Genomic DNA, 113,475 nt, shown 5'->3' with positions numbered 1-113,475 from the left:
ATGAGATCAGCCGCGAAGCCACCGTGAACGAGAACAGCGCCGCCGTGCTGTTCGGGCAGGGGCGTCGTAAAAAGGCTTGATGGCCCGCCCCAGCAACGGCGCCCTGTCCGGGGCGCCGCCTTTCTTCTCTCCTCTTCTTTTCTCTTCTCTACCGCTCTGACCTGACAGCCGAACCCATGCCATCCGGCATCACCGCGGTGGCCGGTCGTTGCCTTTATCCCCGTTCCTGGTGTTTTTTCGTCAGCCATGGCCGATGGCCGTCCGTCACTGAGGTCGGGAATCGGTTATTGATTGAACGTCCGTGTTTATATAAAGTGAACGGATACACAATAATTACAAATGGTGGTTCTCATGCTTGCTCGCGCACTCACCGGCTCCAACCTGTTCGACCAGGCCCATCCCGAAGACGTGTCCGCGTTCGTCAACGCGCACATCGGTCAGCACCGTTTGGATATCCGGGGCCGGGGCCACGCCCGATCCAGCCTTAGCTACCGGGATTTCGCGGGCCTGGGGCTGTCCCTGGTGTGCTATGGCAACGAGGTGCGGGTGTATTCCCCGGAGCTGGAGGCGATCTACCACTTCCAGGTGATTACCCGGGGCACCTGCTACTGGCGGCTGGGGGACGAACGTCTGGTGCTGGAGAGAGGCCAGGCGATGATGATCAACCCCTGTGAGCCCATCGACCTGACCTACTCCGAGGACTGCGAAAAGCTGATCGTGAAGCTGCCGGAGGTGGAGATCCGTCAGGCGGCGGCCAACATGGTCGGCCAGCAGCCGGCGCGCGGCGTCAGTTTCCTGAGCCGGCCCATGGACCTGCGCACCTGCCCGGGCTTCGTCAAGCTACTGGAAGCGGTGTTTGCCGACCTGGAGGAGGACGCCGGCGAACTGCTTCCCCTGTGCGGACCCTACCGCGACATCATCCTGCGCAAGCTGATCCACGTCTTTCCCAACTCGGCGGTGGAGGCGGGGCGTCAGCCGTGCGCGTCACCGGCGCTGGACCGCATGCTGGGGTATATCCAGCAGCACCTGAAAGAAGGGGTGAGCATCGATGAACTGTCGGCCGTATCCAATCTCAGCGCCCGGTCCATCTACAACCTGTTCGCCAGGCACTTTTCCACCACGCCCAAGTGCTACATCAAGCAACTGCGCCTGCAGCGGCTGCGCGACGACCTCCAGTACGGCCGGGTACGCAATGTGACCGAAGCGGCGCTGGATTACGGGTTTGCGCACCTGGGGCGTTTCTCCTCGGAATACCGCAAGGCGTTCGGTGAACTGCCCTCGGAGACCCGCCGCCTGGTGCAGTGATCAGGCGGGAACCGTGTCCGGGGCCTTCTGCTGCCCACACACCTGGCGGGTGACCCGGTCGGCACACTCACGTAATTGCCGGAACAGCGCCGAGCCTTCGCTGACGTCGGTGTCCTGCTCCAGGCCCAGCAGGGTCATGACCGTGACGATGCCGCCGTTGAGATCGAACACCGGCATGCTCAGCACGTTGATTTCTGGCAGGTAGTCGCCGAAGAAGGCGCAGTAGCCGTCTTGCCGGATGCGCTCCAGGTGCGGGCTCAGTTCCTCCCGACTCAATGGTTTGCCGTGGTGCCGGGGCAGGTTGCGGGTCTGTTTGTAGAAGGCATCGATGATCGCGCGGCGGCGTTCCAGCGGCAGGTGAGCCAGGTAGATGCGGCCGGCGGCGGAGTTGAGCGGTGACAGCTCGGCCCCCAGGCGCACGTTCACAGAAATCGGCTGGCTGGAGTCGAGCCACTTGATGACCAGCGGACCGGAGCCGTTCCAGACCGTAATCGAAACGGTCTTGTCGGTCTCCTCGTTGAGCCGGTCCAGCGCCGCGTAGGAGAGCTGGATCGGATTGATCCGGCGCAGCGCGGCGATACCCAGGGTCAGGCTGGCGTTGCCCAGGGTGTACTGGGCCTGGTTGATCTGGTTGATGTAGTCCTCGCGCAGCAGGCTGACGAGGTACTTGTGGGCGCGGCTGGGGGACAGGTCCAGCGCGCCGGACAGTTCCTTGAGCGTCGGCGGTCGTGGTGCCGCGGCGATGTAATTGAGAATATGGAGCCCGATCTCCAGGGAACCGATGCCCTGGCGCTTGGGGGTCTCGTCTGCCATGTGTTCCGCCCTTTTCCTGTCTGTGTCTGTCCGGGTCGTCCTGACGGCTGCTGTGCCGGGCGTGCGAATGCCGGGAAGACGGGCGGCATTCGCACGACACGGGGCCGGAACCCTGGGGCTGGTCAGAAGCGGTACTTGGCCATGACTTCGACCTGCTGGCCTTCGGGAATCAGCCCACCGAAGGGCAGATTATACTTGCGCCATTCGGCGCCGACTTCCAGTTCCGGCAGGATATTATGCACGACGTTGACCCGTTGGCCTTCGTACCGGGTGTCGGCGTCATCGTCCACATCCGTACGGGTGTAGGCAATGTTGGCGCGCCATTGATCGTTGAACACGTACTGGAAACCCGCGTTGAAACCCATCTGGGTGACCAGGTCGTCGTTTTCCACATCCACCGGGGCGCCACCCACGCCGACGCCAGTGAACACGCCCAGACCATCGCCGTAGTGGGCGTTGAGGTTGAGGCGGTGGCGGCCGATCATGATTTTCGAGCCAATGGCGGCGCCCACGCCGTAATCCTCGTTTTCCGCTTCCCGGCCGCTGACGGTGAAAATCACCTGGCTGCCGTTGCTGAACGGCTGGGTGTAGTTGACCGCCAGGTCGGGGGTATCGGCGTCGTCGAAGACCGGATCCTGGGCGGAGAAACGGAAGCCGTGTGTCTCGTAGCTGGCCAGCGGCGCGCGGAAGTTCAGCCCGCCCAGGGTACCGCGCGGGCCGGCGAAGAAGTCAAAGTAGTCGGTGTAGGACACCGCCCACCACTGCCCGGTCCAGGTCTGACCGACGGTGGTGTCGTCGATGCGGATGAAGGCATGGCGCAGACGCCAGTCGGGATCGTCCCCGGTGGGAGTGCCACCGTAGAAATCCCCTTCGATGAAGCCGACGATGGTGTGGCCGTTCTTGTTGGTCACGGTCTTGAAGTTGAAGCGGGTCTGGTTGGCGCGACCATAGAAGTGGGAGTCTTCGCCTTCCGGGTCTTCGAAGATGCCCTCGGCCTTGATGTAGCCGCCGAAGCTGAGGTCGGTGCCCTTGAAGGTGCCGAGGTCGATGGCGTGGGCGGGGGTGGTCCCGGCCGCCGTTGCGACGGCCAGAGCCAGCAGGGAATTGCGATAGTTCATGTACCTTCTCCTTGTTGTTAGGCACTTGAACTATCGGGGATTCAGCGGGCCTCCAATATCCGGTAAATGAACATCGTTATCCGTATTCTGTACACCTTCCGGAGCGGCGGATTGGGGTCAGACGCTCAGGGCGGTTTCGACTTTTTCCAGGTTGTCGTCCAGCTCCCGCGAGCCGCCGTCGAAGTGGACCCGTCCCTTGACGATCACCACGTGCCGGTCGCACAGCTTCTTCAGCGCCTTGATGTTCTTGTCCACCACCAGGGTCGAGATGCCGGACTCGCGCACCGTGGCGATCACGTTCCAGATGTCCTGGCGAATCAGCGGCGCCAGCCCTTCGGTGGCTTCGTCCAGGATCATCAGCCGGGGATTGGTGACCAGCGCCCGGCCGATGGCCAGCATCTGCTGCTCGCCGCCGGACAGTTCGGTGCCCAGATTGGACAGGCGTTCCTGCAGCCGCGGGAAGGTCTCCATCACGCGCTCGTAGTCCCAGCCGCTCTGGCCATCGCTGCCGGCGCGGGCGGCCATTTGCAGGTGTTCCTTCACCGTGAGGTTGTGGAACATGCCGCGCCCCTCGGGCACGTAGGCGATGTCCCGGCGCATGCGCTTCCAGGTGGGCAGTCGGCTGATGTCCTCGCCGTCGAAGAACACCTGGCCCGAGCGCGGCGGCACAATCCCCAGGATCGACTTCAGCGTGGTGGTCTTGCCCATGCCGTTGCGCCCCATCAGGCTCATGGACTGTCCCTGGCCGAGCCGGAACGACAGGTCGTGCAGGATATGGCTTCGTCCATACAGGGTGTTGAGGTTCGTCACCTCCAGCAGATTCCGGCTCATGCGGCGGCCTCCTCGTCTTCGTCGTCGGCACCCAGATACGCGGCGCGCACCCGCGGATCGTTGCGCACCTGGTCCACGCTGCCGGTGATCAGATGGGTGCCGTTGTCCAGCACCGTCAACTGGTCGGACAGCTCGAAGATGGCGTCCATGTCGTGTTCCACCAGCACGATGCAGTAGCGTTCCTTGAGTTCTTTGAGCAGGGCGATGATGCGCTGGGATTCCTCGTGGCCCATGCCCGCCATGGGTTCGTCCAGCAGCAGGATGCAGGGCGCGGTAGCCAGCACCATGGCGATCTCCAGCTGGCGCTGCTCGCCGTAGGAAATCTCCGCCGCCACGGTATCGCGCCGACTCTCCAGGCCCACCTGCGCCAGGGCCTGCTCCGCGGCCTGGGCCACCATGCGATTGCTGTGGCGCGAGGCGAACAGGTTGAAGTTGCCACCGAAACGCCGCTGGGCGGCGATGGCGCAGTTTTCCAGACAGGTGACATCGGGATAGATGTTGGTCTTCTGGAAGCTCCGGCCGATGCCGCGCCGCACGAAACGCCAGGGTTTCATGCGGTCGATGCGCTGACCCTGATGGAAGATGCAGCCGCTGGTGGGGGGCAACGTGCCGCACAGCATGTTCAGCAGGGTGCTCTTGCCCGCGCCGTTGGGGCCCACCACCCCGTGTAGCTGGCGGTCGTGGAAGGTCAGCGACAGGTTGTTGAGCGCCTTGATGCCGCCCCAGTGTTTGCACAGGGCTTCGGTTTCCAGGATGGCGTCTTGGTTCATTGTTTTTTCTCCAGCAGCTTTTCCAGGTAACCGGCGATGCCGTGCCGCAGTACCAGCACCATCAGGATGATGGCGCCGCCCATCAGCAGCAGCCAGTCCTGGGTGAGGTGTTCGAACAGGAACTGCAGGCCCTCGTAGGTGAACGTACCGAGAATCGCGCCGTAAAGGCTCCCCAGCCCGCCCAGGATCGACATCACCAGCGCCGTGCCGGACATCTCCCAGGTCAGGAAGGATGGATTGACGAAACCGTATTGCAGCGCGAACAGGAAGCCGGCGTAGGCCCCCAGCGTGCTGCCGATGACGTAGCAGATCAGCCGGTAGACGAACGTGTTGTAGCCCAGGGCTTCGGTGCGCTGGGCGTTGTGCTTGGTGGCCTCGACAATGCGGCCGAAGCGCGAACGCAGGATCAGCTTGAAAAACAGCAGGGTGTTGAGCAGCGAGAGCAGCGCCAGGTAGTAGAAGTGGACCCCGTTATCCAGGTTGAAAAAGTTCAGTCCGAAGAGGTGGGTGTCCGGTTTCATGAAGATGAACACGCCGTCGTCGCCGCCGTAATCCAGCGAGTCGAAGAAGTAGTAATAGGCCATCTGGGAAATGGCCAGGGTGATCATGATGAAGTAGATGCCGGAGGTGCGCAGCACCACGGTCCCCACCACCAGTGCGATCAGCGCCGACAGACCGCAGATGTAGACGGTGTAGAGCCAGAAGTTCACGGCCTCGTACTCCGGCGCCAGAATCACGAACAGGTAGCCGCCCAGCCCGTAGAACAGGGCGTGGCCCAGGGTGATCAGACCCACTCGGCCGACCAGGAAATCCAGCGACATCACGAAGATCGACAGGATCACGATGGTGGTGAGTTTGCCGACGAAGAAGGCGTTGCCCTCCAGGAACAGCGGTAACAACAGGGCCAGGATGAAGAAGACCGGGATGACGATGCGCTCGGTGCGCTTTTCGAAAATCATGCGTAGCTCCCGTTAATGGCTGAACAGGCCCTGGGGCTTCACCAGCAACACCAGGATCATAAAGATGTAGATGATCATGTTGGACAGACCGGGCATCAGCACCGCCGCGAAGGTGCTGATCAGGCCCACCAGCAGGGCGCCGACGAAGGCGCCGCGGATCGAGCCCATGCCGCCGACGACCACCACCACGAAGCAGGTGATCAGCACGCTCTCGCCCATGCCTGGCACGATCGAGCGGATGGGCGCGGCGATGATCCCCGAGACCGCCGCCAGCATGACGCCGATGGCGAACACGATGGTGTACAGGCTCTTGATGTTGACCCCCAGCGCCTCGACCATTTCGCGGTTGGACTCGCCGGCGCGGATCAGCATGCCCAGTCGGGTACGGCTGACCATGAAGTAGAGTGCCGCGGCGATGGCAATGCACAGCACCGCCGCGAAGATGCGGTAGACCGGGTAGCTGGAGTTCTCGGTGAACGGAATGGACGCGTCCAGTGCCGCCGGCACCGCCACGCCGTAGGGATCGTTGCCCCACAGGATGCTTTGCAGCGCGTTGAACACGAAGATCATGCCGATGGTCAGCAGCACCTGGTCCAGGTGGTTGCGGTGGTACAGGCGCTGGATCAGCACGCGCTCAATGAGGATGCCCAGGGCCAGGGCGATGGCCGCCGACAGCAACGCCGCCAGGCTGAAGCTGCCGGTGACGGTCACGAAGTACCACACCAGGTAGGCGCCGACCATGTACATCGAGCCATGGGCCAGGTTGAGGATGCCCATGACGCCGAAGACCAGGGTCAGCCCCGACGCGATCAGGAACAGCAACAGGCCGTACTGCAGCCCGTTGATCAGTTGCACGAAGAAGAGTTCGGTGGACATAGTCTTTCTCGGTGGTGACCGCCCGGCCGCGCCGTCTCAGCCGGCCGGGCGGGGACAGGGATTACAGTTGGCAGCCGCGGGCGGGATCTTCCAGGGCGGCGGCGGCCACCCGTTCCACCACGTTGACGCCGTTGTCGACCTTGCGCAGGTAGATGTCCTGCACCGGGTTATGGGCCCGCGAGAAGGTGAACTCGCCACGCGGGCTGTCGATGGTCAACTGCGCCATGGTGTCGATCAGCGCCTGCTTGTCGCTGGCGTCGCCGTCCAGTTGCGACAGGGTCTGGGCGATGGCCAGGCCGGCGTCGTACCCCTGCACCGCGTAGATGTCCGGGTAGTGGCCGTACTCGGTGTTGAAGGCGGCGCGGAAGCTCTGGTTGGCCGGGATGTCCAGCTGCTCGGCGTAGTGCAGGGTCGTTTCCACACCTTCGGCCGCCTCGCCCTGGGCCTCGAGCGTGCCCTCGGTGAGGAAGCCCGAACCCAGCAGCGGGATCTTGCCGCGTAGGCCCATGGCGTCGTAGTCCTTGACGAACTTGATGGCCCCGCCGCCGGCGAAGAACACGAACACCGCATCCGGCTGGGTGGCGGCGATGTCGCTGATGTGGGGCTGGAAGTTGGTGGATGGGAAGGGCATCAGCACCTTCTTGACGATCTCGCCGCCACCGGCGGTGAAGGATTCCTCGAAGGCGTCCAGGCTTTCCCGGCCCATGCCGTAGTTCCAGCTGATGGCATAGACCTTGTCGTAGCCCTTATCCAGCGCCACCTGCCCCATCGGGTAGGACGGCTGCCAGGAGGAAAACGACGTGCGGAAGATGTTGGGCGAGCACAGCGGACCGGTGGCCGCCGCCGCACCGGCGTTGGGGATGATCATCACCGTGTCCTTGCCGCGCAGCACCTTGATCATGCCCATGGCCACCCCGGAGTGAACCGGCCCGATGACGAAGTCGGCCTGGTGCTGGCTGAGCATGGCCGAGGACAGCTCCGGCGCGCGGGCGGGCTTGGCCTCGGTATCCATTTCGATGTATTCGATCTGCGCGCCGTTCAGGTTGGAGGCCTGCTGTTTCAGCGCCAGCTTGAGGCCGTCGCGCCCGGCCTCGCCGAGCTGGGCGTAGATGCCGCTGAACGGCAGCATGATGCCCACTTTGACGGTGTCGGCGGCACTGGCCGCCAACGGCGCCAAGCTCAGCGACAGGGTGGCCAGCGTGGCGCCGGCCAGCGTCTTGATTCGATTCATGTCATCACCTCGGATTGTTGTTGTGCGGTGATGTCATTAGAGGCGGCAGGCGGGGCCGGCGAATATCCGTTTTCTGCACGTCGGTGTCCCGGGATTGCAGGCTCCGATCCCGGACCGAAAAAAGCCCAGAGAACGAAAGTCATCTGGGCAAGGGCAGGAGCCGCGGCTATGGTTCGATGGCAGGAGACTCCGTCAGCCAGGCTCCAGTTCGGCACGGATCGAGTCTGCCAGGCGACGCTGATCGTCGATGCGGGCGGTGATGCGTTGCACCACCTCCATCCGGGCCTGGGCGCCGGACTGGATGTCTTCCATCGCGGAGAGGGCGGTGGCGGCCTGTCCCAGGCAGTGGTCACAGGCCGCGTTGATCCGCGCCATGCCGCTGCGTGCCTCGTGGGAGGACGCGTTGAGGCCCTCCGCGATGCCGCGTATCTGTTCGCTGGAGTCGTTGACCCGGTGGGACAGGGTGCGGACTTCGTCCGCCACCACCGCGAACCCGCGCCCGTGCTCCCCGGCGCGGGCCGCTTCGATGGAGGCGTTCAGGGCCAGCAGGTTGGTCTGTTTGGCGATGTCGAGAATGGCGCTCACGATGGCCTGGATCTGTTCCGCCTGCTGGCCCAGCTGGTCGAATACGGCGTCGATGCGGCGCATATCAGCGGCCAGTGTACGCACGCCGGTTTCCGCCCCCGTGATGCTGGTGGCACTGGCGGCAACGCGTTCGCCCGATTGCCGTGCCAGGCGCCCGGCCTCGTCCATTTCCTCGAGAATGAACGCCGCGTTGGCGGAAAGCTGCTCGACGTGTTCGCGCACCGGCGCCAGATCGGGCTGCGGCGTTGCGGGTGTATCCGCGATCGGTGCGTGGGAGGTTGCGGGTTCCGGAGCGGGCACCGTTACCTCGACCGGAACTTCCACCGTGCGTGTCGCGGGGAGTCGCCATGCCAGGGTGATCGCCAGGGCCATGGCGGCGAGGGCGGCCATCGGGCTCAAGGCCGCGGGGGCCCAATCCGGTAACGTTAGCAGGAGGCACTGCAGAGCCAGCAGTGCAACCATCAGCACCAGCGCAGCGGGTTTCAACCAGGTCGGCCGAACCTGAGGGGCAATCTCTTGAGGCATCGCGGTCTCGCTGTCGTCATCTGTCGGTGTTCAGACCCTAAACCGGGATGCGAGAACGGCCTATCCAATGACTGCACAGCGTTATCCACTTTGTGTTGGCCGGGAGGGTGCGGCTCCGATGCCGGGAAGGCGGCGTACAAGGGGAGGGTAAGAAAAAGAAGGCCCCGCGACGGGCGCGGGGCAAGGGCAAACGGGAGTTTAGAGCAACTCCTTCAGGAAGATCTCCGGCGCTTCCTCGGATGGAACATGGCCGACGCCTTCCAGCACCGACACGGCGACACCGCCCAGGTGCTTGCCCAGGTTTTCCAGGGCGGACGGCGGCGTGGCCAGATCGTCGGCGCCGGCAATCAGGCGTACCGGCGTGGGGCCGTCGGGCAGCCGGTCGCTAAAGTCGACACGTCCCAGCATCTCGCACAGCAGGGCGTAACTCTCGCTGTCGCCGCGCCCCATCTGCACGGTCCAGCCCTCGATCAGGGCCGGTTGCCGTTGTGTCGCGGCCGGGCCGAACCAGCGCGGCACGATGTCGGCGGCAATCCCATCGACCCCGAGTTCACGACACTTGCCGGCCCGGTCCTGCCAGGCTTGCGGTGTGCCGATCACGGCGCCGGTGTTGGTCAGCGTGGCGGAGAGCAGCCGCGAGCCGTGGCCGATCAGCAGCTGCTGGCCGATCACGCCACCGATGGACGTGCCGATGAAGTGGAACGACTCGGCATCGGCCTGCTGTACCAACGCCAGGGTTTCCGCCGCCAGCGCTTCCGGGGTGATGGGACCGGCAGAGGCGGGCCAGGCGGCGCTGGCGCCGTGGCCGGGAAGATCCCAGGTCAGGACCCGGAATTGACCCAGCAGCGACGGCAGCAGATCGTCCCAGACCGCCTGGCTCATTCCCAGCGGGTGGGCGAGTACCATCAGCGGTTTGTCGGGCGCACCGAGCAGGCGGTAGGCCACGGTGCGACCGTTGTGCTTGAGAAATGCCATGGTGCGACGCTCCTCAGACCCGTTCGATCAGCGTGGCGATACCCTGGCCGACACCCACGCACATGGTGCACAGGGCGAACCGGCCACCGCTGCGTTGCAGCTCATGGGCGGCGCTCTGGATGATGCGCGCGCCGGACATGCCCAGCGGGTGGCCCAGGGCGATGGCGCCGCCGTTGGGGTTCACACGGGGATCGTCATCGGCGATGCCCAGCTCGCGCAGGACCGCCAGGCCCTGGGCGGCGAAGGCCTCGTTCAGCTCGATCACGTCCAGTTGATCAACCGTCATGTCCAGGCGCTTGAGCAGTTTCTGGGTGGCCGGCACCGGGCCGATCCCCATCACGCGGGGCTCGACGCCGGCCGTGGCCATGCCGCGAATGCGGGCGATGGGCTTGAGGCCATGGGCTTTCACCGCGGCTTCGCTGGCCACCAGCATGGCGCCGGCGCCGTCGTTCACGCCCGAGGCGTTACCGGCGGTGACCGAGCCGTTCTCGCGGAACGGAGTGGGCAGCTTGGCCAGTTTCTCCAGGGTGGTGCCGGCACGGGGATGCTCGTCGGTGTCGAACACCAGCGGCTCCTGTTTGCGACGCGGGATGCTGATCGGCACGATCTCCTCGGCCAGACGACCGGCTTCGCGGGCGGCCTCGGCTTTCTCCTGGGAGCGCACGGCGAACCGGTCCTGGTCCTCGCGGGAGACGTTGTACTGCTCGGCCACGTTCTCGGCAGTTTCCGGCATGGAATCGATGCCGTACTGCTGCTTCATCAGCGGATTGACGAAGCGCCAGCCGATGGTGGTGTCTTCGATTTTCTGGCCGCGGGAGAAGGCGCTGTCGGCCTTGCCCAGCACGTAGGGCGCGCGGGACATGGACTCCACGCCGCCGGCCAGCACCAGGTCCATTTCCCCGGCGCGGATGGCGCGGAAGGCGGTGCCGATGGCGTCCATGCCCGAGCCGCACAGGCGGTTCATCGTGGTGCCCGGCACGGACGTGGGCAGGCCCGCCAGCAGCGCGGACATGCGGGCCACGTTGCGGTTGTCTTCGCCGGCCTGGTTGGCGCAGCCCATCATCACTTCCTCGATGGCGGCCGGATCCAGGTCCGGGGCTTCGGCCAGCACCGCCTTGAAGATGTCGGCGGCCAGGTCGTCCGGGCGCACCGCCGCCAGGGTGCCGCCGAAGCGGCCCACGGCGGAACGGCGCGGATGGCAGAGATAGACGTCAGTCATGATTCACCTCTTCAGTCTTGGTTCACCGCTATTGCTGGCCGGCATGATGGGCGTTGGTGCGCGCTTTCAGGTCGCGCAGTACTTCCAGCTCTTTCGCGCTCGGCTCCGGGGTGGTTGCCAGTTCGTCGGCGAAACGGATCTCCCAGCCGGTGGCCTCGATGACCTGCTCGCGGGTGACACCCGGGTGCAGGGAGGTGACCACCAGCTCCTTGGTCTGCGGATCCGGCTTGAGGATGCACAGGTCGGTGATCACCACGGTGGGGCCGCGGCCGATGTTGGGTACATTGTCCCGCGCCTTGCCATCGCGGCCGAAGCCGACGGTGGTGACGAAGTCCACGTCCTTTACGAAGGTGCGCTTGGAGTGCTTCACGGTGATGAAGACTTCGTGGGCGTTGGTGGCGATTTCCGGCGCCCCGCCACCGCCCGGCAGGCGGACTTTCGGCTCGCGGTAGTCGCCGATCAGGGTGGTGTTGAGGTTGGCGTAGCGGTCGATCTGGGCGGTGCCCAGGAAGCCGACGCTGATGTGCCCGCCCTGCAGCCAGTAGCGGAACATCTCCGGCACGGACACGGTGGTCAGGGCGGATTCGCACAGCTCGCCGTCGCCGATGGACAGGGGCAGTACGTCCGGCTTGGTCTGCAGGGTGCCGGATTCGTAGATCAGGGTGACGTCCGGGGCGTGGGTCAGGCGCGCCAGGTTGGCGGCCTCACTGGGCAGGCCAATGCCGACGAAGCAGGTCATGTCGTTGGTCAGGGCCCGCGCTGCGGTGACGCTCATCATTTCCGAAGAGGTAAATTCCAGGCTCATCTCAGGCACCTCCGTTCTCGAATACGTTGTCGTTCAGCCATTTCTGGAACACGTCGCGATCGCGGGCGATGCCGTCCCACTCTTTATAGAAGGCGTTGTCGCGGTCGTAGTAGCCCAGCGCGTAGGATGGCTTGGCGCCCTTGGGCGCTTCGGCGATGGCGGTCACGGCCCAGGACGGCAGGACGCAGGCGTTGGCGGAGGCGCCCAGGTCGTCCACCACTTCCTCGACGGTGACGATGCTGCGCTTGGCGGCCAGCACGGCTTCTTTCTGGATGCCGATGATGCCTTCCACCAGCACGTTGCCCTTGCGGTCGGCACGCTGGGCGTGAACCACGGAAACGTCCGGACGGACCGACGGCACCGCCGCCAGTTTCTCGCCGGTGAAGGGGCATTCGATGAACTTGATCTGGTCGTTGACCTTGGGCAGGTCGCTGCCCACGTAGCCGCGCAGGACCGCCAGCGGCAGACCCGCGGCGCCGGCTTCATAGGCGCACGCCATGGCGGCGTGGCTGTGCTCAAGGATGTCCAGCTTGTTGGGCCAGCCTCTCTCGACCGCGTCCCGCAGACGGTGCAGCGAGCCCACGCCCGGGTTGCCGCCCCAGGAGAAGATCAGCTTGCTGGCACAGCCGGCGCCGATCATCTGGTCGTAGACCAGGTCAGGCGTCATGCGGATCAGGGTCAGGTCACGCTTCTTCTGGCGGATGATTTCGTGTCCGGCAGCGAAGGGGATCAGATGGGTGAAGCCTTCCATCGCAACGGTGTCGCCGTCGCTGATATGGCGGCTGACCGCTTCCTTTAGCGAGAGAAATTCGGCCATGGGGATGTCCTCATTCCGGTTTTTGAGTCATTGTTGCTGAAAGTTCGACATGCGAACATAAGTTTATATAACGAACATCTTGATACCCTTCACAGGTGTCGTCAAGTGCAAATTTTCATCAACTGTTGAATAATGAACGTATGTTCGGAGGCCGAACGAGCTGGTAGGATGCGCGAAAGCCATAAACCGGCGAGACGTGTGTCTCGTCGCGTTGTCACGGAAACAGAGCAGGCCATTCGATGGATGAAGCGATTCTCAAGCCCGGCGACCGGGATTTCGTCGGCGCGCTGGCCGCGGGGCTGGACGTGCTGCAGGCGTTCGACGCCGACCACCGGCGCATGACCCTCAGCGAAGTGGCGACCCGCACCGGCATGGACCGGGCCAAGGCCCGGCGTTTCCTGCTGACACTGCACGCGCTGGGGTTCGTCAAGCGGCTGGGGCGACAGTTTGAACTGACGCCCAAGGTGTTGCAGCTGGGCTACGCCTACCAGGCGTCGAACCAGTATCGGCCGATGATCCAGCACTATCTGGAAGACATTACCCGCGAACTGGGGGAATCGTCGTCGCTGGCGGTCCTGGACGGGGACGATGTGGTGTATGTGGTGCGCTCGTCGGCCCATCATCGGCTGATGGCCATCACACTCTCGGTGGGCACGCGTCTGCCGGCCGCCTACACCTCCATGGGACGGGTCTTGCTGGCCCAGTTGAACGACGACGAACTGGACGCCTGGTTGGATAACGTGAAGCTGGAGCGTCATACGCCCACCTCCATCGTAGACCGGGACACCCTGCGCCAGCGCATCGTCGAAGCGCGCGAGCAGGGCTATTCAATAGTCGACCAGGAGCTGGACCTGGGACTGCGCTCGGCGGCGGTGCCGGTCTACGCCGCCAACGGCGAACCGCTGGGGGCGATCAACATCAGTACCAACGCGGCACGGGTGGATATGGATACGCTTATGGAGCGCTATCTTCCGCACCTTCGGGAGGTCGCCGAGGCGATCCGCCGTCACGCTCGGTAGCCGGTGGGTAGCGGCCGGTCCGCCGGTTCTCCACCAGTTCCTCCAGAATCACGTTGCTCAGCCGCATCACCGCGTTGGGCGGCTCCCGGCGACGGCAGCAGAGCACCGGCGAGGTGATGTTGTCGTCGTCCAGGTGCACGAACGCGATGTCCTCCCGGTGCACCCGTCGCACCTGTTCCGGCACCAGGCAGAAGCCCATCTCCGACGCCACCAGACCCAGTGCCGTCTGCACGTCGTTGACCTGCTGCGCGACGTTGATGCGCAGCCCGCGCCGGTGGAACAGCCCCAGGGAAATATCCACGAAGTTGGGGGCCCGGCCGGCGGGGTAGCAGATCATCGGAATCTCCGACAGCTCCTTCAGGGACGGGCGCTTCTGCGCTAGTGGGTGGCTGGCGGGGAGGGCGGCGATGATGGGTTCATTGAACAGCAGCTCCTGATCCACTTCCGGGTCGTCGATGCGCAGGCGCCCGAAACCGATGTCGATCAGCCCGGTTTTCAGGGCTTCCACCTGATCCCCGGTCTTGAGTTCGTGCAGCACGATTTCCAGGTTCTTGTTCTGACGCAGGCGCCGCACCAGGATCGGTAGCTGGCCATAGAACACGCTGGGCACGAAGCCAATCCCGAAAATCACCTTGCCGTGCGAGGCTATCCGCCGGGTATCCGATACCGTGGTGTTGACCTTGTCGAGAATCTGCCGGGCCTGTTCCAGGAAAAACTTGCCCGCCGGCGTCAAACTCAGGCCCCGCGCCTCGCGAATGAAAAGCGGGGCGCCGATTTCCTCTTCCAGTTGCTTGATCTGCCGTGTCAGCGGCGGCTGTGCAATGAACAGCTTCTCCGCCGCCCGGGTCATGTTCAGCTCTTCCGCCACCACACAGAAGTACCGCAGGTGCCTTAACTCCATCATACCTCCAGGGTATTGCTTCCCACTAAATCAATATTGGTGCGCCTAAGTGTAACTCCGTACTGTCTGCTTAACGATCACTTTGCAGCGCATACGGAGTCACCATGTCCGCCACCATTCACAGCATCGAAGCCATCCTGGTCGATATCCCGACCATCCGTCCGCACAAGCTGTCGATGACGACAATGGGCTGTCAGAGCATGGTAATCGTGCGCCTGCGGGACTCGGAGGGGCTCGAGGGTTTGGGCGAGGCGACCACCATCGGTGGCCTGAGCTATGGGCCGGAGAGTCCGGAGGGCATCAAGCTGACCATCGATACTTACATCACGCCATTGCTGATCGGGAAATCTTCGCGAAATATCAATGCCCTGAAGGTATCTCTGGGGCAGGCAGTGCGTGGTAATCCGCTGGCCAAGTCGGCCATTGAAACCGCACTGCTGGATCTGGCTGGCAAGCGTCTTAACCGGTCCGTCGCGGATCTGCTGGGCGGTGCCTGTCACGACCACCTGCCGGTGCTCTGGACACTGGCCAGCGGCGACACTGCGCGCGACATCGACGAGGCCCAGACCCTGATCGAATCCCGCCGCCACTGCGACTTCAAACTCAAGATCGGCTCGCGTCCGCTGATGGACGACGTGCGTCACGTCGCGGCGATCAAGGCCGCGGTGGGCGACCGCGCCAGCGTGCGGGTCGACGTCAACCAGGCCTGGGATGAGGTCACCGCCGCCAAGGGCATGGCCGAGCTGCAGGCCGCCGGGGTGGACCTGGTCGAGCAGCCCACGCCGGCCAAGGAGCTGGGGGCGCTGGTGCGCCTGTCGCACCGCTTCCACATCCCGTTGCTGGCGGACGAGGCGATCAGTGATGCCACCGACGGCTATCACCTGGCGGCGGCCGGGTTCTCCGGCGCCTATGCCCTGAAAATCGCCAAGGCCGGCGGCCCGGTCGCTGCGCTCAATGTGGCGCGGGTGGCGGAAGCGGCGGGAGTCGGACTCTACGGCGGCACCATGCTGGAAGGCACCATTGGCACCGCCGCCGCCCTGCACGCCTGGTCGACCCTGAAAGAACTGCACTGGGGCACCGAGATGTTCGGCCCGCTGCTGATGAAGGACGACATCGTGGTGCAGCCCCTGAATTACCACGACAACGGCGTCGACCTGCCGGCGGGACCGGGCCTGGGTGTGGCGCTGGACGAGGACAAGCTGGCCGAGTACCGCCGCAAGGGCTGAGTACCGTCGCCGATCGAATCAACCATTGCATCAAGCGGAGACACGCATGCTGTTCAAAGTAGAAATGACGGTGAACCTCCCGGCGGACATGCCGGAAGCCACGGCGGCCGACATCAAGGCCCGGGAAAAGGCCTACGCCCAGGAGCTGCAGACTCAGGGCAAGTGGCGTCACCTGTGGCGCATCAGCGGCAGCTACGCCAACGTCAGCGTTTTTGACGTGGCCGACAACGCCGAACTGCACCAGCTGGTCAGCAGCCTGCCGCTGTTCCCGTACATGGATATCAACGTGACGGCCCTGTGCCGCCACCCGTCTTCGATCCACGAGGACGACCGTTAACGAACGGCGGGGCCAATCAGTCCCCTCCTGATGAAACGAGCAATAAGAACAAAGACCGAGGAGCTAACGATGACTGTCAAAACAATGCACACACAGGACGTCAAGGAGCTGTTGGAAAAGGTCGCGGGATTCGACCAGCAGGGCGGCAACGACCGCTACAAGAAAATCATTCATCGACTGGTCGGCGATGTGTACCGACTGATCGAGGACTTCGATGTCACCCCGGATGAGTTCTGGCACGCGGTGAACTACGTCAACCGTCTGGGCCAGAACGGCGAAGCGCCGCTGCTGGCGCCGGGGCTGGGCTTCGACCACTACCTGGACATCCGCATGGATGCCGAGGACGCCGAACGCGGTCTGACCGGCGGCACGCCCCGCACCATCGAAGGCCCGCTGTACGTGGCCGGTGCACCGATCAGCGACGGTTTTGCCCGCATGGACGACGGCAGCGAAGACGCCGAAACCATGATCGTCACCGGCGTGGTACGCGACGAAAACGGCCAGCCGCTCAAAGAGGCGGTGGTCGACATCTGGCACGCCAACACCAAGGGCGGCTATTCCTACTTCGACACCAGCCAGAGCGAATACAACCTGCGTCGTCGCATCCGCACCGACGAGAACGGCCGCTACGTCGCCCGCAGCATTGTCCCGTCCGGCTATGGCTGTCCGCCGGAAGGCGCCACCCAGGCGGTACTGGACCAGTTGGGGCGTCACGGTAATCGTCCGGCCCATATCCATTACTTCGTGTCCAAGCCGGGCTATCGGCACCTGACCACCCAGATCAATCTGGCCGGCGACCAGTACGTCTACGACGATTTCGCCTTCGCCACCCGCGAGGAGCTGGTGATCGACGCCGAGCGCGTCGAGGACCCGTCGCGGGCGGAAGCCTATGGCCTCAACGGCCCCTTCACCGAAGTCGTGTTCAACGTCGACCTGGTCTCGACCGACGACGCGACCCTTCAGGACCGTCACACCCGGGCCCGTGCGCTCGAAGGTGAGGCCGGCTGATTTTCCCGTAAACCGGACCGTCCCTGTTTTGTGATTGCGACGGCCTGCCCCGGCAGGCCGACAGGGGGCCTCTACGCCGAAAAACAGCCAGGCCCGCCCGGCCATCACAAGAACAAGAGGAGAGATGAGATGACGAACAAGCTTGATCAACTGCAAGAGAAAGTCCGCAACGCGGTCGTCGCCGACCCGGAAACCGGCCGTTACCAGTGCGACCGCGGCATCTTCACCGACCGCGACCTGTTTGAACTGGAGATGAAATACATCTTCGAGGGTAACTGGGTCTACCTGGCGCACGAGAGCCAGATCCGCGAGCCCGGCGATTACTTCACCGTCACGGTGGGACGCCAGCCGGTGGTGATCACCCGCACCAAAGACGGCGAGCTGAAGGCGATCCTCAATACCTGCTCGCACCGGGGCGCGACCCTGTGCCGCAAGAAGCGCGGCAACAAGACCTCGTTCACCTGCCCGTTCCACGGCTGGACCTTCCGCAACGACGGCAAGCTCCTCAAGGCCAAGGACCAGAAGAAAGGCGGCTACCCGGAGCAGTTCAACACCGACGGCTCCCACGACCTGAAGCAGATGCCGAAGTTCGAGAACTATCGCGGCTTTCTGTTCGGCAGCCTGAATGCGGACGTGGTGCCGCTGGAGGAGTACCTGGGCGAGACCACCAAGATCATCGACAACATCGTCGACCAGTCCGAGGACGGCCTGGAGATCCTGCGCGGAAACTCGACCTACACCTACGAGGGCAACTGGAAGCTGACCGCCGAGAACGGCGCCGACGGCTACCACGTCTCCACGGTGCACTGGAATTACCTGTCCACCATGGGCCAGCGCAACTACGACAAGGGCGGCACCGAAGCGGTGGACGCCAAGAGCTGGTCCGCCGAGGGCGGTTTCTACTCCTTCGAGCACGGCCACATGATGCTCTGGACGCGCCTGCTGAACCCGGAGGTGCGGCCCATCTTCAGCCAGCTTGAGCGTCTGCAGGAGACCTACGGCGAGGCCCGTGCCGACTCCATCGTGCGCACTACCAAGAACCTGTGCCTGTACCCGAACGTGTACCTGATGGACCAGTTCTCCACCCAGATCCGGGTGGCCCGTCCGATCGACGTCAACAAGACCGAGATCACCATCTACGCCTTCGGCCCCAGGAACGAGCCGGCCGAGCTGCGCGCCAAGCGCATCCGGCAGTACGAGGATTTCTTCAACGTGTCCGGCATGGGCACGCCGGACGATCTGGAAGAGTTCCGCGGTTGCCAGAACGGCTATGAAGCCCGCGATATGCGCTGGAACGACATGAGTCGCGGCGCGGCGCACTGGATCGACGGCCCGGACGAGCACGCCAACCAGCTCGACATGAAACCGATCATGAGCGGTGCCAAGCCGGAGGACGAGGGCCTCTACGTCAACCACCACCAGCACTGGCAGGACGAAATGAGCCGGGCGATTGCGGCCGAGAAGGCGCGCTTCATCCCGATGGCGGCATCCGACGGTGAAACAGAAGGTGAAAAGGAGGGCACGGCATGAGCCTGAGTTACCACGACATCGAGCAGTTCATCATCCGCGAGGCCCGTTTCCTGGACGACCGCGAGTGGGACAAGTGGCTCGAGTGCTACCACCCGGACGTCACCTACTGGATGCCGGCCTGGGATGACGACGACGAGCTGACCGAGGACCCGCAGACCGAGATCTCGCTGATCTACTACCCCAACAAGGACGGCCTGGAAGACCGGGTGTTCCGCCTGAAGACCGAGCGCTCGGGGGCCAGCTCCCTGCCGGAGCCGCGCACCACGCACTTCACCAGCAACCTGGAGATCCTGTCCCAGGACGACAACGAGGTGAAGCTGCGCTTCAACTGGCTGACCAAGGCCTATCGCTACAAGCAGTCCGCCGAATACTACGGCACGTCCTTCTACACCCTGGACGTTACCGGCGAGCGGCCGCTGATCCGCGAGAAGCGGATCGTTCTGATCAATGACTGCATCAACCAGGTACTCGACGTCTATCACCTGTGAGGGCGTCAACCAGCCTGGATTGATGGGAGGGCAACATCATGAGTTACAACATCGCGCTTAACTTCGAAGACGGGGTCACCCGCTTCATCGACTGCAACGACGGGGAAACCGTGCTGGATGCGGCCTACCGCAACCAGATCAACCTGCCGATGGATTGCTCCGACGGCGTGTGCGGCACCTGCAAGGGCCGCTGCCACCAGGGCGCGTTCGACATGGGCGACGAGTACATCGACGAGGCCCTGTCCGACGAGGAAGCCGAGCAGGGCATGGTGCTGACCTGCCAGATGGTGCCCTCCAGCGACTGCGTGGTGGAGGTGCCGGCGGCCTCGACCCTGTGCAAGACCGGCATCGCCGAAGTGGCGGCGACCGTGGCGGAAGTCAACCTGGTGTCCAGCACCACCATCGAGCTGAAGCTCAGCGCCGACGACGACATCGGCTTCCTGCCGGGCCAGTACGTCAATATCCAGGTGCCAGGCACCGAGGAAACCCGGGCGTACTCGTTCAGTTCCGAGCCCGGCAGTCGCGATCTCAGCTTCCTGATCCGCAACGTGCCGGGCGGCCTGATGAGCAGCTACCTGGTGGGCACCGCCCGCACCGGCGATACGCTCACGCTCACCGGCCCCATGGGCAGCTTCTACCTGCGCGCGGTGGAGCGCCCGGTGCTGATGCTGGCCGGTGGGACCGGTCTGGCGCCGCTGCTGTCGATGCTCAAGCACCTTAAAGCGAACCCCAGCGACCAGCCGGTACACCTGATCTATGGCGTCACTAACGACGACGACCTGGTTGGCCTTGATGCCCTGGATGCGTTCGCCGCCGAGCTGGATAACTTCACCTACACCACCTGCGTGTCGGGCGAGGCCAGCGACCACCCGCGCAAGGGCTACGTCACCCAGCATATGGACGGCGCGCCGTTGGCCGATGGCGATGTGGACGTCTACCTGTGCGGGCCGCCGCCGATGGTGGACGCGGTGCTGGGGTACTTCCGCGACGAGGGCATTGACCCCAACTCGTTCCACTACGAGAAGTTCACCCCGAGCGCACCGGCCGCCAAGGAGAAAGTCGCATGAGTCTGCGATTCCAGGACAGGGTGATGCTGATCACCGGCGCCGCCCAGGGGATCGGGCGGCGGGTCGCCGAGCGGGCCGCCGCCGAGGGCGCGCGACTGGCCCTGGTGGACCGCTCCGATCTGGTCCTCGAGCTGGTTGCCGAGCTGACCGAAACCGGGGCCGAGGCCATTGCCCTGCAGGCCGATCTGGAAACCTGGGACGGCGCCAACGGGATTGCCGACAGGGCCCTGTCCCACTTCGGCCGGATCGACGTGCTGGTGAACAACGTGGGCGGGGCGATCAACTTCAAGCCGTTCACCGAGTTTTCCGACACCGAGATCAGCGCCGAGATCACCCGCTCGCTGATGCCCACGCTGTGGTGCTGCCGGGCGGTGCTGCCGGCCATGGTCGCCCAGCAGGGCGGCGTGATCGTCAACGTCTCCTCCGCCGCGACCCGGGGCATCCACCGGATTCCGTACTCGGCCGCCAAGGGGGGTGTCAACGCGATCACCGCGTCGCTGGCCTTCGAGTATGCCGAGCACGGCATCCGCGTCGTGGCCACCGCGCCGGGCGGTACCGAAGCGCCGCCGCGGCGGATCTCGCGCGGTACGCCGGAAGCCACGAACGCGCAGGAAAAAGCCTGGTTCCAGGCCCATATCGACCAGACCAAAGCGTCCTGCCTGATGCATCGCTACGGCACGCTCGACGAGCAGGCCGGAGCCATCCTGTTCCTGGCCTCGGACGACGCCAGCTACATCACCGGAACGGTCCTGCCGGTGGCCGGGGGAGACCTGGGCTGACCGGCGGGACGTGAGAGAGACCCGGAAAACACAACGCATCCGACAAACCAAGCTGTTCCCCGCCTGCGGGCGGGGCTCCCGACAACAACAAGTAGTGGAGCACAACAGAAATGAATACGATCGACGTCAACCGCGTGGTCGACCACGCGCGCTTTACCAAGTTCCACTGGAACGTACTGTTCTGGTGCACCCTCATCATCATTTTCGACGGTTACGACCTGGTGATCTACGGGGTCGTCCTGCCGCTGCTGATGGAACAGTGGCAACTCAGCCCCATGGCCGCTGGCGCCCTGGGCAGTGCCGCCCTGTTCGGCATGATGTTCGGCGCGATGGGCTTCGGCATGCTGTCCGACGCCTGGGGGCGCAAGAAGGTGATTATCCTGTGCGTGGTGCTGTTCAGTGTCACCACGGTGGTTAACGGCTTCGCCTCCACGCCCTGGCAGTTCGGCATCCTGCGCTTCATCGCCGGGCTCGGCATCGGCGGGGTGATGCCCAACGTGGTCGCCCTGATGACCGAGTACGCCCCGAAACGCAAGCGCAGCACCCTGGTGGCGCTGATGTTCAGCGGCTATGCCGTGGGCGGCATGATGTCCGCCGGCCTGGGCATCTGGATCGTCCCCACCTTCGGCTGGGAAGTGATGTTCTACCTGGCCGTGGTGCCGCTGCTGATGCTGCCGCTGGTGATGCGCTACCTGCCGGATTCGGTGGCGTTCCTGAAGAAACAGGGGCGTGAGGACGAGGTGCGCACCATCGTCCGGGCCATTTCGCCGGAATCCAACATCCGTGAACAGGACACCCTGGCCCTGCCGCCAGCCGAATCCGACCAGGCGCCGGTGGTGGAGCTGTTCCGCAACGGCCGTACCATGAGCACCCTGATGTTCTGGACCGCCTTCTTCACCTGCCTGTTGATGGTCTACGCACTGGGCTCCTGGCTGCCCAAGCTGATGTCCATGGCCGGCTACGGTCTCAGCTCCAGCCTGATGTTCCTGATGATCCTCAACGTCGGCGCCATCGTCGGTGCGGTGGGTGGCGGCTGGCTTGCGGATCGTCTGTCCCTGCGCAAGGTGCTGGTCAGCTTTTTCGTCCTCGGTTCCGCGTCGCTGATCATGCTGGGCCACGAAAGCCCGATGTGGCTGCTGTACACGCTGGTCGGCATTGCCGGGGCCACTACCATCGGCTCGCAGATCCTGCTTTACGCCTATGTGGCGCAATACTACCCGGCGGCGATCCGTTCCACCGGCCTGGGCTGGGCCTCCGGCATCGGCCGCAACGGCGCCATCGTCGGGCCGCTGCTGGGTGGCGCGCTGCTGGCGCTGGCCCTGCCGCATCACATGAACTTCCTGGCATTGGCGGTGCCGGGCGCGATCGCCACCCTGGCCATGCTGCTGGTGGATCGTGAACGCAAGCCGGCGACGCCCGACGTGCGGCCGGCGACCGCCCTGTCCGGCAATACCTGACGGTCACTGGGGCTCCTCTTTGTTCGCAAGCCCCACTTTGCCCCGGCGGTTTCACGGCCTCCGGGGCCGTTTTCGTTTCTGACCCGAGGAGAGTGAACCCGATGTTTCGAGACTGGTCGATCTCAGCGGTGACCGCCGGTTTCCTGGCGGTATTGATATCCTATTCCGGGCCGCTGGCCATCTTTTTCCAGGCCGGTGACAGCGCCGGCATTTCACCGGCCATGATGACGTCCTGGGTCTGGGCCATTTCCATCGCCGCGGCGTTGTCCGGCATCCTGCTCAGCGTCTGGCTCAAGGTGCCGGTGGTGACCGCCTGGTCGGCGCCTGGCACCGCGCTGCTGGTGACGCTGTTTCCGTCCCTGTCCCTGAACGAAGCGGTGGGGGCCTACATCACCGCCGCCGTGATCATCTTCCTGATCGGCGTGACCGGTCTGTTCGACGGGCTGGTGCGCCGTATTCCGAAAGGCATCGCCGCCGGCATGATGGCGGGCATCCTGTTCCAGTTCGGGCTGGGCGCCTTCCAGGCCATCGAAACCACGCCGGCCCTGGCGGTGGGCATGGTACTGGCTTACCTGGTGTTCCGGCGGCTGGCGCCGCGCTACGCGCTGGTCCTGCTACTGGTGACGGGGGTTGCGTTGGCCGTCACGTTGGAAGGTGCCTCCCTGTCGGCGGTTGAGTGGTCGATTGCGGTGCCCCAGGTGATCGCACCGGAGTGGACCCTGCACGCCACCCTGAGCCTGGCGCTGCCGCTGGTGCTGGTCAGCCTCACCGGTCAGTTCCTGCCCGGCATGGCGATCCTGCGCGGCGCCGGCTATCGCACACCAGCACGGCCGATCATTGGCGTCACCAGCCTGGTGTCCCTGCCGTTCGCCCTGTTTGGCGGCATCACCACGGTGGTTGCTGCGATCACCGCGGCGCTGTGTACCGGCAGGGACGCGCACCAGGACCCGGACAAACGCTACGTGGCGGGCATCGCCAACGGGCTGTTCTATCTGGTGGGCGGGCTGTTCGCCGGTTCCATCGTGAGTCTGTTCACATCCCTGCCGGACGCCTTCGTCACCGTGCTGGCGGGGCTGGCGCTGATCGGCGCGATCGCCGGCAACCTGGTGTCGGCGCTGGGAGAGGAAAGTCACCGCGAGGCGGCGGCCATCACCTTCATCGCCACCGCGTCGAACATGTCGCTGTTCGGTCTGTCCTCGGCGTTCTGGGGCGTGGTGATCGGCAGTGCGGCCTACCTGATCCTGCATCGAACCTATGGCACGCGGCGGAAAGCGGAAGCCGGGGGGCAGGCGGCGTCTGATGGGGAGCGGCGCACAGCCTGATGCCGTGCGCCGCGTTACGGATTACTCGATGGACTCGTAGGGCAGGCCCACGTAGTTCTCGGCAATGACCCGAAGGCCGGCTTCCGTGCTGGTGTGGTAGTCCAGCTCCGCCTGGCGCAGGCGGTATTCGAACTCGTCCTGGCCCTCGAAGCGGTGCAGCAGGGACGTCATCCACCAGGAGAAACGCTCGGACTTCCAGACCCGGCTCAGGCAGGCCCGGGAGTAGTTGGGGATCAGGTCCGTGCGGCCTTCGTGGCACACTTTCATCAGCAGATGGTACAGGCTGTGGACGTCGCTGGCGGCGAGGTTCAGCCCCTTGGCACCGGTCGGCGGCACGATGTGGGCGGCGTCGCCCACCAGGAACAGGCGGCCGTACTGCATCGGTTCGGTGACGAAGCTGCGCAGCGGCGCGATGCTCTTCTCCAGCGACGGGCCGGTCACCAGATTGGCGGCGGCGTCCTCGGGAATGCGGCGCTTGAGCTCGTCCCAGAAGCGCTCGTCGGACCAGTCTTCCACTTTCTCGTCCAGCGGCACCTGTACGTAGTAACGGCTGCGGGTGGCCGAGCGCTGGCTGCACAGGGCGAAGCCGCGCTCGTGGTGGGCGTAGATCAGCTCCTCCGAGACCGGTGGCGTGTCGGACAGCAGGCCCAGCCAGCCGAACGGATAGACCTTCTCGAAAGTGCGGATGCGGTCTTCCGGGATGCTCTGGCGCGAGACGCCGTGGAAACCGTCGCAACCGGCAATGTAGTCGCAGTCCAGGCGCAGGCTCTCGCCGTCTTTCTCGAACGTGACGTAGGGAGCGTCGGAGTCGACATCGTGCAGTTGCACGTTGTCCGCTTCGTAGAGGGTCTGGCCGCCGCTGGCTTCGCGGGCTTCCATCAGGTCGCGGGTGACTTCGGTCTGGCCGTAGACCATCACCGACTTGCCACCGGTCAGCCCTTTGAGGTCGACGCGCACGCGGCGGTTGTTGAAGGCCAACTCGACGCCGTCGTGGGGCAGGCCCTCGGCGTCCATGCGCTGGCTGGCGCCGGCTTCGCGCAGCAGATCGGCGGTGCCCTGTTCGAGCACGCCGGCGCGGATGCGGCTGAGCACGTACTCGCCGGTGCGGCGTTCCAGAATGACGTTGTCGATGCCCTGGCGCTGCAGAAGCTGGCCCAGGAGCAGGCCGGACGGTCCGGCGCCAATGATGGCGATTGTTGTTTTCATCGGTGTACCTCGGTCGTTCTTGATCTCGTTGTTACTTGTAGTTTTCCGGGAAATGCGCTGGGATATAAGGCAAAATCTGAACAAAGAATTGGACTTTTACGGGATTCGATGACGAGCGAACGTGGAGGCGGCATGGTGACGAAACCGGCCCGGCCGGCAGCGGACATGGAGCAGATCCCGGTGTTCAAGCTGTACGGGGAAACCCGACAGTGGCCGACGCCGGATTTACTGCACTGCGAATCCATCGCCGCCCGCAGCCGGCTGCACGACTGGCACATCCGCACCCACCGCCACGCCGATCTGGTGCACGTGCTGCATATCCGGGAGGGGCAGCTGACGCTGGAATTGGAAGGGCTGGAACATCAGGTGGCGGGGCCGGTGTTCATCGTCATTCCGGCCATGACCATCCACGGTTTCCGTTTCAGCCGGGACACCGACGGTCACATCATTACCCTGGCGCGACCGCTGGCGGAACATCTCGCTGCCTGGCCTGGGCCCGTGGCGCCGGTGCTGACCCGTGCCGGCTTTTACCCGCTGCACGAGGAAGGTCTGGCCGAACGGATCCAGAGGCTGGTGGAGGAAATCGCCGAAGAATACCGGCATCCGGCCGCCGGCCGGGAGATGGCGCTGCACGGGCTGATCCAGGCGCTGGTGACCCAGCTGATGCGGCGCAAGGAGCGCGGCGGCCAGGCCACGGAACCGGCACCGCAAACCGGCAGTCGCTCGGAGCGTTCGGAAGGGCATGTGCGCGACTTCCAGGCCCTGATCGAGAGCCACTTCCTGAGCCAGCCGCGGGTGGAGTGGTTCGCTGAATCCCTGGGCATCACCGCCGCCCACCTCAACGCCCTGTGCCGTCGCGAGACCGGCGCCAGCGCCCTGCAGCTGCTGCACGAGCGGGTGCTGCTGGAGGCCAAGCGCAACCTCACCTACACCAACCTCACCATCAGCCAGGTGTCCGACCTGCTGGGTTTCTCCGAACCGGCCTACTTCACCCGCTTCTTCAAGCGCCTCACCGGCATGACGCCCAAGGCGTTCCGGTTGCGCCATGGCGACGAAGGGTAGGGCGGTCGCCCGTCGGACACAAAAAAGCCCGGAACCAGAGGTCCCGGGCGCAACGGGGAAGGGTGTATCTTCCGGATCAGACCAGGAAGACGGTGACCAGGGCCGGGAATATCAGCAGCAGGGCCAGGCGCAGGAAATCCGAGACGATGAACGGCGATACGCCGCGGAAGATTTCCCCCAGTTTGACGTGGGGCGCCATGGCCTTGATCACGAACACGTTCATGCCCACCGGTGGCGTAATCAGCCCCAGCTCAATGGTCAGCACGGTGACGATGCCGAACCAGACCGGATCGATGCCCAGGGACTGAACGATCGGGTACACCACCGGCACGGTGATCACCAGCATGGCGATGGAGTCCATGAACATGCCCAGCACCAGGTACAGGGCCAGGATGCACAGGATGACCACCATCGGGGCCAGATCGGCGTTGAACAGCAGGTCACTGATCGAGAAGGAGATGCGTGAGACGGAAATGAAGTAGCCCAGCATTTCCGCGCCCACCAGCATGAAGAACACGACGGTGGACAGCGCCAGGGTTTCCTTGACCGCCTGGCACAGCTCGCGGGTGCGCAGCCCCTTGATGACCGCGTACACCAGGGTGGCGAAGGCGCCAACGCTAGCCCCCTCGGTGGGGGTGAACAGGCCGTAGTAGATGCCCAGGATGATCAGCAGGAACACCGCGAAGAACGGCGCCAGCCCGGACAGGGACAGCAGCTTCTCGGTCCAGCTGGTGCGCTCGCCGGCCACCGCCAGGGATGGCTTGAGGCGCATCACCACGCTGATGGTCACCGCATACAGCACCAGCCCCATCAGGCCCGGTACCAGGCCGGCCATGAACATGTCGCCCACGGACTGCTCGGTCAGGATGGCGTAGATCAGCAGCGCGATGCTGGGCGGGATCATGATACCCAGGGTGCCGCCCGCCGCCAGGGCGCCGGTGGCAAGGCCACGGTTATAGCCGTAGCGCTCCATTTCCGGCAAGGCAACGCGGGTCATGGTGCTGGCCGTGGCCAGGGAGGAACCGGAGATGGCGGAGAAGATCCCGCACGACCCCACGGCCGCGATCGCCAGACCGCCTTTCCAGCCGCCGCAGATGGTGCGCGTGGAATGGAACAGCTTGCCGGCCATGCCGGAATGCGCCGCCAGCACGCCCATCAGGATGAACATGGGAATGGCGCTGAAGCTGTAGTTGGACAGTACTTCCACCGGTACCGTCTTGAGCTGGGCGATCGCCGCGTCCCAGGTGATCACCTGGGCGAAGCCGACGAAGCCGACAATCAGCATGGTCAGTGCAACGGGGACCCGTAACACCATCAGTACGAGCAGGGCGCCGAGGCCGATGGCGCCAATCATTTCACTCGCCATGGGACACCTCCGCGTGGGTACCGAAAACGACACTGAGGATGGACTCGATCAACGCGCGCAGACCCAGCAGGAAGCTCATCGCGGCGGCGGCGTAGTAGATCGGGCTCATCGGCAGGCGCAGGTCCTGGGTCACTTCGCCGTGCTTGGCGGCGCCTTCGGCCGAGTTGAGCAGGCCGATGAAAATGACCAGGCCCAGGGCCGCAAAACCCAGCAGGTAAATCCCGTGCAGGCGCGACTTGATGGCCTCCGACAGGTTATGGGTCAGGGCTTCGACCACCACCTGGCTTTTTTCCACGTTGGCCGCCATGGACGCCAACAGGGAGCACAACAGCAGGTAGCTGACCAGCTCGACGCTGCCGGTCACCCGCAGCGCGATGGCGCCGTCGGTGAGCCGGAACAGGTAGCGCGTCGCCACATCGGCGATGGTGACCCCGAGCAGGGCCACCAGGGCGATGCCGGCGATGATCCAGCACAGGGTCGCGAGCTGACGGCTGAAGCTTTCAATCCGTCGTTGCATGACTATCTCCGGAATATCAGTCGGCGCAGCTCTGGCGTGCTGCCAGCGCGGCCTGGTAAACGTCGTGGGCCTGGGTCAGTCCGCGCTCCTCGAGTCCTGAGAGGTAGTCTTCGATTCCTTTCTTCAGCGGAGCCTGCCACTGCGGGTCGTCCAGCGGGTTCTCCACCACCTTGATGGTGTGGCCGGCGTCTTTCGCGGCCTGCTTGCCGGCCTTGTCCAGACCGTTGAACACGGCGCCGGCCTTGCCCGCCCACTTCATGCCGGAGTTGGCGTCGATGGCGGCCTTCTGTTCCGGGCTCAGGCGGTCGTAGCTGCGCTGGTTCATGGTGGCCACGAAGATCAGCGAGTAGAAGGGCACTTCGGTGTGGTATTCGGCCAGCTCGTTGAGGCGGAACACTTTCATGCCTTCCCAGGGAAAGCTCAGGCCGTCGATGACGCCACGCTGCATGGAGGTGTAGATGTCCGGCGCGGGCATGCCCACCGGGCTGGCGCCCATGTTCTCCAGGATGTCCCCGGCCACGGCGGTGGGGCGGCGGATGCGCAGGCCGTCCAGGTCGGAAGGCTTCTCGACCAGCGTGTCACGGGTATGGATGTAGCCCGGACCGGTGGTGAACATAAAGAGCACGTGGGTGTCTTCGTATTCGCTGGCGATCTGGCCGTCGTCGTACAGGGTCTGCAGCACACAGGCACCCTGGCTGGCGGTGCTGGCCACGCCCGGCAGTTCCACAATCTGGGACAGCGGGAAACGGCCCGCGGTGTAGCCCTGGGCGGTGATGGCGATGTCGGAGATGCCGTTGACTGCGCCCTCGTAGGCATCGTCGGCCTTGGTCAGGGTGCCGGACGGGAAGTTCTGGACCCGCAGCTCACCGTTGGAGTCGGCTTCCACGGCGTCGATCCATTGCTCGAAGATGTCCTGGTTGATGCCCGATGCGGCGGGCCAGAAATGGGACATCCTCAGCGTGGAGGCCGCCTGGGCGGTCGCCGATACGCCTGCTACGGACAGGGCGAGGGCAAACGGTAGGTACTTCTTGAGTTTGTTATGCATGAGTGGCTCCGGCCTTTTGGTCTTGTAGATTGCTCTTATAGTTTGGTCTGTCTTTGTTCGAATAACGAACTTATGTTCGCAAGCCGAGTTCGAGTATACAAATCGTTCAGTGTTTCGTGAAGAGCGCATTGACAAAACTGTCGACCCGGATCGCACGTCGCCTAATCGTATGCTTCCTTATTATCCATTCGAAATCCACGGCGGCCTTGTCGGGCGGTGCCATGGCCGGGCCGCTGGCACGTACATGTCATAGCCGTCCGGCGCCGGACGCTCGTCGGGTATCCTTCAATAAAGGAGAGGCGGCAGGTGAATACAAGGGCGCGCCGCGGCCTCCGGCACGGAGGCGCAACGCGGTGACGGAAGGGGGCGCGGGACGCCCCCTTTCCAAAGCGGTGCGTTATTGACCGCTGGTGCAGGCGTTGCTGGCGGCCTGGGCCGCCTGATAGACCTCGCGGGCCGGCAGGCCGCGCTCTTCCAGCTTGCCCAGGTAACTCTCGATGCCCGCCGTGAGCGGGCCCTGCCAGTCCGGGTTCTCCAGCGGTTCCTCGATTTCCAGGATGGTGTGGCCGGCTTCGACCGCTTCTTCCTTGCCCTGGCGGTCCAGTTCATTGAACACCTCGCCGGCATTCTCCGCCCACTTCATGCCGGAATTGGCGTCGATGGCGGCTTTTTCCTCCGGGCTCAGGCGGTCGTAGGTGCGCTGGTTCATGGTGGCGATCAGCCCCAGGGAATAGAACGGAACCTGGGTGTGCTGGGTGGCCAGCTCATTGAGGCGGAAGGTTTTGATACCTTCCCAGGGCAGGCTGACACCGTCGATCACGCCGCGCTGCATGGAGGTATAGATGTCCGGCGCCGGCATGCCTACCGGGGTGGCTCCCATATCGGTCAGCATGTCGCCCACCAGGGACGTGGGCCGGCGGATGCGCAGGCCGGCCAGGTCTTCCGGCGTTTCCACCAGGGTGTCCTTGGTGTGTACGAAGCCAGGGCCGGTGGTGAACATGAACAGCGGATGGGTATCGGCGTATTCGTCGTCCAGGTGGCCTTCGTCGTAGAGGGTCTGCAGCACGCAGGCGCCGGCGCTGGCGGTGGGGGCGATGCCCGGCAGCTCGACGATCTGGGTCAGCGGGAAGCGTCCGGCGGTGTAGCCCTGGACAGTGATGCCGACATCGGCGATGCCGTTGGCCGCCGCTTCATAGATGGCGTCGGCCTTGGCCAGGGTGCCTGATGGGAACATCTGCACGCGCAGCTGGCCGTTGGAATCTTCCTCGACGGCATTGGCCCAGGCCTTGAAGAGGTTCTGGTTGACGTCCGACGCGGCCGGGAAGAAATGGGCGACGCGCAGGGTGGTGGCCGCCTGGGCGCTTAGCGCGGTCCCGGCCAGCGACAGGGCGAGGGCGTAGGGTACGTATTGCTTGAGTTTCTTGTTCATGGGTGGCTCCGGCCTTGTTGTGTTGTTGAACGGCTTGCCGTGTTCGAATAACGAACTTGTGTTCGCAAAGCGACTTCAGTATACAAATCGATCAGTGCTCCGTGAAGGGCGCGTCGACAAATCCGTCGATGCCATGGGGTATTCCCCGGGCACCGACGACGGCAGGGCGAGCGGCTGGTCCGCTCCGGGCTGGTCTCTGGCAAAACCTGCGGCCGCCTCCCCCGACAATCTCGCTCTGACCGGTTTCTTCGACATCGTGCTGGGCGGCTGGATCGGTGGCTGGGTGATCCACTACACGCGCCGGTTCCGGCAACTGGAGGCGCGGATGGAGGCCTGGTGGGGCTAACGGGACACTACTAGAACGTCAGTTCAATCCCGGCGTACCAGGTGCGCCCAGACGCCGGCTCGAAATAACGGTCGTTGCTGGCGTTGATGCGTACGTTGGCGAAGTAGTCCTCGTCCAGCAGGTTGCGGATGCCGGCGTACGCCTTGAGTAAGGTGTCGCGCCCGACGTACCAGCCATCCCCGCCACGCAGACCCAGCAACCAGTAGTCATCGACCTCCACGGTGTTGGCGTCGTCGGCTTTCATATCGCCCACGTAGCGGGTCTCGAGGGCGGCAAAACGCTCGCCGGCGCCGTTCCAGTGCAGCTCGGTGTTCCAGGTCCGCTCCGGCAGACCGGGGATGCGGTTGTCGTCGTAGTCGTTGCCGTTGGCGGTGTAGTCGTCGAAGCGGTAGCGCGCCAGCGTCAGTGCCGACTCCACTCGCCATTGGGGCGCGAAGCGCCAGCCCAGAGCCAGCTCGACGCCCTTGCGGCTGGTATCGCCGGCGTTGCGGTAGAAGGTGCGGTCGTTGTCGCCGGGCAGCTCGTAGGGGATCAGTTCGTCGCGCACGTCCACCCAGAACAGGGTGACGTCGTAATCCACGCCGTAGCCGAGATCGCCGCGCAGGCCCAGTTCGCGGTTGAGCGACTGCTGCGGCTCGATGTCGGGATTGAAGCCGCCCACGCCGCTGGGGTTGGCGAATTCCGAGAAGGTGGGCGTCTCGAAAGCCGTGCTGACGTTGGCGTACACCTGGTGGAACGGCCGGTAGCGGTAGCTCAGCCCGGCCGAGCCGCTCCACTCGCGGAAGGTCTGTTCACCACTCTGGTTGCCGTCGCTGGGGAAGTGGTCGTCCACGGCCAGCTCGACGCGGTCGAAACGGCCGCCCAGGGACAGGGTCAGCTTGTCAGTCAGGTCCAGGTCGGTCTGGGCGAAGGCGCCGACGGCGGTGGCGGTCTGCACCTCGTCGGCGGTGAGCCCGCCGATGTCGCCGGCGAAGGAGACCTCGCGGCGGCCGCGATCGTCGCGCTGGCGGCGCGCTTCCACGCCGGCGACATAGCGCAGCGGCCGTCCGCCCAGCGCCAACGACTGGCGGTACTCGGTGCTGGCGCCGAAGTAGTCGCGGTCGTAATGGATCAGGCTGTCGCCGGGGTAGGGCAGCTGCTGATTGAAGTTACGGCGCAGGTAGAACGTCTTGACGTACCATTCGCCCGGGCCGGCGGAAAGGTCCTGGTATTGCAGCCCCAGCACCTGTTGGTCGACGCTCTGGCCGGTGTCGTACTCCTCGGTGAAACGGCCGGCCTGCTCGCGATCTTCCTCGACCTGTTCGGCGGTCAGGGCGCCTGGATCCTCCGAGCGCGGGTTGTCGAGCAGATTGAATACGGCAGTGAGCGCCCGGTCATCGCCCAGATCGCGTCGCAGCTTACCGTTGAGCAGGTACTTCTCCACGTGGCTGTGATCACGGTAGCCGTCGGTATTCAGGGCCGAGACGCTGAGGTTGTGCGACCAGGGGCCATTTTCGCCGCTGTTGCCGGCGGCAAACTGGCCATAGCCGTCGCTGCCGCCTTCCAGTCGCAGGGTGGTGTGATCCGGCTGGCGGCGACCGTCGGGCGTGGTGACGCTGAGCACACCGCCGGCGGCGTTACCGTAGAGCACCGACGCCGGACCGCGGATCACCTCGATGCTTTCGGCGGTGTTCAGGTCGATGGCATCGAGTTGCGCCTGGCCGTCGGGCAGGGTGTAGGGGATGCCGTCCACCAGCACCGTCACGCCGCGGACCCCGAACGCCGCCCGGGCGCCGAAACCGCGGATCGATACCCGCTCCCCTTGGGCGTAGTTCTCCCGGTTCTGCATGAATACGCCGGGCACCTGGCCCAGGGATTCGTCCAGCTTGAGCCGCTGTTGGCCCTGGGCGATGGCGTCCTCGTCGACCACCGAGGTGGCAGCGGGCGTGTCGTAGAGTTCCCGCTCCAGGCGGCCGGAGGTCACGGTGATGCTGTTCAGTTCGGTGGTTTGCGCGGCGCCCAGCAGCGGGCTGGCGGAGAGAGCCAGCAGCAGCGGGGCCCGGAATCGTTGGGTCGGCATCGCGAAGGGCCTGTGTCGGTCGACGTCGTCGGTAAAAGGCGGATGGCCGTTGAATTGTCCGGTTGGTGGCCGCCGGGGTCAACGTGGCTCCGCGTTCAGTTGCAGCTGTCGCGATAGCTGTCGTCCAGCTCCAGGTCGAGAATGAGGGTGCTGAACTGGCGGTTCACGCTGGCCGTGCACAGGGCGTTGCGCTGGGCTGTGTCGGTCCGGTAAGCGTCCAGGTACTCGGCGTTGAAAACGGCTTTGTTGGCGTCGATGAACGGCTGCAGTTTGTCGCACTCGTCGTACTCGAAGCATTGCTCGTTGACGGCGAAATCGAAATAGTCGACTAGGTCTCCGACCTGGGCCAGGTCGTTCTTGAGGGCGACGGCCAATTCCCGTGTATGCGCCGCGTTGGCCAGCCAGCGGTTGTAGTCGAGCTGGTCGGCGGCGGTGACATCGAACCCCGGATCGTTGGTGTAGCCGTCCATGTTGTCCGGTTCCACGCCATCGCAGCCCTTGTCGACGGCGACATCCAGCCGTGCGGCCATGATGTCGCGTACGTTCTGGTTGCGGATGTCCAGCCAGCGCTCGCCGTCCCAGCCGTCGAGGGCGTTACCGAGATCCGCGTCGTCGAACGCCCCGGCGTCGTCGCGCCAGTTTTCGTAGGAGCCGCCAGAGAAGTAGCAGATCACCTTCTTGCCGCTGGCCTGGAGTGACTGGATCACTGAGATGTCCGCATCGAACAGGTCGATGTCGTACATCTCAACGGCATAGCTTTCGTTGACGGTCCCTTGCAGTTGCCACTGCCAGGTGGTCAGCGGTACCGGCTGATACCAGTCGCCGCCGGTAACGGGGGCGGGTCCGGCTTGATCACCGGTCGACGCCGAGGCGCTGCTGTCAGACGAAGAGCCGCCGCAGCCCGCTGCCGACAGGGCAAGGCACAGAATCGTGAACGCTTTCATAATCACCTTCCTTGATGCACTCGCCGCCATTATAGAGCGGATGGCGGCCTCCGGAGCCGGTGGTTACCAAACATCACGAAGCGATGGTCGAAGGTGGGGCGTTGGCGAGCGGTACTGAGGCGGTTACCCGCGCTGCGGGGACTGGTCTGAGGGAAATCCCCCCAGGCCCGGGGAGGGCCTGGGGGATGCGTCATCAGTAGTGAATGACGGTGCGGATGCTCTTGCCTTCGTGCATCAGCTCGAACGCTTCGTTGATGTCTTCGAGCTTCATGTTGTGGGTGATGAAGGTATCCAGCGGAATCTCGCCTTTCTCGGCTTTTTCCACGTAGCCGGGCAGCTCGGTGCGGCCCTTTACGCCGCCGAAAGCGGAGCCTTTCCAGACCCGGCCGGTGACCAGCTGGAACGGACGGGTGCTGATTTCCTCGCCGGCGCCGGCGACGCCGATGATGATGGATTCGCCCCAGCCCTTGTGGCAGCACTCCAGAGCGGAACGCATCAGCTCGACATTACCCACGCACTCGAAGGAGTAGTCGACGCCGCCGTCGGTCATCTCGACGATGACTTCCTGGATCGGCTTGTCGTGGTCCTTCGGGTTGACGAAATCGGTCGCGCCCAGCTCTTCGGCGATCTTGAACTTGGACGGGTTGATGTCGATCGCGATGATGCGCCCGGCCTTGGCCATCTTGGCGCCGATGATCGCCGCCAGGCCGATGCCGCCCAGACCAAAGATGGCCACGGTGGCGCCCTCTTCGACTTTGGCGGTGTTCAGCACCGCACCGATGCCGGTGGTGACGCCGCAACCCAGCAGGCAGACCTTGTCCAGCGGGGCTTCCTTGGGAATCTTGGCCAGGGACACTTCCGGCAGTACCGTGTACTCGGAGAAGGTGGAGGTGCCCATGTAGTGGTATAGCGGCTCGCCGTTGTAGCTGAAGCGGCTGGTGCCGTCCGGCATGACGCCCTTGCCCTGGGTGGCGCGCACGGAGCCGCACAGGTTGGTCTTGCCGGAGGTGCAGAACTTACACTCGCCGCACTCGGCGGTGTAGAGCGGGATCACGTGATCACCGACTTCCAGGGAAGTCACGCCTTCGCCGACGGCTTCGACAATGCCGCCGCCCTCGTGACCGAGAATGGTCGGGAACAGGCCTTCCGGATCGGCGCCGGACAGGGTGTAGGCGTCGGTGTGGCACACGCCGGTCGCGACGATGCGCACCAGCACCTCGCCGGCCTTGGGCGGTTCCACGTCGACTTCAACGATTTCCAGAGGCTTATTGGGGCCAAAGGCCACGGCCGCGCGGGATTTCATCAGTTGGTTCTCCTCAATTTCGATGTGCCATGCAATTCGATTAGGATAATGCACGCCGCCGCGCTCTGCCCGTCGAATTGCCCCGGATCAGGGACACATCGCCTGTAAATTTGGACACGGCGCACCATCCGCCATTCAGTGAAGAGGTTTTGCATGTCCGAACGCCAGAGACACCGCGTCGATCTGGTCATCTATCCGGGGTTCAAATCACTGGAGGCGATCGGCCCGCTGACGGTGTTCACCTATGCTAACAAGCACCTGGAAAGCCAGGGAATGGCTCCGTTCTACGACATCCGCGTGGCCGCCGCCGTGGCCGGGCCGGTGACGTCCGATACGGTGATGACGCTCGACGCCGCCCAATCGCTGGACCCGGACGATCTGCCCGACACCGCCCTGGTGGCCGGCGCCCACGACATTGAAGGGTCCATGGCCAACGCCCAGGGCGTGATCGACTGGGTGACATCCGCCGCACCGCGGATCAAACGCTTTGCCGCCCTGTGCACCGGCACCTTCTTCCTGGCGCAGGCCGGTTTGCTGGACGGCCGGCGGGCGACCACCCACTGGCGCATGTCGAAACGACTGGAGGAACGGTTTCCTGCGGTTGAGGTGGACGTGGACGCCATTTTCATCCAGCAGGGCAACCTCTGGACGTCGGCCGGGGTGAGCGCTGCCATCGACCTGTCGCTGGCCTTCGTCGAGCGGGACTGCGGTCACAAGCTGGCGCTGGAGGTGGCGCGGGATCTGGTGATTTTCCTCAAGCGCCCGGGCGGACAGTCCCAGTTCAGTGCGGATCTCGCCAGTCAGATGTCCCAGTCCTCCGCCGTGCGACGCATTCAGGCCTGGATCATGGATCACCTGGAGACGCCGTTCACGTCCAACGAACTGGCGGAGGAAGCCGCCATGAGCCTGCGCCATCTCACGCGGCTGTTCCAGAAAGAGACCGGTATGAGTCCTCTGGAATTTGTCGAGCGCTCGCGTCTCGACAAGGCCCGTCGCCTGCTGCAGGACACGGAATTGCCCCTGAAAAGCATTGCCTTCCGCTGCGGCTTTTCGTCGGATGAGCAGCTGCGTCGCACCTTCCGCAAGTACCTCGCCATTTTGCCAACGGATTACCGGGCGCGGTTTTCCAGTCCTAACTGATCGTCCGGGGCATCACGAACGGCGCCCCGGTCCGACGATCTCCTCCCTTAGAAAGTCGAGCAGCCGCGGATGCCGGGCGTGGGCGATGTTGATTCGCAGGGCCGAGCCGGCGTCCTGATCCGACAGCGTGAACAGATGGCCTGGCGCCAGGAAGATGCCTTGGTTTGAAGCCTTGTGGGCCAGCTCGATGCCGTCCACATGCGCTGGTAGCGGGCACCAGACGTAGTAACCGCCGGTTGGCGGCTGGATGTTGTCGATACCGGCCTGCTGAAGGGCGGCCACCGCTTCGGCGCCGGCCTTGGCAACGCGGTCCCGCAGTCGGGTCATGTGGCGGCGGTAGCGGCCACGCACGATCATCTCGTGGATCATTCGCTCGATCACGCTGGAGCCGTTCACCACCGTCAGCATCTTGATGTCGGTCAGTGACCGGATCAGTTTGCGGCTGGCGGCAACGTAGCCGCAGCGCAGGCTCGCGGACAGGGTCTTGGAAAAGGTGCCGACGTAGATCACGCGGTTGAGGGCATCCAGCGACGCGAGGTGGGGCGCGGAACGGGGCAGAATGTCGCCGAACGGGTCGTCCTCGATGATGGTCAGGTCGTGCTGTTCCGCAATGCGCAGCACGGCGTGCATGTTCTGCAGGGGCATCGAGGTGCCGGTGGGGTTGTGCGCCATGGGCTGGACAAACAGCAAGCGGGGCCTGTGCTCGCGAATGGCCTGTTCCAGGCGTTCCAGGTCCAGGCCCGCGGGCCCGCGGGGTACGCCGATGGTCCTGGCCCGCTGTAGGCGGAGTTTGCCGAACATCGGGTAATAGCCGGGTGTTTCCACCAGCACCGGTTCCCCCGCGTCGACAAAGTGCCGCACGATCAGGTCGAGGGCGTGATTGGCACCGAAGGTGAGCAGCACCTGATCCGGGTGAGCGCTGATGGCGCGGTCCGTCAGGGTGCGGGAGATGTCTTCGCGCAGTCCCAGCAGTCCCTGTGGGTTGCCGTACTCGAACTCGTCACCGTTGTCGTTGGTGGGCGCGATGCGCTTGAACTGACGCCGGATATCGGCGTTTTCCATCCAGCTGGCGGGCAAACGTCCATCGCCGGCGCGCACTTCGTAATGCTGGTTCAACTGCTCGCGCAACAGTGAGATCAGGTCCACCGCTTCGGTGAAGTGCTCGGGCTTGATGTCCGGATGGGCCGGCCGGGCCGCTTCCACGTAGAAGCCCGAACCTCGCCGCGGCGTGACATAGCCAGTGGCGACCAGTCTGTCGTAAGCGTCGATGATGGTGTTCTTGGAGACGCCAAAGCCCTGTGCGGCGCTGCGAATCGATGGCAGTCGGGTGCCGGCGGTGAGTTCTCCCTTCTCGATCTGGCTGACGATTGTGTCCGCGATCTGCTGGGCTCGCGCGGGTTGCTGATTCATACCTTCACCTGGATTGTACCCTTATTTTTCTGGGTACAGTGCATGGGACAATTTGGCAAATTGTACCTTGTTCAGTTTTTGTCACTGTCCTAAGTTTTGTACAGGATCCGCACAGAAGTCCAGCCGGAAATAATCTCCGGAGACGATGGGCGAGTCGGGCCGCGGGTTCCGGAGGTCGTCGCTGCAGTGGCGGACACCCGGGACAACCCGGAGCGACCGGAAAACAGCTTCTATAAAAGATCAGGTTCGATAAGAAAATGTGGCGCGTCCGCCATTCCCTGAACGGAGGACGTCGCCACTCACAACGGAGAACGTCATGAAATTACAGGCCAATAACAACCGTCGCAGTTTTCTTAAATCGATGGCCGCGTCCCTGCTCGTTGCCGCGAGCGCGGCCCTGCCGGGACTGGCTGCAGCCGACGAGCTGCCCAGCGTGAACTGGCGCATGCAGGCACTGTGGGACGCCGGGACCACGCCCTACGAGTACGAGAAACAGTTCGTCCAGCGGGTTGCCGACCTGACCGATGGCAAATTCCAGATTCGCCTCTTCGCCGGTGGCCAGCTGGCGCCGTCGGCCCAGGCGTTCGAAGCTGTGCGAGCCGGCGCCTTCCAAATGATGAAAACCTTTGACGGCTACGAGGCCGGTTCCATCCCGGCCTTTGCTTTCACCAGTACCGTGCCTTTCGGTTTCCCCGAGCCGGACCAGTACGAGGCCTGGTTCTACGAGAAGGGCGGTCTGGAGATGGCGCGCGAAGCATACGCCAAGGCGGGTCTGTTCTACATTGCGCCGACCGTCTACGGTCAGGAGCCCATCCACGCCAAGTTCCCGCTCAACTCCCTGGACGATCTGAAGGGTAAGAAAGGGCGTTTCGTGGGGCTGGCCAGCGCGGTGATGGGTGAATTCGGCGTTGCCACCACCGGCCTGCCCACTGCCGAGGTGTATCAGGCCCTGGAAAAGGGCGTCATCGACTTTGCCGACCGCGGCGACCTGACCGCCAACCTCGAAGCGGGTCTGGGGGAAGTGGCGGACTACGTCGTGGTGCCCGGCTTCCACCAGCCCACCACGGCTACCAGTTACGTGGCCAACCAGGCCGCTTATAACAAGCTGCCGGAGTCCTACCAGACGGCGCTGGCGGTGGCTGCACGGGAAATCTCCTCGTCCCTGCGCCAGCATATCCTGGCCCAGGACGCGGTGGCGCTGAAGAAGTTCGAGGAGCAGGGTGTCGAAGTGATTCACCTGAGCCCGGAAATCGTCGCCGAGGGCCGTCCCACCGCGATGAAAGCCTGGCGTAAGGCTGCCGGTGACGACGAGCTGGCCAACCGGGTGCTGGACAGCCAGATCGCCTTCATGAAAGAGCTCGATCTGATCGACTGATCGCATCCGTTACTGACGTAGCTGCCCGGCCTGCCGGCCGGGCAGCCATCCCCTGCTGAGGTTTACTATGCCTGTTCTTCTTGGCTACTGCCGTTGCATTACGGCGGTCAACCGCTGGGTGGCCGGTGCCGTTTCCGCGCTGGTCTTTGTCATGGTGGCGGTGATCAGCTACGAAGTGGTGGCCCGATACTTCTTCGACGCGCCCACCGTCTGGGCCATGGAGCTGTCGACGTTGCTGTTCGGCCCTTATTTCATGCTGGCCGGGCCCTACCTGTTGCACACGGCGGGGCACGTTAACGTCGACATCCTCTACGGCAAGCTGTCCCCGCGCATGGCTGGAGCCATCGATTGCCTGACCTATCCGCTGATTGTTGTCATCGCGGTGATTTTCATCGATCAGAGCCTGCCTGTGGCGATGAACGCCTACAACAGCGGTGAAACTTCCTTCACCGCCTGGAACCCTGCGATCTGGCCGGTGAAGGCGCTGATTCCCGTCGCCTTCGGACTGCTGCTCCTGCAGGCCCTGGCGGAAACTGTACTGGCGGCACGTCGTGCACTGGGCCGGGAGGTGGCGGTATGAGTTCCACCCTGGTCCTGTCGATGATGTTCGTGGGTCTGCTGGTGCTACTGTTGAGCGGCATGCCCCTGGCATTCGTGCTGTCGTCGCTGGCGGTCCTCTTCACCATCGCGCTCTGGGGCACTGACGCCCTGGTCCTGACGGTGCTGCAGACCTTCGATGCCATGACCTCGGACATACTTCTGGCGATTCCACTCTATGTGCTGATGGCCAGCGTGTTGCAGCGTTCGGGCATCATCGAGGCCCTGTACCGGGCCATGGAACTCTGGTTCCGGCGCCTGCCCGGCGGCCTGGCCGTAGGTACCGTTGCCATCTGCACGGTGATGGCGGCGATGACCGGGATCGTCGGCGCGGCGGTGGCGGCGATGGGCATCCTGGCGCTGCCGTCGATGCTCCAGCGTGGCTACGACCAGCGTCTCGCCCTGGGCACGATATGCGCGGGTGGCACGCTGGGGATCCTGATTCCGCCGTCGATCATCACCATCGTCTACGCGGCCACGGCGCAGATTTCGGTGGGCAAGATGTTTGCCGCCGGCATCGTTCCGGGTCTGGTGCTGGCCGGGCTCTACGTGGCCTACATCGTGCTGCGGGCCACCCTGCAGCCAGATAAGGCCCCTCGTGAGTTGAACGGCACGGTCGACCTGCGCGAGATGTTCGCCTCCCTCAAGTCGCTGATTCTGCCGACGCTGATCGTGTTCGCGGTGCTGGGTAGTATCTACGCGGGTATTGCCACGCCCACAGAGGCCGCGGCGGTTGGTGTGGTGGGCGCGATGATCTCCGCGGCCTTCCAGCGCGAGCTGAACCTGGGCAACCTGCGGGCGGCGGCGATGGATACCTTGCGGGTGACCACCATGATCATGTGGATCACCATCGGCGCCAAGATCTTCGTGTCGATCTTTACCGGCACCGGCGGCGCCGATTCCCTGCTGCAGTTCATTCAGGACCTGGAGGTCAACCGCTGGCTGGTGTTGCTGGCGATGATGCTGGTGCTGGTGTTCCTGGGCCTGTTCCTGGATGAGATCGGCATCATCCTGCTGTGCGTGCCGGTGTTCCTGCCGATCATCCATGCCTTCGATTTCGATCCGCTTTGGTTCGGTGTCCTGTTCCTGATCACCGCCCAGATGGCCTACATCACGCCGCCCTTCGGCTACACGCTGTTCTACATCAAGGGCGTGCTACCCGACGGCATCGGCATGGAGACCGTCTACCGGGCGATTGTGCCGTTCCTGATCCTGCAGCTGCTGGCCCTGGCGCTGTTCATCCTATTCCCCGACATCGTGACCTGGCTGCCGGAGCAGATTGCGCAGCCCGCACGGCCCTGATTACAGGAGAAGACTGACCATGACTACGACCACATCCCGCATTCCCGGGCTGCACAAACTGTCCCCCCGGGAGCGCCTGCAGAAGGTGGCGGAAACCGCCGGTCTGGGTGACGACGCCATCGCCCATCTGGCGGATACCGGCAACCTGGATGCGGCCACCGCCGATTCCATGATCGAGAACGTCATCGGCACCCTCAACATTCCCCTGGGAGTGGCCACCAACATGGTGGTTGACGGGCAGGAGGTGCTGGTGCCCATGGCGACCGAGGAGTCCTCGGTGGTCGCCGCGGTCTGCAATGCCGCCCGCCAGTGCCGTGGCAGCGGCGGGTTCACCACCGCCATGTCCGGTTCGCTGATGATCGCCCAGGTGCAATTGGTGGGCGTCACCAATCCTGAGTTTGCCCGCTTGCAGATTTTGGAGCACAAATCCGACATTCAGGCGATCTGCGATGACACCGACCCGGTGTTGCTGAAACACGGCGGCGGCTTTCGCGACGTGGAAGTGCGCGTTCTGGAGGGGCGCGACGGCCCTATGGTGGTCACCCACCTGGTGGTGGACACCCGTGACGCGATGGGGGCCAACGCCGTCAATTCCATGGCCGAGGCGGTGGCACCGCGGGTTGCGGAATGGACCGGCGGGCGTACCTACCTGCGCATCCTGTCCAACCTGGCGGATCGTCGCCTGGCGCGGGCCCGAGCCACCTGGTCGCTGGAGGACATCGGCGGTGCTGAGGTTCGGGACGGCATCCTGGCGGCCTACGACTTCGCCGACATCGATCCCTACCGGGCAGCGACCCACAACAAGGGCGTCATGAATGGCGTCAGCGCGGTGGTGCTGGCGACCGGCAACGACACTCGCGCCGTGGAAGCGGGGGCACATGCCTACGCCGCCCGCTCCGGCCAGTACCGTTCGCTGACTCGCTGGGAAGTGGATGCCGACGGCAACCTTACCGGCACCATCGAGATGCCGCTGGCGGTGGGACTGATCGGCGGCGCCACGCGTTCGCATCCTACGGCCCGCATTGCGCTGGACATCATGGGCATCCAGACCGCTGAACGACTGGCCTGCACCATCGCCGCCGTCGGCCTGGCCCAGAACTTCGCCGCCCTTAAGGCTTTGGCGACCACCGGTATTCAGAAAGGTCACATGGCCCTGCACGCGAAGAACATCGCGGTCATGGTCGGCGCCACCGGCGACGAGGTCGACAAGGTGGCCCAGGAACTGGTGGCCCAGGGCAAGGTGCGGGTGGACGTCGCCGAGGCGATTCTCAAGTCCCTGCGCGGCTGAGGCGCGCTTGCACCGCTGCTCGATTGGCGGCGGTGCGGGGCCGGGCGGCGCAGAGTAAACCACAAAAAGAAAGAGGACTGCAGCATGCGAAAAATTATTCAGATTGCCGTCATCGCGGTGCTTGTCGGTGCCGTGGCCGTGGCTCATGCGGCCTATCCGACCCTGTCGTATCAGTCGAGTAATCAGGGACCGGCGCCAATCCCGCCCAGCGAGCGCGGACTACAAACCATTACCGCCGAGCCCTGGTTCAAGGTGTCGGATGAAGGATTGCAGTTGGAAGGCCCGGCATTTGACCGCGCCGGCAATCTGTATTTTGTGGAAGTGTTCGGTGGTCGCGTATTCAAGCTGACGCCGGAACGGGAGTTGTCCACGATCCTGGGGGAGAACGACTTGGCACCGGCGGGGGTAGCGATCCACCGGAACGGCCGACTCTATATCGCCGGGTTAGGTAACTTCAGGGACACTGGTAGCGTGGTCTCGATCCGGCCGGATGGCTCGGACATGGAAACGGTGGTCGGCCCGGAGCAGGGATATCTTCCGGACGACCTCGTATTCGACGCCCAGGGTGGTTTCTATTTTACCGATTTCCGGGGTACGTCCACCGAGAAGATCGGTGGCGTTTATTACGTTTCTCCGGATCGGTCCACGATCACGCCGGTGTTGCCTGACATGGCCATCGCCAACGGTATCGCGCTGGGACCGCAGGGCAAGGTATTGTGGACCACGGAATTCAGCGCCGGCCGGCTGCACCGTATCGGCTTGAGCGACGCCACCACGATTGCTCCGTTCGGCACGGCGGTACCCTACCAGTTTACCGGCCCGGCGCCGGATTCGATCCGAACCGACCAGGACGGCAATGTCTACGTCGCGATGTATGGCCAGGGCCGTATTCTGGTGTTCAACCGCAACGGCATGCCTATTGGTCAGATTCTGCTTCCGGGGCGGGACGATGGCCACAACCTGCGATCCACCAGCATGGCGTTCCGCCCCGGAACCAGCGAGTTACTGATTTTTACCAACGATTGGGATCAGGGCCGTGGGTCGCAGATCTTCCACGTCCGCGGCTTTGCCAAAGGCACACCACTGTACGCCAACCAGTCCTGAACAGCGGCAGAACGGGTACCGAGAGAGGGATATCATGGCGATTCCAGAGACGGTCAAGATTGTGGAGGTCGGCCCGCGCGACGGCCTTCAGAACGAAGCCGGGATCATTGGCCCGGATGTGAAAGTGGCGCTGATCGAGCGGCTGGCCGACACCGGGTTGTCGGTGGTCGAGGCGGGGGCCTTCGTGTCTCCGAAATGGGTGCCGCAGATGGCGGGCAGCGCTGAGGTGTTTGCAGCGGTCCGGCGTCGGCCGGGGGTGTCCTATCCCACGCTGGTGCCCAACCTCAAGGGCTTCGAGGCGGCGCGTGCCGCCGGAGTTGAGGAGGTGGCGGTATTCGGCGCTGCGTCGGAAAGCTTTTCCCAGCGAAACATCAACTGTTCCATCGTCGAGAGCCTGGAACGTTTCCGACCGGTGGTGGAGGCGGCCCGCGAGACGGGTGTCCGGGTGCGGGGCTACGTCTCCTGTGTGCTGGGCTGCCCTTACGAGGGCGAGATCAGCCCCATGGCCGTGGCGGAGGTGGCGGACCGACTCTACCGCATGGGCTGCTATGAAATATCGCTGGGAGACACAATCGGTACAGGCACCCCGCTGAAAGCCCGGCAGATGGTGGAAACCGTCGCCGGCCATGTGCCCATTGAGCACCTGGCGGCACATTTTCACGATACCTATGGCCAGGCGCTGGCCAATCTTTACGCGGTGATGCAACTGGGTGTTGCCACGGTGGACAGCGCCGTCGCCGGACTGGGGGGCTGCCCCTACGCCAGGGGCGCGTCGGGCAACGTCGCCACCGAGGACGTGGTGTACATGCTCAACGGGATGGGCGTAACCACCGGTGTCGGCCTGCCACAACTGGTTGAGGTGGGGCACTGGATCAGCGGCGAGTTGGGTCGTAAACCGGCTTCCAAAACCGGTCAGGCACTGCTGCGGGCCGAATGAACGGTTGTCGGCCCGTAATGGACACAGTGCCGGAAACGCTGCCGGGCCCCGCTGGCGCGAGGCCCGGCGCGAACGGCTCGGGCCGTTCTACAGGAACGTCAGCCCCAGGCTGATCAGCACGCCGGTGATGAACAGCAGTAACAGGCAGTAGCCCATGATGTCCTTGGCCTTGAGGCCGGCGATGGCCAGCACCGGGAGGGCCCAGAACGGCTGCAGCAGGTTGGTCCAGGCATCGCCCCAGGCGACTGCCATGGCCACGCGCGGGATGTCGGCGCCGAGCTGTTGGGCTGCGGGAATCATGACCGGGGCCTGCACCGCCCATTGACCGCCACCGGAGGGCACGAAAATGTTGACCACGCCGGCGCTGATAAAGCTCCAGAACGGCAGGGTCTCGGCGCTGGCGATGGACGCGAAGCCGCTGGAGATGGTACCCGCCAGGCCGGACTGGGTCATGATCGCCATGATACCTGCGTAGAACGGGAACTGAATGACGATGCCGGCACCGCCGCTGATGGCTTCGTTCAGACTGGTCAGCAGGCGACGCGGTGTCTGGTGCAGGATGATGGCGAGGAACAGGAACATGAAGTTGACGATGTTCAGGTTGAGGCCGCCGCCCTGTGTGAAGTACTGGAAGGCAAACGCCAGGCCGGCAAAACCCACCAGCCAGGCGAGGATGCGGCTGTTCTCCAGGTGTTCCGCCGGGCGCGTGATGGTGGGCGTCTCGGCGCCGCCATCGTCCAGCTTTCCGGGATCGACGAAAATGCTCTCGCTCTGCGGCGGCAGCATCAGGCGGTTAACTACGGGTACCAGGATGAACAGACCGACGACGATGGCCAGGTTGAAGAAGGCAAAGATGGTGTCGCCGGTGCCGATGACGCCGATCATGTCCTGGGCGAAATGGCCTTCAGTGGCGATGGTCAGCGGAATTGAGCCGGCCAGGCCGCCGTGCCAGACGATGAACCCGGAGTAGGCGCTGGCAATAAGCAGCGGATAGTGGACCTGGATCCGTCGGGCCAGCGCCTTGGCGAACAGCGCGCCCACGACCAGGCCGAAGCCCCAGTTGATCCAGCTGGCGACCAGCGCGACGAAGGTCACCAGGATGATCGCCTGACCCGGCGAACGGGCCAGCGCGGCGATCCGGTCGAGGATGCCTTTCACCAGCGGGGTATTGGCCAGCATGTAGCCGCTGATCAGCACCAGCAGCATCTGCATGGAGAACGTCAGCAGGTTCCAGAAGCCATCGCCCCACATGCCGACGACGGCCGTCGGCGACTGGCCTTCCACGCCCATGGCGGCGATGAAGACCACCAGGGTGAGCAGCAGGACAAAAATATACGGGTCGGGCAGGTAGCGCTCCACCAGCCGGACGAAGGGTTTCGATGCGCGATTGAGCATGGGTCTGGTACTCCGTTTATTGTGTTTGTATCGTTGTCGGATTCGCAAAGCTGGGGCGACACGCCAGCATTGCCGCTATGTGGACAATGTAACCACGAAAGCCCCGGAGTCCGGGGCTGGTGTGATTCGCTGGCTTCCGCAACCGGTTTATCCGGTGACGGTCATCTCCGGTACATGGTCCGGGACCGTCAGTTCACCGCCGGTTTTCTCGATGATTTCCTCGACACTCACCCCGGGTGCGCGTTCCTTGAGGATGAAGCGGCCGTCCTCGATCTCAAGGTAGGCCAGATCCGTCAGCACTCGCTTGATGCAGCCGGCCCCGGTCAGGGGCAGGGTGCATGCCTGCAACAGCTTGGGTTCGCCGGACTTGGAGGCATGGGTCATGGTGACGATGATGTTCTCTGCGCCGGCCACCAGGTCCATGGCGCCGCCCATACCCTTCACCAGCTTGCCCGGTACCATCCAGGAGGCGATGTTGCCCTGCACATCCACTTCAAAGGCGCCCAGCACCGTCAGGTCGACGTGCCCGCCGCGGATCATGGCGAAGGAGTCGGCCGAGTCGACGATGGAAGCGCCGGCCTGCGCGGTCACCGTCTGCTTGCCGGCGTTGATCATGTCCGGATCGACCTGCTCTTCGGTGGGGAAGGGCCCCATGCCGAGCAGTCCGTTCTCTGACTGGAGCATGACATCAATGCCGGTCGGGACATAATTGGCCACCAGGGTCGGGATGCCAATTCCCAAATTGACGTAGAAGCCGTCTTCCAGTTCGGCGGCGACACGTTGCGCCATCTGTTCGCGGGTCAGTGCCATGGTCTGTTCCTCTTGTTCTGATTAGGTCGGCGGACGATGGAATGATCCGGCGTTCAGCCGCGCACGGTCCGCTTCTCGATCCGTTTCTCGAAGGTGCCGCAGATCAGCCGGTCGACGTAGATGCCGGGGGTATGGATCGCGGCGGGGTCCAGTTCGCCCGGGGCCACGATCTCTTCCACTTCGACGACGGTGACCTTGCCCGCCATGGCGACCAGCGGATTGAAATTACGGGCGGTGTGACGATAGATGACGTTGCCGTAGGTGTCGGCTTTCCAGCCCTTCACGATGGCGAAATCGCCGCCGAGAGCCTCTTCCAGCACATAGTGGCGGTGGCCGAACCGGCGGGTCTCCTTGCCCTCGGCGATGCGGGTGCCGTAGCCGGTGGCGGTGAAGAAGGCGGGAATACCGGCGCCGGCCGCGCGCATGCGTTCGGCCAGGTTGCCCTGCGGGGTAAGTTCCACTTCCAGGTCGCCGTCGAGCAGCTGTTTCTCGAACAGGGCGTTTTCGCCCACGTAGGAGGCGATCATCTTGCGGATCTGGCGGTCCTCCAGCAGCAGGCCCAGGCCGAAGCCGTCGACGCCGCAGTTGTTAGAAGCCACGGTGAGGTTGCGAGTGCCCTTGCGCTGGATCTCGGCGATCAGGTTTTCCGGGATGCCGCACAGCCCGAAGCCGCCGGCCAGCAGGGTCATGCCGTCTTCCAGGCCCGCCATGGCCTCTTCGTAGGAGCTCACGCGCTTATCGAATCCGGCCATAGTGCCGTCTCCTCTGTGTTGTTGTTGCTGTATTGACCCGAGTCTCGCGGCCGGCTTCTTATTTGTTAAGTTTGTATTTTCGATAGATTAATTGGTTTAATAAAACAATAATGAGGCGCAATCGCTAACCGATTGAATCAGCCCGGGAATGAGTCATGACCGTTAAACAGTTGCGGGCCTTCCTGGCGGTGGCCCAGACACTGAGTTTTGCCCAGGCCTGCGAGCGGCTGCACCTGTCGCAGTCGGCCCTGAGCCTGTCGATCAAGGCGCTGGAGGAGAGCCTCGGCGGTGCCCTGTTCAGCCGCACCACACGCAACGTGCGGCTGACGCCGGAGGGCGAGGCGCTGCTGCCCCTGGCACGTCGGCTGATGGCGGACTGGGACAATGCCCGGGACGAAATACGCCAGCGTTTCGAACTGGAACTGGGACGGGTAACCGTGGCCGCCATGCCCTCGTTCGCCGGTAACCGGCTGCCCGATATCCTCAAGGATTTCCGGGCGCGCTACCCCAAGATTGGCGTCACCATCCAGGACGTCATCAATGAAGATGTGATCGACCTGTTGCAGATTGGCCAGGTGGAACTGGGCCTGGCCTTCGAGCCACCGGCCGCCGCACGTTTGTCCTTCACGCCGCTGTACGTCGACCGCTTCGTGGCCGTGGTGCCGGCGGATTCGCCACTGGCGGCGGCGCGTGACATCGTCTGGAGCCAGCTGCTGGAATACCCCTTCATTGCCCTGCAACGGCCGTCTGCAGTGCGCTACATGCTGGAAGACGCCCTGGCTTCCCGGGAACAGACGCTGCCCGTGGAGTTCGAGAGCCACCAGCTCTCGACGGTGGGCCGGATGGTCGCCAGCGGCCTCGGTGTCAGCGTTGTGCCGGCCCTGTGTATCGGCCAGATGCGGGAGCTGGGCGCCCGCTGCCTGGCGCTGCGCGACCCCGTCATCGAGCGGCCGATCGGGGTGCTTCAGTCTTCCGAGCGGGGACTGTCGGTGGCCGGCCAGGCCTTGCTGGATACTCTGCTGACAACGCCGTTTGACGACCTGTTGCTCTAGCTCACTCCCTCCACAATCACGATATCCACCTCCGCCGCATCCTGGCGCGCGGCTCGCGCCTTGCGGTAGGCGTCCGAGTGGTAGCAATCCAGTGCCTGCTGGTAGCTGGGAAACTCGATGACCACCGTGCGCTGGGGCGTTGCCCGGCCTTCGAGCGCCTGGTTGTGGCCGCCACGGGCGACAAAGCGGGCACCGTGGGCCTGGAAGGCCTCCTTGGCCAGGGCCTGATAGGCGGCGTACGCCTCGGGGGCGGTCACCGTGACGTGGGCGATCCAGTAGCCTTTTGCCATGCTTGCTCTCCTCGTTTATTTTGGCATTCTGTATTATGGTATACCAAAATCAAGAAGTGAAAGAACGGGAATCCTTGCGCGTTGCCCGGTGGTAGCCACTGACAGCAGGCTGACCACCCAAATCGCGGGGCTCCGGGACGGCCGACGACCCGAGAGCTGTGACGACCGGGAACGCTGACGACCAGGCGTGCTGACAAACAAACGCGCTGACAAACAGAGTGCGGACAAACAAGAGTCCCGACAAACAAGAGTGCTGACGATGACGAATTTCGATTCCACCGAGAGCCTGATTGACGATATCCGCCAGGGGCGCATGGTGCTCCTGCTGGACGACGAAGACCGGGAAAACGAAGGTGACCTGGTCATGGCCGCCGAACAGGTGACGCCCGAGGCCATTAATTTCATGGCCACCCACGCCCGTGGCCTGATTTGCCTGACCCTGACGGGCGAGCGCTGTGACCAGTTGGAGCTGACGCCGATGGTGACCAACAACGGTGCCAGCTTCGCCACCGCCTTCACCGTGTCGATCGAAGCCCGCGAAGGGGTGACCACCGGCATATCGGCGGCCGATCGGGCGATCACGGTGCAGGCGGCGGTGGCGCCGGACGCCCATCCCCGGGACCTGGTGCAGCCGGGGCATATCTTTCCGCTACGAGCGAAGGACGGCGGTGTGCTGAGCCGGGCCGGCCACACCGAAGCGGGCTGCGATCTCACCCGACTGGCGGGGCTGGAGCCGGCGGCGGTGATCGTGGAAGTCATGAACGAGGACGGTAGTATGGCGCGCCGGCCGGAGCTGGAAGCGTTCGCCCGCCGCCACGGCATCCGTATCGGGACCATTGCTGATCTGATCCAGTACCGTCTGGCACGAGAGCAGACCGTCGAACATACCGGCCAGCAACCGCTGTCCACCGCGCATGGGGAGTTCGTGCTGCACACCTACGAGGATTTGATCACCGGCGATGCGCACCTGGCCCTGACCATGGGGGACGTGCGCGGTGATACGCCGACGCTGGTGAGGGTGCATTCGGTGGATCCACTGCGCGACCTGGTGGGGGCTGATTACCAGGGGCCGCGTGCCTGGTCGCTGTGGTCGGCACTGGAGAACGTGGCCAGCGCCGGGCGCGGCGCGGTGGTGATTCTGGCCAGCCAGGAATCGTCCCAGAGCCTCTTGTCCCGGGCGACGCGGCAGGACACGCCGCCGCCGGACGCCTCGTCGATCCGCTACTCGCGGGTAGGCACCGGCTCCCAGATCCTGGCCGACCTGGGCATCCGCAAGCTGCGCCTGATGGGCGCGCCGCTGAACTACAAGGGCCTGGCGGGCTTTGATCTGGAAGTGGTGGACATTGTCCAGCCCTGAGCGGATGAGTGGGTGCGGGGCGGCGATGGCCGGCCGCCCCGCCGGATCAACGCTCGTTCACCGCATGAAATGAATGGTGCCGTGCTCCATGCTGCCGGTGTAGATGCCGTAGCTGCCGCCAGCGTGCTCGGCGATGTAGCGCTCCAGTATCTGGCGGATCGCCGGGTAGAAGATCAGCTCCCAGGGCACCTGTTCCGGCAGGAACCAGTCCACCGCCTGGGTTTCGTGGCCGGGGCTGTCGTCCCACGCCAGCATCCGGGCGCGGTAGATGATGTACAACTCGTTGGTGGGCGGGACGCTGAAGATGGAGTAGGGCGTGGTGACGTCCACGTCCATGCCGGTTTCTTCCCAGACTTCCCGACGCGCCGCTTCCTCCACGCTTTCCCCCCGTTCCATGAAACCGGCCGGCAGGGTCCAGGTGCCCACCCGAGGTGGGATGCCGCGCTGGCACAGCAGCAGGCGGCCGTCCTGTTCGATGATGGCGCCGGCGATGACGCGGGGATTGTCGTAGACGATGCCGCCGCAGGCACGGCAGATGTCGCGCTCGTGGGTGTCGCCGGCGGGTACGTCCCGGGTTAGCGGGCCGTGGCCGCACTGGGCGCAGTAACGGGGGCCAGGGTTCGGCATGGCGGCCTCACTGCAGGCTTTGCGCCGCGCTCAGGGGTGGCGTGACGGGTTCGACCGATTCGCCCTGCTTGTCGGCCAGGGCGGCCAGGGCCACCCGGGAGGCGGCCAGGATATGCTCCACGCAGGCGGTATGGGCGGCTTCCGCGTCCCGTGCCTTGATGGCCTCGACGATCTTCGTCATTTCCTGGAAGCTGTCCACGTAGCGTTCCTTCTGCGACACCGAGGTGGCGCGCAGGTAGTTCACCCGCGCCTGCAACTGGCTCAGGAACTGGCCGGCGATGCGGTTGCCGGCCCCTTCGTAGAGCACGCCGTAGAAGTCGCTGACGGCGTTGACGATGCTGACGGTGTCGCCGCTGCGCAGGCTGACCTTGAGGATCTCCCAGGCGTGGTCGAATTCCGCCATCTGCTGGACCGTCGCCTTCTGTGTGAAGAGCTGGACCACCATGCTTTCCAGGACGGTGCGCAATTCATAGATGTCGCGCGCGTCCTCCAGCGTGATGACCGCCACCCGCGGGCCGCGCCCGCCTTCGCTTTCCACCAGGCCTTCGGCTTCCAGGTGGCGCAGAGCTTCCCGCACCGAGGTCCGGCTCACGCCGAGCTTGTCGCACAGGTCACGTTCCACCAGGCGATCGCCCGGCAGCAGTTGAAAACTCATGATGGCCTGGCGCAGCTTGTCGAGCACCATTTCCCGCAGTGTCGGCTGGTTGCGCGTGACTTTGAGGCTGTCGTCCAACGGGGTCCGTTGCATTTCATCTCCTGGCTGCAGGCTGTTGCGGGTGCCGCCTGTGCTTCGGCCGCACCCGTGTTCGCTAGATTTCGCCCATTTCACTGAGCACGTCGCGGGCCTGGCGGAAGGCGTCGATCGCGGCCGGAATGCCGCAGTAGATCGCCGTCTGCATCAGTACCTCGCGGATTTCGTCGACGCTCATGCCATTGTTGATGGCGCCCCGGACGTGCAGGCGCAGCTCGTGCGGGCGGTTCAGGGCTGTAATCATCGCCAAGTTTATCACGCTGCGATCCCGGTCGCTGAGGCCGTCGCGTTGCCACACGTTGCCCCAGCAGTATTCGGTGACCAGTTCCTGCAGCGGCTGGGTGAAGTCGTCGGCGTTCTGCATGGAGCGCTCGACGTGTTCGTTGCCCAGCACCTTGCGGCGCTTGGCCAGACCGCGGTCAAAACGTTCGTTCGGCATGGAAATGTCCTCGTCGCGTTGGATTCAGGAGGCGCGCGCCAGGGCGCGCAGGTTTTCCGGCAACTGGTCCATCTTGCCGCGGCAATAGAGCAGCGGATCAATCTCGTTGCCGCCGCACCAGAGCTTTTCCACCTCGCCCACCAGGATGGCGTGGTCGCCGCCGGGGTAGTCCTCCCAGACGCGGCACTCGAGATAGGCCGCGGCGCCGTCGATCAGGGCGTTCTCCAGCTCGGACCGGTGCCAGTCGATGCCCTCGCCCTTGTCACGGCCTTTGCCGGCGAAGCGGTAGGCGATGGCCTGCTGGTCGTGCCCCAGGATATGGATCGCGAAACGACCGTTGCGCTTGATCACCGGGTAGGAATCCGAATTGAGGCTGGGGCAGATCAGCACCAGCGGCGGCTCCATGGAGACGGCGGAAAACGCGCTGGCGGTGAAGCCCACCAGACGGTTGTCGTCATCGAGGGCCGTTACCACGGTGACGCCGGTTGGGAAGGCGCCCAGGACCTGCTTGTAGTCTTGTGTGTCGATCATGGCTCTCTCCCGTATTAACGCATGATGAAAGGATCGGGCATGGGATCTGAGGACAGGTTGATCCACAGGGTTTTGAGATCGGTGTAGTCGCGCACCGCGTCGATACCGCATTCCCGGCCGTAGCCGCTGGCACCGAAGCCGCCGATCGGAGCCATGGCCGAGACCGCGCGGTAGGTGTTCACCCAGAGGATGCCGGAGCGCACGTCCCGGGCCAGGCGATGGGCACGGGCGACGTCGCGGGTCCAGATGCCGGCGGCGAGGCCGTATTCGGTGTCGTTGGCCAGGCGCAGGGCTTCGGCTTCGTCATCAAAGGGGATCACCGCCACCACCGGGCCGAAGACTTCCTCCTGCACGATGGGCATCTGGTGGGAATCGCACGCCAGGATAGTGGGCGGGTAGTACCAGCCATCCCGCTCGCCCAGACGCTCTCCGCCGCAGAGCACTTGGGCGCCGTCGGTTCGGGCCTGGGTCACCATGCGGTCGATCTGGCCGAGTTGCGCCTCGGTGGCGATGGGGCCCATTTCCGTTTCGGCATCCGCGGGATCGCCAATGCGGATGCTGGCGGCGCGCTCGCGCAGTCGTTGCACCACGTCGTCACGGATGCTGCGCTGCACCAGCAGACGGGAGCCGGCCACGCAGCTCTGCCCGGAGGCGGCGAAGACGCCGGCCACCACGCCGTTGATGGCGCTCTCCAGGTCGGCGTCCTCGAACAGGATGTTGGGGGACTTGCCACCCAGTTCCAGGGACAGCTTGGCGAAGTTCTCGGCGCTGTTACGCACCACGTGGCGAGCGGCGCCGGCGCCGCCGGTGAAGGCAATCTTGCGTACTTTCGGGTGGGCGGTCAGGGCCGCGCCGGTGGACGGGCCGAAGCCGGTCACCAGGTTGACCACGCCCTTGGGGAACCCGGCCCGTTCCACCAGCCGCATCAGCTCGATCAGGCTGGCGGAGGCGTGTTCGGACGGCTTGATCACGATGGTGTTGCCCGCCGCCAGGGCCGGGGCCAGCTTGATAGCGGTCAGGTACAGCGGACTGTTCCAGGGGATGATCGCCGCCACGACGCCCAGCGGCACCCGCACGGTGGCGCCGAACAGGTCCGGTTTGTCCAGCGGCAGGGTCTCGCCCACCACCTTGTCGGCCAGGCCGGCGTTGTAATAGAAGAACTCGGGCAGGTAGCCCACCTGGCCCCGGGTTTCGCGGATCAGCTTGCCGTTGTCGCGGCTTTCCAGCTGCGCCAGGGTTTCGGCATTCTCCGCAATCAGCTGGCCCAGCCGGTACAGCAGTTTGCCCCGGGCGGTGGCGGTCAGGCCCGACCATTCCGGGCCTTCGAACGCCCGGTGCGCCGCCTGGACCGCGTCCTCGACGTCGTCGGCGTCGGCGTTGGGTACGCGGCACCAGGCTTCGCCGGTGGCCGGGTTGTAGCTGTCGAAAGTGGCGCCGGAGCGCGCGCCCCGCCACTCACCGTCGATGAACATCGTCAGCGTATCCAGATTCATCCGAGACTCTTTCATCCAAGACGCTCCTTTTGCAGGGAAGGGCGGTGCACGGTGTCGAGGAAGTCCAGCAGCAGGTCGTTGACCTGATCCGCCGCTTCCACCGGTGCCATGTGCCGCTGTCCTTCCAGAATGTATACCCGGGCGTCGGGCAACTGCCGCGCCAGCTTGTGGGCCATGTCGGGCGTCGATCCCGGGTCCAGCTCGCCGGTGGCCACCAGTACCGGGACGCGGATCGACGCCAGCCTGTCGGCTCCGAAATCGTCCTCGGTGCCGAACAGGGCGTAACTGCGATAATAACCGTCCGGGTGGTTGCTGGTGACCCGTTCGCGGACCGCGGCAATGCACTCCGGCTGGGCCTGGCGGAAAGCCGGGCTGAACCAGCGTTCCAGGGCGCCGTCGACGTTGGCCGCCGGCCCCTGCTCACGGGTCTGGGCCAGGCGCTGACGCACGCCCGACCGCTGGCGTTCGTTGCGATCGAAGACGCTGGAGAGTACCACCATCGCCCGCAGGTGCCTGGGGTGACGCAGGGCAAACGCCCGCGCCACCAGTCCGCCCATGGAGAAACCCGCCACCGTTGCCGCCGGAACCGCCAGCTCGTCGAGCAGCGTCGCCAACTGGTCGGCGTAGTCGTCCAGTGTGGCGTTCTCCGCCGGCAGAGGACTCTCACCGTGGCCCAGCATGTCGTAGGCGATCACGTCGTAATCTGCGGCCAGCGCCGTCATTTGCGCCTGCCACATGGTGGCGTCCAGGCCGACGCCGTGGATCAGGACCACCGGTTCGCCCTGGCCGGCGCGCCAGTAGCGGGTGCCGGAAGGGCTGATGTGTGCGTCGCTGAGCTGCATCTGTCCTCCCGCGCCGCTCACTGTTGAGCGGCCTGTTCGGCTTCTTCAGCCAGTTCCTTCAGGTCCTGGTAGCGATTGCCGATGCGCGGGTGCAGGCGGCCACCGTCCGCGGCGCCCAGCACCACCACGATCTCGTCGGCGCGGGGCGCGTCCTCGATGCGCATTTCCAGGGTGATGTAGTGGGAACGGAAGCCCTCATCGTGCTTGTGCATCATCGGCACCTGGATTGAGGTGCCCGGCGCGCCGCGCTTGTTGGTGAAGCTCAGGTAGCTCTTGGCGTCCACGGCTTCGCGGAAATGATTACCGAAGCGGAGGGTGTGGATGATGGCCGAGGCATGTTCGATCTCCCCTTCGGCACCCACGACGGCGGCTTTACCGTAGGCTTCGACCTGTTCCCCGCCGATCTCGTCCAGCACGTGCTTGACGATCAGCTCGCCCAGCTCCGAACAGCCGCCGCGGATTTCCGGCGACAGATCCTCCACGAAACCGCGTCCGGCCCAGGGGTTGGTCACCACCGCAGCCACGCCGACCATGGTCACGGGCTTGTCACCCGCTTTGCCGGCCTCGATGTAGGTGGTTTCCCGGTAGGTGACGATCTTGCGAATCTCGAAGCTCATTGCGCTCTCCTCGTTGTGACGGGTCCGGTCGGATCCGGTTCCTGATTTTGGTATACCATAATACCAAAAACCAATTCCGGCAATGAGTCGTCTGCCGCAAGCGCTGCCCCGGTGCGTCCGGTAATCGATCATAACCGGAAATAAATGAACAAAATCAGATTATTGGCTTTTACGTATTGACTTGAAATATTCTTTGTCGAAGAAAACCTTTGCATTCTGTATTATGGCATACCAATATATTTCACCGAGGTCTTCGATGACCCATGCATGAAAACGGGCCTCAGAGCCCGTCAGGCCTCTGACAATGAACAAGAACGCCGACAACGGAACTCGGGAGAGCTGGAATGCACGAAGTTCAATCCAACATGCCCAGGCGAGGGCTCTTCGCCGGGGTGAACAAGACGATGGCCATTTCATCGGTGACGATGGTGGTGGCTTTCGTTCTCTTCACCGTGTTGCAGCCGGAACTGGCCAACACGATCTATACCGGTATCAAGCAGTACATCGAGACGGAGCTGGGCTGGTACTACATCCTGACGGTGAACGTGGTGCTGTTCGTGGCCATTGCGGTGATCGTCAGCCCATACGGCAAGCTGCGCCTGGGGCGGGACGATGAGCGTCCGGAATTCTCCAACTTCACCTGGTTCGCCATGCTGTTCAGCGCGGCGGTGGGCACCGGGCTGCTGTTCTGGAGTATCGCCGAGCCGCTGAGCCACCTGCAGGGCAACCCGTTCATCGCCATGGAGGGCATCGCCCCCAACACGCTGGACGCGGCGCAAACCGCCCTGCGCATCACCATCTTCCACTGGGGCTTCCACGGTTGGGCGATCTACATCCTGGTGGGCACGATCCTGGCCTATTTCGCCTATCGCCGCGGCCTGCCGATGACCATCCGCTCGGCCTTCTATCCGTTGCTGGGTGAGCGTATCTACGGCCCCATCGGCCACGCCATCGATCTGTTGGCGATCTTCGCCACCCTGTTCGGTACCGCCACCACCCTCGGTCTCGGCGTGTCGCAGATGAATGCCGGGCTCAACAGCCTGTTCGGGATGGAAATTTCCAGCACCAACCAGGTCCTGCTGGTACTGGGCGTGACGGTGGCGGCAACGGTGTCGGCCGTGTCCGGACTGAAGAAAGGGATCCGGATGCTCAGCGAGTGGAACATCCACCTGAGCATGATCCTGTTCGCTTTCTTCGTCCTGGCGGGACCGACGGTGTTCCTGCTGACCATTTTCACCACCAGTGTCGGCGATTACCTGGGCAGCCTGCTGCCGATGGGCTTCTGGACCAACCCGGATCCCGAAAGCCAGTGGCAGGGCTGGTGGACGCTGTTCTACTGGGGCTGGTGGCTGTCCTGGGGCCCGTACGTGGGCATGTTCATCGCGCGGATTTCCCGTGGGCGCACCATCCGTGAAGTGCTGTTCGGCGGCATGCTGGCGGCCACCCTGGGTGCCATGGCGTGGATCGTGATTTTCGGCGGTACTGCGTTGCACCTGCAGCTGTTCGGTGGGGTCGATCTGGCCTCGGTGGCCAACGACAACGTCACCAAGGTGCTGTTCCAGACCATCGAGGCGCTGAACGTGCCCTGGCTCACCAGCTTCATGGTGGGTATGGCCACGCTGATGATCGTCACCTGGTTCGTGACCTCGGCCGACTCCGGCACCCTGGTGATCTGCACCATCCTGTCCCAGGGCAACCCGAATCCGCCGCAGCTGTATCGCGTGATCTGGGGTCTGGGCCTGGGTTCCACCTCGGCCGTCCTGCTGTTGGCCGGTGGCCTGCAGGCCCTGCAAACCGCCGCGATCGCCGCCGCACTGCCATTCTCTGTGGCGCTGCTGGTGATGTGCTACTGCCTGTTCAAGGCCCTGGCGACGGAACCGGTCGGCGAGGCGGCCGCGGTCAAGCAATCCGAAGCGTCGTAACGACGAACACCCAAGGAGACCACAACAATGCAGTTTTCGTTATTCCTCCATATGGAGCGCTATCCGGGCGACAAGAGTCACCAGCAGTTGTTCGAGGAACTCTGCGAGCTGGTGAAGATTGCCGAGGACGGCGGTTTCCGGACGGCCTGGATCGGTGAGCACCACGGCATGCAGTTCACCTCATCACCCAGCCCGGTGGCGCAGCTTTCCTACCTGGCGGCGAAGACCGAACGCATCCGGCTGGGGGCGGGCACCTTCGTCGCGCCCTTCTGGGATCCGATCCGTCTGGCAGGCGAAGCGGCGCTTCTGGATGTCATCAGCGGCGGTCGGCTGGAGTTCGGCATCGCCCGTGGCGCCTACCAGTTCGAGTTCGACCGGATGACGGATGGCATGAAGGCTTCCGAGGGTGGCGCGGCGCTGCGCGAGATGGTGCCGGCGATCCGCGGCCTGTGGCAGGGCGACTACAGCCACCAGGGCGAGGTGTTCAACTTCCCGACCACCACCAGCGTGCCCAAGCCGGTGCAACAGCCCCTGCCGCCCATGTGGATCGCGGCGCGGGACCCGGCCTCCCACGATTTCGCGGTGGCCAACGGCTGCAACGTCATGGTCACGGCCCTGATGAAAGGGGACGAGGAAGTGGCCGATCTGGCGCGGAAGTTCAACACCGCCTGCGCCGATCACCCGGAAATGGAACGCCCGGAGCTGATGTTCCTGCGCCACACCTACGTGCACGATGAGAGCGATCCGGATGGCTGGCGCCCGGGAGCGGAAGCGCTCAACCGCTTCTACCGTTACTTCATGGCCTGGTTCAAGAACGACCAGAAGGCCATCGACGGCTTCTTCGAGCCGGCGTCCGAAGCCGATGTGGCGGATAACGCCGAGTTCGACCTGGAAACCCTGCACCGCAACATGATGATCGGTACCCCGTCGGAGCTGGTGCAGCGGCTCAAGGGATACGAGGCGCTGGGCATTACCGAGTACAGCTACTGGACCGACAACACGCTCCCGTTCGAGGAGAAGAAGCGGTCCCTGGAGCGGTTCATCAAGGAGGTGATGCCTCACTTCAACTGATTGTCGAGACGACCCATCGGCTGCCACGCGACGGCAGCGACCCCGTTTGCGCCCGGCGCCTGTCATACCTGGCCGGGCGCCTTTTTTTGTCGCAGGCTGATGTCGCCGGTTGATCCCGCCTGTGCGGGGCGGGGACGGTCAGTCGTCGTAGTGGATAATCGACAGCAGCTTGATGGGCACCTTGCGCAATTCTTCCGGACCGTGGGGCACCTCGCCGTCAAAGGAGAGGGAGTCACCGGGTCCCATTTCGTACAGGTGGTTGCCGTGCCGGTAGAGGATGTCGCCCTCCAGGATGTAGATGAACTCCAGTCCCGGATGCGAGAAGGTGGGAAAGACCTCCGCCGCGTCGTCCATGGTGATGAGGAAGGGTTCGTAGCTCTTCTGGCTGCCGCGGTGGTAGTTCAGCAGCTGGTAGGTGTGGCCTTTCTCCGTGCCGCGGCGGACCACTTCCATCCCTTCGCCCGCCTTGGTGAGCTGGGCGCCGCCGTCCGGCCGGTCGTAATCGCTGAACAGTTGGGAAATGGGCAGGCCGATGGCATCGCACAGCCGGCTCAGGGTCTCCAGGCTGGTGGACACCTGGGCGTTCTCGATCTTGCTGACCATGCCCTGGCTGAGTTCAGCGATGCGCGCCACATCGGTGATCTTCAGGCCTTGTTCCTGGCGTTTGCGCTTTACGCGCATGGCGATGTACTGCTCAAGCTTGAGGCGGGGATTGTGGGTGTCCCGGCTGAAGCTGATCTTGCCTTCTTCCAGTGCTTCGATATGGCGCGAGGGCGGCGTAGCGGACGGCATTGGGGTCTCCTGAGTCACGGCTGTAGTTTAGCGCCAATATTCCTGATCGGAAAATTTCCTTCCCGTTTTGCGTTTGAATCCGGCCATGCGGATGCCCAGCCGAATGTTTTCAGCGTGTGTCGGCCCGCGTTTGAACCTGAATGGTGCGCGCCGGCCTTGCTTTGGTGCGTTTGCGAGCATGATTTCGGCCCGTTTGTTCAGGGTCGCAATTATTCCTGATAAGAAAAAAATATTCATAAACGGCCTGTTTTCAGGCAGTTGCCGCCCACGTCTGAATTTTTCGCCCGCCTGACGCCAGATTGGCAAGCCTTGTGCTTTACCTAAGGGAAACTAATTTTCCTGGTAGAGAAATAAAGGCTTGGCAATGGCACTCAATCCCGAAAACACACGACGCTACCGCATCACCATCTCCTGTCCCGATACCGTGGGCATCGTCGCTGCGGTGTCCCAGTTCATCGCCGACCACAATGGCTGGATCGGCGAGGCTCACCAGTTTGCCGACCCCGAGGCCTGCCTGTTCTTCATGCGCTATGAGGTGGTCGCCGACTCCCTGCCGTTCGGTCTGGAGGCCTTGAAGGCCAAATTCAGCGAGGTGGCCGAACGCTTCGCCATGAACTGGGAGATCACCGATTCCGCCGGGAAGAAGCGGGTGGTGGTGATGGTCTCCAAAGAGGCCCACTGCCTGTCGGACCTGCTGTACCGCTGGCGTGCCGGCGAACTGGATTTCGACATTCCCTGCGTGATTTCCAACCACGACACCCTGCGTTCCTACGTCGAATGGCATGGCATCCCGTTCGTCCATGTGCCTGTGGACAAAAACGACAAGGCGCCGCACTTCCAGGCGGTGCAGGAACAGATCGCCTCGGTCGAGGCCGATTGCATCGTGCTCGCCAAGTACATGCAGATCATCCCCGAGGCGCTGTGCGAGCAGTATCCGGGGCGGATCATCAACATCCACCACAGTTTCCTGCCGTCTTTTATCGGCGCGCGCCCCTACCACCAGGCCGCCGAGCGTGGTGTGAAGCAGATCGGCGCCACCTGCCACTACGTCACCCCGGACCTGGACGCCGGCCCGATCATCGAGCAGGACGTGCTGCGGGTGACCCACCACAACACCACCAAAGACATGGTCCGGCTGGGCAAGGACGTGGAGAAAGCCGTCCTCGCCCGGGGCCTGCGTTACCACATCGAGGACCGGGTGCTGGTGAACGGCAACAAGACCGTTGTCTTCGCCTGAGCCGGTTGGGAGAGAACAATGTCCTGGCATCTACTGAAATACGGGTTCAAACGCGGCCACGACGAGCCGCGCTTCTTCCCCGAACCCAAGGAACTGAAGTCGGAATACGACGTGGTCATCATTGGCGGCGGCGGCCACGGCATGGCCTGCGCCTACTACCTGGCCAAGGAGCACGGCATCACCAACGTGGCGGTGCTGGAGCAGGGCTACATCGGGGGCGGCAACACCGGTCGCAACACCACCATCGTGCGCTCCAACTACCTGACGCCGGAGGGGGTGAAGTTCTACGACACCAGCGTGAAGCTGTTCGAGGACCTGTCCGACGAGTTCGACCTCAACATTTTCTACTCCACCCGCGGCCACTTCACCCTGGCCCACACCGACAGCGCGATGCGCACCATGCGTTGGCGGGCCGAGGTCAACAAGCACTATGGCATCGACAGTGAGGTGGTCGGTCGCGACGAGATCGCCAAGGCGGTGCCGTACATGGACCTGGACTGCGCCGGCCACACCCCGGTGATGGGGGCGCTCTACCATGCGCCGGGCTCGGTGGCGCGTCACGATGCGGTGGCCTGGGGCTACGCCCGTGGCGCCTACAACCGCGGTGTCGAGATTCACCAGAAGACCCGCGTCACCGGTATCCGCACCCGGGACGGCAAGGTCGTGGGCGTGGACACCGACCGCGGCGCCATTCGCTGCGGCAAGGTGATCTCCATGGTGGCCGGCTCCACGCCGCGCATTACCGAGATGGTGGATTTGCCCACGCCCATCGAGATCTTCCCGCTGCAGGCCTGCGTGTCCGAACCGGTCAAACCGTTCATGGACACCATCGTGGTGTCCGGCAGCCTGCACGTCTACATCAGCCAGTCGTCCCGCGGCGAGATGGTGATGGGTGCCTCGGTGGACCCGTCGGTGCTGCACTCCACCCGCTCCACCTTCGACTTCGTCGAGGGGCTGACCGACCAGATGGTGGACCTGTTCCCGTTCATGAGCCGCCTGAAGGTCATGCGTCAGTGGGCGGGCATGAGCGACCTGACCCCGGACTTCGCGCCGATCATGGGCAAGACCCCGATCGAGGGCTTCTACCTGGACGCCGGCTGGGGCACCTGGGGCTTCAAGGCCACGCCGGTGAGCGGCAAGACCATGGCCTGGACCGCCGCCAACGACCAAACCCACGAACTCATCGAACCGTTCCGCTACAGCCGCTTTGCCGACTTCGACCTGGTCGGCGAGAAGGGCGCGGCGTCGGTCGGACACTGAGGAGCCGGAGCATGAAGTTACTGGATTGCCCGCTGATCGGGCGCCGCCCCATCAGCGAATTCGATTACGTTGGCGAGGTCCGCAAGCCACCGGTGGACGGCGACAGCGCCGCCTGGTCGGACTTCGTCTTCAACCGCCGGGGGGCGCCGGGCGTGCTGCGCGAGCGCTGGTACCACCGGCCCACCGGTTACTGGTTCGTGTTCGACCGCGACACCCTGACCGACGACATCAAGGCCGTGGTCGATGCCCGGGAGGTGCGCTATGACATCCCGGCTTGATCCCCAGCCGCTGGAGTGGATCGACCGCGACACGCGGCTGTCATTCCGCTTCGAGGGCCAGACCTTTACCGGCTACCAGGGCGATAGCATCAGCTCGGCGCTGCTTGCTTCCGGCCAGACCCTGTTGGGCCGCAGCTTCAAGTACCACCGCCCGCGCGGTGCGCTGACTCTGGCCAATCACGACGTCAATGCGCTGCTCCAGAGCCGCGAGTGCACCAACATCCGGGGTGATGTGGAGCTGCTGCGCGAGGGTCTGGAGCTGCACGCCTGCAACGTCAACGGCACGCTGGCCAACGACCGGGACCGCTTCATCGGCCTGTTCGCCCGGTTCATGCCGGTGGGCTTCTACTACAAGGCGTTCCACACGCCAAAGAAACTGTTCCCCTTCTGGGAACGCAAGATCCGCGAAAAGGCGGGGCTGGGACGGGTCGACACCCGGTGGACCGAGCAGCGCCAGTCCAAACGCTACGATTTCTGCGACCTGCTGGTGGTGGGCGCCGGGGCCAGCGGCCTGCAGGCCGCGCTGACCGCCGCCGAGGCCGGAGCTGACGTGGTGCTGGTGGACGAGAACCCGCACATCGGCGGTAGCCTCGACTACCAGCTGGCCAACGAGCCGGCCGCGGCCGAGGTGCGCGCGCGCCTGAAACAGCAGGTGCGCCGTCATGCCAACATCCGCCTGTTCGAACAGCATGTCGCCGCCGGCTGGTACACCGATCATTACATCCCGCTGGTGGGGCCGGGCGGCATCACCAAGATGCGCGCCCAGGGCATGATCTGCGCCACCGGCGTGATGGAGCAGTTGGCGGTGTTCCGCAACAACGACCTGCCCGGGGTGATGATGGCGTCCGCCGCCCAGCGGATGATCGCCCGCTACGCGATCAAGCCCGGTCAGCGCGCGGTGGTCCTCTGCGCCAACGCCGAAGGCTACCGTGCCGCGCTGGACCTGCTGGCCGCCGGCATCGAGCTGGCGGCGGTGGTGGATATGGATAACGACGCGCCCCGGGGCGACTGGGCCCGCCAAGTCGCCGACCAGGGCGTGGCCGTCTATCGCGGCTATGGCGTTTACGAAGCCCAGGGCGACCAGCGCCTGCAGGCTATCCAGGTGGCGCCGTTCGATGGCCGTGACTGCGATCCGTCAAAGCTGGCGACCATCGGCTGCGACCTGCTGCTGATGAGCGTGGGATGGGCCCCGGCGGCGCAACTGCTGTACCAGGCCAGGGGCTCACTGGGCTATGACGACAGCCTGCACCAGATCCTGCCCCGCGAGCTGCCGGCCGGCATCCACGCCTGCGGTCGCGTCAATGGCGCCTTCACCCTGGAGCAGCGGCTGGCGGACGGCGAACGCGCGGCTCACGCCGCCCTGGCGGAGTTGCAGGGTGCCTCGGTGCAGACCGGCATGGCCGCCCATCGCGACAGCCTGGCCCACAGCCACCCCTGGCCGATCGTGTCGCATCCGGCGGGCAAGAACTTTGTCGACATGGACGAGGATCTCCAGCTCAAGGATCTCATCCATGCGGCACAGGAAGGCTTCGACAACATCGAACTGATGAAGCGCTTCTCCACCATCGGCATGGGGCCGAGCCAGGGCAAGCATGCCAACATGAACGGCATCCGCATTCTGGCGTCGATCCGTGGGCAGTCGATCGACCAGACCGGTTCCACCACGGCGCGGCCCATGTTCCATCCGGTGCCGGTCAGCGCCCTGGCGGGCCGGCGCTTCCGCCCGGAGCGCCGTACCCCGATGCAGGCCTGGCACGAGGCCAACGGGGCGCAGATGATGGAAGCCGGGCACTGGCAGCGGCCGGAGTACTACGGCCAACCGGAAGAGCGCGAACAGGCCATCCTGCGCGAGGCCCAGGCGGTGCGCAGCGGACTGGGGCTGATCGACGTGTCCACCCTGGGCAAGATCGAGGTGCTGGGGCCGGATGCGGCAAGGCTGCTGGATGCGGTCTACACCATGAAAATGTCCACCATCAAGCTGGGCATGACCCGCTACGCGCTGCTGGTGGACGATAGTGGCGTGATCATCGACGACGGCATCGTTGCCCGCCTGGCGGAGGACCGCTTCTACGTCTCCGCCACCACCAGCCACGCCGCCGCCACTTTCCGTCTGCTGTCCCAGACAGTGATGGACCTGGGGCTGGACGTGCGCCTGGTCAATCTCACCGACTCCCTGGCGGCGATGAACCTGGCCGGCCCGCTGTCGCGCCAGCTGCTCCGGACGCTGACCGATACCGATCTGGACGAGGACCGCTTCCCCTATCTCGGCATCCGTGAAGGCACCCTGTGCGGTGCGCCGGTGCGGCTGATCCGCGTCGGCTTCGTGGGCGAGCTGGGCTACGAGATCCACGCGCCCGCCCACAAGGCCCTGGAGATCTGGCGCACCCTGATGAGCGCCGGGGCCCAGCACGGCATTCGCCCGTTCGGGGTCGAGGCCCAGCGCATCCTGCGCCTGGAGAAGGGGCACGTCATCGTTGGCCAGGACACCGACGGCCTGACCAACCCCTTCGAGGCCAACATGCCCTGGGCAGTGCCGCTCAAGAGCAAGCCCTGGTTCACCGGCAAGCCGTCCCTGGCGTTGCTCAAGGAGCGCTGCGCGCGCCGGCTGACCGGCTTCGTGCTGCCCCAGGGCTACAGCGGCGAGCGCATCAAAGAGTGTCACCTGATGATCGAGCGGGGTGACATCGTCGGCCGGGTCAGCAGTATCGGCTACAGCCCGGCGCTGGGCCGCTACATCGGCCTGGCCATGGTGGACCTGCCGCTGGCGAACGAGGCGCCAACCCTGCACGTGCGGGTGGACAGCGGCGCGCTGGTGGCCGTCTCCCCGTGCAAGACCCCTTTCTACGACGCCGATGGCGCACGCCAGACGGCCGACCTGACGGAGGTGGCGTGATGGCTGCATTGACCGTAACGCAACGCCGCGACCTGAGCGGCTACCTGATTACCGGGCCCGGCAGTGCCGCCGCCCTGGACGCCGATGGCCTGCCCCGGCCCCGGGAACAACTGGCCGCCGCGGAACAGGACGGTGCCCTGGTAGCCCGCACCGGTGCCGACGAATACCTGCTGTTCCTGCCCGGCGACCGTCAACCGCCGGCCGACTGCTGGTGCTTTAGCCGCGCCGACCGGGTGCTGGCGGTCCACGGCGACGACTGGCGTGAGCTGCTGGCGCGGGTGTGCCAGTACGATTTCCGCCATTTCGGGCCGGGCGACTGGCTGATGGCCTCGCTGGCCGGGGTCAACGCCTGGCTCTACCGGACACAGGAAGACGGCACGCTGCTGGTCGGCGTCAGTGACGGATTCCACCGCTATCTCGAAGACCTGTTCAGCGACCTGGTTTGCGAACTGGAAGATTCAGCGACCTACGAAGGAGGTGCGTCATGACGCCCACAGAGATCAGTCATTTCATCGACGAGAACGAGATCAAGTACATCCTGGCGCAGTTTGTCGACATCCATGGCGTGGCCAAGACTAAGTCGGTCCCGGCCAGCGGCCTGGGCAATGTGGTCGAGAGCGGCGCCGGTTTCGCCGGCTTCGCGGTCTGGGGCATGGGCATGCAGCCTCATGGCCCGGATTTCATGGCCCGCGGCGATCTGGCGACTCTCAGCAAGGTGCCCTGGCAGCCGGGCTACGCCCGCATCGCCTGCGACGGCTACGTCAATGACGCGCCCCACCCGTATTGCTCGCGGGTGATCCTCAAGCGCCAGTTGGCGCTGCTGGAGGCGCGCGACTGGACCCTCAACACCGGCCTGGAGCCGGAGTTCTCGCTGTTCAACCGGGCCGAGGACGGCAGCCTGATGCCGGTGGACGAGAGCGACGTGCTCGACAAGCCCTGCTACGACTACAAGGGGCTGTCCCGCTCGCGGGAGTTCCTGGAGCAGTTGGTGGAGTCGCTGCAGGCGGTGGATTTCGACGTCTACCAGATCGATCACGAGGACGCCAACGGCCAGTTCGAGATCAACTACACCTACAGCGACGCGCTCACCTCGGCCGACCGGTTTACCTTCGTGCGCATGGCCGCGGGCGAGATCGCCAACAAGATGGGCATGGTGTGCTCGTTCATGCCCAAGCCGGCCTCCGACCGGACCGGTAACGGCATGCACTTCCACCTGTCGATCACCGACGCCGACGGCAAGAACCTGTTCCACGATCCCAGTGATCGCCACGGCATGGGGCTGTCGAAGCTGGCCTACCACTTCACCGCGGGCATCCTGGAACACGCCCGCGCCATCTGCGCCTTTGCCGCGCCGACGGTCAATTCCTACAAGCGACTGGTGGTGGGCGGCAGCGCGTCCGGCGCCACCTGGGCGCCGGCCTACATCTGCTACGGCGACAACAATCGCTCCGCCATGGTGCGGGTGCCCTACGGCCGCCTTGAGTTCCGCCTGCCGGACTCCGGTTGCAACCCATACCTCGTACACGCTGCGCTGATCGCCGCGGGCATGGACGGGGTGGAGCGGGAGCTGGACCCGGGCGAGCCGATGAACGTCAACCTGTACGACCTGTCGCTGGAGCAGATCCAGGCCAAGGGCGTCGGCATCCTGCCGCAGAACCTGAACGAAGCGCTGGATGCGCTCGAGGCGGACACCCTGTTCACCGAGAAGATGGGGCCGGAAATCGTGTCCGAGTTCCTCGCCGTCAAGCGCGCGGAATGGGTGGAGTACAGCCGCCACGTCTCCGACTGGGAAATCAAACACTACGCCGAGTTCTTCTGATCCGGCGCAGCCAATGAAACAACGCTTTATCGCCGGCAGGGCCGGCATGAGGTCAGCAATATGTGTGGAATTGTAGGTCTTTACCTGAAAAATCCGGCGCTGGAGAGCCAGTTGGGTGCACTGTTCGAGCCCATGCTCATCGCCATGACCGACCGCGGTCCCGACAGTGCCGGTTTCGCCATCTACGGCGACGAGGTGCCGGCCGGGCACACCAAGGTCACCCTGCGTCATGGGGACGACGATTACGACTGGGAAGCCCTGGCCGGGCGTATGGGCGAAGCGCTGGGCGCCGAACTGTCCTGGTTCGGCAATGCCAACGTGGCGGTGTTCAAGATCGCCGCGGACGAGGCGCGGGTACGCGGCTGGCTGGAAGACAGCGCCCCGGACGCCCTGATCCTGAGCATCGGCCGCTCCATCGAGATTCTCAAGGAAGTGGGGCTGCCGGAGCACATCGCCGGCAAGTTCCAGCTCGGCCGGATGCAGGGCAGTCACATCATCGGCCACACGCGCATGGCCACCGAGTCCGCCGTGACCATGGAAGGCAGCCATCCGTTCACCACCGGTATGGACCTGTGCCTGGTGCACAACGGCTCCCTGTCCAACCACAACCGCCTGCGGGAGAACCTCAAACGCGAGGGCATCCGCTTCGAGACCGATAACGACTCGGAAGTGGCGGCGGGCTACCTGACCTGGCGCCTGGGGCAGGGCGATTCCCTGAAGCAGGCGCTGGAGCACGCCCTGGACGACCTGGACGGTTTCTTCACCTTCACCATCGGCACCCGCAACGGTTTCGCGGTGATGCGCGATCCCATCGCCTGCAAGCCGGCGGTGCTGGCGGAAACCGACGACTACGTCGCCATGGCCTCGGAATACCAGGCCCTGGCCAGCCTGCCGGGCATCGAGAACGCCCGGGTCTGGGAGCCGGAGCCGGCCACTTTCTACGTCTGGGAACGGGACGCCTGAGGAGCACCACCATGAAAACATTCGATCTGAGTCAAACCCCCGTGCGCGACCTGAACCAGACGCTGCACGACCAGGCCGCCGAGTGCGTCGAGCGGGAATTCGACGTGCTGCAGCCCAACGGACAGCACAACATCGCCTGCGGCATCGACCAGAACCTGTCGGTCACCGTCCACGGCCACGCCGGCTACTTCTGTGCGGGTATGAACAAGAAGGCCACCGTCACCGTTCACGGCAATGTGGGGCAGGGTGTGGCCGAAAACATGATGTCCGGCACCGTGCGGGTCAAGGGCGATGCCTCCCAGGCCGCCGGCGCCACCGCCCACGGCGGGCTGCTGGTGATCGAGGGCAACGCCGGCGCCCGCTGCGGCATCTCCATGAAGGGCGTGGACATCGTCGTCAAAGGCAACGTCGGCCACATGAGCTGCTTCATGGGCCAGGCCGGCAGCCTGGTGGTCTGCGGCGACGCCGGCGACGCGTTGGGGGATTCGCTCTACGAGGTGCACATCTACGTCAAGGGCAGCGTGAAATCCCTCGGTGCGGACTGCGTGGAAAAGGACATGCGTCCCGAGCACATCGAGGAACTGGGCAACCTGCTGAGCCGGGCCGGTATCGACGAGGACCCCGCACGGTTCAAGCGATACGGCTCGGCCCGGCAGTTGTACAACTTCAAGGTCGATAACGCAGCCGCCTACTGAGACTGATCGCGAGAGGATTGAATCATGAGCAACGAATCCACCCAGCACGCTGAACGCGACCCGCACGCGGGTCTGCGCGAATCGGCCACGTTCGACCGCACCACCATGGCGGAAATCCGCCGCGCGGCGGAAACCGGCATCTACGACATCCGCGGCTTCGGCGCGAAGCGCAAGCTGCCGCACTTCGACGACCTGCTGTTCCTGGGGGCGAGCATGTCCCGCTATCCGCTGGAAGGCTATCGCGAGAAGTGCAACACGGCGGTCACCCTGGGCGATCGCTTCGCCAGGAAACCGATCCAACTGGACATCCCGGTGACCATCGCCGGCATGAGTTTCGGTGCCCTGTCCGCCAACGCCAAGGAAGCGCTGGGCCGCGGCGCCTCGGAAGTGGGCACCTCCACCACGACCGGTGACGGCGGCATGACCGCCGAAGAGCGCGGCCAGTCGAAGAAGCTGGTGTACCAGTACCTGCCGTCGCGTTACGGCATGAACCCGGACGACCTGCGCAAGGCGGATGCCATCGAGGTGGTGCTGGGGCAGGGCGCCAAGCCCGGTGGCGGCGGCATGCTGCTGGGGCAGAAAATCAGCGACCGGGTGGCCCAGATGCGCACCCTGCCGAAAGGCATCGACCAGCGCTCGGCCTGCCGTCATCCGGACTGGACCGGTCCCGACGATCTGGCCATCAAGATCCAGGAGCTGCGCGAGATCACCGACTGGCAGGTGCCCATCTACATCAAGGTGGGCGCCACCCGCACCTATTACGACGTCAAGCTGGCGGTGAAGGCCGGGGCCGACGTGGTGGTGGTCGACGGCATGCAGGGCGGCACCGCCGCCACCCAGGATGTGTTCATCGAACACGTGGGCATACCCACCCTGGCGGCGATTCCCCAGGCGGTCCAGGCGCTGCAGGAGATGGGCATGCACCGCAAGGTACAGCTGATCGTCTCCGGCGGCATCCGCAACGGCGCCGACGTGGCCAAGTGCATGGCGCTGGGGGCGGACGCGGTCGCCATCGGTACGGCAGCGCTGATCGCGCTGGGCTGTAACCACCCCCGCTATGACGAGGAGTTCCACCAGATCGGCTCCGCCGCCGGGTTCTACGACGACTACCAGGAGGGCCGCGACCCCACCGGTATCTCCACCCAGGACCCGGCGCTGAGCCAGCGTCTTGACCCGGTGGCCGCCGGACATCGTCTGGCCAACTACCTGCGCGTGCTGACCCTGGAGGCCCAGACCCTGGCGCGGGCCTGCGGCAAGAACGACCTGCGCAACCTGGAACCCGAGGATCTGGTGGCGCTGACCGTCGAAGTCTCCGCCATGGCGCGCGTCCCGCTGGCCGGCACCAACTGGGTGCCCGGCCAGGGCTTCTAGGCGGGAGGTCCGTGTGAGCACAGCCACAATCATCAACGGACGGGAGGTCGCGGCGCAGTTGCGTCGCGACATCGCCGGCATGGTCCAGGCCCGCATCGAGCAGGGGCGTTCGCGCCCGGGGCTGGCGGTGGTACTGGTGGGCGAAGACCCGGCCTCCAGCGTTTATGTGAACAGCAAGATCAAGGCCTGTGAGGAGGCAGGATTCCTGTCGCGCAGCTTCCACCTGGCGGATACCACAGCCGAGTCGGAGCTGCTGGCCCTGATTGACCGGTTGAACGGGGATGCGTCGATTCACGGGATCCTGGTGCAGTTACCGCTGCCGGAGCACATCGACGTCCCCACGGTGGTCGAGCGCATCAGCCCGGCCAAGGACGTGGACGGCTTCCACCCCTTCAACCTGGGGCGTCTGGCGGCGAAGACGCCGACGCTGCGGCCCTGCACACCCTATGGCTGTATGCGCCTGCTCGATGCTTACGGCATCGATCCCGGCGGTCAGCATGCGGTGGTGGTGGGGGCGTCCAACATCGTCGGCCGACCGGCGGCGCTGGAGTTGCTGCTGCGTGGCGCCACCGTGACCGTGTGCCATGTGAGAACCCGGGATTTGCCGGCGGAGCTGGCGCGGGCCGACATCGTGCTGGTGGCCATCGGTCAGCCTCGCTTTATCCGGGCGGAGTGGCTCAGGCCGGGGGCGACGGTAATCGACGTGGGCATCAACCGACTGGCATCCGGCAAGCTGGTGGGGGACGTGGATTTCGACGCCGCGCTGGATCGGGTCGGGGCCATCACGCCGGTACCCGGTGGTGTCGGGCCCATGACCATCGCCTGCCTGCTGCAGAACACCCTGGAAGCCTGTGAAGCGCTGGACGGCTGAACGCCAACTGGTGCAACGACACATTGAAAACCCGGCCCTGCCGGGTTTTTGCGCATTGGGCCCCGGGAACGATCAGAAACGCACCATTATAGAAAAGTTGAAACGGCGACACTGATTATAAATGTCTTTTAAAACAGTGAGATGAAAAACAGGCCCGCATTTTGCTATTTATCAATGGGAAAATAATATTCCTTTAAGTATATCAAGGCCGCCCTTTGCGGCGCGCCAACGTGAGATGCAGAAAAAGAGAGACAAATCATGGAAAACGTAGGGCTCGAACTCGGGTACGCACTCGATACCTTCTATTTCCTGATGTGTGCGGCGCTGGTGATGTGGATGGCGGCGGGGTTCGCCATGCTGGAAGCCGGGCTCGTCAGGGGCAAGAACACGGTGGAAATCCTTAACAAGAACGCGCTGTTGTACGGCGTGGCCTGTGTGGTCTACCTGGTGGTGGGCTACAACATCATGTATCCCGGGGATCCGGTGAACTCGGTCATCCCGGGGCTGGATTTCCTGCTGGGCGCGGACAACGCCACGGCCGATGTGGTCGCCGGCGGTGATGGCGCGCCTTACTACTCCACCATGGCGGATTTCATCTTCCAGGCGGTGTTCGCGGCGGCGACCATGTCGATCGTCTCCGGTGCCGTCGCCGAGCGCATGCGCCTGTGGCCGTTCCTGATCTTCGCCGTTGTGATGGTGGCGGTGATCTATCCGGTGGAAGGCTACTGGAAGTGGGGCGGCGGTTTCCTGGACCAGTTGGGCTTCCAGGACTTTGCCGGCTCCGTGGTGGTGCACATGGCCGGAGCCTCGGCCGCTCTGGCGGCGGTGATCCTGTTGGGGCCGCGCAAGGGCAAGTACGGCCCCAACGGTGAAGTGCGCGCCATTCCCGGCGCCAACCTGCCGATGGCGACCCTGGGTATGTTCATCCTGTGGATGGGCTGGTTCGGCTTTAACGGCGGCTCGGAGCTGAAAATTTCCAACGTCGACGAAGCCAACGCGGTGGCCAAGATCTTCGTCAACACCAACGCCGCGGCGGCGGCCGGCATGGTCGTGGCGGCACTGCTGGCCCGGGCCCTGTTCGGCAAGACCGACCTGACCATGACCATCAACGGCGCGCTGGCGGGCCTGGTGTCGATCACCGCCGAACCGCTGCAGCCGTCCGCGGGCACGGCCACCCTGATTGGCGCCGTGGGTGGCGTGATCGTGGTGGGCTCCGTCCTGCTGCTGGACCGCCTGAAACTGGACGATCCCGTCGGCGCCATCTCCGTGCACGGCACCGCCGGCATCTGGGGCGTCTTCGCGGTTCTGTTCAGCAACGCCGACGCCACCTTCATGGGCCAGTTGATCGGCACCGTCGCGACCTTCGCCTGGATGTTCCTGGCCAGCTTCGTGGTGCTCTATCTGATCAAGCAGACCATGGGTATCCGCGTCAGCGATGAAGAGGAAAGCGCCGGCATGGACGTTTACGAATGCGGCATGCAGGCCTACCCGGAGTTCATGGTCGGCTCCGCCAGCCCGGCAAGCGGCACCCCATCAGGCGGCAAGGCCGCGGAGGCCAAGCCTTCCGGCTCGCAGCCGTCATTCTCCCCGGCGCAGAAGCCGGTTGGTGGCTGATCATCTCCCAAACAACGAGGCCCTGACGGGCCTCGTTCACCTTCTTGCTTCACCCGAAACAGCCCGCATCTTTGAGACGAGACCGGATGGGGCAACGACTCCCGTTTGGTTATCGAGAGGTCGGTTGAGTAGGGAATATCCAGAACAGGGCGCCGGTCATGCACAGGGCCTTCCTGGGTTTCTGGCACGCTTTAAACAAAGCGGAGCTTTGTGTACCAGAAACGGCTCGTATCTATGATACGAGACCGGATCAGTCCAGCGACTCTCAATGGGTTCTCGAGAGGTCGGTTGACTCGGGGAAAAACATAACCAGAAGAAATGGTGGGCCTTGCTGGACTTGAACCAGCGACCAATCGATTATGAGTCGACTGCTCTAACCAACTGAGCTAAAGGCCCGAAACAGGGGGAAGATATAAAACGGGCGCCATTATACGCATCGCGTATGGCGCCCGCCAGAGGCGACGCGACGGGAGTCGCGCGCCTCACTCGGCTCTCATCAGGTCGAGCTGTTGTGATCGTCGATGAAGCCACGCAGGTGGTCGGACCGCGACGGGTGACGCAGCTTGCGCAGGGCCTTGGCTTCGATCTGACGGATCCGCTCGCGGGTGACGTCGAACTGCTTGCCGACCTCTTCCAGCGTGTGGTCCGTGTTCATCTCGATGCCGAAACGCATCCGCAGCACCTTGGACTCCCGGGCCGTCAGGCCGGCCAGCACGGAGCGGGTGGCTTCGCGCAGGCCTTCGGCGGTGGCGGAATCCACCGGCGACAGCGCCTGGATGTCCTCGATGAAGTCGCCCAGATGGCTGTCTTCGTCGTCGCCGATCGGGGTTTCCATGGAAATCGGTTCCTTGGCGATCTTCAGGACCTTGCGGATCTTGTCTTCCGGCATCTCCATGCGTTCGCCCAGCTCTTCCGGGGTGGGCTCGCGGCCCATTTCCTGCAGCATCTGGCGGGAAATCCGGTTGAGCTTGTTGATCGTCTCGATCATGTGCACCGGAATCCGGATGGTCCGCGCCTGGTCCGCGATGGAGCGGGTGATGGCCTGACGGATCCACCAGGTGGCGTAGGTCGAGAACTTGTAACCGCGACGGTATTCGAACTTGTCGACGGCCTTCATCAGGCCGATGTTGCCTTCCTGGATCAGGTCCAGGAACTGCAGGCCACGGTTGGTGTACTTCTTGGCGATGGAGATAACCAGACGCAGGTTGGCTTCCACCATTTCCTTCTTGGCGCGGCGGGCCTTGGCTTCGCCGATGGACACGCGACGGTTGATTTCCTTGATTTCCGCGACGGTCAGGTCGACGTCGTTCTGAACATTGGCGATGCGCTTCTGCATGCGCACGATTTCGTCCAGACGCTCGCTGATCCGCTCGGCGTGCGGCTTGGAGCCCTTGGTCAGGCCTTCCGCCCAGTCCAGGTTGGTCTCGTTGCCCGGGAAGGTCTTGATAAAGTCCTTGCGCGGCATGCGGCATTCGCGCACGCAGATCGCCATGATGGCGCGCTCGTTCTCGCGCAGCGCCTCGTTGGTGGAGCGGATGACGTTGACCAGCTCTTCGAACGCCTTGTTGGCCAGCTTGAACGGGGCGAAGACCTGACCCAGCTCGTTCAGCGCGTCCTGGGCCTTTTCAGAACCCCGACCGTGCTTCTCCAGCGCCTTGTTGGCGGTGGCGAGCTTCTCGCGCAGCAGCTCGAAGCGCAGGCGGGTCTCTTCCGGATCCGGACCGTTATCGGTTTCTTCCTCGGAATCGTCGTCGTCATCGTCGCTGGAGTCATCACTGGAGCTGTCGTTGCCGCTCTTGGGCGTGGTGTCCTCGGGCATGAACGGCTCGGCGTCGTCGGGATCCAGGAAGCCGGTGACGATGTCACTCAGGCGGCCTTCGTTCTCGACGATGCGGTCGTAGGCCTGGATCACGGTACCGGCGGTACCGGGGAAGTGGGCGATCGCCGCCATGACGTCGCGTGTGCCTTCCTCGATGCGCTTGGCGATGACGATCTCGCCCTCGCGGGTAAGCAGTTCGACCGTGCCCATCTCGCGCATGTACATGCGCACCGGGTCGGTCGTGCGGCCGGCGTCGGTTTCCACGGCGGCGAGGGCGGCGGCGGCTTCGGCCGCAGCGGTTTCGTCCGCTGTGGCATCGCCGTCGGTCATGAGCAGGGTATCAGCGTCTGGAGCTTCTTCGGATACCTGGATGCCCATGTCGTTGATCATCCGGATGATGTCTTCCACCTGATCCGGATCCGCTATATCCTCAGGCAAGTGGTCGTTGACTTCGGCGTAAGTCAGGTACCCTTGTTCTTTGCCTCGCGCGATGAGGTCTTTCAAACGTGACTTCTGCGAATTGCTGCCTGACATAGACACCCTATGGAATCGCTGATATAAAGATGAAAAGATAAACAGCCATTATAGCTGCCGCCCAAATTCTCTGCCACAAACCTTAAGTTGTGGCAAGATTCCCCTGTTTCAAGAGAAAGCCAGAGAAACCTCCGTAAGTAACCCCCGCAAAGGCTTTGGATTGGGCCATTTGCAAAAGGTTCAAACGCCCTCCCCGCTGCTCAGGCGCTTGAGTTCCCGGTGATCGTCCGCGGTGAATTCGCCGGCGGCTTTGCGCTTGATCAGCGCTGCGATTTTCTGCTTTCGAACCGCTTCCTGGTTCGGTGTCAGTATTTCCCGAGCCGAGGCGATCAGATTGTCCCGTTCCGGCACATGCTCGATACCATCGAATAGATGGAAGAAGCGTGCCCGGGCCTGGCTGTCGTAGGCCAGGGCGGCGATGACTTCCCGGTGTTGTCGAATGTCGGATTCGCGGATCCACTGGGCCAGCGAACCGGCCTGGCGCAGGCTGCGGTCACGACGGGCCGCTTCCAGTACTTCCTCGGCCAGATCCGGCGCTTCGATCAGCGCCAGGCTGAGGCTGCCGTCCTTGCTGAGCCGGACTTCGACCGGGTCTTCGCTGACCCGCTCGGCGCCGCGGAAGCCCTTGCCCTTGAATCCCTTACCCTTAAAGCTGTCGTTGCGCGGCTGCCAGCGGCGGCCGCACAGACGCAACATCTCGTGCCACATGGCGTCGCGCAGGGTGCTGCGCGGCATCTTGTTGAGCAACGGCTCAACCCGCGCGCGCAGTTCGCCGCGGTGTTCCGGCTGATCCAGATCCAGACCCTGGCTCTGGCGATCGAACAGGAAGCGCGACAGCGGTGTGGCGCCCTCGATGCGTTTGCGGAAGGCGTCCGCACCTTCCTTGCGCACCAGCGTGTCCGGATCTTCGCCCTCCGGCAGCATCAGGAACTGCAAATGCAGGCCGTCCGCCATCAGCTCCAGGGCGTTGTCCATGGCGCGGTCGGCGGCGCGGAAGCCGGCGTTGTCGCCGTCGAAGCAGAACACGATGTGGCGCACGTGACGCAGCAACGCCTGCATGCTGTCCTGGTTGGTCGCCGTGCCCAGGGTGGCGACCGCTTCGTGGATGCCGTTCTGGGACAGGGCGATCACGTCCATGTAGCCTTCCACCACCAACAGGCGGTCGAGGCGACGCAGGGCCCGTTGCGCCTCGTAAAGGCCGTAGATTTCCCGGCTCTTGTGGAAAACGTCCGATTCGGGCGAGTTGATGTACTTGGCTTTGTCGTCGCCCAGGGTGCGCCCGCCGAAGGCGATGGTTTTTCCCCGCGTGTTGCGGATCGGGAACATGATCCGGTTGCGGAACAGATCCCGGGGCCGGCCGAACTTGTCGGACACGGTGCCGGTCTCGATCAGCGGCCCGCGCAGGCCAGCCTCGGCGGCCTGGTGCAGGGCAGTGCCGTCACCGGGGGCGAAGCCGATCTGGTACTGCTCGATGGTGGCGGCGTCGAGACCGCGCTGGCGCAGGTAGTCCCGGGCAAAAGCCGCGCCCGGCTGGTTTAGCGCCTGACGGTAGAAACCGTTGGCGAACTCGAGTGCGTCGGTGAGGGTGCGCGCCTGCTGCATTTCCTGGCGCGCAGCCTGATCGTACGGCACTTCCAGGCCGGCCCGCCGGGCCAGTTCCTCGACCGCTTCCGTAAAACCCAGGTGATCGAATTCCCGGACGAAGCTGATGGCGTCGCCATGGGCGCCGCAGCCGAAGCAGTGGTAGAAACCTTTGTCCGGTCGGACGTTGAAGGATGGTGTCTTTTCGTCGTGGAACGGGCAGCGTGCCTTGTAACTACCGCCGGCCTTCTTGAGGGTCACCCGACTGCCGATCAGCTCCGCCAGGTCCACCCGGTCGAGCAAATCGTCGATAAAGCGTTGGGGGATCAGACCGCTCATGGCATCTCCGGCGTCGTACAGCTATTCAGCATCAAGAGATTAGACCATGCCTCCGATCTCGCCAGCGGCGGTCGGGCCAGGTCACTGCGTTCCGTTCGGGGTCGTGGCATCCGGACGAAAAGGGCATCCACAAGCTAAAAATGCCGCCGAAGCCAGGCCTCGACGGCATTGGATGCATGCATCCCCGGCGGCGAAAACCGCGGCGGGGACGCGAAGCTGCAATTCGGGCGTCTGGCTTAGTACAGACGCTCGAACTTGCGCTGTTCCCGCTGAAGCTTCTTGAGATGGCGCTTGACGGCAGCAGCTGCTTTGCGCTTGCGGACGGCAGTCGGCTTCTCGTAGTGCTCGCGACGACGCACTTCAGAAAGAATGCCGGCCTTTTCGCAAGACCGCTTGAAGCGACGCAGTGCTACGTCGAATGGCTCATTCTCTTTCACTTTAACAGCTGGCATTCGAAAATCACCTACCTTATGGATCGATTCGGTTTAAGTTCAGTTCCGGCGCGGCCGGGCCGTCGCCTGGTTCTGATGATTCGCTTGATCTCACGCGGATCCGTCAGAATTGTCTAAAACTCGACCAGCGCAGATTTAAGGGCGGCAATGATAGCGCCTTCCCGGGTTGGTTGTAAAGCGTCCAATTGGTCGGCCCGGCAAACGGTCATAGGGAAAACCACGGCGCCCCGGCGCGGGCGGATCTGGTAAAATACGGGCGCTTTGGGGTCCGGCTCGCGGGCCTCATTACGTCAAGACGTCCATCAAAGGTCACCGAGAAGGTCACTATGCTGGTTCTGGGAATTGAAACCTCCTGCGACGAAACCGGGGTCGCGCTCTACGACAGCGAACGGGGACTGCTGTCCCACGCGTTGTTCAGTCAGATCGACATGCACGCCGACTACGGCGGCGTCGTGCCGGAGCTGGCCTCGCGCGACCATGTGCGCAAACTGCTGCCGCTGTGCGACCAGGTACTGGCAGAGGCAGGGCTCAGCCGCCAGGACCTGGAGGGCATTGCCTACACCGCCGGCCCCGGACTGATCGGTGCGCTGATGGTGGGGGGCTCGGTGGCCCATGCGCTGGCCCTGGCGCTGGATATCCCGGTCCTTGGCGTTCACCACATGGAAGGCCACCTGCTGGCGCCGATGCTGGAAGACGAGCCGCCGGCGTTTCCGTTCGTGGCGCTGCTGGTGTCCGGCGGCCACACCCAACTGGTGCGCGTGGACGGCATCGGCCACTACGAGCTGCTGGGCGAATCGGTGGACGATGCCGCCGGTGAAGCGTTCGACAAGACTGCCAAGATGCTGGGTCTGGATTATCCCGGCGGCCCGCGTGTGGCCAAACTGGCGGAGCAGGGGCGTGAGGGCGTGTACCGCTTCCCGCGCCCGATGACTGACCGGCCGGGACTGGATTTCAGCTTCAGCGGGTTGAAGACCTACACCCTCAATACCGTCAGCGCCGCCGAAGCGGATGGCACTTTGGACGACCAGGTGCGTGCCGATATCGCGCTGGCGTTCGAGAGCGCGGTGGTGGATACCCTGGTCATCAAGTGCCGTCGGGCGCTGGAGGCGACCGGCTGCAAGCGTCTGGTGATGGCTGGTGGCGTCAGCGCCAACCGGCGTCTGCGGACGTCGCTGGAAGCCGCGTTGCGCAAGCTCGACGCCAGCGTGTTCTACGCGCGCCCGGAATTCTGTACCGACAACGGCGCCATGATTGCCTATGCCGGATGTCAGCGCCTGCTGGCCGGCCAGCGTGATGGCGACCGCATTGTCGCGGTGCCGCGTTGGCCGATGAACACCCTGCCGACGCTTGAGGCGGACTGCCTGGAAGGTCTTAAAGTCGGTTAAACAATCCGGCGGGTCAAGTGATCCGAGGTGTCTGGTTAAAGCGGCGGTTCGCGCCGTTGCGCCAGCCGGATCAGGTTGTCCCGGTGGCGTACCAGAATCAGCAGCAAGAGTAGCCCGAACAGGGGCAGGGCCCGGGGTTCCAGCAGCAGGCTGATCACCGGGCCGGCCAGCGCGGCGCTGATCGACGCCAGCGAAGAGATGTGCCAGCGCCACATCACCAACCCCCAAATCGCCGCCAGGATCACCGTCGTCATCGGTGCCAGCGCCAGGCCGGCGCCAAGCGCGGTGGCCACACCTTTTCCTCCCTGGAACCGCGCGAACAGCGGCAGCATGTGCCCGGTCACAGCGCACAGGGCGACGATCGCCAGCGGCAGCGGCCCCAGGCCGAACGCGGCGCCCACCCACACCGGAATCGCGCCTTTCAGGGCATCCAGAGCCAGCGTGACCAGCGCGGGAAATGGCCCGCCGGCGCGATAGACGTTGGTCGCGCCGGGGTTGCCGGACCCCAGCGCGCGCGGGTCGGGAAGCCGCCACAGGCGGCACACCATCGGCGCAAACAGGATCGATCCCAGCAGGTAGGCAAACAGGCCGGCTACGACAGTCAGCGCGGAATCGGGCATGGGCAGAGACGTCACAGGTGGATTGTGCGAAAATCGCATCCCCGGAAACCGGTCGCCTGAGAGCTGCTCCGCGACGACCTGACGTGGATGGGAGCGGCCTCCGACTGCGCGTGCGAGGGCCGGGGACAGTGCCTGGGTTTACGTTAATGTGAACGAGATGCAGGCTGCAAGTTTTTTGATGAGGTGAAGTGCCGGTGACGGACACGGTATTGGTCGAAGGCCTGGCGGTCGAGACGGTGATTGGCGAGTATGAATGGGAACGGCATATCCTGCAGCGGGTCGAGATCGACCTGGAAATGGCGTGGGACAACCGGGTCCCCGGCGCCAGTGACGATGTGAGCGACGCGCTCGACTACGCCGCGGTCAGCGAGGTGGTGCGCGCCTGGTTCCGGGCGAATCAGCCGCGTCTGCTGGAAGCGGCGGCCGAAGCCCTGGCGGCGGACATCCGGCAGCGCTTCGGCGTGACCTGGCTGCAACTGACCCTGCGCAAGCCGGGCGCGGTGCCTGATGCGCGTAGTGTGGGCGTGCGTATTGAGCGGGGGCAGCGTTCGTGACTGATGCGGCCACTGTCTACCTGGGCATCGGCAGTAACCGGGATCGCGAGCGCCACATCCTGGCGGCGCTGAATGCCCTGTCCGAGCGTTATGAACTGACTGGCGTGTCGTCGGTGTTCGAGAGCGAATCGGTGGGTTTCGAGGGGAGTCTGTTCTACAACATGGTTGTGGGGATCCGTACCGGCGAGTCCGTCGCCACGCTGTCGCGCTTCCTCAAAGGGCTGGAAATCGACAACGGTCACCAACCGGGCATGCCCAAATTCAGCCCCCGCACCCTGGACCTGGATATCCTCACCTACGACGACCGGATTGGCGTGATCGATGGGGTGGAGCTGCCGCGTGGCGAGATCCTGACCAACGCCTTCGTGCTGTGGCCGCTGGCGGAGATCGCTCCGGACGAGCAGCACCCGCTGGATGGCCGCACCTACCGTGAACTATGGGCGGCCTACGGCCGCGACCAGAAACTCTGGCCCATTGCCTTGCGCTGGCAGGGGCGGGCGATCTCACCGCGCCCCGGCACGTCCTGAATGTCTGGCCCCGGGCGGTTAAACCGCCCGGGGCGCCGAGCCTGCCTGAGGGCGCCTCAGGCGTCGTCCTGGTGCTTGCGGCGGAACAGCTCGATCAGGCCATCGGTTGAGCTGTCGGTCTGCGTGCCGTTGCCCGTCTTGAGCAGGCGGTCGAGGATGTCCTGTCCCAGCTGTTTGCCCAGTTCCACACCCCACTGATCGAACGAATCCACGTCCCAGATGGCGCCCTGCACGAAAGTCTTGTGCTCATAGAGTGCGATCAGCGCGCCGACGATGCGCGGTGTGGAGCGCTCGAACAGGATGGTGTTGGATGGCTTGTTGCCCGGGATGACCTTGTGTGGCGCGAGGCGTTCCACCTCCGCGTCGTCCAGCCCCTGGTCGCGCAGCTCGGCGCGGGCCTCGTCGAGGGATTTGCCACGCATCAGCGCCTGGGCCTGGCTCAGGCAGTTGGCAAACAGGATGGCGTGGTGTCTGGCGACCGGGTTGTGGGTGCGTAGCGGTACGATGAAATCCGCCGGCGACATGCGCGTGCCCTGGTGCAGCAACTGGTGATAGGCATGCTGGCCGTTGGCGCCGGCGCCGCCCCAGATGATGGGGCCGGTCTGGTAGTTGACCGACTCACCGGCGTGGGTGACGCATTTGCCGTTACTTTCCATGTCCAGTTGCTGCAGGTGGGCGGGCAGCCCCCGCAGGTAGTGATCATAGGGCAGGATAGCGTGGGCGTCGGCACCCCAGAAGTTGCCGTACCAGACACCCAGCAACGCCAGGATCACTGGCATGTTCTCCTCCAGCGGCGCCTGGCGGAAATGCTGATCCATGGCGTGGGCGCCGGAGAGCAGGGCGCGGAAGTTCTCCATGCCGATGGTCAGCGCGGTGGGCAGGCCGATGGCGGACCAGAGTGAGTAGCGGCCGCCGACCCAGTCCCACATGGGGAAGATGTTTTCCTCGGCAATGCCGAAATCGATGGCTTCTTTTTCGTTGGCGGTTACCGCCACGAAGTGCTTGGAAATCAGCGCCTCGTCACCGCCGTTGTGCAGGAACCATTCCCGCGCCACCTTGGTGTTCTCCAGGGTTTCCTGGGTCTTGAAGGACTTGGACTGGATCAGGAACAGGGTGGTTTCCGGGTTGATGTGGCGCAGCACTTCGGTGATGTGGCTGCCGTCGATGTTGGCCACGTAGTGGCAGTTCAGGCGCCCGTGCCAGTATGGCTTGAGGGCGGCGGAAACCAGTTTCGGGCCCAGGAAGGAGCCGCCGATGCCGATGCTGACTACGTCGGTAAAGGGTTTGTTGCTGAAACCGCGCCACTGGGTGCTGCGGATGCGCCAGACGAATTCTTCCATCCGCGCCAGGGTGGAGCGGACTTCCGGCATGATGTCCTGGCCATCCACCGGCATGGGTTCGTCGTCCAGATTGCGCAGTGCCACGTGCAGGGCCGGACGCTTTTCGCTGGAGTTGATGTGCTCGCCGGCGAACATGGCCTGGATCTGCTCCGGCACTTTGCAGGCGCGGGCCAGGCTCATCAGCTGAGGCATGGTGTCGCGGGTGATCAGGTTCTTCGAGTAATCCAGGGAAATGCCGGCGGCGGTGGCGAAGTAATGCTGGAAACGCTCCGGGTCCTGCTCGAACAGGTCGCGCATGTGGGTTTGGCTTAGACTGGCCTGATGGTCGGTCAGCGCCTGCCATTCCGGCTTGCTGGTCAGTCCTGGCTGGCTCGTGCTCATTTCCTCTCCCTGGCGGGTGGCCTTGTTATCGGGAGTCCGGCTGCGACGTTCCGGTTCTGCGGCGGACCGGACAACCATGGGTTGCCCGGGGCTTGATGTTCCGCCGGCGATGATGCCGGAACGAGGAGCCCGCTCCCTAACGGTTAACGGATAGGTTGTCGATCAGTCGAGTGGTGCCCAGAAACGCGGCTGCAAGGATCGTCAACTGCTGGTCTTCCGGCTGGGCCGGTTTCAGTGTCAGGCTGTTGACGATGTTGTAGTAGTCCGGCCGCAATCCGGCCTCGGACAGTTTTTTCTTGGCTTCGGCCTCAAGGGCGGCGAAGTCGGAATGACCCTGGCCCAGCGCGTCGGCGGTGGCCTTCAGAGCCTGGTAGATCACCGGGGCCTGCTGGCGCTCCTGTTTGCTCAGGTAGCCGTTGCGGGAACTGCGCGCCAGCCCGTCCTCTTCGCGGTGGGTGGGCGCGCCAACGATCTCGATGGGCATGAACAGGTCGCCGACCATCTTGCGGATGACCGCCAGTTGCTGGAAATCCTTCTCGCCGAACACGGCGACGTCCGGCTGGACCATGTTGAACAGCATCGAGACCACGGTGGAAACGCCGTCAAAGTGGCCTGGCCGGCTGGCGCCGCAATGACCTTCGCTGACTACCGGCACACACACCTGGGTCTGCTGTGCCAGGCCGTTGGGGTAGACTTCCTCGGCGCTGGGCGCGAACACGATATGGTTGCCTGCCGCCTCCAGCTTCTCCTGGTCGTCCCGCAGGGTGCGCGGGTAGCTGTCCAGGTCCTCGTTGGCACCGAACTGCATCGGGTTGACGAAGATCGAGGTGACCACCGTATCCGCCTGCTGAAGGGCCTTTTCCACCAGCGAAATATGGCCGGTGTGCAGGTTGCCCATGGTGGGGACCAGGCCGATGCGGTGGCCGTGCTGTCGATGGCTGTTCAGCAGGGCGCGCAGTTCCTTGATGGTGTGGACCGTTCTCATGACTTGAAGCTGTGCTCCTCGGCGGGGAAGCGGCGCTCGCGGACGGCCGCCACATAGGCTTCGAAGGCGCCCTGGATGGACTCGGCCTCGGCCAGGAAATTCTTGACGAACTTGGGTGTGCGGCCTGTGGTCGCACCCAGCATGTCGTGCATCACCAGCACCTGACCGTCGGTCTCATGGCCGGCGCCGATGCCGATCACTGGCGCGTCCACGGACTCGGTGACGCGCTTGGCCAGGGCGGCGGGAACGCATTCCAGCAGGATGATGTCGGCACCGGCCTCGACCAGCAGCTGGGCATGGCGGACCATGGCGTCGGCCTGCTCGTCGCCCCGGCCCTGAACCTTGAAACCGCCGAACTTGTTGACGAACTGCGGGGTCAGGCCCAGATGGGCGCAGACCGGCACGCCGCGTTCGCTGAGGGCGCGGATGGTGTCTTCCATCCAGTCGGTGCCTTCCAGCTTGACCATATGCGCGCCGGCACGCATCAGGGCGGCCGCGTTATCCAGGGCTGCTTCGGTGGTGCCGTAGGTCATGAACGGCATGTCGGCCATGATCAGCGCACCCTGGTTGCCACGTGCCACGCAGCGGGTGTGGTAGCAGATCTCCTCCAGGGTGACCGGCAGGGTGCTGTCGTGGCCCTGCAGGACCATGCCCAGGGAATCGCCGATCAGGATAGCGTCGACACCGGCTTCGCTCATCATGTGCGCGAAGGTGGCGTCGTATGCGGTCAGGACGGAAAAGGTTTCGTTATTCTGCTTGCGTTCGCGCAGAGTATTGATGGTGACTGCCATACAATCCTTGCCTTGTGGGTGGCTCATCGAGGAGATGCCGGGACGACCGGATAATCCGCATGCGCGTTCCGGTCCAGGGCGCAGCGCCGTTGCCGAACCGGACAGCCACTAGATTAATCGCCGGGTCCCATTGAGGCAAGACTGCCCGGGACCGGGTCCAGACGGCGCAACGCGTTGTCGGGGCAGCTCTGGCGCAGCTCGGAAACCGGCCGGCCGTCGGGGAGAATAAGCGTGGGGGTCAGGTCCAGCAAGGGCTGGAGGACAAAGTCGCGGTTGGCGAGTTCCACATGGGGAACCGTCAGGCGATCGTCGTCGATGTGATGATTGCCATACAGTAACAGATCGAGATCCAGCGTCCGCGGCCCCCAACGCTGGATGCGCTCGCGCTGGTGCGCCCGCTCGATGTGCTGCAGGGCGTCGAGCAGGTCGAGCGGCCCCAGAGCCGTGCGCAGCAGAACCGCGCCGTTGACGAAATCCGGCTGATCCTGGGGCCCCACCGGGCGGCTGGCGTAAAACGGAGACTGGGCCACCAATTGCGTGTAGGGCAGGGCGGCCAGGCGCGTGATCGCCCCGGCCAACTGGCTCAGTGGATCGGCCAGGTTGCTGCCGAGGCCGATGTAGGCGTCGGTCTCCGGCATGCTCAGGCCTTGGTCTGCGGTTTGCGGCGACGACGACGGCGCTTGTTGTTACGCGCGCCGGCCGGGGCCAGTTCCGAGAGCATGCGCTCCTGGCCGCGTTCGTCGGTTTGCTGGAAGTCGGTCCACCATTGTCCCAGACCTTCGGTGTCTTCGCCGGCGGCTTCGCGCACCAGCAGGAAATCGTAGGCGGCGCGGAAACGCGGGTGGGACAGCGTGGCAAAGGCGCGTTTGCCGTTACGGCGCGGCAGGCGCATCTGCAGTTCCCAGATTTCCTTCATCGGACCCGAGAAGCGACGCGGGATCGCCGTGGCTTTCACCTGCTCGCCGATGACGTCGTTAATGGCGCCGTGCAGGGCCGGTTGGGCGGGCTCGCCGTCATCCTGGCGACGCTTCCATTCCGCCTGCAGGGCGGGCCAGATCAGCGCCGCGTACATGAAGTACGGGGTCACCGACTTGCCCTGGGCGATGCGCCGGTCGGTATTGGCCAGGGCCTGGCGGATCACGCCGTCGGGTTCGCCGGCTTCCAGTGCGGCGGCGGTGGCCGGAAACAGCGGGGCGAACAGGCCGTATTCAAGCAGCAGGTCGTAGGTGGCCGCGCCGTGGCCGGCGGAGAACAGTTTGAGCACCTCGTCGAACAGCCGCGCCGACGGGATGTGGGTCAGCAGCGGCGCCAGCTCACGGATCGGCGCCTCGGTCGCCGGGGCCAGGGTGAAGTCGAGCTTGCCGGCAAAACGAATGGCGCGCAGCATCCGGACCGGATCCTCCCGGTAACGGGTTTCCGGATCGCCGATCAGGGTCAGGCGCCGTTGGCGCAGATCTTCCACGCCGCCGGTAAAGTCGATGACGCTGAAGTCTTCCAGGCTGTAATAGAGGGCGTTGACCGTGAAATCCCGGCGCAGGGCGTCCTCTTCCATGGAGCCGTAGACATTGTCCCGCAAAAGCAGGCCGTGCTCGTTGGCGCGGCGATCGTCGTCGGACTCGTCGTCCGCATCGGCGGCGTTGCCGCGAAAGGTGGTCACCTCAATGACCTCGCGTCCGAACAGCACGTGCACGATGCGAAAGCGTCGACCGATCATGCGTGAATTGCGGAACAGGTCACGAACCTCTTCCGGCGTGGCGTCGGTGGCCACGTCGAAATCCTTGGGGCGCCCGTCCAGCAATATGTCGCGGACGCCACCGCCCACCAGGTACGCCTCGAAGCCTGCCTTGTTGAGGCGGCTCAGAACTTTCTTGGCGGGGTCGCTGATCAGCGAGCGAGAGACGGTGTGCTGGTCGCGGGGAATGACCTGGCGCTGGTAGGCAGGCTGTTGCTTCTTGCCTTTCCCGGAAATGAAGGACTTTATTCTATTGAGCATCGAAACCGTTTCTGAAGGATGAAATCCGAGTTCCGGGCGTTTCCGAATGAAATTGCCGCGGAAGACAATGGGTTTAGGCTGGGAGTTTAACGGTTTGTCGCGATTAAGGCGAACGGCGCGTATTGACGTCGCGAGTCAATTTTGCCGACCCGGAAAATCAAAAGGCGGGTCCGTGAAACACGAACCCGCCGAGAAGAGTAGACGATCTGCATTGTTGTTGTTGTCGCGCGCTCTAAAACGGTTGAACGCAAGCTCCAAGCCAGGAGCGAATGATTGCGAGCGGAACGCTTTGACCACAGAGAGCGGTAATGACACGTCACGAGATTCGAGCAGGTGAATGGCCGTCTGGAAGACGATTCTTTTCTACACGTGCAACTCGCAACAGTCAGGCACCACTAAAAAGCTCAGCACCCAAAACACTCAGTTCGCTCGCGCTCAATTCTTGTTTTTGTTGATGAGCGCATTGCAGCTTTTTGTTCTTGTTTTTGACGCTGCGTCATTCAGTTCTTGTTGTTGTTCGCTATATAGGATTGCAGTGCGCGTGCCAGTTTTTTCTTATCCTTTATTAACAAAGGCTTATGAATTTTGGGTGTGCCAGAACGGGACTATTCTTAGACTCAAGTGTTACTTGGGCGCGGGTTTTCAGACGGACGATGTTCCCCCAGGTAACACCGGGTAACAGGTGAGAGGCGATTCACTTCTTGCCTGCCGAGAAGCGGTTTCTTGTTTTGTGCTGGTTAAATAATAGACACGCCATTGCCGTCCGGCCATGCCGATCGGGCCGTTTCGGATTACGTTTTGGACAGGTGTGCCGGTATTGGGGCTCAGGGTCGCGAGCCCGGGCGTTCAGGGCATGGATGGAGGAATAGCAGGGGCGGGCGCCGTTCAGCTCTTCTTGCGCGGAATGCCCAGGCGCTGGCGCCGTTCCCAGAGCGACTTGCGGCTGATGCCGAGCTTCTGGGCCAGCTCGGTCTCGCTCATCTTGTCCTGGTTTTCCAGCACAAAATGCTGGAAGTAGTCTTCCAGGGACAGATCGTTGGACGATTGCGGATCCGGCGCCGGGGCCGGGTTGTCCTCCTCAATCAGGCCGGCGGGGATGTGGACGTCCCCGTCGCCGCTCTCGACTTCCAGGTCCAGCAGGGTCGGCGTGATCATGCTGTCGTCACAGAGAATGGTCGCGCGCTCGATGGCGTTCTCCAGTTCCCGGACGTTACCGGGCCAGCGATGGTGCTCAAGGGCGCGCATGGCGTCCGGGCTCAGGCTCAGGTCCGGTTTGCCCATGCGCTGGGCCTGGTTTTGCAGGAAACGCTTGGCCAGTCCCAGGATGTCGCCGTTGCGTTCGCGCAGCGGCGGGATGCGGATCTGCATGACGTTGAGGCGGTAATAAAGGTCTTCGCGGAACTCGCCGGTCTTGGTCATGGCGCGCAGGTTACGGTGGGTGGCGGCGATCATGCGCACGTCCACTTTGCGGCTCTGGGTCGAGCCCACCTTGCGAATCTCACTTTCCTGCAGCACCCGCAACAGGCGAGCCTGGGCTTCGGCGGGCAGCTCGCCGATCTCGTCCAGGAACAGGCTGCCGCCGTCGGCCGCCTCGATCAGGCCGGTACGCGCGGAAACGGCGCCGGTGAAGGCGCCTTTCTCATGGCCGAACAGTTCCGACTCAATCAGGCTTTCCGGGATGGCGGCGCAGTTGACGCAGATCAGCGGCTGCTCGGCGCGCGGACTGAGCAAGTGCAGGGCGCGAGCCGCCAACTCCTTGCCCGTACCAGATTCGCCGTTGATCAGCACCGTCGTCTCGGTGGGGGCGACTTTGCGGATCAGCGTGAAGACGTGCTCCATGGCCGAGCACTGGCCGTACATGATGCGTGACGGGTCGCCGTCGGCAGAGGCGCTGGCAGGCTCGCTGTCCGCTTCCGGTGTGTCCGGAGTAGCGCTGGCCCGTCGCTGGAGGATCTCTTCCACGGACGCCAGCATTTCATCGTGGTCGAACGGTTTGGCGATGTACTCCACCGCACCGAGCTTCATGGAGTCCACCGCCGAGCGCAGGCTGGCGTAGCTGGTCATGATCAGCACCGGCGTATTTGGCGCCAGGCGGATCAGTTCGGTGCCCGCGGCGCCCGGCAGGCGCAGGTCGGAGATGATCAGATCGAAGCCGTCCAGCTCGAACTGGTTGCGGGCCTCGTCCACCGAGCCGGCATCCGAAACGTCGTAATCGGCATGGGTCAGCAGCTTGCGCAGGGCTGAGCGGATGATCTCTTCGTCTTCAACGATCAGGATACGACGCATGCCTTGAATTACTGCCTCTTCTGTCAATCTTGCAGGGTGTCTGTTTCGGCTTCGAAGGCCGGCAGGTTGAGACGGACGCATGTGCCGTCGCCTCGTCCGTCCGTCTCCGGGCTGTCCGCCCGACGTTCTACCGGACTCTCGACCGGACTTTCTACCTGGATGTGACCGTAATGCTCTTCGACGATGCTGTACACCAGTGACAGTCCGAGCCCCGTGCCCTGGTTGGGGGCCTTGGTCGTGTAGAACGGCTCAAAGACATGATCGAGCTGGTCGGCCGGGATGCCTGTGCCCTCGTCGACGACTTCGATGATAGCGGAGTAGGCTTCCTGCTTTCCACTGATGCGGATGAGACCGCCTTCCGGCGAGGCGTCCCGGGCATTGGCCAGCAGGTTGACGAAGACCTGAACCAGGCGTTGCTCGTCCCCCAGCACTTGCAGCTCCGGCTGGCAGTCGTTGACGAAGCTCAGGCTGCGTCCCTTGCCGCTGAGGGAAACCAGGTTGATGGATTCGTCGATGCAGCGGCGTAGCTCCACCGGTTCGTAGCGGTTGGCCGGCGTGTGGTTGCCGGCCCGGGCGAAGTTCATCAGTGACTGCAGGATGCGCGAAATGCGCCGGGTCTGCTGCTGGATCTGGTCGGCGGTGTCGAGAATGTCCGGGTTGTCGGTTTCCAGCTTGAGGTTCTGGGCCAGCGATGAAATCCCGGTCACCGGGTTGCCGACCTCATGGGCCACACCGGCGGCCAGACGCCCCACCGAGGCCAGTCGTTCGCTGTGCATCAGTTCGTCTTCCAGCAGGCGCGTCTCGGTCTGGTCTTCCACCAGCACGATGCTGCCGCCCTCCGGGTGATCCGGTCCGCTGAGCGTTGACTTGTGCAGGTTGAACCAGCGGGGCCGGCCGCGCATGTCGAGCCGGTACTTGTAGCGATGCAGCTCCTCGCCGCTGACGAAATCCTCCAGCAGCTCCTGCCACTGGTCGGGCAGGGCGGTCAGGCGTGCGCCCACCACGTCCTCGGCGACGATGCCGGTGACGTCCTCCATGGCGTGGTTCCACATCAGGATCTCGCCGTCGTCGCCGATGGAACAGGCGGCGATGGGCAGGTTCTGCAGGGTCTGGCGGTAGTGGCGGCGCAGGTTGTCCAGCTCCCCCGCCAGGCCGGTCAACTGGCTCTGGTAATCGCCCAGTGCCTTCTCGATGTAGTGGATGTCCTGGCTGGAGCGTCCGGTGGCCTGGGGCTTGAAACCCAGATGGTGTTTGACGATGTCCCGCGCCACCGACGGCCCCATCAGGCCGGATAGATTGACTTCGATCTGGTCACGCAGGCGGCGCAACTGGTAGGGGCGATACTCCACGTTGGGCAGTCGCAGTTGGTGCAGCGCCCGGCCCACTTCCCGTTCCGCCACCGCCATGCCCAGCGGCGTGGCCAACTGGTGCTTGAACTCCTCCGAAGAGCCGGACAACAGCTCGCGCCGCTGAGGCCGGGACAGGGCGCCGAGGGAGCAGGACTGGGCGGCGCTGTCCTCCTCGTTCGAGGTGTCGGTCAGCAGCGAGACCAGGGCGAAGACGCAGACGTTCAGCGTGAGGCTGGCGAAGGTGAAAATGTGGGCGTTGACGACGCTGATGCGGGGCAGACCCAGCCAGGTCAGCAGGTCGCCACCGTAGGAGAAGGGCGCGACCAGCGTGGCGACCCACACCAGCGAGCCGGCGATCAGGCCCGCAATCAGCCCCTTGCGGTTGCCTTCCGGCCAGTAGATGACGCCCAGAGCGCCGGGTAACAGTTGCAGGGCGCCGGCCAGCGCCAGCATCCCCAGCACGGCGAAATCCAGCCGTGAGCCGACCCATTCGTAGAACACCAGCGCGCCGAAGATGATGACCGCGACCAGGATGCGCTTGACCCAGCGCAGCCAGCGGTAGATGTTGTCCCGCTCGCGCGGTGGGCGGATGGGCAGCACAACGTGGTTGAGCACCATGCCGGCGAGAGCCAGGGTGCTGACGATCACCAGACCGCTGGCGGCGGACAGGCCGGCGATGTACATGCCCAGGGTGAGCACCGGATGATCGAGGATATAGGCGGCGCCGATGGCAAAATAGCTGGGCTCGGTGGGTGCTTCCAGCGCCTGGCCGCCCCACAGGATCAGCGGCACCGGCAGGGCCAGCAGCAACAGGTAAAGCGGCAGCCCCCAACTGGCCTTGGCCAGACCCCGGGCGCTGGGATTCTCGCTGAAGATCATGTGGTACATGTGCGGCAGGACCAGCGCGCCGGCGAAGGACATCAGCATCAGTGCGCGCCAGCTGCCGTCATCAAGCTGTATGCCGAACGGCCGCGACAGGGTGACGTTGTAGTCGAGCCAGACTTCCAGCCCTTTGAAGCCGCCGAACACCCCGTACAGCAGGACGCCGCCCAGCACCAGCATCGCCACCAGCTTGACCAGGGAGTCGAAGGCGATGGCCACCACCAGTCCCTGGTGACTCTCCTTGCCCTGCTCCCGCCGGGCGCCGAACAGGACGGTAAACAGCACCATGGCCAGGGCAAACAGGAAACCGGTCAGGCGTGGTGAGGCGTCGGGGGCCAGCAGGGAGGCGGTGTCGGCCACCGCTTTGATCTGCATGCTCAGCAGCGACAGGATGGCCGCGCCCGACAGCAGCGTCACCAGCGTGCCGGCCCACTGGCTGCGATAGCGGAAGGCGAACAGGTCGGCCAGGGACGTCAACTGGTAGCTGCGGCCGATGCGCAGGATGGGGTTGAGCAGCACCGGGGCCAGCAGGAAGGCGCCGCTGATGCCGATGTAGTAGGCCAGGTAACCGAATCCGAAGACGCTGGCCATGCCCACGGAGCCGTAGATCGACCAGATGCCGGCGTACACGCCCAGGCTGAGGACGTAGACCAGCGGATGGCGCACCCAGCGCGCCGGTAGCAGGCCGCGCTCGGTGATGTGGGCAACGCCGAACAGCAGGGACAGGTAGGCCAGGCTGACCAGGATCAGCGTGGTCAGGCTAAAACTCATTGGGATCGCGTCGCCACTCAAGCCAGAATCCCACGGCGATCAGTCCGGCCCAGGCAATGAACGGGCTGTACCACGCACTGCCGGGCTGGATCCACCAGTCCAGGATATTCGGTGAAAAGATATAGACGGCCAGTACGAGCAGAAAGACGAGGCGGTAGATGTACATCGAATGTCGTTCCCTGCTGTGACTGAAGCACCGGTTATACCACGTAACCTCTTGGGGTGTCAGGCCGGAGCGGTGCCACAGTCCGCCGGCAGGTCGGCGGGGGACCAGTGCGCGACGGCCCACTCGAGGATGGCGTCAGGCTCGTTCGCCGGGAGCTCGTCTGGCGGCCTCTGGCCCAGGGCGCGCAGGGCTTGCAGCAGGTTCGCACCGGGCCGGTGGTCGTCCAGGGCGGGCGCATGGGTCTGCTTGCTCAGCTTCTGGCCGTCGGCGTTGACGATCACCGGAATGTGCAGGTAGTGCGGTTGCGGCGCACGGAGCAGGTCGTACAGACGGATCTGGGCGCCGGTGGTGTCGAGCAGATCGGAACCGCGCACGATGTCGGTGATGCCCTGGTCGATGTCGTCCACCACCACCGCCAACTGATAGGCGTAGAAACCTTCCTTGCGCTGCAGCACCGGATCGTCGCGTTCGGCCTTGAGTACCTGGGCCTGCGGGCCCATGTGTCGGTCCATCCAGCCGACGGTGCTGTCGTCCAGCCTGAGGCGCACTGCATAAGGCGTTGAGGGCACCGACGTGCGTTCACGGCAGAGGTTGGGATGGTGTCCGGCGTTGGCGGCCAGTTCCTTGCGTGAACAGGTGCAGCGGTAGGCCATTCGGTGCTCGAGCAGTTGCCTGATGGTATCGGCGTAGGCGTCGTGGCGTCGGGACTGGAAGCGCACGGATTCGTCCCAGCGCAGGGCGTGGGCTTCCAGGCTGGCGAGGATACGGTCGCTGGCGTCAGCGGGTTCACGCAGGGGGTCGAGATCCTCGATGCGCACCAGCCAGGAGCCTCCGCGGCTGCGGGCGTCGAGGTAGCTCGCCAGGCCGGTGACCAGGGAGCCAAAATGAAGCGGACCGGTTGGCGATGGCGCAAACCGGCCCCGATAGGTCGAAGTCATCAGTGGGCAATGCCCGGGCGCACTGGTCGCCCGGGGCCGCATCCGATCCCGGCGGGATCAGATCCCGGTCTGACGCTCGCGGATTTCCGCCAGCGTCTTGCAGTCGATGCAGAGCGTTGCCGTCGGACGCGCCTCAAGGCGGCGGGTGCCGATCTCAACGCCGCACTGGTCGCAGAATCCGTAATCGTCCTTGTCGATACGATCAATGGTCTGGTCGATCTTCTTGATCAGCTTGCGCTCGCGGTCGCGGGTGCGCAGCTCCAGACTGAATTCCTCTTCCTGAGTCGCCCGGTCGCTGGGGTCGGCGTAGTTGGCCGCATCTTCCTGCATGTGATGCATGGTGCGGTCCACTTCCTCCATCAGCTCCTGTTTCCACTTGAGCAACAGCTGGCGGAAATGCTCCAGCATGTCGTCGCTCATGTACTCCTCGCCCTTCTTCATTTCATAGGGCGTGAAGTTGGTAAACCGCTCGCGGGCTTTTTCTTCGGTGTTCGGCATAGAAACCAGCCTCTATCTTATACTCCAAGGAGGCTCCAGCCATGCTGTGGTTCTGGAGACCTGACCTATAGGGCATGACAACCGCCAGTCTGGCGACTGCCTCGGATTCCTGTCACTGTTTATCCGTCTATTAACCGTGTGTCTCTCCGGTCTTTCCCGTCATGGATACCTGCCCTGAACCGGCGTTGCCTGACCTGTAAGCGTAGCATGATTGCCGTTGCGCTTGCCGGCGTTGCCCCGGCTGCAGGCGTGGCGGCGGGACTGAACGAATCTGCGGAAAATAGCAGATTCACCTGAGTCGCGCTAGTCCTGCAAAAGTCGCCCGGTGCGGGTGCCGCAAAGCCCCGGAATCGCTACCATAGCGCCCTGATTCTCAACCCGCATGGCCGGCGCTGGCCCTCCCGCGGCGCGCCTGTTCCGGTTCCTGCCGCGGTTGATGGAGAGCAAACTGTTGGAGGATGTCCTATGGAATTCCCGTCGCCGCTGATCGAGGGGCGTCTGATCAGGCGTTACAAGCGCTTCCTGGCCGATGTGGTGTTGGCGGATGGCTCGGAAGTAACGGCTCACTGCCCCAACACCGGCTCGATGCTGGGCTGTCAGCCGCCCGACGCCCGCGTCTGGCTGAGCGAGAGCCAGGACCCCAAACGCAAGCTCAAGTACACCTGGGAGCTGGTCGAGACGGCGCCGGGCGAGCTGGCGCTGATCAACACCGCGCGGCCCAACCGCCAGGTCCGGTCCGCCATCGAGGCAGGGCTGATCCCGGCGCTGGGCGGTTATGCCCGCCTGCGCAGCGAGGTGCGTTACGGGGCGGAGAAGAGTCGCATTGACCTGCACCTGTCCGGTCACCCGGAGCATGCCGACGCCTGGGTGGAGGTCAAGAACGTCACGCTCGGCGAGGCGGGACGCGGCTATTTCCCGGACGCGGTGACCACCCGCGGTCAGAAGCACCTGCGCGAGCTGATGGCCCAGGCCGCGGCTGGCGAGCGCGCGGTCCTGTTTTTCTGCGTCAATCACACGGGCGTGGCATCGGTGGCGCCGGCGGACCATATCGATCCGGAGTACGGACGTCTGCTGCGTGAGGCCGTGGCCGCGGGTGTGGAGGTGCTGGCCTGGCGGGCCGAACTGAGCCCGGTGAGTCTGGCCCTGGCCTCGCCGCTGCCGGTGATCCTGGATTAAACCCGGATGATCAGGCGGCCCCGGTTGCGCTCCAGCGCCAGGGGAGTGAGCTGGTCACCGGCGCAGGGGCCGGCGATGCAGTGGCCGTCGTCCACGGTGAACAGCGCGCCGTGGTTGGCGCACTGGATGAAGCAGTGGTCGGGATCCATGAACTGGTCGGGCAGCCAGTTCAGCTCGATGCCCAGGTGCGGGCAAAGGTTGCGGTAGGCGTAGACGTGCCCGCGGTGGCGGATGACGAAGCCGCTGCTGTCATCGGGCAGGTTGAACTGGCGGCACTCGTTATCCGCCAGATCGTCGTCCAGTTCGATGGTGCCAGTGTCCCCCATTGGCAGCCTACTTCATCATGTTGTAGCGCATGCGGGTACCGTGGTTCAGAGACATCACAATCTCGTCCGCGTGCAGGGCGCGCGGAAACAGGCACCCGGAGATCTGGGCGCCGGCAATGCTGGCGCCTTCCAGTTGGCAGTCGCTGAAATCGATACCACGCAGGTCGGCACCGCGGAAATAGGCGTGGCTCAGGTCCAGATCGCGGGCGTCGAGCCCGCGCAGGTCGAGGCCGCGGAAATCGCCGTGGGCGAAACTGGGCAGCGCGTCGACCCGGCCCCGGGCGTCGTTGAACGCGGGGACATCCTCGTCGCGCAGGGTCTGGTACAGCGGGTGATCGATCGCCCGGACCACGTGCTCCATTGGATCTTCCATTCGACAGCTCCCTCGCTCGTTCCTGTTACGGCTCTATCATGGCGTCGTCATGGCTCAGCTATGACTCAACCCATGCCGACAGTGTAGACGTCCTGGCCGGGCCGGGTGGCCGGGTTACAGGGGCTGGCCGAAATGCGCCCGGATCCGGTCGGCGAGACCTTCGGCGACACGGTCTTCCTCGGTATGGACGTACACCGTGTGGGAGCGCTCTTCCTCGGTCAACTGTTCGACCCACTTTTTCTGCTCTTCCAGCAGGGCCTCGGTGGCTTCGGAGGCGTCGGCGGCGCGCTCTCGCACCCATTTGCGACGCAGTTCTTCCGGAGCGATGCAGTCTACCAGCAGGAAGGGCATGCCAAGCTCCTCGGCCAGACCGGCGAAGCGCTGCCGTTCGGCGACGCGCAGGCTGGCGGCGTCGACGATCACCGGCAGGCCGGCGCTGAGCAGTCTGGATGCCAGTTCGACGAGCCGGTCGTAGGTGCGCTGGTTGGCCTCGGGGCTGTACATGTCCTGGCCGATACCGGAACGGCTGCTGGCCAGCGGATCAAGCCCGAACAGGCGCTTGCGCTCCACGTCGGAGCGCAGCCGGATGAGGTCCAGTTCCCGCGCCAGGCCGCCGCTGATCACGGTCTTGCCGCTGCCCGACAATCCGGCCGTCGCCAGCAGGTAGGGGTTGGGGCAGGCGCCGTAGCTGTCCGCCAGCTCGGCGTAGCTGCGATAGGTGTCCAGCAGGCGCGCCTTCTCGGCGTCGTCCAGATCCGGATTGCCCAGGGTGAACAGGGCGATCTTGGCCCGAACCATGGCCCGATAGGCCTTGTAGAGCGACAGCAGCGGCAGGCCGTCGAAGTCGCCGCTGTATTCCAGGTATGTATTGAGGACGTCGTTCGCCAGGCGGTGTTCCCCCCGGGACTCCAGGTCCATGAGCAGGAAGGCGAGGTCGTTGATGACGTCGATCCAGCGGAACGGCTCGTTGAATTCGATGCAGTCGAAGACCGTGATCTCGCCTTCGTAATAGGTAATGTTCGACAGATGCAGGTCGCCGTGGCACTCACGTACAAACCCGTTGGCACGACGTTCGGCGACCAGCGGCTTGAGGCGCTCGAAGGTGTCGCGGGTCCAGCCTTCCAGGGCATCCACCTGCTTGAGCAGGCCGGCGTCGTCGAGCAGCGGGCGGATCTGGTCGAAGTTCTCCTGCATGGCCGCGTAGACGGCTTCCGGCGTGCCCAGTGGCTTGTCCTCGGCGACCGGCGGCAGATCCCTGTGGAAGGCCGCGGTCTGGCGCGCCAGGTCCTTCATGGCCTCGGCGGACAGCTCACCGCGTTCCTGGATGGCGTCGAGCAGGTTGGCCTGGTCGAACTGGCGCATGCGGATGGCGTACTCGAAAGGCTCGCCGGCACCGTTCAGCTCCGGGGCTTCCGGTGAGCCGGTGATGGCCACCACGTCTTCATAGAGTGCGGGAGCCAGGCGGCGATTGAGGCGGACTTCCTCTTCGCAGAAGTGGCGACGGCGCTCCAGGGTGGAGAAATCAAGGAAACCGAAATCCATGGGCTTCTTGATCTTGTAGGCGTGGGAGCCGGTCAGGATGACCCAGGAAATATGGGTTTCCAGGACCTGGAAGCCGCTGGCCGGATGGTCATAACGTGCGGGATCCTGAAGGGCCTTGATCAGCTCGCTGCTCACGGAGGTCTCCTTTGCTCATTGGGTTGCGGCGCATTGGATCGGGGCTCGGTTAACGGATGCGGGGCTGAACGCCGGCACCGTGAGCCGACGCCTATCATAGCGCGCCACGTTGCAAATGACAGGGGCGTGACCCGGATTCGGGCCAATGGTCGGCATATCCGGGTTCTATTACGGTTTCACAACCTCTGTCCTTCGGGTAACCCGCTCTGGTTATAATGCGCGCCATGGCTAAATCATCCCCCAAGCGCCGCTCCAGCGGCCGAGCGAAGAAGAAAAACACGCGCAAGCAGCCCTCCGGCGGCGGTTTCAAATCCACTCTCTGGCGCTTCAGTTGGCGCGTTGGCCTGGTCGGACTCGTGGTCCTGGCGGGCTGGACCGTCTGGCTGGACGTGGTGGTGACCTCGAAGTTCGAGGGACGACGTTGGGAGATCCCGTCACGGGTATACGCGCGGCCTCTGGAACTCTACGACGGTGCGCCGGTGACCACCAGCGGGCTGAGTAATGAACTCAAGCAACTGGGCTACACCCCGGTACGGTCGGCCCGGGAGCCGGGAACATACAGCCGCAACGGCCGCACGTTCGAAATCTACACCCGCCGCTTCCAGTTCCCGGACGGAAAGGAACCGGCGCGGCGCCTGCGCTTTTCCATCAGCGATGACCGGGTGGGCCAGTTCCGGGTGACCAGCGGGCAAAACTCGCCGGTGGTGCGGCTGGACCCGGTGCAGATCGGCGGCATCTACCCGGCCCACAAGGAAGACCGGGTGCTGATCCAGCTCGATCAGGCACCGCCTTACTTCGAGACCGCCCTGCTGGCGACCGAAGACCGGGATTTCTACGAGCACTGGGGTGTGGCGCCGCTGTCCATCGCCCGCGCCATGTGGGCCAACCTCCAGGCCGGCCGCGTGGTGCAGGGCGGCAGTACCCTGACCCAGCAGTTGGTCAAGAACCTCTATCTCAGCCGCGAGCAGACCCTGGTGCGCAAGGGCAACGAAGCGATCATGGCGATGTTGCTGGAGCTGCACTACGGCAAGAAAGAGATTCTCCAGACCTATCTCAACGAGGTGTACCTGGGGCAGGCGGGACCACGCTCCATTCACGGCTTCGGGCTGGCCAGCCAGTTCTATTTCGGCGAATCGTTCTCCGACCTCGACCTGCACGAAGTGGCCCTGCTGGTGGCCATCATCAAAGGCCCGAGCTATTACGACCCGCGCCGCCATCCCGAGCGGGCGCTGCGTCGTCGCAACCTGGTGCTGGACATGCTGGCGGACACTGGTCAGGTGCCGGCGGACGCCATCGACCGGGCGCGGCAGAAAGGGCTGGACCTGGTGGCCAAACCGTCCTACAGCAACGCCCGCTATCCGGCCTACCTGGATCTGGTGCGCCGCCATCTGGCGCGGGAGTACAAGGACGAGGATCTGCAGAGCGAGGGCCTGCGGATCTTCACCACGCTCAACCCCGAGATCCAGCGTGTGACGGAAAACGCCGTGGAGCGCACCCTTGAAAACATCGAGAAAGGGCGTGGGCAGGAAGACCTGGAAGCGGCCACCGTGGTGACGTCCCGCGACAGCGGCGAAGTGCTGGCGCTGGTGGGCGGTCGCGATCCCAAGTTTGCCGGATTCAACCGCGCGGTCGATGCCCGGCGTCCCATTGGCTCGCTGATCAAACCGTTCATCTACCTGACCGCGCTCAGTGAGCCGGACAAGTACACCTTGATCACCCCGATCAAGGACGAGCCGTTCTCGCTGGTGTTCGACGATGGCCGTCGCTGGGAACCGCAGAATTACGAGCGCGAAGCGCACGGGCAAGTCCCGCTGCACCGGGCGCTGGCCAAATCCTATAACCTGGCGACCGTGCGCGTTGGCCTCGACGTGGGCGTGGATGCGGTGATCGATAACCTGCACAAGCTGGGAGTAAACGACCCGATCCAGGACTATCCTTCGATGTTGCTCGGGGCCGTCAACCTGTCGCCGGTGGACGTGGCGTCGCTGTACCAGAGTCTGGCCACCTCCGGCTTCAATACGCCGCTGCGCACCATCCGCGAAGTGACCACCGCCGGCGGCGAGAGTCTGACCCGATACGGGCTGGCGGTGGATCAGGTGGTGGATCCGGCGGCGGTGCATCTGGTGCAATACGCCATGCAGGAAGTGATGCGTGAGGGTACCGGCCGCTCCGCGTATCGTTATCTGTCCAGCGACCTGGGGCTGGCCGGTAAGACCGGCACCACCAACGACGGGCGTGACAGCTGGTTTGCCGGCTTCAGCGGCGATCTGGTGACGGTGACCTGGGTGGGGCGCGACGACAACGGTCCGACCAACCTGACCGGGGCCACCGGTGCGCTGCCGGTCTGGGCCAATGTGATGGCGCAGATTCCCCAGTACGGTTTCTCGCCCATTGTGCCGTCGGACGTGAAATACCATTGGGTGGATGGCGAGCGGCAGGCGCTGACTCAGGATTCCTGCAGCGACGCCCGCTTCGTGCCCTTTATCGTGGGCAGTGAGCCGACCGATACCGTTAATTGCTCCGGCGACATCACCGATCGCGTGCGGAGCTGGTTTGAAGGAATTTTCTGATGATGCATAAACGACTGCTGACCGGTCTCTGCCTGAGTGCCACCCTGCTGGCGGGGTGTGCCAGCGGACCGGGAGGTCCCATCTACGTGCCCGCGGGCGGCAGCGACCAGGCCCCGGAGCCGCCCACCACCGACACGGGCAGCGGCACGACCACGACACCGCAGGCGTCTCAGCCCGAGGCGGAACCGGAATCCACGGAACCGAGCCGACCCGCGCCGGGTTACCAGGATGAGAGCGAAGCCCTGTCTCCGGCGGCCGTCAGCCTGGTGCAGAAAGCCGACGCCATGCTCGCCGAGGGCGACACCCGCGGAGCGATCAGCCAACTGGAACGGGCCCAGCGTATTTCGCCGCGCTCCGGTCGTGTCTACTTCAAGCTGGCCTACGCTTACAAGGTGGAAGGGCGCTTGGGTGCGGCGGAACAGTTTGCCCTGAAAGGGCTGTCGTTGTCCGGCTCGGACACCGGGCTGCAGCGGACCGGCTGGCACCTGCTGGCGGACATCCGCCGGGATTCCGGCAACGTCGCCGGAGCGGAACAGGCTGAGGCCCGCGCCGCCGCGTTGTAACGGGCTCCGGCCTGCGAGGCCGTATTGGGACGGGAGGTGTCATGCGCAGACAGATCTGGGCAGGGCTGACGGTAGCCGGGCTGGCACTGTCCCTCGCCGGCTGCGAGTGGTGGTTCAGTTTCGGCAGCGACGACGATGACGACGAAGGCCGCCTGACGCTGGCGCTGGCGGACGCTCCCATCGATGACCTGACCGCCCTGACGGTGACCGTGCTGGGCGTTGAGCTCAAGCCCGTCGGTGACGACAGCGTTACATTTGTCGACGACGCCCCACGCGAGATTGACCTGCTGTCCCTGCAGAACGGCACCACGGCAACGTTGATCGACGACGAGGACGTGCCGGCCGATGACTACGACTGGGTGCGGCTGATCCTCAGCGACGACGGCGATGCCCATACGGCGGAGGGCAGGGACGGCGGCACCTATTCGGTCGTGGTGCCGGCCAGTTTCGAGTCCGGATTGCGTGTGGACGCCGACTTCAGCCTCGACGAGGGCGATGCCATCTCATTGACCCTGGATTTCGACGTGCGCCGGTCGCTATATGCGTCCTCCGGCGTCGCCGCGGACTATGAGCTTCGTCCAACGTTGCGGCTGGTCGAGAACGGTGACGTTGGCGCCATCGTCGGCACGGTGGACAGCTCCACGCTGATCCAGACGGCATGCGATAGCCCCCAGGATTACGCCGGTCTGGTGTACGTCTACGAGGGCGGGAACGTCACGCCCAATGACCTCGGCGGTGTGCCCGAGCCCATGGTGACGGCGGTCGTCAGCGATGCGGACAATCCGGGGACCTATACCTATTATGCCGGGCTGCTGCCTGCCGGGGACTATACGGTCAGTTACAGCTGCGACCGGGATGATCTGGAGGTGGACGAGTCCCTGTCCTTTCGGGTGCCGGTTTCCGTGGCGGTACGCGCCGGTGTCGAGCGCGAACTCAATCTGGATGGAACTTAGGAGGCGGGAATCTCGACGGAGGTCGTTTCGCCCGCGTTCACCGTGGCGTTCTGCGTGCCGACAAAGGTCACGTCGTCGTCAACCGCGAAGCCGTCGGCGTCCTGGGTTTCCAGGTCGCAGCTGTAACTGACGGTGTATTCGCCGGACGGGAGGAAAGCCGCGATGAAGGTATTTTCACCTGTGCTGGCATCCACCGGGGCTACGGTCAGCGGTTCCACCCCGCTGCCGATATCGTCCGGTGTGACGTCGGCGCCACTGTGGATGTACACGTTGCCTGCAAATGTTGATGCGTCTGCGCATTCGGTGGATAGCGTCGTGCTGTCGACCGAGCCTGTGAGCGTGCCAACTTCAGCGTTGTCCACCAGACGCAGCGTCGGGCGGAGCAGGTAGTCGCCCGGGCCGCTGCGGTAGGCCAACGACTTGCGCACGTCAAAGTCGATGGTGAAGTTGACGGTGCCGCCGGCCGGCACGGTGAAGCCAGAGGTCTGCAGTCCGCGTTGCTGCCCGGACGGAACGCCCAGCGCGTATTCGCCGCCGTTGTTGTCCAGTACTACCGAGAAGTTTTCGATGCTTTCCTCGGCCAGTTGCAGCCGCATCCAGCTGTACTCGCCGGCTACGACTTCCTCGTCGGTGACCAGCGCTTCCACGTCTCCGTTCTGAAGATCCAGCAGGTTGATATACGCCGGCTCATCCAGCTCGAAGGTGCGGCGTTCGCCGTCGCCCGCCGGCTGGAGGACCACTCCGGTTACGGTGACATTGACTTCCAGCGCGTCGTCGACCGGTGCGTCGGTCAGGCCGACGGAAACGATCCCCGTTGCCTCATCGTCACCGCCGCTGCCACTGCCGCCGCAGGCGGCCAGGGCCGCTGCCAGCGCTGTGACTGTAAAACCCTGAACCAAGCTCTTATTCATTGGAATACTCCCTCTCATTCCATGTGTTGTTATGGCGACGCTTGTCCGCATCTGTGTTCGCAATGGATATGCGATGCAATACGTCACATTGCTACTTATAGCCCATGCGACATTACGAGGGTTCCTTCCACGGCGTTACGGTCTCTTAACAACCGGGAGAGCGGAGCGTTCGGCTCAATTGAGGCGGTGAGGGATCAGCCCGGCCAGCCCGGATGGGCTGGCCGGTAAGCGTGGGTGTCAGAGGGTTTTCATGACCCGGGCGGCCGCATCCAGGGTGTGCTGGATGTCTTCCTCGCTGAGAGCGGCGCAGGTGAAGCTGGCCTCGAACGCGGACGGCGCCAGATACACGCCCTCCTTGAGCATGCCCTGGAAGAACTGGCCGAAACGCTCCGCGTCACAGCGCATCACGTCCTCGAAGCCGTTGACCTGGTTCTGGTCGGTGAAGAAGAAGCCGAACATGGCGCCGGCGCTCTGCACCACCAGCGGCACGTCCGCCGCCTCCGCCGCGCGTTTGAAGCCGTCCCGCAGGCGGTTGGTCTTTTCGATCAACTGGTCGTGGAAGCCGGGCTCGGAAATGGCCTCCAGCGTGGTCAGGCCGGCGCGCATGGCCAGCGGGTTACCGGACAGGGTGCCCGCCTGATAGACCGGGCCCAGCGGGGAGATGTATTCCATGATCTCGCGCTTGCCGCCGAACGCGCCCACCGGCAGACCGCCACCGATGACCTTGCCCAGGGCGGTCAGGTCCGGGGTGACGCCGTAATGGGACTGGGCGCCGCCCAGGGCGACGCGGAAACCGGTCATCACCTCGTCAAAGATCAGCACGCTGCCATGCTGGTCGCAGACGTTGCGCAGTCCTTCCAGGAAGCCCTGCATCGGCGGAATGCAGTTCATGTTGCCGGCCACCGGCTCGACGATGATGGCGGCGATCTGGTCGCCCATCTCGGCAAACACCTTGCGTACGCTTTCGATGTCGTTGTAAGGCACCGTCACGGTGTGTTCGGCCAGGCTGGCGGGAATGCCCGGTGAATTCGGAACGCCCATGGTTAGGGCGCCGGAACCGGCTTTCACCAGCAACGAATCCACGTGGCCATGGTAGCAGCCCTCGAACTTCACGATCTTGTCGCGACCGGTATAGCCCCGGGCCAGGCGCACGGCGCTCATGGTGGCTTCGGTGCCGGAATTGACCATGCGAACCATGTCGATGGACGGCACCAGCTCGCAGATCTTCTTGGCCATGGCCGTCTCGATGGCGGTCGGCGCGCCGTAGCCCACACCCACGTCGATCTGGGCGTGCAGGGCATCGATCACGCGCTGGTCGCGGTGACCCAGGATCATCGGCCCCCAGGAACCGATGAAATCGATGTAGCGGTTGTCGTCCTCATCGTAGAGATACGCGCCTTTGGCGGTCTTGATGAAGAGGGGAACGCCGCCCACGCCCTTGAAGGCCCGCACCGGTGAGTTCACGCCACCGGGAATGTATTGCCGGGCATTTTCAAAAAGGGTTTCAGACTGTGTCATCAGGAGGGCTCCTGTTCGTTCGATGGGCTGAATGCGTTGGTCTGGTTAAACAGATTGGTAAAGGCCCGGGCGCGCGCTTCCACGTCGTCGGTGCCGAACAGGCCGCCAATCACGGCGAGCAGGTCGGCGCCGTGGGCCAGTAGCAGCGGCGCGTTCTCCAGTGAGACGCCGCCAATCGCGCTGACCGGGCGTTCGAGCGTTCGGGCTGACGTCAGAATGTCCGGGTTGGCCGCCGGTGCGCCGGGCTTGGTCATCGACGGGAAAAAGCGCCCGAAAGCCAGGTAGTCGGCACCGTCTTCCAGGGCGGTGCGGGCGAGTTCCAGATCGGCGTGGCAGGTCTGACCGACGATCGCCTCCGGTCCCAGCATTTCGCGCGCGGCCCGCAGGTCACCGTCACTCTGGCCGAGATGGGCGCCGGCGGCGCCGACGCGCTTGGCGAGCGTCGCGTCGTCGTTGATCAGCAGGGGCACCTGCGCGTTGTCGCAGACACTGACCAGATCCCGCGCCCGGGCCAGGCGCTCGCTGTCGCTGCCGGTCTTGTCGCGGTACTGCACCAATACGACGCCGCCGCGCAAGGCCGCTTCCACGGCCGGCACCAGCTTGTCGCCGGGCAGCAGGCCGGGGTCGGTAATGGCGTAGAGGCCGCGCCGCCAGTGGGTATATCGGTTCATGACGCCACCAGGGGTACGCCGCGATCGGGAACCGGTTGGCCCTGACCCACTCGCAGCGCCTGCTGGATGGCGCAACTGACCAGGTACTGGGAACGCTCGATGGCGGTTTCCAGCGACCGGCCCTGGGCCAGACCGGCGGCGATGCCAGCCGCCAGGGTGCAGCCGGTGCCGTGGTACTCGCCGCCGTGGCGGTCGATGGTCCATTCCTGCACCGGGGCACCGGCGCGGAACAGCCGGTTGATAATGGCCGGACCGTCGCCGTGGCCGCCGGTCGCCAGCACGCCCGCGCAGCCCGCGTCGATCAGGGATTGGGCGGACGAAGCCTCATCCCCGGAACCGCCCAGTTGGGCCAGCTCGATGCCGTTGGGCGTTATGACACGTGCCAGTGGAAACAGTTCGGCCTTCATGGCGGCGACCAGTTCGTCGTCGGCGAGATCACCGCCACCGGCGGCCTTGATGACGGGGTCGACCACCAGGGGAATGGCGGCGTGTTTGCGGGCGAAGGCGGCCAGTACCTCGACCACTGCCGCGCTGCCCAGGGCGCCGGTCTTGATGGCGTGGATGGGGGTGTCCGCATCCAGGCAGTCCAGCTGGCGCCGGATCAGGTCCGGATCGACCGCTTCGGCGCCGTAGACGTTGCGTGTGTCCTGGACCGTCAGGCAGCTCAGGACCGGCAGGGGATGACAGCCCAGCGCCGTAACCGCCTGGATATCCGCCTGGATGCCGGCGCCGCCTGACGGGTCGAGGCCGGACAGGATGAGAACTTGGGGACGTTGATGCATAGCTTGGACCTGTATCGCCCGGTATTCAGAAGGGTCTGACCGTCACCAGGATGACCACGGCCACCAGGATCAGTACCGGGAACTCGTTGAGCCAGCGATAGAATACGTGACTGCGTTGGTTGGCGTCGTCACGGAACACCCGCACCAGGTGCCCGCAATACAGATGATAGGCCACCAGCACGGCTACGAGCGCCAGTTTCGCATGCAGCCAGCCCTGGCTGAAATAGGCCGATGGGCTGTAGCTGACCAGCCAAAGGCCAAGCACGATGGTGGCGATCATCGACGGTGTGCCGATGCCGCGATAGAGCTTGCGCTCCATGATTTTGAAGCGTTCGCGCCCGGTCTGGTCCTCGCAGTTGGCGTGATAGACGAACAGGCGGGGCAGGTAGAAGATGGCGGCGAACCAGCACACCACCGCAATGATGTGAAAGGCTTTGACCCACAACATGAAGGATTATTCCTTGCGGTACTGGTAGTAACTTTCGATTTCCGACTTCAGCACGACCCCGATGATCCGCTGGATCATGGGCGCGGCGTGGCGTTGGACGTACAGAGCCTCGCAGCGCCGGTCGCTGAACTGGCCCATGGCCTCGTCCAGCGTCGCCTGATAGGGAATCGGCGCCAGATCGCGCCGGTTGGCCGGGACTTCCAGCAGGTCGATCTCCGGCTTTTTCTCCGGATTCTCCGGGTCGGGCTCGAGCTTGTCCGCATGATCCTCCAGATAGCGCGCCAGGTCCACCGCCGGCATCAGGGCGGTGGGCCCTTTCTGGCCGTCGATGATCAGCCAGCGCGGTTCCGTCTTGAGGATTTCCCGCGCCTCCGCCGGGCCGATGCGGCGCTGGGTGCGCCGGATGCTGCGCTCCATGATCGCGCCCACGGAGACCCGGCGCAGTGCCTGGATGATGGGCGAGTTCTGGTAGCTCAGTCCCTGGCTCTTGAGCACCGACAGGAAGATCGAGCGCTGGCCGAACACCTCGCTGGCGACCAGGCTGGACACGGTGATCACCAGCATGCCGGGGAGGATGATGTTGGGATTGCGGGTCAGCTCGATCAGTGCCATCAGCGCCGCGAGGGGGGCCTGCAGCACCGAGCCCATCATCGCGCCCATCCCCAGCATGGCGTAGAAGCCGGTGCTGGAGGCCAGGTCCGGTGCTGCCACGGCGCCGATCAGACCCATGGCGCCGCCCAGCGTGGCGCCGATAAAGATGGTCGGGCCGATCAGCCCGCTGGGCATGCCCAGGCCGATGGTCACCGCGGTGATCACCAGCTTGGTCAGAGCGATCGCAAGCAGCAGAAGCAGGGGGATCTGGTCGTGAATGGTGGCGCTGACCGTGTCATAGCCGATACCCATGACTTCCGGGACCAGTAGCGCCACCGGCACCATGAGCAGGCCGGCGGCGACCATGCGCAGGAAAATCGGTTGATGGTTGAAGCGCGTCGACATCACCAGCAGGCGCACAAAACCGGCGGAGGCCACGCCGATCACCAGGGCGATGGCCAGGATCCAGGGAATCTCCAGAAGCGAGTTCATGGTCAGGGCCGGTACGCTGAAGGCGGGGGCGGAACCGTAGACCGCCTGGTTGACCACGGCTGAGCTCACCGACGCCAGGATCACGGGGGTGAAACCGGTGATGGTGTACTCCATCATCACCACTTCCATGGCGAAGATCACGCCCGCGATGGGCGTGTTGAAGGACGCCGAAATCGCGGCTGCCGAGCCGCAGGCCACCAGGGTGCGGATGCTGTTGTTGGGCAGTTTCATCCACTGGCCGAGCAGGCTGGAAAAGGCTGCGCCCAGGTGCACGGCGGGCCCTTCCCGCCCCGACGACTGGCCGCTCACCACGGTGCCGACGCCGAACACGAACTGGATGACCGCACTGCGCAGCGAAATGTAGCCCTGGTGGTAGTTCAGCCGTTCCAGCACATAGGTGATGCCCACCTTGCGATCGGAAATCGCCAGTCGGTACATCAGGAAGCCCAGCAGCACCGCGCCGGATAACGGCAGTACGCCGCGGGCGAAGAGTCCCAGCCCTTCAAAGGCTTCGGAATCCCGGTTGGGCAGGAATTCGGAAAGCGGCCACTCGATGGCCAGGCGGAACAGCAGGATGACGGCACCGGTAACGATACCGGAGAGCAGGCCAAGAATGGCCAGCTGCGGCAACGCATCCACCCCGGACAAGCGCCTCCTGAACAGGGGGATCAACTCGCCGGTGATTCGTTGCTTCAGATTCATCATGCGTCAGGGTGCTCGTTGTTGTTCAGAGCCCCCGATCTCGATTGTTATGGTTCGGGAGACGGGATCTGCCGTGGATCGGGGCATGTCGCTCCGGGCGGAGGCTCCTTGGTATGTCAAACGGTATATCAAAGGTAACAATGGCTTATTGTATTGTAATTACGCCACCTTGGGGCGCCAAAAGCCTGATCGATATCATGTTAGACTGTAATTCCTGCACAGTCTGACACGAGCAAAGGAGGAATGGCGTTGATCAAGGTGGGTATTGTCGGCGGAACCGGGTACACCGGTGTCGAACTCTTGCGGATTCTGGCCGTCCACCCCGAGGTGGAAGTTACCCTGATCACGTCGCGATCGGAGGCGGGCATGCCCGTGGCCGATCTCTATCCCAATCTGCGCGGTCATTATGACCTGGCGTTTTCCGAGCCGGACGAAAAAGCCCTGGCGGCCTGCGACCTGGTGTTCTTTGCCACACCGCACGGCGTTGCCATGCGTATGGTGCCGGGGCTGATTGCCGCCGGTACGCGGGTGGTGGATCTGTCCGCCGATTTCCGGATCCGTGACCTCGATGTCTGGTCCAACTGGTATGGCATGCCGCACGAATCCAGCGACTGGGCCGAGCGGGCCGTCTACGGACTGCCGGAAGTGTTCCGTGAGCAGATTTGCGAGGCGCAGCTGGTGGCCAACCCGGGGTGCTACCCAACCGCCGTGCAGTTGGGCTTCCTGCCGCTGCTCGAAAAGGAACTGGTCAATCCGTCTCACCTGGTGGCGGATGCCAAGTCCGGGGCCAGCGGCGCCGGGCGCCAGGGCAAGATCGGGATGCTGCACGGTGAAGTGGGGGAGAGCTTCAAGGCCTACGGGGCCTCCGGCCACCGTCACCTGCCGGAAATCCGTCAGGGCCTGGAACTGGCGGCCGGCGGTCGCGTCGGGGTGACGTTCGTGCCGCACCTGCTGCCCATGGTGCGCGGTATCGAAGCCACGCTGTACGCCGAGTTGCGCGATCCCTCCGCCTTCGATTCGCTGCAGGGGCTGTTTGAAGAGCGCTACGCCAACGAGCCGTTTGTCGATGTCATGCCGTTCGGTTCGCATCCGGAAACGCGCAGCGTGCGCGGCGCCAACCAGTGCCGGATGGCGTTGCACCGTCAGGAGGACAGCCCGGTTGTGATTGTCTCCTCGGTGATCGACAACCTGGTGAAGGGCGCGGCCGGCCAGGCCGTGCAGAATATGAACATCATGTTTGGGCTGAGCGAAACCGCCGGGCTCGAAGCACCGGCCCTGCTGCCGTAACGGAGTGACAGTTTGAGCTCCGAGCGCAAGAAACAGGGCGAGTACATCGTCGTCCGGCATCAGCCCGGGCAGAAATGGCGTCGTTTTCTGGTCCTGATGGGCTGTTGTGCCCTGTTTGCTGTGATCGGCTACTTTGCCGGCATGGCCCAGGGCGGCTTCCGGTTCAGCGATGTCACCAAGAGCGACAAGGACCTGACCGGCGAGCTGGCGGATCTGCGTCAGCAGCGCTCGGGTCTTCAGCGGCAGGTGGTTAACCTGGAACGGGGCCGAAAGATCGATCAGCAGGCACTGACCCAGGCGCGGCACACGATTTCCCGGCTTGAGGATCGGCTGGTGGCGGTCAATTCCGATCTGACGTTCTACAAGAACATCATGGCGCCGTCGGAGTCGGCCATGGGGTTGCAGATCCAGCGCTTTGAGCTGGAACCCCGGCGCGGCGACGAGCGTTATCGCTTCAAGCTTGTGCTGACGCAGGTCGGGGAGAACAGCAGTTACATCGCCGGCCTGGTGGCGGTCAACGTTGTCGGACAACGGGGCGGCGAGCGAGAGGTCATCGCGTTGCGCGATCTGTCCGACGACATCGAGAACCTGGGCATTCGCTTCCGCTACCGATATTTCCAGGACGTGGAGGGCGTGATGACCCTGCCGGAGGGCTTTGAGCCCCTTGAAATTCAGGTGGTTGCCAAGGCGGAAGGCCGCAAGGCGACCAAGAGCGAACGCACGTTTGATTGGCAATCTTTAACGGAGAAGTAGCAGCATGCTCGGCAGTAACAAGAAGCAGAAGTCGCGGAAACCGGCTACAGGGCATTTCGATACCCTGATTTCCAGCAAGACCACGGTGGCCGGTGACGTCGAGTTCTCCGGCGGGTTGCACGTGGACGGCCGTGTCCGGGGGAAAGTGATCGCTGAGGAAGGTGCCGACGCCATTCTGCGGATTTCCCAGATCGGAGCCGTCGATGGCGACATCGTGGCGCCGCATGTGATCATCAATGGAACCGTCAATGGCGATGTGTACGCGTCAGAACACCTTGAACTGGCCGAGAAAGCCTCCATTACCGGAAACGTGTATTACAGCCTCATCCAGATGGCGATGGGGGCTGAGGTGAACGGCAGCCTGGTTCACCAGAAGGAACCGGTGGGGCTGCTGCGTCAGGAGCGTCCAGCCGACGATTCGGGGGTATCGGGCGATTCGCCCGCAGCCGATAAAGAGACGGCTCAATAATTGACTGTTTTACTCGGGAATTGGATAATCCCCGGGTAGTTGCTCACGTAATATTCAGGAGGCGACCTTGAGTGCCGTTCAGGAACAAATAGCGACGCCGTTTTTTATCAGCGACAACGCTGTGGCGAAAGTACGCGAGTTGGTCGAGGAAGATGGTAATCCCGACCTGAAGCTGCGTGTCTTCGTGACCGGTGGCGGGTGTTCCGGGTTTCAGTATGGTTTCTCGTTTGATGAAGCCCTGGAAGAAGATGACACGGTTATCGAAAAGGACGGCATTACCCTGCTGGTCGATGCAATGAGCTATCAGTACCTGATCGGCGCGACGGTGGACTATCAGGAGGGTCTGCAGGGTTCCCAGTTTATGGTTCAGAACCCCAACGCCACGACCACTTGCGGGTGCGGCTCTTCCTTCTCCATCTGACCCGGTTCCCGGCCATCCGCGCAACGCAGGATGGCCGCTTCCTTCCTCTTTCCGATAACCCTGATTAGCCGTGGTGGATCGCACCCAAGATACGGGCGCCCCGCGCCCCGGTAACCGCGGGCAGGTTGCCGGGCCGCTGCTCCAGGGTACGTTTGGCCAGCCAGCCAAAGGCGACGGACTCGACCCATTGCGGGTCCAGCCCCAGCACGGCCGTCGTCTCCACGTCGACCAGGGGCAGCGCTTCCCGAAGTCTCTCCATCAGGAAACGATTACGGGCACCACCGCCGCAGATGAACAGCTTCAGGTTCTCGGTGGCCGGTAACTGCATGACCAGCGACCGTACCGTCAATTCCACCAGGGTGCACTGGATGTCGTGGGCTGGCAGCTCCGGGTGACGCGCCACGACCGTCTCGATCCAGGCCTGGTTGAAGCGTTCCTTGCCCGTGCTCTTGGGTGGCTTGCGCCTGAAATAGGCGTCGCTGAGCATATCCTCGAGCAGGGCCTCGTTGACGGTTCCGGTGCGGGCCCAGTGACCGTCCTCGTCGTAGGGGCGGCCGGTCTGATCGAGGCACCAGGCGTCGATCAGCGCATTGCCGGGCCCTGTGTCGAAGCCGACGGCGTGGTCCGGTTTGTCCTTGGGCAACCAGGTGATGTTGGCGATGCCGCCGAAGTTGACGATGCAGCGGGATTCCTGACGACTGGCGAAATAGGCCTGGTGGAAAGCCGGAACCAGCGGCGCGCCCTGGCCGCCGGCGGCCATGTCCCGGCGCCGGAAATCGGCAACCGTGGTGATGCCGGTGCGCTCGGCGATGCGATTGGGGTCGCCGATCTGCATGGAGAATGGCATGGCGCCCCAGGGCTGGTGGCGAATGGTCTGGCCGTGGCTGCCGATGGCGGCAACCTCGCCGGCGTCGAAATCGGACTTGTCGAGGACCCCGGTGGCGGCCTCGGCGAACAGGTCGCCCAGTTCGTGGTCCAATTCCCCCAGCTCGTCCGGCGTAGCGTGGTTGAGAGACGCGCGGCTCACACGCTGGCGGAGGGTGTCTGAATAGGGAAGGCTGAACGTGGTGTGGATGTGGATCCGGTCTTCGGGGAAGGAAACCAGCACGGCGTCAATGCCATCCATGCTGGTTCCCGACATCAGGCCAATGTAGGCGGTTGCGGTCACGGCGGTGTTACTCGCTGTCCGGGCCCAGGGCGATCTGGCGCTCGCCGCTGGCTTCGTTGAGTGCGGTCAGTAGCGACAGGGTCTTGGCCTTGAATTGCGTCATTTCCGATTCCGGAATGGGCGAGGCGTCTGGCAGTTTGACCGTTCGCGAGTTGCGCGGTGAACCATTGATCCGGAATTCGTAGTGCAGGTGCGGGCCGGTGACCATGCCTGAGGAACCAACGTAACCTACGGTCTGCCCCTGTTTGACGCGGGTGCCGCGCTTCATACCCTTTCCGATCGCGCGCATGTGGGCGTAGAGGGTGGAGATGTTGTCGCCATGCTGGATGACGACGGTACGGCCGTAGCCACCCTTCCAGCCGGCGGACAGGATGCGTCCGTCGCCAGCCGCTTTGATCGGGGTTCCCGGCGGGGCGGCATAGTCGGTGCCCTCGTGCGGACGCACGACGTCCAGTACCGGGTGCCGGCGCTGTAGATTGAACGGCGATGAGACCCGGGCGTTGATCGGGGTGCGCAGGAACGCCTTGCGCAGGCTGTGGCCGTCCGGTGTGAAATAGTCGGCATTGCCCCCGGCGTCGTCGTAGAGCAGGGCGATCACTTCCTCGCCGCGATTGGTGAACTTGGCGGCCAGGATTCGACCCGTATCGATTTTCTCGCCGTCCAGGTAGAGCTCTTCATAGAGCACCTCGAAACGGTCACCCTTGCGGATGTCGTAGACGAAGTCGATGTCCCAGCCGAAAATGCCGGCCAACTCCATGGTCAGGCGATCGTTGAGGCCGGCGTCGCGGGCGGCCAGGTAGAGGGATCCGTCGATGCGCCCGTGCCGATAGACCGGGCGGGCTTCCGGTTCGCGGGTGACGATCTCGCCCTGGAAACCGTCGTCCTGCTTGTCGATCACCAGCGATTCCAGGCGGTTGCGCTCCAGTGTGACCTTTTTCAGCTCGCCGTCGGCGTTGCTGGCGAAGGCAATGGTCTCGCCGGCGTAGAGCCGCTCGAGTTTGGCGGCCTCACCCTCGCCGTTGATGACCGAGTACATCAGGGCTGCGTCGAAACCGGCCTTGCTGAACAGGCTGGACAGGCTGTCGCCGGGCTTGATCTCGAAGCGTTGCCATTGCAGCGGGCGGGGTTGGGGCGACGCCGGCGCCTGGTTGACCGGTTCGGCTGAGGTTGGCTGTGTTGCCTTGGCCACGTCGGGAGATTGGGGCGGGGCTCCAGAGGGCGCGCTGTCCGCGGTTGGCTCGTCGGCATCAGGGATGTCGGCCGCAGGCTGGATGGGGGCGGTTTTGCCGCTCTCCATGTTCAGGGCAACCGAGACGCGTCCGGCTTCCACCGGTTCGCTGGGACTGATCAGTAAGCTGGCGCCCGTAACGATACCCACGACGCCCAGCGCGACCAGATGTTTTTTCGGAAATTTTTTAAGCACGTCGGTAACCTGTTTTCCCCGGCAAGTCGGTAAGTTCTGTCGGTTTGTTCAATAATTCGTGAAGTATAGTTCAAGGCCCGAAGCATTAAAAAGCATGCGTACCTTTTTCAGCGGCGTTATCGTGCGCCCGGCACGAGCGAAACGACCCTGATATAATGCGTCGGCTTCGTGGCCAAAGTGCTGAATCCTATTATTGTTTGCCTAAAAAATAAACAGCGTGAACTGTATCAGGTTTGTCGGTAACGCCATGAAGCGTTGTGTTGAGCTTTGTTAAATCCGTTGTTTGCCAGATAGAAGGAAGGATGAATGACCGCAATTGACGATGCCCTCGCGCTGATCAAGCGTGGCGTTGATGAGCTTCTGCCGGAAGAGGAACTGGTTGAGAAATTGAAGTCCGGGCGTCGTCTGCGGATCAAGGCCGGCTTCGATCCCACAGCGCCGGACCTGCATCTGGGGCACACGGTCCTGATCAACAAGCTGCGCCAGTTCCAGGATCTGGGGCATGAAGTGATCTTCCTGATTGGTGACTTCACCGGCATGATCGGCGATCCCACCGGCAAGAGTGCAACGCGCCCGCCGCTAACCGACGAGCAGGTGGCCGAGAACGCCCGTACCTATAAAGAGCAGGTGTTCAAGATCCTGGATCCGGAAAAAACCACGGTCGCGTTCAACTCTGACTGGATGAGCAAGATGTCGTCCGCCGATATGATCCGCCTGGCCGGCCAGTACACCGTTGCGCGCATGCTTGAGCGGGATGACTTTGCCAAACGCTACGATGCCAATCAGTCCATCGCGATTCACGAATTCCTCTATCCTCTGGTTCAGGGTTACGACTCGGTGGCACTGGAAGCGGACGTCGAACTGGGGGGCACCGATCAGCGCTTTAATCTGGGGATGGGGCGCACCATCCAGAGTCGTTACGGGCAGGAGCCTCAGGTCATTCTGACGGTTCCGATTCTGGAAGGGCTGGATGGCGTACAGAAGATGTCCAAGTCTCTCAACAACTATGTGGGCGTCACCGATTCCCCGGGGGAGATGTTCACCAAGCTGCTGTCGATTCCCGATGCGCTGATGTGGCGTTACTTCGAGCTGCTCAGCTTCCGGCCGATGAGTGAGGTCGAAGAGTTTCGCAAGGCCGTCGAGCAGGGGGGCAACCCTCAGGAATACAAACGCTTGCTGGCTGAGGAAATCATTACCCGCTTCCATGACGAGGAGGCGGCGCGGAATGCGCACAAGTCGGCAGGCAACCAGGTCGCCTTGGGCGAGATTCCCGATAACGTGCCGGAAGTGGATGTGGCGTTGGGCGATCGTTCGGAAGTTCATATCGTGTCCCTGCTCAAGGAAGCGGGGTTGGCCCAGAACGGGAAGGCCGCCAAGGATGTCTTCGCGCGTGGTGCCGTCTACGTGAATGGCGAGCAACTGAAAGACGAGCGGATGTTCGTGGCCGGGGACGATGTGGTCATCCAGGCTGGCAAAAAGAAGATTGCCCGGGTGCGCATCACGGCCTAGCGGCCGAGATATGGCCCGGTTCCTCTATATAAGAAGAGGTGCTCTATATAGAGGAGCCGGGTCGTCACCGTCTTTTTTGAGATTTTTTGAAAAAGGCGTTGACGGGTTCGGAGAAGTCTGTAGAATGCGCATCTCTTTCGAGGGGCACGCCACTGAGGCGGGGCAGAAATCGAAAGGCAACCGACTGATTTGCTTGAAGAATTTGATTTAAATTTTCTCGAAATCAACGGTTGACAGGATGGCGAAACAGCGTAAAATGCGCGCCACCTTGAACGGGTCAGCCGGCAACGATTCGGCGGTTTCGGAAGCATCGAAAACGCTGAAAAATAACGGTTGACAAGGTTGAGAAGCGCGGTAGAATACGCG

The 113,475-nt window shown here is 64.1% G+C and carries 108 protein-coding genes and 1 tRNA gene (1 of these 109 only partly in view); 48 read left to right on the top strand and 61 right to left on the bottom strand.

From position 1 onward, the window contains the following. Together DKK67_RS18735 and DKK67_RS18730 are read left to right on the top strand one after the other, a co-directional pair. Positions 1-80, top strand: the end of a protein-coding gene (locus tag DKK67_RS18735; RefSeq protein WP_111498048.1) for a glutathione S-transferase N-terminal domain-containing protein. Its footprint begins 616 nt before the window's first position; the window shows 80 of its 696 coding nt (coding positions 617-696); the start codon falls outside the window, past its left edge; the stop codon is at positions 78-80. Positions 81-351: 271 nt separating this feature from the next. Then, positions 352-1,305, top strand: coding sequence for an AraC family transcriptional regulator (locus DKK67_RS18730; protein WP_111498156.1), 954 nt, complete (start codon positions 352-354; stop codon positions 1,303-1,305). On the opposite strand, the gene DKK67_RS18725 is transcribed toward DKK67_RS18730, so the two are convergent. The 12 genes from DKK67_RS18725 to DKK67_RS18670 form a co-directional block, all read right to left on the bottom strand. Next, a complete protein-coding gene (locus DKK67_RS18725; RefSeq protein WP_111498047.1) occupies positions 1,306-2,118 on the bottom strand; it encodes an IclR family transcriptional regulator in 813 nt (270 codons plus the stop codon). Positions 2,119-2,240: 122 nt separating this feature from the next. Then, the gene (locus tag DKK67_RS18720; RefSeq protein ID WP_111498046.1) at positions 2,241-3,236 is read right to left on the bottom strand and encodes a porin; all 996 of its coding nucleotides are present in this window, start codon (positions 3,234-3,236) and stop codon (positions 2,241-2,243) included. Positions 3,237-3,353: 117 nt separating this feature from the next. Next, complete coding sequence (locus DKK67_RS18715; protein ID WP_111498045.1) at positions 3,354-4,067, bottom strand: ABC transporter ATP-binding protein; 714 nt, start codon at positions 4,065-4,067, stop codon at positions 3,354-3,356. Further along, positions 4,064-4,837: an ABC transporter ATP-binding protein gene (locus DKK67_RS18710; RefSeq protein ID WP_111498044.1), complete on the bottom strand. Its 774-nt coding sequence runs from the start codon at positions 4,835-4,837 to the stop codon at positions 4,064-4,066. Before DKK67_RS18710 ends, DKK67_RS18715 begins: the two co-directional genes overlap by 4 nt. Continuing rightward, positions 4,834-5,796 carry a branched-chain amino acid ABC transporter permease gene (locus tag DKK67_RS18705; protein ID WP_111498043.1) on the bottom strand — a complete coding sequence of 321 codons (963 nt, stop codon included), beginning with the start codon at positions 5,794-5,796 and terminating at the stop codon, positions 4,834-4,836. The genes DKK67_RS18710 and DKK67_RS18705 overlap by 4 nt, the downstream gene beginning before the upstream one ends. Positions 5,797-5,808: 12 nt before the next feature. Next, positions 5,809-6,672, bottom strand: coding sequence for a branched-chain amino acid ABC transporter permease (locus tag DKK67_RS18700; RefSeq protein WP_111498042.1), 864 nt, complete (start codon positions 6,670-6,672; stop codon positions 5,809-5,811). Between the two features lie 61 nt (positions 6,673-6,733). Beyond that, complete coding sequence (locus DKK67_RS18695) at positions 6,734-7,903, bottom strand: ABC transporter substrate-binding protein (RefSeq protein ID WP_111498041.1); 1,170 nt, start codon at positions 7,901-7,903, stop codon at positions 6,734-6,736. Positions 7,904-8,095: 192 nt separating this feature from the next. After that, positions 8,096-8,551 (bottom strand): methyl-accepting chemotaxis protein, encoded by a 456-nt coding sequence (locus tag DKK67_RS22030; protein ID WP_407657889.1) that lies wholly within the window; start codon positions 8,549-8,551, stop codon positions 8,096-8,098. 660 nt (positions 8,552-9,211) lie between these two features. After that, positions 9,212-9,988: an alpha/beta fold hydrolase gene (locus DKK67_RS18685; protein WP_111498039.1), complete on the bottom strand. Its 777-nt coding sequence runs from the start codon at positions 9,986-9,988 to the stop codon at positions 9,212-9,214. Positions 9,989-10,001: 13 nt separating this feature from the next. After that, positions 10,002-11,210 (bottom strand): 3-oxoadipyl-CoA thiolase, encoded by a 1,209-nt coding sequence (pcaF, locus tag DKK67_RS18680; protein WP_322873921.1) that lies wholly within the window; start codon positions 11,208-11,210, stop codon positions 10,002-10,004. Positions 11,211-11,235: 25 nt separating this feature from the next. Continuing rightward, the gene (locus DKK67_RS18675) at positions 11,236-12,012 is read right to left on the bottom strand and encodes a CoA-transferase subunit beta (RefSeq protein ID WP_111498037.1); all 777 of its coding nucleotides are present in this window, start codon (positions 12,010-12,012) and stop codon (positions 11,236-11,238) included. Position 12,013: 1 nt separating this feature from the next. Beyond that, positions 12,014-12,829: a CoA transferase subunit A gene (locus DKK67_RS18670; RefSeq protein ID WP_111498036.1), complete on the bottom strand. Its 816-nt coding sequence runs from the start codon at positions 12,827-12,829 to the stop codon at positions 12,014-12,016. 239 nt (positions 12,830-13,068) lie between these two features. Here DKK67_RS18670 and DKK67_RS18665 point away from each other — a divergent pair, with 239 nt between their 5' ends. Next, positions 13,069-13,848, top strand: coding sequence for an IclR family transcriptional regulator domain-containing protein (locus tag DKK67_RS18665; RefSeq protein ID WP_111498035.1), 780 nt, complete (start codon positions 13,069-13,071; stop codon positions 13,846-13,848). Here the strand turns inward: DKK67_RS18665 and DKK67_RS18660 are convergent. After that, the gene (locus DKK67_RS18660) at positions 13,784-14,749 is read right to left on the bottom strand and encodes a LysR family transcriptional regulator (protein WP_111498034.1); all 966 of its coding nucleotides are present in this window, start codon (positions 14,747-14,749) and stop codon (positions 13,784-13,786) included. The two genes, DKK67_RS18665 and DKK67_RS18660, sit on opposite strands and share 65 nt — an antisense overlap. A gap of 104 nt (positions 14,750-14,853) precedes the next feature. Between DKK67_RS18660 and DKK67_RS18655 the strand changes: the two genes are divergently transcribed. The 9 genes from DKK67_RS18655 to DKK67_RS18615 all read left to right on the top strand — a co-directional run bounded on the left by DKK67_RS18655 (position 14,854) and on the right by DKK67_RS18615 (position 23,963). Next, positions 14,854-15,975, top strand: coding sequence for a muconate/chloromuconate family cycloisomerase (locus tag DKK67_RS18655; RefSeq protein ID WP_111498033.1), 1,122 nt, complete (start codon positions 14,854-14,856; stop codon positions 15,973-15,975). A gap of 46 nt (positions 15,976-16,021) precedes the next feature. Then, positions 16,022-16,312, top strand: a complete 291-nt coding sequence (gene catC / locus DKK67_RS18650; protein ID WP_111498032.1) for a muconolactone Delta-isomerase — start codon at positions 16,022-16,024, stop codon at positions 16,310-16,312. 69 nt (positions 16,313-16,381) lie between these two features. Continuing rightward, positions 16,382-17,320, top strand: a complete 939-nt coding sequence (gene catA / locus DKK67_RS18645; RefSeq protein WP_111498031.1) for a catechol 1,2-dioxygenase — start codon at positions 16,382-16,384, stop codon at positions 17,318-17,320. A gap of 129 nt (positions 17,321-17,449) precedes the next feature. Further along, positions 17,450-18,850 carry a Rieske 2Fe-2S domain-containing protein gene (locus tag DKK67_RS18640; RefSeq protein ID WP_111498030.1) on the top strand — a complete coding sequence of 467 codons (1,401 nt, stop codon included), beginning with the start codon at positions 17,450-17,452 and terminating at the stop codon, positions 18,848-18,850. Continuing rightward, complete coding sequence (gene benB / locus DKK67_RS18635; RefSeq protein WP_111498029.1) at positions 18,847-19,338, top strand: benzoate 1,2-dioxygenase small subunit; 492 nt, start codon at positions 18,847-18,849, stop codon at positions 19,336-19,338. The genes DKK67_RS18640 and benB overlap by 4 nt, the downstream gene beginning before the upstream one ends. A gap of 38 nt (positions 19,339-19,376) precedes the next feature. Further along, entirely contained in the window at positions 19,377-20,405 is a 1,029-nt protein-coding gene (gene benC / locus DKK67_RS18630; protein ID WP_111498028.1) for a benzoate 1,2-dioxygenase electron transfer component BenC, read from the top strand. After that, a complete protein-coding gene (benD, locus tag DKK67_RS18625) occupies positions 20,402-21,184 on the top strand; it encodes a benzoate diol dehydrogenase BenD (RefSeq protein WP_111498027.1) in 783 nt (260 codons plus the stop codon). Before benC ends, benD begins: the two co-directional genes overlap by 4 nt. Before the next feature lie 110 nt (positions 21,185-21,294). After that, positions 21,295-22,641: an MFS transporter gene (locus DKK67_RS18620; RefSeq protein ID WP_111498026.1), complete on the top strand. Its 1,347-nt coding sequence runs from the start codon at positions 21,295-21,297 to the stop codon at positions 22,639-22,641. 92 nt (positions 22,642-22,733) lie between these two features. Next, entirely contained in the window at positions 22,734-23,963 is a 1,230-nt protein-coding gene (locus DKK67_RS18615) for a benzoate/H(+) symporter BenE family transporter (RefSeq protein WP_322873920.1), read from the top strand. 21 nt (positions 23,964-23,984) lie between these two features. On the opposite strand, the gene pobA is transcribed toward DKK67_RS18615, so the two are convergent. Then, positions 23,985-25,169: a 4-hydroxybenzoate 3-monooxygenase gene (pobA, locus tag DKK67_RS18610; protein WP_111498024.1), complete on the bottom strand. Its 1,185-nt coding sequence runs from the start codon at positions 25,167-25,169 to the stop codon at positions 23,985-23,987. A gap of 132 nt (positions 25,170-25,301) precedes the next feature. On the opposite strand from pobA, the gene DKK67_RS18605 reads away from it, so the two are divergent. Beyond that, positions 25,302-26,231 (top strand): helix-turn-helix domain-containing protein, encoded by a 930-nt coding sequence (locus DKK67_RS18605; RefSeq protein ID WP_204355875.1) that lies wholly within the window; start codon positions 25,302-25,304, stop codon positions 26,229-26,231. A gap of 76 nt (positions 26,232-26,307) precedes the next feature. Here the strand turns inward: DKK67_RS18605 and DKK67_RS18600 are convergent, their stop codons facing one another. The 4 genes from DKK67_RS18600 to DKK67_RS18585 all read right to left on the bottom strand — a co-directional run bounded on the left by DKK67_RS18600 (position 26,308) and on the right by DKK67_RS18585 (position 30,588). Continuing rightward, the gene (locus DKK67_RS18600) at positions 26,308-27,597 is read right to left on the bottom strand and encodes a TRAP transporter large permease (RefSeq protein ID WP_111498023.1); all 1,290 of its coding nucleotides are present in this window, start codon (positions 27,595-27,597) and stop codon (positions 26,308-26,310) included. Beyond that, positions 27,587-28,114 (bottom strand): TRAP transporter small permease subunit, encoded by a 528-nt coding sequence (locus DKK67_RS18595; RefSeq protein WP_111498022.1) that lies wholly within the window; start codon positions 28,112-28,114, stop codon positions 27,587-27,589. The genes DKK67_RS18600 and DKK67_RS18595 overlap by 11 nt, the downstream gene beginning before the upstream one ends. 16 nt (positions 28,115-28,130) lie before the next feature. Beyond that, on the bottom strand, positions 28,131-29,159 hold the full coding sequence (locus tag DKK67_RS18590; protein WP_111498021.1) for a TRAP transporter substrate-binding protein: 1,029 nt from the start codon (positions 29,157-29,159) through the stop codon (positions 28,131-28,133). Positions 29,160-29,556: 397 nt separating this feature from the next. Next, complete coding sequence (locus tag DKK67_RS18585; RefSeq protein ID WP_111498020.1) at positions 29,557-30,588, bottom strand: TRAP transporter substrate-binding protein; 1,032 nt, start codon at positions 30,586-30,588, stop codon at positions 29,557-29,559. 94 nt (positions 30,589-30,682) lie between these two features. On the opposite strand from DKK67_RS18585, the gene DKK67_RS18580 reads away from it, so the two are divergent. Then, positions 30,683-30,934 (top strand): hypothetical protein, encoded by a 252-nt coding sequence (locus DKK67_RS18580; protein WP_162628878.1) that lies wholly within the window; start codon positions 30,683-30,685, stop codon positions 30,932-30,934. Positions 30,935-30,944: 10 nt separating this feature from the next. Here DKK67_RS18580 and DKK67_RS18575 read toward each other — a convergent pair whose 3' ends face one another. The 3 genes from DKK67_RS18575 to DKK67_RS18565 all read right to left on the bottom strand — a co-directional run bounded on the left by DKK67_RS18575 (position 30,945) and on the right by DKK67_RS18565 (position 35,243). After that, on the bottom strand, positions 30,945-32,993 hold the full coding sequence (locus DKK67_RS18575) for a TonB-dependent receptor family protein (protein ID WP_111498018.1): 2,049 nt from the start codon (positions 32,991-32,993) through the stop codon (positions 30,945-30,947). A gap of 95 nt (positions 32,994-33,088) precedes the next feature. Beyond that, positions 33,089-33,937, bottom strand: a complete 849-nt coding sequence (locus tag DKK67_RS18570) for an endo alpha-1,4 polygalactosaminidase (protein ID WP_111498017.1) — start codon at positions 33,935-33,937, stop codon at positions 33,089-33,091. 193 nt (positions 33,938-34,130) lie between these two features. Continuing rightward, on the bottom strand, positions 34,131-35,243 hold the full coding sequence (locus tag DKK67_RS18565) for an S-(hydroxymethyl)glutathione dehydrogenase/class III alcohol dehydrogenase (RefSeq protein ID WP_204355878.1): 1,113 nt from the start codon (positions 35,241-35,243) through the stop codon (positions 34,131-34,133). A 150-nt stretch (positions 35,244-35,393) separates the two neighbouring features. Between DKK67_RS18565 and DKK67_RS18560 the strand changes: the two genes are divergently transcribed. After that, positions 35,394-36,380, top strand: a complete 987-nt coding sequence (locus tag DKK67_RS18560; protein ID WP_111498015.1) for a GlxA family transcriptional regulator — start codon at positions 35,394-35,396, stop codon at positions 36,378-36,380. Positions 36,381-36,392: 12 nt separating this feature from the next. Here the strand turns inward: DKK67_RS18560 and DKK67_RS18555 are convergent, their stop codons facing one another. Next, positions 36,393-37,790: an aminotransferase-like domain-containing protein gene (locus tag DKK67_RS18555; RefSeq protein ID WP_111498014.1), complete on the bottom strand. Its 1,398-nt coding sequence runs from the start codon at positions 37,788-37,790 to the stop codon at positions 36,393-36,395. A gap of 316 nt (positions 37,791-38,106) precedes the next feature. Here DKK67_RS18555 and dctP point away from each other — a divergent pair, with 316 nt between their 5' ends. The 6 genes from dctP (at position 38,107) to DKK67_RS18525 (ending at position 44,393) form a co-directional block, all read left to right on the top strand. Continuing rightward, on the top strand, positions 38,107-39,165 hold the full coding sequence (gene dctP / locus DKK67_RS18550; protein WP_111498013.1) for a TRAP transporter substrate-binding protein DctP: 1,059 nt from the start codon (positions 38,107-38,109) through the stop codon (positions 39,163-39,165). Positions 39,166-39,232: 67 nt separating this feature from the next. Then, entirely contained in the window at positions 39,233-39,745 is a 513-nt protein-coding gene (locus DKK67_RS18545; RefSeq protein WP_111498012.1) for a TRAP transporter small permease subunit, read from the top strand. Further along, positions 39,742-41,064 carry a TRAP transporter large permease gene (locus DKK67_RS18540; RefSeq protein ID WP_111498011.1) on the top strand — a complete coding sequence of 441 codons (1,323 nt, stop codon included), beginning with the start codon at positions 39,742-39,744 and terminating at the stop codon, positions 41,062-41,064. Before DKK67_RS18545 ends, DKK67_RS18540 begins: the two co-directional genes overlap by 4 nt. 19 nt (positions 41,065-41,083) lie before the next feature. Then, a complete protein-coding gene (locus DKK67_RS18535; RefSeq protein WP_111498010.1) occupies positions 41,084-42,352 on the top strand; it encodes a hydroxymethylglutaryl-CoA reductase, degradative in 1,269 nt (422 codons plus the stop codon). Positions 42,353-42,436: 84 nt separating this feature from the next. Next, positions 42,437-43,456, top strand: a complete 1,020-nt coding sequence (locus DKK67_RS18530; RefSeq protein ID WP_111498009.1) for an SMP-30/gluconolactonase/LRE family protein — start codon at positions 42,437-42,439, stop codon at positions 43,454-43,456. A gap of 34 nt (positions 43,457-43,490) precedes the next feature. After that, the gene (locus DKK67_RS18525) at positions 43,491-44,393 is read left to right on the top strand and encodes a hydroxymethylglutaryl-CoA lyase (RefSeq protein WP_111498008.1); all 903 of its coding nucleotides are present in this window, start codon (positions 43,491-43,493) and stop codon (positions 44,391-44,393) included. 87 nt (positions 44,394-44,480) lie between these two features. On the opposite strand, the gene DKK67_RS18520 is transcribed toward DKK67_RS18525, so the two are convergent. The 3 genes from DKK67_RS18520 to DKK67_RS18510 form a co-directional block, all read right to left on the bottom strand. Further along, entirely contained in the window at positions 44,481-45,788 is a 1,308-nt protein-coding gene (locus tag DKK67_RS18520) for a short-chain fatty acid transporter (RefSeq protein WP_111498007.1), read from the bottom strand. Between the two features lie 147 nt (positions 45,789-45,935). Further along, positions 45,936-46,598, bottom strand: coding sequence for a CoA transferase subunit B (locus DKK67_RS18515; RefSeq protein WP_111498006.1), 663 nt, complete (start codon positions 46,596-46,598; stop codon positions 45,936-45,938). Positions 46,599-46,651: 53 nt separating this feature from the next. Then, entirely contained in the window at positions 46,652-47,350 is a 699-nt protein-coding gene (locus DKK67_RS18510; protein ID WP_111498005.1) for a CoA transferase subunit A, read from the bottom strand. A gap of 155 nt (positions 47,351-47,505) precedes the next feature. Here DKK67_RS18510 and DKK67_RS18505 point away from each other — a divergent pair, with 155 nt between their 5' ends. Further along, on the top strand, positions 47,506-48,402 hold the full coding sequence (locus DKK67_RS18505) for a LysR family transcriptional regulator (RefSeq protein ID WP_111498004.1): 897 nt from the start codon (positions 47,506-47,508) through the stop codon (positions 48,400-48,402). Here the strand turns inward: DKK67_RS18505 and DKK67_RS18500 are convergent. Continuing rightward, positions 48,399-48,692, bottom strand: coding sequence for a DUF1330 domain-containing protein (locus DKK67_RS18500; RefSeq protein WP_111498003.1), 294 nt, complete (start codon positions 48,690-48,692; stop codon positions 48,399-48,401). The genes DKK67_RS18505 and DKK67_RS18500 overlap by 4 nt on opposite strands. Before the next feature lie 259 nt (positions 48,693-48,951). On the opposite strand from DKK67_RS18500, the gene ribBA reads away from it, so the two are divergent. Further along, positions 48,952-50,049, top strand: a complete 1,098-nt coding sequence (ribBA, locus tag DKK67_RS18495; protein WP_111498002.1) for a bifunctional 3,4-dihydroxy-2-butanone-4-phosphate synthase/GTP cyclohydrolase II — start codon at positions 48,952-48,954, stop codon at positions 50,047-50,049. A gap of 57 nt (positions 50,050-50,106) precedes the next feature. On the opposite strand, the gene DKK67_RS18490 is transcribed toward ribBA, so the two are convergent. The 7 genes from DKK67_RS18490 to DKK67_RS18460 form a co-directional block, all read right to left on the bottom strand. Next, entirely contained in the window at positions 50,107-50,676 is a 570-nt protein-coding gene (locus tag DKK67_RS18490) for an NUDIX hydrolase (protein WP_111498001.1), read from the bottom strand. Between the two features lie 7 nt (positions 50,677-50,683). Continuing rightward, positions 50,684-51,424, bottom strand: a complete 741-nt coding sequence (locus DKK67_RS18485; protein WP_111498000.1) for a GntR family transcriptional regulator — start codon at positions 51,422-51,424, stop codon at positions 50,684-50,686. A 61-nt stretch (positions 51,425-51,485) separates the two neighbouring features. Beyond that, complete coding sequence (gene pcaC / locus DKK67_RS18480) at positions 51,486-51,866, bottom strand: 4-carboxymuconolactone decarboxylase (RefSeq protein ID WP_111497999.1); 381 nt, start codon at positions 51,864-51,866, stop codon at positions 51,486-51,488. A gap of 24 nt (positions 51,867-51,890) precedes the next feature. After that, the gene (locus DKK67_RS18475) at positions 51,891-52,397 is read right to left on the bottom strand and encodes a flavin reductase family protein (protein ID WP_111497998.1); all 507 of its coding nucleotides are present in this window, start codon (positions 52,395-52,397) and stop codon (positions 51,891-51,893) included. Between the two features lie 14 nt (positions 52,398-52,411). Beyond that, entirely contained in the window at positions 52,412-53,890 is a 1,479-nt protein-coding gene (locus DKK67_RS18470; RefSeq protein ID WP_111498154.1) for an aldehyde dehydrogenase, read from the bottom strand. 11 nt (positions 53,891-53,901) lie between these two features. Beyond that, positions 53,902-54,732: an alpha/beta fold hydrolase gene (locus tag DKK67_RS18465; protein ID WP_111497997.1), complete on the bottom strand. Its 831-nt coding sequence runs from the start codon at positions 54,730-54,732 to the stop codon at positions 53,902-53,904. Positions 54,733-54,749: 17 nt separating this feature from the next. Further along, positions 54,750-55,349 (bottom strand): amino acid synthesis family protein, encoded by a 600-nt coding sequence (locus DKK67_RS18460; RefSeq protein WP_111497996.1) that lies wholly within the window; start codon positions 55,347-55,349, stop codon positions 54,750-54,752. A 344-nt stretch (positions 55,350-55,693) separates the two neighbouring features. Here DKK67_RS18460 and DKK67_RS18455 point away from each other — a divergent pair, with 344 nt between their 5' ends. After that, positions 55,694-57,271 carry a BCCT family transporter gene (locus DKK67_RS18455; protein ID WP_111497995.1) on the top strand — a complete coding sequence of 526 codons (1,578 nt, stop codon included), beginning with the start codon at positions 55,694-55,696 and terminating at the stop codon, positions 57,269-57,271. Positions 57,272-57,298: 27 nt separating this feature from the next. Next, positions 57,299-58,342, top strand: coding sequence for an LLM class flavin-dependent oxidoreductase (locus DKK67_RS18450; RefSeq protein WP_111497994.1), 1,044 nt, complete (start codon positions 57,299-57,301; stop codon positions 58,340-58,342). Between the two features lie 138 nt (positions 58,343-58,480). Here DKK67_RS18450 and DKK67_RS18445 read toward each other — a convergent pair whose 3' ends face one another. Both DKK67_RS18445 and DKK67_RS21665 read right to left on the bottom strand, forming a co-directional pair. Beyond that, positions 58,481-59,023 carry a helix-turn-helix domain-containing protein gene (locus tag DKK67_RS18445; protein ID WP_165857615.1) on the bottom strand — a complete coding sequence of 181 codons (543 nt, stop codon included), beginning with the start codon at positions 59,021-59,023 and terminating at the stop codon, positions 58,481-58,483. A 138-nt stretch (positions 59,024-59,161) separates the two neighbouring features. Beyond that, positions 59,162-59,440, bottom strand: coding sequence for a hypothetical protein (locus DKK67_RS21665; protein ID WP_162628877.1), 279 nt, complete (start codon positions 59,438-59,440; stop codon positions 59,162-59,164). Between the two features lie 58 nt (positions 59,441-59,498). Between DKK67_RS21665 and purU the strand changes: the two genes are divergently transcribed. The 11 genes from purU to amt all read left to right on the top strand — a co-directional run bounded on the left by purU (position 59,499) and on the right by amt (position 72,135). After that, positions 59,499-60,371: a formyltetrahydrofolate deformylase gene (purU, locus tag DKK67_RS18440; protein ID WP_111497992.1), complete on the top strand. Its 873-nt coding sequence runs from the start codon at positions 59,499-59,501 to the stop codon at positions 60,369-60,371. Positions 60,372-60,389: 18 nt separating this feature from the next. Then, the gene (locus DKK67_RS18435) at positions 60,390-61,631 is read left to right on the top strand and encodes an FAD-dependent oxidoreductase (protein ID WP_111497991.1); all 1,242 of its coding nucleotides are present in this window, start codon (positions 60,390-60,392) and stop codon (positions 61,629-61,631) included. An 11-nt stretch (positions 61,632-61,642) separates the two neighbouring features. Further along, on the top strand, positions 61,643-61,909 hold the full coding sequence (locus DKK67_RS18430; protein WP_111497990.1) for a sarcosine oxidase subunit delta: 267 nt from the start codon (positions 61,643-61,645) through the stop codon (positions 61,907-61,909). After that, positions 61,893-64,802 carry a 2Fe-2S iron-sulfur cluster-binding protein gene (locus DKK67_RS18425; protein ID WP_111497989.1) on the top strand — a complete coding sequence of 970 codons (2,910 nt, stop codon included), beginning with the start codon at positions 61,893-61,895 and terminating at the stop codon, positions 64,800-64,802. Before DKK67_RS18430 ends, DKK67_RS18425 begins: the two co-directional genes overlap by 17 nt. After that, positions 64,802-65,290 carry a hypothetical protein gene (locus DKK67_RS18420; RefSeq protein WP_111497988.1) on the top strand — a complete coding sequence of 163 codons (489 nt, stop codon included), beginning with the start codon at positions 64,802-64,804 and terminating at the stop codon, positions 65,288-65,290. Before DKK67_RS18425 ends, DKK67_RS18420 begins: the two co-directional genes overlap by 1 nt. Further along, positions 65,287-66,621 (top strand): type III glutamate--ammonia ligase, encoded by a 1,335-nt coding sequence (glnT, locus tag DKK67_RS18415; protein ID WP_111497987.1) that lies wholly within the window; start codon positions 65,287-65,289, stop codon positions 66,619-66,621. Before DKK67_RS18420 ends, glnT begins: the two co-directional genes overlap by 4 nt. A 60-nt stretch (positions 66,622-66,681) precedes the next feature. Continuing rightward, positions 66,682-67,584, top strand: coding sequence for a class II glutamine amidotransferase (locus tag DKK67_RS18410; RefSeq protein WP_111497986.1), 903 nt, complete (start codon positions 66,682-66,684; stop codon positions 67,582-67,584). Positions 67,585-67,595: 11 nt separating this feature from the next. Further along, positions 67,596-68,279 carry a GltB/FmdC/FwdC-like GXGXG domain-containing protein gene (locus DKK67_RS18405; RefSeq protein WP_111497985.1) on the top strand — a complete coding sequence of 228 codons (684 nt, stop codon included), beginning with the start codon at positions 67,596-67,598 and terminating at the stop codon, positions 68,277-68,279. Between the two features lie 24 nt (positions 68,280-68,303). Beyond that, positions 68,304-69,650 (top strand): FMN-binding glutamate synthase family protein, encoded by a 1,347-nt coding sequence (locus tag DKK67_RS18400; RefSeq protein WP_111497984.1) that lies wholly within the window; start codon positions 68,304-68,306, stop codon positions 69,648-69,650. A 13-nt stretch (positions 69,651-69,663) separates the two neighbouring features. Next, complete coding sequence (gene folD / locus DKK67_RS18395; RefSeq protein WP_111497983.1) at positions 69,664-70,521, top strand: bifunctional methylenetetrahydrofolate dehydrogenase/methenyltetrahydrofolate cyclohydrolase FolD; 858 nt, start codon at positions 69,664-69,666, stop codon at positions 70,519-70,521. Between the two features lie 258 nt (positions 70,522-70,779). Beyond that, a complete protein-coding gene (amt, locus tag DKK67_RS18390; RefSeq protein WP_111497982.1) occupies positions 70,780-72,135 on the top strand; it encodes an ammonium transporter in 1,356 nt (451 codons plus the stop codon). Positions 72,136-72,454: 319 nt separating this feature from the next. Here the strand turns inward: amt and DKK67_RS18385 are convergent. The 4 genes from DKK67_RS18385 to rpsU form a co-directional block, all read right to left on the bottom strand. Further along, positions 72,455-72,531, bottom strand: a tRNA-Ile gene (locus DKK67_RS18385). 100 nt (positions 72,532-72,631) lie between these two features. Next, positions 72,632-74,488: an RNA polymerase sigma factor RpoD gene (gene rpoD, locus DKK67_RS18380; RefSeq protein WP_111497981.1), complete on the bottom strand. Its 1,857-nt coding sequence runs from the start codon at positions 74,486-74,488 to the stop codon at positions 72,632-72,634. Between the two features lie 180 nt (positions 74,489-74,668). Continuing rightward, the gene (dnaG, locus tag DKK67_RS18375) at positions 74,669-76,408 is read right to left on the bottom strand and encodes a DNA primase (RefSeq protein ID WP_111497980.1); all 1,740 of its coding nucleotides are present in this window, start codon (positions 76,406-76,408) and stop codon (positions 74,669-74,671) included. 236 nt (positions 76,409-76,644) lie between these two features. Continuing rightward, positions 76,645-76,860: a 30S ribosomal protein S21 gene (gene rpsU, locus DKK67_RS18370; protein ID WP_004578868.1), complete on the bottom strand. Its 216-nt coding sequence runs from the start codon at positions 76,858-76,860 to the stop codon at positions 76,645-76,647. A 326-nt stretch (positions 76,861-77,186) separates the two neighbouring features. Between rpsU and tsaD the strand changes: the two genes are divergently transcribed. Continuing rightward, the gene (tsaD, locus tag DKK67_RS18365; RefSeq protein ID WP_111497979.1) at positions 77,187-78,245 is read left to right on the top strand and encodes a tRNA (adenosine(37)-N6)-threonylcarbamoyltransferase complex transferase subunit TsaD; all 1,059 of its coding nucleotides are present in this window, start codon (positions 77,187-77,189) and stop codon (positions 78,243-78,245) included. Between the two features lie 35 nt (positions 78,246-78,280). Here tsaD and plsY read toward each other — a convergent pair whose 3' ends face one another. Continuing rightward, positions 78,281-78,865 (bottom strand): glycerol-3-phosphate 1-O-acyltransferase PlsY, encoded by a 585-nt coding sequence (gene plsY, locus DKK67_RS18360; RefSeq protein WP_111497978.1) that lies wholly within the window; start codon positions 78,863-78,865, stop codon positions 78,281-78,283. Positions 78,866-79,059: 194 nt separating this feature from the next. Here plsY and folB point away from each other — a divergent pair, with 194 nt between their 5' ends. Continuing rightward, complete coding sequence (gene folB, locus DKK67_RS18355) at positions 79,060-79,419, top strand: dihydroneopterin aldolase (RefSeq protein WP_111498153.1); 360 nt, start codon at positions 79,060-79,062, stop codon at positions 79,417-79,419. Beyond that, positions 79,416-79,946 carry a 2-amino-4-hydroxy-6-hydroxymethyldihydropteridine diphosphokinase gene (folK, locus tag DKK67_RS18350; protein ID WP_111497977.1) on the top strand — a complete coding sequence of 177 codons (531 nt, stop codon included), beginning with the start codon at positions 79,416-79,418 and terminating at the stop codon, positions 79,944-79,946. The genes folB and folK (DKK67_RS18350) overlap by 4 nt, the downstream gene beginning before the upstream one ends. 56 nt (positions 79,947-80,002) lie before the next feature. Here the strand turns inward: folK (DKK67_RS18350) and pgi are convergent, their stop codons facing one another. The 10 genes from pgi to dksA form a co-directional block, all read right to left on the bottom strand. Then, entirely contained in the window at positions 80,003-81,667 is a 1,665-nt protein-coding gene (pgi, locus tag DKK67_RS18345; RefSeq protein WP_111497976.1) for a glucose-6-phosphate isomerase, read from the bottom strand. A gap of 136 nt (positions 81,668-81,803) precedes the next feature. After that, on the bottom strand, positions 81,804-82,652 hold the full coding sequence (gene panC / locus DKK67_RS18340; protein ID WP_111497975.1) for a pantoate--beta-alanine ligase: 849 nt from the start codon (positions 82,650-82,652) through the stop codon (positions 81,804-81,806). Beyond that, entirely contained in the window at positions 82,649-83,443 is a 795-nt protein-coding gene (gene panB, locus DKK67_RS18335; protein ID WP_111497974.1) for a 3-methyl-2-oxobutanoate hydroxymethyltransferase, read from the bottom strand. Before panB ends, panC begins: the two co-directional genes overlap by 4 nt. 113 nt (positions 83,444-83,556) lie before the next feature. After that, positions 83,557-84,081 (bottom strand): 2-amino-4-hydroxy-6-hydroxymethyldihydropteridine diphosphokinase, encoded by a 525-nt coding sequence (gene folK, locus DKK67_RS18330; protein ID WP_111497973.1) that lies wholly within the window; start codon positions 84,079-84,081, stop codon positions 83,557-83,559. A 2-nt stretch (positions 84,082-84,083) separates the two neighbouring features. After that, positions 84,084-85,436, bottom strand: a complete 1,353-nt coding sequence (pcnB, locus tag DKK67_RS18325) for a polynucleotide adenylyltransferase PcnB (protein WP_111497972.1) — start codon at positions 85,434-85,436, stop codon at positions 84,084-84,086. A gap of 885 nt (positions 85,437-86,321) precedes the next feature. Then, complete coding sequence (locus DKK67_RS18320) at positions 86,322-87,722, bottom strand: sigma-54-dependent transcriptional regulator (RefSeq protein WP_111497971.1); 1,401 nt, start codon at positions 87,720-87,722, stop codon at positions 86,322-86,324. A gap of 23 nt (positions 87,723-87,745) precedes the next feature. Next, positions 87,746-90,724 carry an ATP-binding protein gene (locus tag DKK67_RS18315; RefSeq protein WP_111497970.1) on the bottom strand — a complete coding sequence of 993 codons (2,979 nt, stop codon included), beginning with the start codon at positions 90,722-90,724 and terminating at the stop codon, positions 87,746-87,748. After that, a complete protein-coding gene (locus DKK67_RS21760) occupies positions 90,714-90,890 on the bottom strand; it encodes a hypothetical protein (protein WP_165857488.1) in 177 nt (58 codons plus the stop codon). The genes DKK67_RS18315 and DKK67_RS21760 overlap by 11 nt, the downstream gene beginning before the upstream one ends. A 59-nt stretch (positions 90,891-90,949) precedes the next feature. Continuing rightward, positions 90,950-91,828: a tRNA glutamyl-Q(34) synthetase GluQRS gene (gene gluQRS, locus DKK67_RS18310; RefSeq protein ID WP_111497969.1), complete on the bottom strand. Its 879-nt coding sequence runs from the start codon at positions 91,826-91,828 to the stop codon at positions 90,950-90,952. 57 nt (positions 91,829-91,885) lie between these two features. After that, positions 91,886-92,326: an RNA polymerase-binding protein DksA gene (gene dksA / locus DKK67_RS18305; protein WP_111497968.1), complete on the bottom strand. Its 441-nt coding sequence runs from the start codon at positions 92,324-92,326 to the stop codon at positions 91,886-91,888. Positions 92,327-92,791: 465 nt separating this feature from the next. Here dksA and sfsA point away from each other — a divergent pair, with 465 nt between their 5' ends. Continuing rightward, positions 92,792-93,502 carry a DNA/RNA nuclease SfsA gene (sfsA, locus tag DKK67_RS18300; RefSeq protein WP_111497967.1) on the top strand — a complete coding sequence of 237 codons (711 nt, stop codon included), beginning with the start codon at positions 92,792-92,794 and terminating at the stop codon, positions 93,500-93,502. Here sfsA and DKK67_RS18295 read toward each other — a convergent pair. The 3 genes from DKK67_RS18295 to DKK67_RS18285 form a co-directional block, all read right to left on the bottom strand. Further along, on the bottom strand, positions 93,499-93,828 hold the full coding sequence (locus DKK67_RS18295; RefSeq protein WP_111497966.1) for a Rieske (2Fe-2S) protein: 330 nt from the start codon (positions 93,826-93,828) through the stop codon (positions 93,499-93,501). The genes sfsA and DKK67_RS18295 overlap by 4 nt on opposite strands. 7 nt (positions 93,829-93,835) lie before the next feature. Next, entirely contained in the window at positions 93,836-94,201 is a 366-nt protein-coding gene (locus DKK67_RS18290; protein ID WP_111497965.1) for a pentapeptide repeat-containing protein, read from the bottom strand. Between the two features lie 114 nt (positions 94,202-94,315). Continuing rightward, positions 94,316-95,878, bottom strand: a complete 1,563-nt coding sequence (locus DKK67_RS18285; RefSeq protein WP_111497964.1) for a bifunctional aminoglycoside phosphotransferase/ATP-binding protein — start codon at positions 95,876-95,878, stop codon at positions 94,316-94,318. A gap of 224 nt (positions 95,879-96,102) precedes the next feature. Between DKK67_RS18285 and mrcB the strand changes: the two genes are divergently transcribed. Genes mrcB through DKK67_RS18270 form a run of 3 tightly spaced genes read left to right on the top strand, consistent with a single transcriptional unit; the run spans position 96,103 to position 99,964 of the window. Then, positions 96,103-98,448 carry a penicillin-binding protein 1B gene (gene mrcB, locus DKK67_RS18280; protein ID WP_228160706.1) on the top strand — a complete coding sequence of 782 codons (2,346 nt, stop codon included), beginning with the start codon at positions 96,103-96,105 and terminating at the stop codon, positions 98,446-98,448. Positions 98,449-98,450: 2 nt separating this feature from the next. Continuing rightward, entirely contained in the window at positions 98,451-99,011 is a 561-nt protein-coding gene (locus tag DKK67_RS18275) for a tetratricopeptide repeat protein (RefSeq protein ID WP_111498152.1), read from the top strand. 41 nt (positions 99,012-99,052) lie between these two features. Then, complete coding sequence (locus DKK67_RS18270; protein WP_111497962.1) at positions 99,053-99,964, top strand: DUF4382 domain-containing protein; 912 nt, start codon at positions 99,053-99,055, stop codon at positions 99,962-99,964. Here DKK67_RS18270 and DKK67_RS18265 read toward each other — a convergent pair. From DKK67_RS18265 to DKK67_RS18240, 6 genes are all read right to left on the bottom strand, one after another. Then, entirely contained in the window at positions 99,961-100,875 is a 915-nt protein-coding gene (locus DKK67_RS18265; RefSeq protein ID WP_111497961.1) for a DUF4382 domain-containing protein, read from the bottom strand. The genes DKK67_RS18270 and DKK67_RS18265 overlap by 4 nt on opposite strands. Positions 100,876-101,112: 237 nt before the next feature. Continuing rightward, on the bottom strand, positions 101,113-102,393 hold the full coding sequence (hemL, locus tag DKK67_RS18260) for a glutamate-1-semialdehyde 2,1-aminomutase (protein ID WP_111497960.1): 1,281 nt from the start codon (positions 102,391-102,393) through the stop codon (positions 101,113-101,115). Next, entirely contained in the window at positions 102,393-103,064 is a 672-nt protein-coding gene (gene thiE / locus DKK67_RS18255; protein WP_111497959.1) for a thiamine phosphate synthase, read from the bottom strand. Before thiE ends, hemL begins: the two co-directional genes overlap by 1 nt. After that, positions 103,061-103,846 carry a bifunctional hydroxymethylpyrimidine kinase/phosphomethylpyrimidine kinase gene (gene thiD, locus DKK67_RS18250; protein WP_111497958.1) on the bottom strand — a complete coding sequence of 262 codons (786 nt, stop codon included), beginning with the start codon at positions 103,844-103,846 and terminating at the stop codon, positions 103,061-103,063. Before thiD ends, thiE begins: the two co-directional genes overlap by 4 nt. Before the next feature lie 25 nt (positions 103,847-103,871). Further along, positions 103,872-104,294: a protoporphyrinogen oxidase HemJ gene (hemJ, locus tag DKK67_RS18245; protein WP_111497957.1), complete on the bottom strand. Its 423-nt coding sequence runs from the start codon at positions 104,292-104,294 to the stop codon at positions 103,872-103,874. A 6-nt stretch (positions 104,295-104,300) separates the two neighbouring features. Next, on the bottom strand, positions 104,301-106,082 hold the full coding sequence (locus DKK67_RS18240) for a chloride channel protein (protein WP_111497956.1): 1,782 nt from the start codon (positions 106,080-106,082) through the stop codon (positions 104,301-104,303). A 246-nt stretch (positions 106,083-106,328) separates the two neighbouring features. Here DKK67_RS18240 and argC point away from each other — a divergent pair, with 246 nt between their 5' ends. The 4 genes from argC to erpA all read left to right on the top strand — a co-directional run bounded on the left by argC (position 106,329) and on the right by erpA (position 109,009). Next, a complete protein-coding gene (gene argC / locus DKK67_RS18235) occupies positions 106,329-107,366 on the top strand; it encodes an N-acetyl-gamma-glutamyl-phosphate reductase (RefSeq protein WP_111498151.1) in 1,038 nt (345 codons plus the stop codon). A 12-nt stretch (positions 107,367-107,378) separates the two neighbouring features. Then, entirely contained in the window at positions 107,379-108,119 is a 741-nt protein-coding gene (locus tag DKK67_RS18230; RefSeq protein ID WP_111497955.1) for a DUF6776 family protein, read from the top strand. Positions 108,120-108,123: 4 nt separating this feature from the next. Beyond that, positions 108,124-108,588, top strand: a complete 465-nt coding sequence (locus DKK67_RS18225) for a bactofilin family protein (RefSeq protein ID WP_111497954.1) — start codon at positions 108,124-108,126, stop codon at positions 108,586-108,588. A 67-nt stretch (positions 108,589-108,655) separates the two neighbouring features. After that, a complete protein-coding gene (erpA, locus tag DKK67_RS18220) occupies positions 108,656-109,009 on the top strand; it encodes an iron-sulfur cluster insertion protein ErpA (protein WP_111497953.1) in 354 nt (117 codons plus the stop codon). 64 nt (positions 109,010-109,073) lie between these two features. Here the strand turns inward: erpA and DKK67_RS18215 are convergent, their stop codons facing one another. Both DKK67_RS18215 and DKK67_RS18210 read right to left on the bottom strand, forming a co-directional pair. Continuing rightward, the gene (locus tag DKK67_RS18215) at positions 109,074-110,177 is read right to left on the bottom strand and encodes an anhydro-N-acetylmuramic acid kinase (protein ID WP_111497952.1); all 1,104 of its coding nucleotides are present in this window, start codon (positions 110,175-110,177) and stop codon (positions 109,074-109,076) included. 7 nt (positions 110,178-110,184) lie between these two features. Beyond that, positions 110,185-111,600 (bottom strand): OapA family protein, encoded by a 1,416-nt coding sequence (locus DKK67_RS18210; RefSeq protein ID WP_228160705.1) that lies wholly within the window; start codon positions 111,598-111,600, stop codon positions 110,185-110,187. A 306-nt stretch (positions 111,601-111,906) separates the two neighbouring features. On the opposite strand from DKK67_RS18210, the gene tyrS reads away from it, so the two are divergent. Further along, positions 111,907-113,109 carry a tyrosine--tRNA ligase gene (tyrS, locus tag DKK67_RS18205; protein WP_111497951.1) on the top strand — a complete coding sequence of 401 codons (1,203 nt, stop codon included), beginning with the start codon at positions 111,907-111,909 and terminating at the stop codon, positions 113,107-113,109. The last annotated feature ends 366 nt before the right edge of the window (positions 113,110-113,475 follow it).

The organism is Marinobacter bohaiensis, assembly GCF_003258515.1.
Taxonomy (GTDB): Bacteria; Pseudomonadota; Gammaproteobacteria; order Pseudomonadales; family Oleiphilaceae; genus Marinobacter_A; species Marinobacter_A bohaiensis.
Note: the sequence above shows the minus strand (reverse complement) of the source record. Positions and strands in the feature narration are given on the sequence as shown.

Bases quoted from the DNA above. Each gene is read 5' to 3' on its own strand.
- DKK67_RS18295 (WP_111497966.1), bottom strand. From the start codon at position 93,828: ATGGGGGACACTGGCACCATCGAACTGGACGACGATCTGGCGGATAAC.
- tsaD (WP_111497979.1), top strand. From the start codon at position 77,187: ATGCTGGTTCTGGGAATTGAAACCTCCTGCGACGAAACCGGGGTCGCG.
- DKK67_RS18240 (WP_111497956.1), bottom strand. From the start codon at position 106,082: ATGATGAATCTGAAGCAACGAATCACCGGCGAGTTGATCCCCCTGTTC.
- benC (WP_111498028.1), top strand. From the start codon at position 19,377: ATGAGTTACAACATCGCGCTTAACTTCGAAGACGGGGTCACCCGCTTC.
- DKK67_RS18475 (WP_111497998.1), bottom strand. From the start codon at position 52,397: ATGATCGACACACAAGACTACAAGCAGGTCCTGGGCGCCTTCCCAACC.
- DKK67_RS18450 (WP_111497994.1), top strand. From the start codon at position 57,299: ATGCAGTTTTCGTTATTCCTCCATATGGAGCGCTATCCGGGCGACAAG.
- DKK67_RS18705 (WP_111498043.1), bottom strand. From the start codon at position 5,796: ATGATTTTCGAAAAGCGCACCGAGCGCATCGTCATCCCGGTCTTCTTC.
- DKK67_RS18400 (WP_111497984.1), top strand. From the start codon at position 68,304: ATGAGCAACGAATCCACCCAGCACGCTGAACGCGACCCGCACGCGGGT.
- DKK67_RS18410 (WP_111497986.1), top strand. From the start codon at position 66,682: ATGTGTGGAATTGTAGGTCTTTACCTGAAAAATCCGGCGCTGGAGAGC.
- DKK67_RS18665 (WP_111498035.1), top strand. From the start codon at position 13,069: ATGGATGAAGCGATTCTCAAGCCCGGCGACCGGGATTTCGTCGGCGCG.
- glnT (WP_111497987.1), top strand. From the start codon at position 65,287: ATGACGCCCACAGAGATCAGTCATTTCATCGACGAGAACGAGATCAAG.
- DKK67_RS18315 (WP_111497970.1), bottom strand. From the start codon at position 90,724: ATGAGTTTTAGCCTGACCACGCTGATCCTGGTCAGCCTGGCCTACCTG.
- DKK67_RS18420 (WP_111497988.1), top strand. From the start codon at position 64,802: ATGGCTGCATTGACCGTAACGCAACGCCGCGACCTGAGCGGCTACCTG.
- hemL (WP_111497960.1), bottom strand. From the start codon at position 102,393: ATGACACAGTCTGAAACCCTTTTTGAAAATGCCCGGCAATACATTCCC.
- DKK67_RS22030 (WP_407657889.1), bottom strand. From the start codon at position 8,551: ATGCGCCGCATCGACGCCGTATTCGACCAGCTGGGCCAGCAGGCGGAA.
- thiD (WP_111497958.1), bottom strand. From the start codon at position 103,846: ATGCATCAACGTCCCCAAGTTCTCATCCTGTCCGGCCTCGACCCGTCA.
- gluQRS (WP_111497969.1), bottom strand. From the start codon at position 91,828: ATGACTTCGACCTATCGGGGCCGGTTTGCGCCATCGCCAACCGGTCCG.
- DKK67_RS18445 (WP_165857615.1), bottom strand. From the start codon at position 59,023: ATGCGCGTAAAGCGCAAACGCCAGGAACAAGGCCTGAAGATCACCGAT.
- pcnB (WP_111497972.1), bottom strand. From the start codon at position 85,436: ATGCTCAATAGAATAAAGTCCTTCATTTCCGGGAAAGGCAAGAAGCAA.
- DKK67_RS18595 (WP_111498022.1), bottom strand. From the start codon at position 28,114: ATGCAACGACGGATTGAAAGCTTCAGCCGTCAGCTCGCGACCCTGTGC.
- DKK67_RS18585 (WP_111498020.1), bottom strand. From the start codon at position 30,588: ATGAACAAGAAACTCAAGCAATACGTACCCTACGCCCTCGCCCTGTCG.
- DKK67_RS18685 (WP_111498039.1), bottom strand. From the start codon at position 9,988: ATGGCATTTCTCAAGCACAACGGTCGCACCGTGGCCTACCGCCTGCTC.
- DKK67_RS18575 (WP_111498018.1), bottom strand. From the start codon at position 32,993: ATGCCGACCCAACGATTCCGGGCCCCGCTGCTGCTGGCTCTCTCCGCC.
- pcaC (WP_111497999.1), bottom strand. From the start codon at position 51,866: ATGCCGAACGAACGTTTTGACCGCGGTCTGGCCAAGCGCCGCAAGGTG.
- DKK67_RS18675 (WP_111498037.1), bottom strand. From the start codon at position 12,012: ATGAGCCTGGAATTTACCTCTTCGGAAATGATGAGCGTCACCGCAGCG.
- sfsA (WP_111497967.1), top strand. From the start codon at position 92,792: ATGGAATTCCCGTCGCCGCTGATCGAGGGGCGTCTGATCAGGCGTTAC.
- purU (WP_111497992.1), top strand. From the start codon at position 59,499: ATGGCACTCAATCCCGAAAACACACGACGCTACCGCATCACCATCTCC.
- DKK67_RS18430 (WP_111497990.1), top strand. From the start codon at position 61,643: ATGAAGTTACTGGATTGCCCGCTGATCGGGCGCCGCCCCATCAGCGAA.
- DKK67_RS18435 (WP_111497991.1), top strand. From the start codon at position 60,390: ATGTCCTGGCATCTACTGAAATACGGGTTCAAACGCGGCCACGACGAG.
- DKK67_RS18530 (WP_111498009.1), top strand. From the start codon at position 42,437: ATGCGAAAAATTATTCAGATTGCCGTCATCGCGGTGCTTGTCGGTGCC.
- dnaG (WP_111497980.1), bottom strand. From the start codon at position 76,408: ATGAGCGGTCTGATCCCCCAACGCTTTATCGACGATTTGCTCGACCGG.
- DKK67_RS18510 (WP_111498005.1), bottom strand. From the start codon at position 47,350: ATGGCCGGATTCGATAAGCGCGTGAGCTCCTACGAAGAGGCCATGGCG.
- mrcB (WP_228160706.1), top strand. From the start codon at position 96,103: ATGGCTAAATCATCCCCCAAGCGCCGCTCCAGCGGCCGAGCGAAGAAG.
- DKK67_RS18570 (WP_111498017.1), bottom strand. From the start codon at position 33,937: ATGAAAGCGTTCACGATTCTGTGCCTTGCCCTGTCGGCAGCGGGCTGC.
- DKK67_RS21760 (WP_165857488.1), bottom strand. From the start codon at position 90,890: ATGTACATCTACCGCCTCGTCTTTCTGCTCGTACTGGCCGTCTATATC.
- DKK67_RS18605 (WP_204355875.1), top strand. From the start codon at position 25,302: ATGGTGACGAAACCGGCCCGGCCGGCAGCGGACATGGAGCAGATCCCG.
- DKK67_RS18405 (WP_111497985.1), top strand. From the start codon at position 67,596: ATGAAAACATTCGATCTGAGTCAAACCCCCGTGCGCGACCTGAACCAG.
- DKK67_RS18710 (WP_111498044.1), bottom strand. From the start codon at position 4,837: ATGAACCAAGACGCCATCCTGGAAACCGAAGCCCTGTGCAAACACTGG.
- DKK67_RS18670 (WP_111498036.1), bottom strand. From the start codon at position 12,829: ATGGCCGAATTTCTCTCGCTAAAGGAAGCGGTCAGCCGCCATATCAGC.
- DKK67_RS18505 (WP_111498004.1), top strand. From the start codon at position 47,506: ATGACCGTTAAACAGTTGCGGGCCTTCCTGGCGGTGGCCCAGACACTG.
- thiE (WP_111497959.1), bottom strand. From the start codon at position 103,064: ATGAACCGATATACCCACTGGCGGCGCGGCCTCTACGCCATTACCGAC.
- hemJ (WP_111497957.1), bottom strand. From the start codon at position 104,294: ATGTTGTGGGTCAAAGCCTTTCACATCATTGCGGTGGTGTGCTGGTTC.
- DKK67_RS18720 (WP_111498046.1), bottom strand. From the start codon at position 3,236: ATGAACTATCGCAATTCCCTGCTGGCTCTGGCCGTCGCAACGGCGGCC.
- benB (WP_111498029.1), top strand. From the start codon at position 18,847: ATGAGCCTGAGTTACCACGACATCGAGCAGTTCATCATCCGCGAGGCC.
- plsY (WP_111497978.1), bottom strand. From the start codon at position 78,865: ATGCCCGATTCCGCGCTGACTGTCGTAGCCGGCCTGTTTGCCTACCTG.
- DKK67_RS18225 (WP_111497954.1), top strand. From the start codon at position 108,124: ATGCTCGGCAGTAACAAGAAGCAGAAGTCGCGGAAACCGGCTACAGGG.
- dctP (WP_111498013.1), top strand. From the start codon at position 38,107: ATGAAATTACAGGCCAATAACAACCGTCGCAGTTTTCTTAAATCGATG.
- DKK67_RS18470 (WP_111498154.1), bottom strand. From the start codon at position 53,890: ATGAATCTGGATACGCTGACGATGTTCATCGACGGTGAGTGGCGGGGC.
- DKK67_RS18640 (WP_111498030.1), top strand. From the start codon at position 17,450: ATGACGAACAAGCTTGATCAACTGCAAGAGAAAGTCCGCAACGCGGTC.
- ribBA (WP_111498002.1), top strand. From the start codon at position 48,952: ATGACGAATTTCGATTCCACCGAGAGCCTGATTGACGATATCCGCCAG.
- DKK67_RS18660 (WP_111498034.1), bottom strand. From the start codon at position 14,749: ATGGAGTTAAGGCACCTGCGGTACTTCTGTGTGGTGGCGGAAGAGCTG.
- panB (WP_111497974.1), bottom strand. From the start codon at position 83,443: ATGGCAGTCACCATCAATACTCTGCGCGAACGCAAGCAGAATAACGAA.
- DKK67_RS18270 (WP_111497962.1), top strand. From the start codon at position 99,053: ATGCGCAGACAGATCTGGGCAGGGCTGACGGTAGCCGGGCTGGCACTG.
- DKK67_RS18500 (WP_111498003.1), bottom strand. From the start codon at position 48,692: ATGGCAAAAGGCTACTGGATCGCCCACGTCACGGTGACCGCCCCCGAG.
- DKK67_RS18545 (WP_111498012.1), top strand. From the start codon at position 39,233: ATGCCTGTTCTTCTTGGCTACTGCCGTTGCATTACGGCGGTCAACCGC.
- panC (WP_111497975.1), bottom strand. From the start codon at position 82,652: ATGAGAACGGTCCACACCATCAAGGAACTGCGCGCCCTGCTGAACAGC.
- DKK67_RS18320 (WP_111497971.1), bottom strand. From the start codon at position 87,722: ATGCGTCGTATCCTGATCGTTGAAGACGAAGAGATCATCCGCTCAGCC.
- DKK67_RS18460 (WP_111497996.1), bottom strand. From the start codon at position 55,349: ATGAGCTTCGAGATTCGCAAGATCGTCACCTACCGGGAAACCACCTAC.
- folK (WP_111497973.1), bottom strand. From the start codon at position 84,081: ATGCCGGAGACCGACGCCTACATCGGCCTCGGCAGCAACCTGGCCGAT.
- DKK67_RS18730 (WP_111498156.1), top strand. From the start codon at position 352: ATGCTTGCTCGCGCACTCACCGGCTCCAACCTGTTCGACCAGGCCCAT.
- DKK67_RS18265 (WP_111497961.1), bottom strand. From the start codon at position 100,875: ATGAATAAGAGCTTGGTTCAGGGTTTTACAGTCACAGCGCTGGCAGCG.
- DKK67_RS18560 (WP_111498015.1), top strand. From the start codon at position 35,394: ATGTCCGAACGCCAGAGACACCGCGTCGATCTGGTCATCTATCCGGGG.
- DKK67_RS18275 (WP_111498152.1), top strand. From the start codon at position 98,451: ATGCATAAACGACTGCTGACCGGTCTCTGCCTGAGTGCCACCCTGCTG.
- amt (WP_111497982.1), top strand. From the start codon at position 70,780: ATGGAAAACGTAGGGCTCGAACTCGGGTACGCACTCGATACCTTCTAT.
- DKK67_RS18590 (WP_111498021.1), bottom strand. From the start codon at position 29,159: ATGCATAACAAACTCAAGAAGTACCTACCGTTTGCCCTCGCCCTGTCC.
- DKK67_RS18695 (WP_111498041.1), bottom strand. From the start codon at position 7,903: ATGAATCGAATCAAGACGCTGGCCGGCGCCACGCTGGCCACCCTGTCG.
- DKK67_RS18455 (WP_111497995.1), top strand. From the start codon at position 55,694: ATGCACGAAGTTCAATCCAACATGCCCAGGCGAGGGCTCTTCGCCGGG.
- DKK67_RS18425 (WP_111497989.1), top strand. From the start codon at position 61,893: ATGACATCCCGGCTTGATCCCCAGCCGCTGGAGTGGATCGACCGCGAC.
- catA (WP_111498031.1), top strand. From the start codon at position 16,382: ATGACTGTCAAAACAATGCACACACAGGACGTCAAGGAGCTGTTGGAA.
- pgi (WP_111497976.1), bottom strand. From the start codon at position 81,667: ATGAGCACGAGCCAGCCAGGACTGACCAGCAAGCCGGAATGGCAGGCG.
- DKK67_RS18485 (WP_111498000.1), bottom strand. From the start codon at position 51,424: ATGCAACGGACCCCGTTGGACGACAGCCTCAAAGTCACGCGCAACCAG.
- DKK67_RS18520 (WP_111498007.1), bottom strand. From the start codon at position 45,788: ATGCTCAATCGCGCATCGAAACCCTTCGTCCGGCTGGTGGAGCGCTAC.
- DKK67_RS18555 (WP_111498014.1), bottom strand. From the start codon at position 37,790: ATGAATCAGCAACCCGCGCGAGCCCAGCAGATCGCGGACACAATCGTC.
- DKK67_RS18600 (WP_111498023.1), bottom strand. From the start codon at position 27,597: ATGGCGAGTGAAATGATTGGCGCCATCGGCCTCGGCGCCCTGCTCGTA.
- DKK67_RS18515 (WP_111498006.1), bottom strand. From the start codon at position 46,598: ATGGCACTGACCCGCGAACAGATGGCGCAACGTGTCGCCGCCGAACTG.
- DKK67_RS18290 (WP_111497965.1), bottom strand. From the start codon at position 94,201: ATGGAAGATCCAATGGAGCACGTGGTCCGGGCGATCGATCACCCGCTG.
- DKK67_RS18700 (WP_111498042.1), bottom strand. From the start codon at position 6,672: ATGTCCACCGAACTCTTCTTCGTGCAACTGATCAACGGGCTGCAGTAC.
- DKK67_RS18490 (WP_111498001.1), bottom strand. From the start codon at position 50,676: ATGCCGAACCCTGGCCCCCGTTACTGCGCCCAGTGCGGCCACGGCCCG.
- DKK67_RS18525 (WP_111498008.1), top strand. From the start codon at position 43,491: ATGGCGATTCCAGAGACGGTCAAGATTGTGGAGGTCGGCCCGCGCGAC.
- DKK67_RS18465 (WP_111497997.1), bottom strand. From the start codon at position 54,732: ATGCAGCTCAGCGACGCACACATCAGCCCTTCCGGCACCCGCTACTGG.
- dksA (WP_111497968.1), bottom strand. From the start codon at position 92,326: ATGCCGAACACCGAAGAAAAAGCCCGCGAGCGGTTTACCAACTTCACG.
- rpoD (WP_111497981.1), bottom strand. From the start codon at position 74,488: ATGTCAGGCAGCAATTCGCAGAAGTCACGTTTGAAAGACCTCATCGCG.
- DKK67_RS18715 (WP_111498045.1), bottom strand. From the start codon at position 4,067: ATGAGCCGGAATCTGCTGGAGGTGACGAACCTCAACACCCTGTATGGA.
- pobA (WP_111498024.1), bottom strand. From the start codon at position 25,169: ATGAAAACAACAATCGCCATCATTGGCGCCGGACCGTCCGGCCTGCTC.
- DKK67_RS18725 (WP_111498047.1), bottom strand. From the start codon at position 2,118: ATGGCAGACGAGACCCCCAAGCGCCAGGGCATCGGTTCCCTGGAGATC.
- DKK67_RS18535 (WP_111498010.1), top strand. From the start codon at position 41,084: ATGACTACGACCACATCCCGCATTCCCGGGCTGCACAAACTGTCCCCC.
- DKK67_RS18655 (WP_111498033.1), top strand. From the start codon at position 14,854: ATGTCCGCCACCATTCACAGCATCGAAGCCATCCTGGTCGATATCCCG.
- benD (WP_111498027.1), top strand. From the start codon at position 20,402: ATGAGTCTGCGATTCCAGGACAGGGTGATGCTGATCACCGGCGCCGCC.
- DKK67_RS18540 (WP_111498011.1), top strand. From the start codon at position 39,742: ATGAGTTCCACCCTGGTCCTGTCGATGATGTTCGTGGGTCTGCTGGTG.
- rpsU (WP_004578868.1), bottom strand. From the start codon at position 76,860: ATGCCAGCTGTTAAAGTGAAAGAGAATGAGCCATTCGACGTAGCACTG.
- DKK67_RS18620 (WP_111498026.1), top strand. From the start codon at position 21,295: ATGAATACGATCGACGTCAACCGCGTGGTCGACCACGCGCGCTTTACC.
- tyrS (WP_111497951.1), top strand. From the start codon at position 111,907: ATGACCGCAATTGACGATGCCCTCGCGCTGATCAAGCGTGGCGTTGAT.
- catC (WP_111498032.1), top strand. From the start codon at position 16,022: ATGCTGTTCAAAGTAGAAATGACGGTGAACCTCCCGGCGGACATGCCG.